The sequence below is a fragment of the Massilia sp. UYP34 genome (assembly GCF_056279385.1).
In genome coordinates this window covers 1-81,985 of the sequence record NZ_JBWBRF010000017.1, presented here as the reverse complement: position 1 = coordinate 81,985, position 81,985 = coordinate 1, and the positions used below count along the sequence as shown (strand labels likewise).

The 81,985-nt window shown below is 67.4% G+C and carries 63 protein-coding genes, 8 tRNA genes and 2 pseudogenes; 39 read left to right on the top strand and 34 right to left on the bottom strand.

The window, feature by feature from the left end:
• Positions 1–410 precede the first annotated feature (410 nt).
• Positions 411–3,068 (top strand): aminopeptidase N, encoded by a 2,658-nt coding sequence (gene pepN / locus ACZ9AQ_RS20140; RefSeq protein ID WP_429204924.1) that lies wholly within the window; start codon positions 411–413, stop codon positions 3,066–3,068.
• Positions 3,069–3,162: 94 nt separating this feature from the next.
• Here pepN and ACZ9AQ_RS20135 read toward each other — a convergent pair whose 3' ends face one another.
• Entirely contained in the window at positions 3,163–3,636 is a 474-nt protein-coding gene (locus tag ACZ9AQ_RS20135) for a hypothetical protein (protein ID WP_429204925.1), read from the bottom strand.
• Between the two features lie 47 nt (positions 3,637–3,683).
• On the opposite strand from ACZ9AQ_RS20135, the gene ACZ9AQ_RS20130 reads away from it, so the two are divergent.
• Together ACZ9AQ_RS20130 and ACZ9AQ_RS20125 are read left to right on the top strand one after the other, a co-directional pair.
• The gene (locus ACZ9AQ_RS20130) at positions 3,684–4,127 is read left to right on the top strand and encodes an acyl-CoA thioesterase (RefSeq protein WP_429204926.1); all 444 of its coding nucleotides are present in this window, start codon (positions 3,684–3,686) and stop codon (positions 4,125–4,127) included.
• A gap of 124 nt (positions 4,128–4,251) precedes the next feature.
• Complete coding sequence (locus ACZ9AQ_RS20125; RefSeq protein ID WP_429204927.1) at positions 4,252–5,499, top strand: DUF1565 domain-containing protein; 1,248 nt, start codon at positions 4,252–4,254, stop codon at positions 5,497–5,499.
• A gap of 30 nt (positions 5,500–5,529) precedes the next feature.
• Here ACZ9AQ_RS20125 and arsC read toward each other — a convergent pair whose 3' ends face one another.
• Positions 5,530–5,877 carry an arsenate reductase (glutaredoxin) gene (gene arsC, locus ACZ9AQ_RS20120; protein ID WP_429204928.1) on the bottom strand — a complete coding sequence of 116 codons (348 nt, stop codon included), beginning with the start codon at positions 5,875–5,877 and terminating at the stop codon, positions 5,530–5,532.
• A 204-nt stretch (positions 5,878–6,081) separates the two neighbouring features.
• Here arsC and ACZ9AQ_RS20115 point away from each other — a divergent pair, with 204 nt between their 5' ends.
• Positions 6,082–6,717, top strand: coding sequence for a 1-acyl-sn-glycerol-3-phosphate acyltransferase (locus ACZ9AQ_RS20115; RefSeq protein ID WP_429204929.1), 636 nt, complete (start codon positions 6,082–6,084; stop codon positions 6,715–6,717).
• 36 nt (positions 6,718–6,753) lie between these two features.
• On the opposite strand, the gene ACZ9AQ_RS20110 is transcribed toward ACZ9AQ_RS20115, so the two are convergent.
• A complete protein-coding gene (locus ACZ9AQ_RS20110; RefSeq protein WP_429204930.1) occupies positions 6,754–8,439 on the bottom strand; it encodes a SulP family inorganic anion transporter in 1,686 nt (561 codons plus the stop codon).
• 94 nt (positions 8,440–8,533) lie between these two features.
• Complete coding sequence (locus tag ACZ9AQ_RS20105) at positions 8,534–10,033, bottom strand: diguanylate cyclase (RefSeq protein WP_429204931.1); 1,500 nt, start codon at positions 10,031–10,033, stop codon at positions 8,534–8,536.
• 166 nt (positions 10,034–10,199) lie between these two features.
• On the opposite strand from ACZ9AQ_RS20105, the gene ACZ9AQ_RS20100 reads away from it, so the two are divergent.
• The 4 genes from ACZ9AQ_RS20100 to ACZ9AQ_RS20085 all read left to right on the top strand — a co-directional run bounded on the left by ACZ9AQ_RS20100 (position 10,200) and on the right by ACZ9AQ_RS20085 (position 14,148).
• Complete coding sequence (locus tag ACZ9AQ_RS20100; protein ID WP_429204933.1) at positions 10,200–11,165, top strand: SDR family oxidoreductase; 966 nt, start codon at positions 10,200–10,202, stop codon at positions 11,163–11,165.
• Positions 11,166–11,198: 33 nt separating this feature from the next.
• Positions 11,199–12,293, top strand: coding sequence for a non-homologous end joining protein Ku (gene ku, locus ACZ9AQ_RS20095; protein ID WP_429204934.1), 1,095 nt, complete (start codon positions 11,199–11,201; stop codon positions 12,291–12,293).
• A 2-nt stretch (positions 12,294–12,295) separates the two neighbouring features.
• Entirely contained in the window at positions 12,296–12,529 is a 234-nt protein-coding gene (locus ACZ9AQ_RS20090; RefSeq protein ID WP_429204936.1) for a hypothetical protein, read from the top strand.
• A 155-nt stretch (positions 12,530–12,684) separates the two neighbouring features.
• A complete protein-coding gene (locus tag ACZ9AQ_RS20085) occupies positions 12,685–14,148 on the top strand; it encodes a catalase (RefSeq protein WP_429204937.1) in 1,464 nt (487 codons plus the stop codon).
• 87 nt (positions 14,149–14,235) lie between these two features.
• Here ACZ9AQ_RS20085 and ligD read toward each other — a convergent pair whose 3' ends face one another.
• A complete protein-coding gene (gene ligD, locus ACZ9AQ_RS20080; RefSeq protein ID WP_429204938.1) occupies positions 14,236–16,830 on the bottom strand; it encodes a DNA ligase D in 2,595 nt (864 codons plus the stop codon).
• Between the two features lie 254 nt (positions 16,831–17,084).
• Here ligD and ACZ9AQ_RS20075 point away from each other — a divergent pair, with 254 nt between their 5' ends.
• Positions 17,085–17,375, top strand: coding sequence for a hypothetical protein (locus tag ACZ9AQ_RS20075; protein ID WP_429204939.1), 291 nt, complete (start codon positions 17,085–17,087; stop codon positions 17,373–17,375).
• 156 nt (positions 17,376–17,531) lie between these two features.
• Entirely contained in the window at positions 17,532–18,473 is a 942-nt protein-coding gene (locus ACZ9AQ_RS20070) for a D-2-hydroxyacid dehydrogenase (RefSeq protein ID WP_429204940.1), read from the top strand.
• A 19-nt stretch (positions 18,474–18,492) separates the two neighbouring features.
• On the opposite strand, the gene ACZ9AQ_RS20065 is transcribed toward ACZ9AQ_RS20070, so the two are convergent.
• Positions 18,493–22,368, bottom strand: a complete 3,876-nt coding sequence (locus ACZ9AQ_RS20065) for a two-component regulator propeller domain-containing protein (protein WP_429204942.1) — start codon at positions 22,366–22,368, stop codon at positions 18,493–18,495.
• Positions 22,369–22,477: 109 nt separating this feature from the next.
• Here ACZ9AQ_RS20065 and ACZ9AQ_RS20060 point away from each other — a divergent pair.
• The 5 genes from ACZ9AQ_RS20060 to ACZ9AQ_RS20040 all read left to right on the top strand — a co-directional run bounded on the left by ACZ9AQ_RS20060 (position 22,478) and on the right by ACZ9AQ_RS20040 (position 23,933).
• Positions 22,478–22,554, top strand: a tRNA-Arg gene (locus tag ACZ9AQ_RS20060).
• Between the two features lie 157 nt (positions 22,555–22,711).
• A tRNA-Arg gene (locus tag ACZ9AQ_RS20055) sits at positions 22,712–22,788 on the top strand.
• A gap of 196 nt (positions 22,789–22,984) precedes the next feature.
• Entirely contained in the window at positions 22,985–23,629 is a 645-nt protein-coding gene (locus tag ACZ9AQ_RS20050) for an NUDIX hydrolase (protein WP_429204944.1), read from the top strand.
• A 28-nt stretch (positions 23,630–23,657) separates the two neighbouring features.
• Positions 23,658–23,734: transfer RNA gene (locus ACZ9AQ_RS20045), tRNA-Arg, on the top strand.
• A gap of 122 nt (positions 23,735–23,856) precedes the next feature.
• Positions 23,857–23,933, top strand: a tRNA-Arg gene (locus ACZ9AQ_RS20040).
• 455 nt (positions 23,934–24,388) lie between these two features.
• Here ACZ9AQ_RS20040 and ACZ9AQ_RS20035 read toward each other — a convergent pair.
• The 3 genes from ACZ9AQ_RS20035 to ACZ9AQ_RS20025 are packed head-to-tail and all read right to left on the bottom strand — an operon-like array spanning position 24,389 to position 28,714.
• On the bottom strand, positions 24,389–26,281 hold the full coding sequence (locus ACZ9AQ_RS20035; RefSeq protein WP_429204945.1) for a sensor histidine kinase, YfiR-like protein-associated: 1,893 nt from the start codon (positions 26,279–26,281) through the stop codon (positions 24,389–24,391).
• Positions 26,281–26,862: a TOL_0243 family YfiR-like periplasmic protein gene (locus tag ACZ9AQ_RS20030; protein WP_429204947.1), complete on the bottom strand. Its 582-nt coding sequence runs from the start codon at positions 26,860–26,862 to the stop codon at positions 26,281–26,283. The genes ACZ9AQ_RS20035 and ACZ9AQ_RS20030 overlap by 1 nt, the downstream gene beginning before the upstream one ends.
• A 16-nt stretch (positions 26,863–26,878) precedes the next feature.
• Positions 26,879–28,714, bottom strand: a complete 1,836-nt coding sequence (locus ACZ9AQ_RS20025; protein ID WP_429204949.1) for a TOL_0244 family TonB-dependent receptor — start codon at positions 28,712–28,714, stop codon at positions 26,879–26,881.
• A 508-nt stretch (positions 28,715–29,222) separates the two neighbouring features.
• Between ACZ9AQ_RS20025 and ACZ9AQ_RS20020 the strand changes: the two genes are divergently transcribed.
• From ACZ9AQ_RS20020 to ACZ9AQ_RS20005, 4 genes are all read left to right on the top strand, one after another.
• Positions 29,223–29,381 (top strand): hypothetical protein, encoded by a 159-nt coding sequence (locus ACZ9AQ_RS20020; RefSeq protein ID WP_429204951.1) that lies wholly within the window; start codon positions 29,223–29,225, stop codon positions 29,379–29,381.
• A gap of 39 nt (positions 29,382–29,420) precedes the next feature.
• A complete protein-coding gene (locus tag ACZ9AQ_RS20015; protein WP_429204953.1) occupies positions 29,421–30,257 on the top strand; it encodes a response regulator in 837 nt (278 codons plus the stop codon).
• Positions 30,258–30,387: 130 nt separating this feature from the next.
• Positions 30,388–33,441 (top strand): ATP-binding protein, encoded by a 3,054-nt coding sequence (locus tag ACZ9AQ_RS20010; RefSeq protein WP_429204955.1) that lies wholly within the window; start codon positions 30,388–30,390, stop codon positions 33,439–33,441.
• 223 nt (positions 33,442–33,664) lie between these two features.
• A complete protein-coding gene (locus ACZ9AQ_RS20005) occupies positions 33,665–34,681 on the top strand; it encodes a response regulator (protein WP_429204956.1) in 1,017 nt (338 codons plus the stop codon).
• 293 nt (positions 34,682–34,974) lie between these two features.
• Here the strand turns inward: ACZ9AQ_RS20005 and ACZ9AQ_RS20000 are convergent, their stop codons facing one another.
• Positions 34,975–35,391 (bottom strand): hypothetical protein, encoded by a 417-nt coding sequence (locus tag ACZ9AQ_RS20000; protein WP_429204958.1) that lies wholly within the window; start codon positions 35,389–35,391, stop codon positions 34,975–34,977.
• 215 nt (positions 35,392–35,606) lie between these two features.
• On the opposite strand from ACZ9AQ_RS20000, the gene ACZ9AQ_RS19995 reads away from it, so the two are divergent.
• Entirely contained in the window at positions 35,607–37,259 is a 1,653-nt protein-coding gene (locus ACZ9AQ_RS19995) for an ATP-binding response regulator (protein WP_429204959.1), read from the top strand.
• Positions 37,260–37,292: 33 nt separating this feature from the next.
• Here ACZ9AQ_RS19995 and ACZ9AQ_RS19990 read toward each other — a convergent pair whose 3' ends face one another.
• Positions 37,293–37,757 (bottom strand): hemerythrin domain-containing protein, encoded by a 465-nt coding sequence (locus ACZ9AQ_RS19990; RefSeq protein ID WP_429204961.1) that lies wholly within the window; start codon positions 37,755–37,757, stop codon positions 37,293–37,295.
• A 193-nt stretch (positions 37,758–37,950) separates the two neighbouring features.
• On the opposite strand from ACZ9AQ_RS19990, the gene ACZ9AQ_RS19985 reads away from it, so the two are divergent.
• Complete coding sequence (locus tag ACZ9AQ_RS19985; RefSeq protein ID WP_429204962.1) at positions 37,951–38,673, top strand: sensor histidine kinase; 723 nt, start codon at positions 37,951–37,953, stop codon at positions 38,671–38,673.
• A gap of 160 nt (positions 38,674–38,833) precedes the next feature.
• Here the strand turns inward: ACZ9AQ_RS19985 and ACZ9AQ_RS19980 are convergent, their stop codons facing one another.
• Complete coding sequence (locus ACZ9AQ_RS19980; RefSeq protein WP_429204964.1) at positions 38,834–40,135, bottom strand: NAD(P)/FAD-dependent oxidoreductase; 1,302 nt, start codon at positions 40,133–40,135, stop codon at positions 38,834–38,836.
• A 192-nt stretch (positions 40,136–40,327) separates the two neighbouring features.
• On the opposite strand from ACZ9AQ_RS19980, the gene ACZ9AQ_RS19975 reads away from it, so the two are divergent.
• Positions 40,328–41,296, top strand: a complete 969-nt coding sequence (locus tag ACZ9AQ_RS19975; protein WP_429204966.1) for an IS1595 family transposase — start codon at positions 40,328–40,330, stop codon at positions 41,294–41,296.
• 23 nt (positions 41,297–41,319) lie between these two features.
• Here the strand turns inward: ACZ9AQ_RS19975 and ACZ9AQ_RS19970 are convergent, their stop codons facing one another.
• Both ACZ9AQ_RS19970 and ACZ9AQ_RS19965 read right to left on the bottom strand, forming a co-directional pair.
• Positions 41,320–42,102, bottom strand: coding sequence for a LytR/AlgR family response regulator transcription factor (locus ACZ9AQ_RS19970; RefSeq protein WP_429204967.1), 783 nt, complete (start codon positions 42,100–42,102; stop codon positions 41,320–41,322).
• Positions 42,092–43,372 carry a sensor histidine kinase gene (locus ACZ9AQ_RS19965; RefSeq protein WP_429204969.1) on the bottom strand — a complete coding sequence of 427 codons (1,281 nt, stop codon included), beginning with the start codon at positions 43,370–43,372 and terminating at the stop codon, positions 42,092–42,094. Before ACZ9AQ_RS19965 ends, ACZ9AQ_RS19970 begins: the two co-directional genes overlap by 11 nt.
• A gap of 272 nt (positions 43,373–43,644) precedes the next feature.
• Here ACZ9AQ_RS19965 and ACZ9AQ_RS19960 point away from each other — a divergent pair, with 272 nt between their 5' ends.
• Both ACZ9AQ_RS19960 and ACZ9AQ_RS19955 read left to right on the top strand, forming a co-directional pair.
• Entirely contained in the window at positions 43,645–43,782 is a 138-nt protein-coding gene (locus tag ACZ9AQ_RS19960) for a hypothetical protein (RefSeq protein ID WP_429204970.1), read from the top strand.
• Positions 43,783–43,884: 102 nt separating this feature from the next.
• Complete coding sequence (locus tag ACZ9AQ_RS19955; protein ID WP_429204971.1) at positions 43,885–45,129, top strand: DEAD/DEAH box helicase; 1,245 nt, start codon at positions 43,885–43,887, stop codon at positions 45,127–45,129.
• 18 nt (positions 45,130–45,147) lie between these two features.
• Here the strand turns inward: ACZ9AQ_RS19955 and ACZ9AQ_RS19950 are convergent, their stop codons facing one another.
• The 4 genes from ACZ9AQ_RS19950 to ACZ9AQ_RS19935 all read right to left on the bottom strand — a co-directional run bounded on the left by ACZ9AQ_RS19950 (position 45,148) and on the right by ACZ9AQ_RS19935 (position 53,986).
• Complete coding sequence (locus ACZ9AQ_RS19950; protein ID WP_429204972.1) at positions 45,148–45,447, bottom strand: hypothetical protein; 300 nt, start codon at positions 45,445–45,447, stop codon at positions 45,148–45,150.
• A gap of 145 nt (positions 45,448–45,592) precedes the next feature.
• Entirely contained in the window at positions 45,593–48,283 is a 2,691-nt protein-coding gene (locus ACZ9AQ_RS19945) for a bifunctional acetate--CoA ligase family protein/GNAT family N-acetyltransferase (RefSeq protein ID WP_429204974.1), read from the bottom strand.
• 216 nt (positions 48,284–48,499) lie between these two features.
• The gene (locus ACZ9AQ_RS19940) at positions 48,500–51,328 is read right to left on the bottom strand and encodes a PAS domain S-box protein (RefSeq protein WP_429204975.1); all 2,829 of its coding nucleotides are present in this window, start codon (positions 51,326–51,328) and stop codon (positions 48,500–48,502) included.
• 174 nt (positions 51,329–51,502) lie between these two features.
• On the bottom strand, positions 51,503–53,986 hold the full coding sequence (locus ACZ9AQ_RS19935; protein WP_429204977.1) for a heavy metal translocating P-type ATPase: 2,484 nt from the start codon (positions 53,984–53,986) through the stop codon (positions 51,503–51,505).
• 178 nt (positions 53,987–54,164) lie between these two features.
• On the opposite strand from ACZ9AQ_RS19935, the gene ACZ9AQ_RS19930 reads away from it, so the two are divergent.
• Positions 54,165–55,709 (top strand): aryl-sulfate sulfotransferase, encoded by a 1,545-nt coding sequence (locus ACZ9AQ_RS19930; RefSeq protein ID WP_429204979.1) that lies wholly within the window; start codon positions 54,165–54,167, stop codon positions 55,707–55,709.
• Between the two features lie 157 nt (positions 55,710–55,866).
• Here ACZ9AQ_RS19930 and ACZ9AQ_RS19925 read toward each other — a convergent pair whose 3' ends face one another.
• Entirely contained in the window at positions 55,867–56,163 is a 297-nt protein-coding gene (locus tag ACZ9AQ_RS19925) for a hypothetical protein (protein WP_429204981.1), read from the bottom strand.
• Positions 56,164–56,538: 375 nt separating this feature from the next.
• On the opposite strand from ACZ9AQ_RS19925, the gene ACZ9AQ_RS19920 reads away from it, so the two are divergent.
• From ACZ9AQ_RS19920 to ACZ9AQ_RS19900, 5 genes are all read left to right on the top strand, one after another.
• Positions 56,539–57,030, top strand: a complete 492-nt coding sequence (locus ACZ9AQ_RS19920; protein WP_429204983.1) for a nuclear transport factor 2 family protein — start codon at positions 56,539–56,541, stop codon at positions 57,028–57,030.
• Positions 57,031–57,257: 227 nt separating this feature from the next.
• The gene (locus tag ACZ9AQ_RS19915; protein WP_429204985.1) at positions 57,258–57,566 is read left to right on the top strand and encodes an iron uptake protein; all 309 of its coding nucleotides are present in this window, start codon (positions 57,258–57,260) and stop codon (positions 57,564–57,566) included.
• A 1-nt stretch (position 57,567) separates the two neighbouring features.
• On the top strand, positions 57,568–59,247 hold the full coding sequence (locus ACZ9AQ_RS19910; RefSeq protein WP_429204986.1) for a PepSY-associated TM helix domain-containing protein: 1,680 nt from the start codon (positions 57,568–57,570) through the stop codon (positions 59,245–59,247).
• Positions 59,240–59,566: a DUF3325 family protein gene (locus ACZ9AQ_RS19905; protein WP_429204988.1), complete on the top strand. Its 327-nt coding sequence runs from the start codon at positions 59,240–59,242 to the stop codon at positions 59,564–59,566. Before ACZ9AQ_RS19910 ends, ACZ9AQ_RS19905 begins: the two co-directional genes overlap by 8 nt.
• A gap of 230 nt (positions 59,567–59,796) precedes the next feature.
• A complete protein-coding gene (locus ACZ9AQ_RS19900) occupies positions 59,797–60,435 on the top strand; it encodes a superoxide dismutase (protein ID WP_429204990.1) in 639 nt (212 codons plus the stop codon).
• 95 nt (positions 60,436–60,530) lie between these two features.
• On the opposite strand, the gene ACZ9AQ_RS19895 is transcribed toward ACZ9AQ_RS19900, so the two are convergent.
• The 10 genes and pseudogenes from ACZ9AQ_RS19895 to cysS form a co-directional block, all read right to left on the bottom strand.
• Entirely contained in the window at positions 60,531–62,591 is a 2,061-nt protein-coding gene (locus ACZ9AQ_RS19895; RefSeq protein WP_429204992.1) for a TonB-dependent receptor, read from the bottom strand.
• A gap of 138 nt (positions 62,592–62,729) precedes the next feature.
• Positions 62,730–62,898 (bottom strand): annotated as a pseudogene (locus ACZ9AQ_RS19890) (IS4 family transposase); the annotation flags it as partial.
• Between the two features lie 40 nt (positions 62,899–62,938).
• Positions 62,939–63,616 (bottom strand): tyrosine-type recombinase/integrase, encoded by a 678-nt coding sequence (locus ACZ9AQ_RS19885; RefSeq protein ID WP_429204993.1) that lies wholly within the window; start codon positions 63,614–63,616, stop codon positions 62,939–62,941.
• A complete protein-coding gene (locus ACZ9AQ_RS19880) occupies positions 63,508–64,182 on the bottom strand; it encodes a tyrosine-type recombinase/integrase (RefSeq protein WP_429204994.1) in 675 nt (224 codons plus the stop codon). The genes ACZ9AQ_RS19885 and ACZ9AQ_RS19880 overlap by 109 nt, the downstream gene beginning before the upstream one ends.
• Positions 64,183–64,348: 166 nt before the next feature.
• A tRNA-Ser gene (locus tag ACZ9AQ_RS19875) sits at positions 64,349–64,441 on the bottom strand.
• 98 nt (positions 64,442–64,539) lie between these two features.
• Entirely contained in the window at positions 64,540–65,787 is a 1,248-nt protein-coding gene (locus ACZ9AQ_RS19870) for an aspartate kinase (RefSeq protein ID WP_429204996.1), read from the bottom strand.
• Positions 65,788–65,935: 148 nt separating this feature from the next.
• The gene (gene tilS, locus ACZ9AQ_RS19865) at positions 65,936–67,297 is read right to left on the bottom strand and encodes a tRNA lysidine(34) synthetase TilS (protein WP_476108326.1); all 1,362 of its coding nucleotides are present in this window, start codon (positions 67,295–67,297) and stop codon (positions 65,936–65,938) included.
• A 67-nt stretch (positions 67,298–67,364) separates the two neighbouring features.
• Positions 67,365–68,342 carry an acetyl-CoA carboxylase carboxyltransferase subunit alpha gene (locus tag ACZ9AQ_RS19860; protein ID WP_429205000.1) on the bottom strand — a complete coding sequence of 326 codons (978 nt, stop codon included), beginning with the start codon at positions 68,340–68,342 and terminating at the stop codon, positions 67,365–67,367.
• Between the two features lie 99 nt (positions 68,343–68,441).
• Positions 68,442–69,155 (bottom strand): DNA-3-methyladenine glycosylase family protein, encoded by a 714-nt coding sequence (locus ACZ9AQ_RS19855; protein ID WP_429205002.1) that lies wholly within the window; start codon positions 69,153–69,155, stop codon positions 68,442–68,444.
• Positions 69,155–70,549 carry a cysteine--tRNA ligase gene (cysS, locus tag ACZ9AQ_RS19850; RefSeq protein WP_429205005.1) on the bottom strand — a complete coding sequence of 465 codons (1,395 nt, stop codon included), beginning with the start codon at positions 70,547–70,549 and terminating at the stop codon, positions 69,155–69,157. Before cysS ends, ACZ9AQ_RS19855 begins: the two co-directional genes overlap by 1 nt.
• 288 nt (positions 70,550–70,837) lie before the next feature.
• Here cysS and ACZ9AQ_RS19845 point away from each other — a divergent pair, with 288 nt between their 5' ends.
• The 3 genes from ACZ9AQ_RS19845 to ACZ9AQ_RS19835 all read left to right on the top strand — a co-directional run bounded on the left by ACZ9AQ_RS19845 (position 70,838) and on the right by ACZ9AQ_RS19835 (position 72,878).
• On the top strand, positions 70,838–71,506 hold the full coding sequence (locus tag ACZ9AQ_RS19845) for a peptidylprolyl isomerase (RefSeq protein WP_429205007.1): 669 nt from the start codon (positions 70,838–70,840) through the stop codon (positions 71,504–71,506).
• 66 nt (positions 71,507–71,572) lie between these two features.
• On the top strand, positions 71,573–72,064 hold the full coding sequence (locus ACZ9AQ_RS19840; protein ID WP_429205008.1) for a peptidylprolyl isomerase: 492 nt from the start codon (positions 71,573–71,575) through the stop codon (positions 72,062–72,064).
• A 31-nt stretch (positions 72,065–72,095) separates the two neighbouring features.
• Entirely contained in the window at positions 72,096–72,878 is a 783-nt protein-coding gene (locus ACZ9AQ_RS19835) for a UDP-2,3-diacylglucosamine diphosphatase (protein WP_429205010.1), read from the top strand.
• Here the strand turns inward: ACZ9AQ_RS19835 and ACZ9AQ_RS19830 are convergent.
• Entirely contained in the window at positions 72,875–73,270 is a 396-nt protein-coding gene (locus ACZ9AQ_RS19830; RefSeq protein WP_429205012.1) for a PPC domain-containing DNA-binding protein, read from the bottom strand. The two genes, ACZ9AQ_RS19835 and ACZ9AQ_RS19830, sit on opposite strands and share 4 nt — an antisense overlap.
• A 231-nt stretch (positions 73,271–73,501) precedes the next feature.
• On the opposite strand from ACZ9AQ_RS19830, the gene ACZ9AQ_RS19825 reads away from it, so the two are divergent.
• Genes ACZ9AQ_RS19825 through ACZ9AQ_RS19815 form a run of 3 tightly spaced genes read left to right on the top strand, consistent with a single transcriptional unit; the run spans position 73,502 to position 75,758 of the window.
• Positions 73,502–73,876, top strand: coding sequence for a GntR family transcriptional regulator (locus ACZ9AQ_RS19825; RefSeq protein WP_429205014.1), 375 nt, complete (start codon positions 73,502–73,504; stop codon positions 73,874–73,876).
• Complete coding sequence (locus ACZ9AQ_RS19820) at positions 73,873–74,793, top strand: ABC transporter ATP-binding protein (RefSeq protein WP_429205016.1); 921 nt, start codon at positions 73,873–73,875, stop codon at positions 74,791–74,793. The genes ACZ9AQ_RS19825 and ACZ9AQ_RS19820 overlap by 4 nt, the downstream gene beginning before the upstream one ends.
• Positions 74,790–75,758 carry a hypothetical protein gene (locus ACZ9AQ_RS19815; RefSeq protein ID WP_429205018.1) on the top strand — a complete coding sequence of 323 codons (969 nt, stop codon included), beginning with the start codon at positions 74,790–74,792 and terminating at the stop codon, positions 75,756–75,758. Before ACZ9AQ_RS19820 ends, ACZ9AQ_RS19815 begins: the two co-directional genes overlap by 4 nt.
• A 105-nt stretch (positions 75,759–75,863) precedes the next feature.
• Here the strand turns inward: ACZ9AQ_RS19815 and ACZ9AQ_RS19810 are convergent, their stop codons facing one another.
• The 4 genes and pseudogenes from ACZ9AQ_RS19810 to rnr all read right to left on the bottom strand — a co-directional run.
• A complete protein-coding gene (locus ACZ9AQ_RS19810) occupies positions 75,864–76,547 on the bottom strand; it encodes a YceH family protein (protein WP_429205020.1) in 684 nt (227 codons plus the stop codon).
• A 26-nt stretch (positions 76,548–76,573) separates the two neighbouring features.
• A complete protein-coding gene (gene cysE / locus ACZ9AQ_RS19805; protein ID WP_429205022.1) occupies positions 76,574–77,314 on the bottom strand; it encodes a serine O-acetyltransferase in 741 nt (246 codons plus the stop codon).
• 125 nt (positions 77,315–77,439) lie between these two features.
• Positions 77,440–78,183, bottom strand: a complete 744-nt coding sequence (rlmB, locus tag ACZ9AQ_RS19800) for a 23S rRNA (guanosine(2251)-2'-O)-methyltransferase RlmB (RefSeq protein WP_429205024.1) — start codon at positions 78,181–78,183, stop codon at positions 77,440–77,442.
• Positions 78,184–79,057: 874 nt separating this feature from the next.
• Positions 79,058–81,283: pseudogene (rnr, locus tag ACZ9AQ_RS19795) on the bottom strand (ribonuclease R); the annotation flags it as partial.
• A 350-nt stretch (positions 81,284–81,633) separates the two neighbouring features.
• Between rnr and ACZ9AQ_RS19790 the strand changes: the two are divergent.
• The 3 genes from ACZ9AQ_RS19790 to ACZ9AQ_RS19780 all read left to right on the top strand — a co-directional run bounded on the left by ACZ9AQ_RS19790 (position 81,634) and on the right by ACZ9AQ_RS19780 (position 81,984).
• Positions 81,634–81,718: transfer RNA gene (locus tag ACZ9AQ_RS19790), tRNA-Leu, on the top strand.
• Positions 81,719–81,788: 70 nt separating this feature from the next.
• Positions 81,789–81,873 (top strand) — tRNA-Leu (locus tag ACZ9AQ_RS19785).
• A 29-nt stretch (positions 81,874–81,902) separates the two neighbouring features.
• A tRNA-Leu gene (locus ACZ9AQ_RS19780) sits at positions 81,903–81,984 on the top strand.
• Position 81,985 lies beyond the last annotated feature (1 nt).

Genomic DNA, 81,985 nt, shown 5'->3' with positions numbered 1-81,985 from the left:
AAATATTCTTGCACGACTGCGAGCTTGAACTGCTCATCGTACTTGGTCATGAAAAACCCCCAAAAGTTGTGTCCAACTTTTGGGGGTCAGTTCACAAGGTCCCGTTTTTTCGCGTATTGACGCCGGTCTCGCATCTGCATGGCGCGAGTACGCAATCTCTCCAACAGGTGTCCAGCGTGGAATGTTAGAGCCTATCCCGGTAGGTGGGGGGAAGCTCAGGGTGATGCATGGCGGGCGTGAGCAAGGCGCGAGGAGGCCGCATGGCGAGCCATGCAACGACAAGCAACGCCGCGCACGCCCGTCAGGCGCGCCAGGAGCGACTCCCACCTACCGGGATAGGCTCTAAGTGCTATTCTTGCGCGATTGACATTTCGCGCACCCAGATGCGCCCACCCGAGAGAGGATATTCAGTGAACTTTCCCGCACACCGCGCGATGGCCGTCGCCATCGCTTCCGCCTGCATCTTCGGCGGCGCCGTCCACGCCGCGCCGGCCCAGCAAGCCCCGGCCCGCGCCGAAACCGCCTTCCTGTCGCAGGACGACGCGTTTGCCCGTTCCGCGCGCATCGCGAACGTGGACTATGTGCTGGACTTTACCCTGACCGGCAAGGAAACCTTCGCCGGCGCCACGACCGTCACCTTCGACCTCAAGGACACGCATTCCGCCGTCACCCTCGACCTGAACAAGGCCACCGTGAAGTCGGTCAGCGTCAACGGCAAGCAGGTAGAGGCGCGCTACAACAACTGGTTCATCACCATCGACCCGGCGCACCTGGCCAAGGGCCGCAACAGCGTCACCGTCGCCTACGAGCGCCTGCACAGCACCAATGGCGAAGGCCTGCACCGCATGGTCGACCCGGCCGATGGCCGGGTATATACGTATTCGCACTTCGAGCCGGTGGCCGCCCAGCAGATGTTCCCGCTGTTCGACCAGCCCGACCTGAAGGCCAGCTACACCGTCACCGTCACCGCGCCGAAGGACTGGCACGTGGTCACCACCACCCGCGAAACGAAGATCACCGATGCCGGCGCCAACCGCCGCTGGACCTTCAAGCCGACGAAGCGCCTGAGCCCGTACAACTTCTCGCTGCATGCCGGCCCTTACCAGGTGTGGGAAGACAATAGCGGCAAGTACCCGATGCGCCTGTTCGCGCGCCAGTCGCTGGCCAAGCAGGTGGTCCCGGCCGACTGGTTCCGCCAGACCAAGGCCGGCATGACCTTCTTCGAAGCATACTTCGGCATCCCCTACCCGTTCGAGAAATACGACCAGCTGATCGTGCCCGACTTCCTGTACGGCGCTATGGAAAACGCCGGCGCCATCACGTTCGCCGAGGCGCGCTTTGGCATGGCCAATATGACGGCCGACCAGAAGCAGTCGATGACCGAAGTGATCATGCACGAGATGGCCCACCAGTGGTTCGGCAACCTGGTCACCATGAAATGGTGGAACGGCCTGTGGCTCAACGAGAGCTTCGCGTCCTTCATGGGCATCCTGGCCACCGCCGAAGCGACCGAGTTCAAGGATTCGTGGCAGAAGTTCTACCAGACCGGCAAGCAGCGCGCCTACATCCAGGACCAGACCGCGAGCACCCACCCGATCGAGGTGCCGGTGCCGTCCTCGAGCAACGCCTTCGACAATATCGACGCCATCACGTATTCGAAAGGCGGCGCCGCCCTCAAGCAGCTGCGCCACCTGCTGGGCGAGGAAGTGTTCCGCAAGGGCGTGCACAACTACCTGGTCAAGTATTCGTGGCAGAACGCCACCCTCGATGACTTCATCAATACGCTGGCCACGACCGCCGGCCGCGACCTCTCCGGCTGGACCAGGGAGTGGCTGTACCACGCCGGCGTGAACACGATCGCCGCCAACTACAGCTGCAGCAACGGCAAGATCCGCGACTTCACCCTCACCCAGACCGCGCCGGGCAAGGATCTGCCGACCCTGCGCGAACAGCGCGTGCAGGTGGCGGCGTTCAAGATCGACGGCGGCAAGCTGTCCCTCGTCAAGAACGTGCCGGTCACCTACAAGGGCGCCCGGACCGCGGTCGAGGACATGGATGGCGCGGCCTGCCCGGACCTGGTCTACCCGAACTACCAGGACTGGGGCTATGCGAAGGTCCAGCTGGATGAGCGCTCGTTCGATACCGCGCGCACCAGGCTGTCGCAGGTCGACGATCCGCTGCTGCGCGCGATGCTGTGGCAAAGCCTGTGGGACAGCGTGCGCGACGCCCAGCTGCCGCTGAACGACTTCATCAACGTGGCCCTGAACAATGCGCCGCAAGAAAAGGACTACACCCTGCTCGGCGACGTGCTGGGCAAGGTCGCCCAGTCGAAGGCCTACCTCGACGCCATGCGCCTCGACAACGGGTATGCGAAAGCGACCTACGCCGCGCTCGAAAAGATGGCCTGGGACGGCGTGCTGGCACACAAGGCCGACGCCGACGTCCAGCGCCGCTGGTTCAGTCTCTACCTGAACGTGGCCTCCAGCCCGGAGGCGCTGGGGCGCCTGGCCGGCATCCTCGACGGCAAGCTCGATGCCGCCGGCCTGCAGCTTACCCAGGAACTGCGCTGGTCGATCATCGCCCGCCTGAACCGCTATGGCCACGCCGGCGCCGACGGTCTGGTCGCGGCGGAGAGCGCGCGCGACAAGTCCGACGCCGGCCAGGTGGCGGCGGTGGCGGCCACCGCGTCGCGTCCGGATCCGAAGGTGAAGGCCGAGTGGGTCGGGCGCATCGAAGACCTCAAGTCGCCGCTGCCGTTCTCGCGCATCCGCACGGCGATGGGCAGCGTGTTCCCGGCCGAGCAGGGCCGGCTGAGCGAGCTCGAGGCCGATGCGCGCCTGGCGCGCCTGCCGGCGCTCGACAAGGCGGCCGGCCCGGTCTACATGCGCGCCTACGCGATCACCATGATCCCGACCGCCTGCACGCCGCACAGCGTGCAGCGCCTGCGCCGCGCCGCCGACCAGATGAAGGACCTGTCGGCGTTCACCCGCCGCTCGCTGCTCGACACCCTGCAGGACGAGCAGCGCTGCGTGGCGATCAAGGCGGCGATGACCGCGCCGAAGAGCTGATCGCGCGTGCGCGCGGACGCGGGCGCGATGCCGCGCCGCACGCCGGGCTGGCCGCTCGCGGCATCGTCTACCGCTTGCGCAAGAACGGCAGGTATTACTGCCGCACGGGCGGCGCCGTGCGGCCCAGCATGTTCGGCGCCGAGGGCGGAGGCGCCGTCCTGTTCGACAAGACCGGCGGCGGCGGGCTCGCCGGCCTCGTACCCTGTCCATCAGGGGCCGAATTTAGGCGCGACTGAGCGCCGCTCGTTGCCGTGCGCGATTGGCCGCACAGCTCCGCCACCCGGCGCCACGCGCCGTCGGCTGCGCTCTGCAGCGGCGGACCTTCGCGCAGCAGCGCGCCCAGGTCGGGCGGCGCGCTGGCGCGCACCCTGACCCCACGTGCGATCGGCACGCACAGCGCGTCGTGCCAGGCTGCCGCATGGCCTTCGGGCGTGGGCAGCGCGCCGCGCAAGCGCACGGCGGCCTCCTCGCACGCGGCGCTGCTGGCGAACTCGCCGCGCAGGCTGCTGCTCTCCAGCGTGACATCGAGGTTCTGTTGCAGGTACAGCAGCAGGATCATCGTGAACATATAATGCCCAGGTCCGCGGCCCCGGCCGCGCTTGCAGAGGAAACACTTTGGACTGGGATTATCCGCAACCGTTCATCCTGCCCGTCGCGCCGCAGGCCGGCGACATCGATGGCTTGAACCACACCAACAACGCCGTCTACGTGCGCTGGTGCGAACAGGCCGGCTGGGCCCACTCGGAGAAGCTGGGCCTGTCGCTGGACGACTACCGGCGCCTCGACCGCGCGATGGCGATCCGGCGCGGCGACTACGACTACCTGTTGGCCACGGTGGAAGGCGAGGCGCTGCGCCTGGCCACCTGGCTGGTCGGCGGCGACGGCAAGCTGACGATGGAGCGCCGCTTCCAGCTGGTGCGCGACAGCGACGGCGCCACCGTGCTGCGCGGACGCTGGGAACTGGTCTGCATCGACATCGCCAGCGGGCGCCCGCGCCGCATGCCGGCCGAGTTCCTGGACATCTATATGCCGGCGCTGGTCGCGGCGCCGACCGTGTAATTCCCGCGTCTGCCAGCATGCGGCGCATTGCGCATGCTCAAGGACGAGTTTGATCGATCCGGCATCCCCCTCGGGTGGGCAGCCTCAGACTGGTCGCGTCACCCGCTCCAATGACGAGGACGCAATGCGCCGGATTTTCCCCGAGGTCTTGACCGCCGTTCGCCTGCCGCTGCACCCGCACATGCGCATGCCCGTGCCCCGCCGCATGCAGCTGGGCGCGTTCTGGCTGCTGGCGGGCCCGCTGATGGCGGGGCAATTGCTGGCCGGCTGCCGGCTGCGCGACGGCGGCCATGAAGAACTCGTGGTGCCCGAACTGGTGCGGACCCATCTCTATCTGGCGCCCAACGGGTCGGACAGCAATCCCGGCACCCGCGCCGAACCCTTCCGCACCCTGGCGCGCGCAGCCCAGGTGGTCACGCCGGGCACGACCGTGCATGTGGCGCCCGGCATCTACTCGGGCGGCGTGCGCACCACCACCAACGGCACGCTCGAAGCGCGCATCATCTTCCAGAGCACCGAGCGCTGGGGCGCCAAGATCGTGCCGCCGCTCGACGCGCGCCAGAGCGCGGCCTGGGACAACCGCGGCAACTACGTCGACATCATCGGCTTCGAGATCGACGGCACCCAGTACCAGAGCGGCATGAAATGGCTGAGCGGCATCTACAACGGCGGCTCGCACAACGGCGTGCACGGCAACCGCATCCACCACATCGGCAACGACGTGCCGTGCGAGCCCAAGGGCGGCGCCGGCATCGGCATCGACAGCTACTACAAGGGCGTGGACGTGGTCGTGACCGGCAACCACGTGCACGACATCGGTCCGCCCGGCTGCCGCTACATGCACGGCATCTACATCAGCACCACGGCCAGCGTGCGCGGCAACGTCGTCTACCGCGTGTCCGGCGCCGGCATCCATTTGTGGCACGACGCCAACCGCGTGACTGTGCGCGGCAATACCGTGGCGGCGTCCGGCACCGGCATCGTGGTCGGCGGCGGCGACTTCTATCACAGCAAGGGGCCGAACGACCACACCCACGTCAGCAACAACATCGTCTACGACAACGACCACGGCATCCTCGAACAAGGGGCGATCGGCCGTCACAACAGCTTCCGCAACAACCTCGTGTATCAGAACGCCGTCGACGACTGGAAGCTGTCACCCGGCCGCGAGCATATGGGCAGCATCAGCGCGCCGCCCCAGTTCGTCGAATACAGCGCCAGCGGCACGCCGGACTTCCGCCTGCGTCCCGGTTCGCCGGCGATCGGCCAGGGCTTGCCGCACGAGTCGGCGCCACCCGGCAGCGGCAATACCGGGTCGCGGCCGATGCGCAAGACCGACATCGGGGCGCTGCCAGCGGCGCCGCCGTCCTAGCGCCAAGCTGCCGGCGCGGCGGCGCGCCGCCTACAGGACTTCGTGCACCCGCGCGAACGGCCGGCACAGGCGCACGCCCTTCGGCGTGACCACGAACGGCCGCTCGATCAGGATCGGATGCGCGGCCATCGCATCGAGCAGGGCCGCATCCGTCACCTCGGGCCGGTCGAGACCCAGCTCGGCGTACAGGGCCTCCTTGCGGCGCACGGCATCGCGCGGCTGCAGCCCGGCGTGCGCGATCAGGTGCGCCAGTTGCGCGCGGGTCGGCGGATTGGCCAGGTAGTCGACCACCTCGGGTTCGTGGCCGGCCTCGCGGATGGCGGCCAGGGTATTGCGCGAAGTCCCGCAGCGCGGGTTGTGATAAATCGTGATATCCATTGTCATCAGGTGTGGTGTCGGCTTGTCAGCGGCTCGACAGCGGCTTGTCGTTCAAACAGCGGCATGATAACCAGAGCGCATACCCGGCACCAGCATTTTTGCTTGTCCCCCTCCCTCGCTCCGGCTAGAATCCCACGCTTGGATTTTGCCGAGCGTCATCAAAGTTCCCATAACAACATGCTATTACGCCCAACCGGAGACCCGATGAGCGATTACCTGCAGCGTCCCGCGGCACTGCCCACCCTGCGTCAGCGCACCGCGCTGCGCGTGCTGCAGCTGTTCGGCTGGAAGCTGTATTTCAAGCCGCTGCCCGGGCCACACGGCATCGCGGTGGTGTACCCGCACACCTCGAACTGGGACTTCCCGATCGGGCTGGTGGCCAAGTGGGCGCTCGACACGCCGTTTCGCTGGCTGGCCAAGGACTCGCTGTTTCGCGGCGCGATGGGCCGCCTGATGCGCTACTGGGGCGGGATCGCCGTCGATCGCCGGGCGCCCATGGGCGCCACGCGCCAGCTGGCCGAGCGGATGCTGAGCGAAAAATGGTGCTGGGTCGGCATCACGCCGGAAGGTACGCGCGGCTACCGCCCGCACTGGAAAAGCGGCTTCTATCATCTGGCGCGCACCGCCAACGTGCCGCTGCTGCTGGTCAGCTTCAACTACAAAAAGAAGGAGCTGCGCGTGACCGAGACGCTCGAACTGTCGGGCGACATCGAGCGCGACATGGAAGCGATCCGCGCCGTCTACCACGACGTCACCGCCCTCTACCCCGAGAACGCGGCCCCGATCGTGCTCGCCACCAGGGACCAGGACGAGGCCGCGGCCCGGCGCACGCGCGCTTGATGTGCCCGCGCCTTCCCCTGCCCGGCGCCGGCCCGGCTAGGCCGGCGCCGGACGTCCCGCGGCGGTCGATCCCGCCAGCCTGTCCCAGGCATTGGCCGCGCTCAGGAACAGCTGCCCGCTGAGCTGGGCCAGCAGTTCGCTGTCGCGCAGCCGGTCCATCACCGGTCCCTTGACTTCGGCCAGGTGCAGGATCACGCCGCGCTGGTGCAGCGACGCGTTCAATTCCAGCAGGCCGAACAGGGCCGAGGTGTCGATCGCATTCACCGCCGACAGCACCAGCACCAGGTGGTGCGTGCCGCCGCGTTGCGCCAACTCCTCGTCGATGCGCTCGTTTACCGCGTCCACGTTCCCGAAGAACAGGCCGGCGTCGATCCGCAGCATCAGCAGGCCGGGCGTGGTCTCGGCCGGATACCGTTCGACGTTGCGGAAGTGTTCGGTGCCGTGGATGCGGCCCAGCACCGCGATGTGCGGCCGGCTGGCGCGCCAGATCAGCGCGCCCATCGACAGCGCCACGCCCACCAGCACGCCCGCCTCCACCCCCAGCACCAGCACGCCGCCGGCGGTGGCCAGCAGCGCCAGCGCGTCCGCGCGGTCGTAGCGCCAGGCGGTGCCCAGGGTCGACCAGTCGAGCATGCCCAGCACCGCCACGATGATGGTCGCGGCCAGCGTCGGCAGCGGCAGCAGCGCCAGCCAGCCGGTGGGCGCCACCAGCGCCAGCGCCAGCAGGCCGGCCGTGATCACGCTTGCCAGCTGGGTGTTGGCGCCGGCCGCGAAATTCACCGCCGAGCGCGAAATGCTGCCGGTGACCGGAAAGCCGCCGGAGAGGGCGCTGCCGACATTGGCCGCGCCGAGGCCAATCAGCTCGCGGTTGCTGTCCAGCTTTTCGCCGCCGCGCTTGAGCGCCAGCGCCTGCGCGCCGGACATGCTGATCAGGAACACCATGAAGCCGGTCAAGAGCGCCGGCTGCAGCAAGGCCTGCCAGTGGCCGCTCGAGGTGGCCAGGTTCAGGCCCGGCAAGCCGGCCGGCACCGCGCCGGTGGTGGCCACGCCCAGGCGCCCCAGCTCCAGCAACGGCACCAGCGCGGTGGCGCCGAGCACGATGACCATCGGCGCCAGCTTGGCCGCGATGTCGGCCACGACGGGCTTGACGCGCAGCCGGCGCAGCAGCGGCGCCAGCCATTCGCGCGCCATCACCAGCAAGGCCAGGGAGCCGAGGCCCAACGCGATGCTGGGCCAGCGCGCGTGCCAATCCGGCGTCGCGCCCTGCGCGATCGGACCGCCGAGCAGGGCGCCCAGCTGGCCCCAGGCGATGACGATCGCCGAGCCGATGGTAAAGCCGCTCATCACCGGCCGCGAAAAGAAATTGGCGAGAAAGCCGATGCGCAGCAGGCCGCAGGCCAGCAGGACCAGGCCCGACATCAACGCCAGCTGGGCCGCCAGCACGCCATACAGGCCGGTGCCGGGCGTGGCCAGCGGCGCCAGCGCGGACGCCGTCATCAGCGAGACGATGGCCATTGGCCCGACCGACTGGGTGCTGCTGGTGCCGAACAGCGCGTACAAGAGCGGCGGGAAAATGCTGGCGTAGATCCCGGCCACGGGCGGCAGCCCGGCCACCAGCGCATAGGCCATGCCCTGCGGGATCATCATCATCGCCACCACGATGCCGGCGCTGATGTCGCCCGGCAGCGCGGCGCGCCGGTACTCGCGCAACCACTGAAGCATGGATTAAGGGCCGGGGAGCGGTGCGCGCCGGCTTGCCTGATTGAAAACACGACAGCCTAGCATAGTTGCCCTGGCGCCGGGGTCCGGACAGCCGCTACTGCATGGCCAGTTCGACGCAGTTGCGGCCGGCCCGCTTGGCGCGCGCCAGCGCGGCAATGGCGCGCACCGCCAGCGCGTCGCCGCTCTCGCCCTCGCCCAACTGCGCCACGCCCAGGCTGATGGTCACGTGGTCGCAACCCGGGATCTCGACCTGCTCGATCGCGGCGCGCAGCTTCTCGGCAATCCTGAGGCCGTCGATCGCACTGGTATGTGGGGCGATCACCAGGAACTCCTCGCCGCCCGAGCGCACCAGGACGTCGCTCGCGCGCAGCAGCGCGCGCGCGGTGGCGGCCACGGTGCGCAGGACCATGTCGCCCACCGGGTGCCCGAAGCTGTCGTTGACCTGGCTGAAGCGGTCGATGTCGAAGCTCACCAGCGCCAGCGGCAGGCGGTAGCGGCGCGCGCGCTTGATCTCCTGCTCGAGCAGGTGCTCGCCGTGGCGGCGGTTGGCGACCTCGGTCAGCGCGTCGGTGGTGGCCAGGTGGGTCACGCGCGCCAGCAGGGCCTCGTTCTCGCGCGTGACCTCCGCCATGCGCAGGCCATGCGACGCCAGGGCGGCCAGGTCGTCCAGCGCCTGCAGCTGCACGCGCGAGAAGGCGCGCGCATGGTCGAACATCAGGCACAGCGAGCCGCGCGGGCCGCCCGGCCCCTGGCCCGGGATCGGCAGGCCGACCACCATGCGCACGCCGAAGCCTTCCAGACGGGCCGCCAGTTCGGGTTCGCCCGCCTTGTCCGGCGCGTCGAGCAGGGTCAATTCGCCGCTGGCGGCGGCCAGCAGGCCGGGGAAGGCGTGGCGCAGCGGCGACTGCAGCAGGCGGCCCTCGACCTCGAGCAGCGCCATCAGGTGCAGGCCCGCCACGCCCTGCTCGGCTTCCAGGTGCAGGTCGCCGTCGCGATGCTGGAACAGCGCCGCATGCACCAGGCCCGGCCAGTCCGCCAGGGCGGCGCACAGGCGCTCGGCGAAGCTCACGCTGTCGTCGGCGTGGTCGAGGGCTTCCTGGCTGGCGCCGCGCAGCGCGAGCAGCGTTTGCAGCTCTTCGGCGGCGGCATTCGTCACTGTCGGCGAAGATGCGGACGCAGATGCAGGCGCAAAGCCGGCGCGCAGGCGCGCGTCCAGCAGCGCGCGGGTCTGCTGCGCGCGCAGCGGGCCGATCGCATAGTCGATCGGACCGAAGGCCATCAGCGCCGGCAGCCAGCGCGCATTGGTGAAGGGGCACAGGACCAGGATCGGCTTGCCGGCGCGCCCGGCCACCAGGGCGCCCAGGCTCGCCAGGTCGATGCCCAGCTCGCAGCGTTCGAGGTCCAGCACCACGAGGTCGGCCGGTTCGCGCGCCAGCAGGCCGAGTGCCTGGTCGGCGCCGGAAGCCACCCGCAGCTGCGTGAACACCCCGGCGCAGGCGCTCTGGAAATCGGCGCGGCGCTGGCCTACCGGGTTCACGAACAGGCAGCTGTAGTCGACGTTCATCTCGTGCGCGCGCGCGCCCTCTTCTCCCATTCCCAACCTCCAGACGTTTCCAGGCATTACCGATCCGCCCCGCGAGCGGGCGTGTTTTGCCAGCGAGTGTGCCATAACCGCGCCGCTGTGTGTGGAACCGCACCGTCGCACCGCGCCGTGCGTCCAATACTCTGAAGACCGAACGCATATTCATGGGAGAAGCACGATGGGACAGCAGGACGACGTGGCAAACAAGCAGAAGGCAATCCAGAGCCGCCAGGACCAGATCGACGCCAGCATGCAGAAGGCCGAAGGCAATGACGAGGCGGTCCAGACCGGCGTCCCGCAGCCCGGCACGCCGATGCCCGCGCAGCACCTGGCCAAGCCCGGCATCGAGGCGCAGATGGAACTCAAGCCGAAATTCATGGCCGACGGCTACAAGGGCAGCGGCAAGCTGGAAGGCATGAGCGCCATCGTGACCGGCGCCGACTCCGGCATCGGCCGCGCGGTCGCGGTGCTGTTCGCGCGCGAGGGCGCCGACGTGGCCGTAATGTACCTGAACGAACACGAGGACGCCGAGGAAACCAGGCGCTGCGTCGAAGCCGAGGGCCGCCGCTGCCTGACCATCCCGGGCGACGTCAAGGACGCCGCCTTCTGCAACGAGGCGGTGGAAAAGGTGGTCGCCGAATTCGGCCGCCTGGACGTGCTGGTGAACAACGCCGCCTTCCAGGAACATGCGAACTCGCTGCTCGACATCACCGACGAGCGACTCGACGAGACCTTCCGCACCAATATCTACGGCTACTTCCACATGGCGCGCGCGGCGTTGCCGCATCTGAAACGCGGCGCGGCGATCATCAACACCGGATCGGTCACGGGCCTCCAGGGATCGAAGAAGCTGCTCGACTATTCGGCCACCAAGGGCGCGATCCACGCCTTCACGATGTCGCTCGCCTCGAGCCTGATCGAACAGGGCATCCGCGTCAATGCGGTGGCGCCGGGCCCGGTCTGGACCCCGCTCAACCCGGCCGACCAGCCGCCCGAACAGCTGAAGGAATTCGGCGCCGCCACCGACTACAAGCGCCCGGCCCAGCCGGAAGAACTGTCGCCGGCCTACGTGTTCCTGGCCTCGCCCGTGTGCTCGGGCTACATCACCGGCATCGTGCTGCCGATTACCGGTTCGGTCGGCTGACCGGCCGGCTTGCAAACGACGAGGAGGGTATCCATGCGCAGCATGTGGAAAGGGGCGATCAGTTTCGGGCTGGTCCACATCCCGGTCGATATGTACGCCGCGGTCGACAGCAAGGGGCTGGATCTGACCATGCTCGACCGGCGCGACTTTTCGCCGGTCGGTTTCAAGCGCTACAACAAAGGCAACGGCAAGGAAGTGGCGTGGGACGACATCGTCAAGGGCTACGAATATGAAGACGGCGAGTACGTCGTCCTGTCCGACGAAGACCTGCGCCGCGCCAACCCCGAGGCGACGCAAACCATCGACATCCAGGCCTTCGTCAATGCCGAGGAAGTACCGCTGATCTACTACGACCAGCCGTACTACCTCGCACCGGGCAAGGGCGGCGCCAAGGTCTACGCCCTGCTGCGCGAGACCCTGCGCGAGGCGGGCAAGATCGGCATCGCGCGCGTCGTCATCCGCGTCAAGCAACACCTGGCGGCGCTGGTGTGCGTGGGCGACACCATCGTGCTCAACACGCTGCGCTATCCGGACGAGATGCGCGACGCGGGCGAACTCAAGATCCCGTCGCCCTCCTCGAAGAGCGCCGCCGTCACGGTCAAGGAACTCAAGATGGCGATGGCGCTGGTCGAGGGCATGAGCGAGGACTGGGAGCCGGAGCAGTATCGCGACACCTACCGCGAGGACGTCCTGGCCCTGGTCAAGAAAAAGATCAAGGCCAAGCAGACCAAGACCATCACCCAGCCCGAGCCCGAGAAGGAAAAACGCACGAGCGGCAAGGTCATCGACCTGGTCGCCCTGCTCCAGGCCAGCCTGGGCAAGAAGCCGGCCAAGGCCGCGCTGGCGGCGCTGGAAGACGACGACGATGACGACGATCCGCCACCGCGCAAGTCGAGAAAACCTGCCGACGACGAGGACGACGACGACGACGAGGTCTCCGCGCCGCGTGCACGCAAGACGGCCGATGCGGGCAGCCGTGCGGGCGCGAGCGGGGCCAGGTCGACGCGGGCGACGGCGAGCAAGACCGCGGCCAAGCCCGTGGCGAAGAAAGCCGCCGCCAAGAAGGCCCCGGTCAAGGCCGCCGCCAAGGCGACCGCCAGGGCGCCGGCGCGCAAGAAGGCGGCGTGAGGATGGGGGAACTGATCGACCTCCTCCAGTGGCCGGCCATGGTGGTCAGCCTCTACGCCGCCTTCCTGATCGGCTCCAAGCGCGCCGAACGCCGGGTGTTCGGGTTCTGGATGTTCATCCTCAGTAACCTGATGTGGATCGCCTGGGGCTGGCACGACGGCGCCTGGGCCCTGATCACGTTGCAGCTGGCGTTGATGGCGATGAATGTCCGGGGCATCTACAAGAACGGCCAGTGAATGCCGGGAGGCGGCCACTGCGCCGCCTCCCGGCAGTGGTTCGTCCTGCCGAATTATAAAAAACTATCATAACTATTAAATCAATTATCTTTTCCTAGTCAAAATTGCTCTGTAGAATCTATATCATTGAAATTCAACGCAATGAGGAGATCAGCATGAGCCAACCCCGCCTGACCACCGCCTCCGGCATCCCGGTCGCCGACAACCAGAACTCGCTGAGCGCCGGCCCGCGCGGCCCGTTGCTGCTCCAGGATTTCCACCTGATCGAAAAGCTGCAGCACTTCAACCGTGAGCGCATCCCCGAGCGCGTCGTCCACGCCAAGGGGTCGGGCGCCTATGGCAGCTTCACCGTCACCCACGACATCACCAGGCTGACCAAGGCGAACCTGTTCGCCCACGTCGGCAAAGAGACCCCGGTGTTCCTGCGCTTCTCGACCGTCGGCGGCGAAAAAGGCAGCGCCGATACCGAACGCGATCCGCGCGGCTTCGCACTGCGCTTTTATACCGAGGAAGGCAACTGGGACCTGGTCGGCAACAACACGCCGGTGTTCTTCATCAAGGACCCGATCAACTTCCCGGACTTCATCCACACGCAGAAGCGCGATCCGCAGACGAACCTGAAGTCGGCCAATATGATGTTCGATTTCTGGAGCAACGCGCCGGAGAGCCTGCACCAGGTCACGATCCTGTTCTCGGATCGCGGCACCCCGGACGGCTACCGCCACATGGACGGTTTCGGCAGCCACACCTTTAGCCTGATCAACGACCAGGGCGAGCGCGTCTACGTGAAGTGGCACTTCAAGACCCGCCAGGGCATCAAGAACCTGAGCGCGCCAGACGCCACCCGCATCGCCGGAAGCGACCCGGATCACGCCCAGCGCGACCTGTTCAATGCGATCGCCGCCAATGACTTCCCGCGCTGGGACGTCCAGGTTCAGGTCGCGACCATCCAGGAACTGGAAGCCTGGAGCGCGCGCACCGGCTGGAATCCGTTCGACCTGACCAAGGTCTGGCCGCACGGCGACTTCCCGCTGCAGCCGGTCGGCGTGCTGGAACTGAACCGCAACCCGCAGAACTACCACGCCGAGGTCGAGCAGGCCGCCTTCTCGCCGGCCAACGTGGTTCCGGGCCTGGGCTACTCGCCCGACAAGATGCTGCAGGGCCGCCTGTTCGGCTACCACGACGCCCAGCTGTACCGCGTCGGCACCAACCACCAGCACCTGCCGGTGAACGCCCCGCGCTGCCCGGTCCACAACCACCAGCGTGACGGTGCGATGGCGATCGCCAACGGCGGCGCCGCGCACAACTACCACAGGCTCAGCAGCGTGGGCGCCGGCGCCACCGGCATGGGTCACGGCGAGCGCGAACTGGCCCTGGAAGGCGATGCCGGCCGCTTCGATTTCCGCGGCCGGGAAGACGATTACACGCAGGCCGGCAACCTGTTCCGCCTGATGGACGCCCAGGCGCGCCAGAACCTGTGCGACAACCTGGCCGGCCCGCTGAGCCAGGTGGACGAGGCCATCCTGCAGCGCCAGTTGCGCCACTTCGACCTGGCCGATCCGGACTACGGAAATGGCGTGCGCGCTTCGCTCAAGGCGCTCGGACGCAACGTCGACTAGCGCCTGCTTTGAACGCGTGGACGGCCACGCCGTCCACCCTGCCCGCCACCCGGACCGCCAGTGCCGGCGTGGCGGCTTTTTTTTGGTTCAGCGCTCGAATCCGAGCGCCTTCATGGCCCGGGTGAGCGTCTTCGCCGCCCTGGCGTAGCCTTCCCACGGCGCGTTGCCCTCGTCCAGCCGCGTGTGCACGTTGGCCACGGTCCACTGCGTGCTCGATTTCAGGTCCGCCAGCTCTTCCCACCGCAGCGGCACCGAGATTCCGAGTCCGGGCCGCACCCGCGCCGACCAGGCGGCGACGGTGGTTGCGCCCTGCCCGTTGCGCAGGTAGTCGATGAAGATCTTGCCGACCCGGTTCTTCGGGCCGCTCTTGAAGGCGAAGCGGTCGGGCAAGGTGTCGGCCATATGGCCGACGATCGCCTGCGAGAACGCCTTCACCGTATCCCAGTCATAGCCGCCCTTGATCGGCACCACCACGTGCAGCCCCTTGCCGCCGCTGGTCTTGAGAAAGGCAGGCAAGCCCAATTCATCGAGGAAGGCATGCATCAGCTGGGCCGCCTCCTGCATCGCCGGCCAGGCGACGCCCTCGCCCGGGTCGAGGTCGAACACCATGCGGTTGGGCTTCTGGTAGCTGCCCTTGAGCGCGTTTTGCGTGTGAATCTCGATCACGTTCCACTGCGCCGACGACAGGATTCCTTGCACGCTCGCTACTTCGAGCATCGGCGAATGGTCGGGGTCGAGCGCAGCGTCCAGGTGGCGCAGGCCCGGCATCTTGCGCACGTCGGCGTGCTTCTGGAAAAACAGCTCGCCGCCCACGCCCTCGGGCGCGCGCACCAGCGATACCGGACGCCCCTTCAGGTGTTCCATCATCAGTTTGCCCACCAGCGCGTAGTAGCGGATCAGGTCGAGCTTGGTCGCGCCGCTTTCCTTGTCGATCACGCGCTCGCCGTTCGTGATCTTCATCGTCGCCGGCAGCCTGTCCGGCGCCGAAACAGGGTCCGGAGCGTCTGTCGCGGATGCTGCTTCCATATGTCTTGCCTTTTCACGTGTAATGCCCCTGGCCGGCTTGTCTTCGCGCAGGCCCTGGAATACCGGGTGGCGCACGGCGCCGGCGCTGGTCCACTCGGAGAAGCTGACCTCGGCCACCAGCACCGGCTTGACCCAGTGGTGCTTGCGGCCGGGGACGGCGCGCGGCGGGAACGGACTCTCGTCGCTGCGCAGCTTCTCCAGCCGCCTGGCGATCGAGGCCAGCGAGGAATGATTGAAGCCCGAGCCGACGTTGCCTGCGTAGCGCAGCACCCCTTCCTCGTCATACGTCCCAAGCAGCAGCGCACCGATGCCGGTACGCGCGCCCTTGGGGTCGGTAAAGCCGCCGATCACGAATTCCTGGCGCAACCCGCACTTGAGCTTGATCCAGTCGGGCGATCGCCGCGACACGTAGCGCGCATCGCGGCGCTTGCCGATCACGCCTTCCAGGCCGATCTTGCAGGCGGCGGCCACCAGCTCATCCGGCTTGCTGCCGAACTCGGCCGAGAAGCGGACCTGGTCCGACTTCTTTTTCGCCAGCAATTTTTCGAGCAAGCCGCGCCGCTCGACCAGCGCCAGCTCGCGCAAGTCGTGGCCGTCGAAGTACGGCACGTCGAACAGGAAGAATTCGATCTGCTCGGCGTGCCTGCCGTCGAAGGCCTGCTGCAGCTTGCCGAAATCGGGCTTGCCGTTCTCGTCGTGGACCACGATCTCGCCGTCGTACCAGCCGTCGGGCAGTGTCATGCGCTCCAGCTCGGCCTTGAGCGGCAACAGCTTGTCGGTCCAGTCATTCGCATTGCGCGTGATCAGGCGCGCGGCGCCGTTCTCGATGCGCGCCAGCATGCGGTAACCGTCGAACTTGACCTCGAACACCCAGTTTTCGGGGTCGGGCGGGGGCGCATCCACCAGCGTGGCCAGCTCGGGAGAAAATTTCTCGGGCAACGCGACCCGGTCCGAGGCCGGCGCGGCCCCGGGTTTGGCGCCGGATTTCTTCTTCGCCGCGGCAGTCGGCCTGGCCGCGGCCTTCTTCGCCGCCGCCCGCTTCTTCGGCGCCGGCGCTTCGTCCTCGCCCGTGCGCAGCGCGTCGATCTTGCGCCGCACCCGCGCCGGCAGCGGCAGATCCTTGACGCTGTCCGGCATCTCGTCGACCAGCGAGAATTCCTCGGACGAGCGTGCGTACTCGTCCTTCTCCTTGATCAGGAGCCACGGCTCCTGCTTCTCGCCGCGGCCCTTCATGCGCACCAGCGTCCAGCGGCCGCGCATCTTGTGGCCGTGCATCTCGAACTTGATGCTGCCCTTGGCGAAGCCCTTGTGCGGGTCTTCCAGCGGCTCCCAGGTCCCCTTGTCCCAGATGATGACTTTGCCGGCGCCATATTGCTTAGCCGGAATCGTTCCTTCGAAATCGGCATACGCGATCGGGTGGTCCTCGACCTGCACCGCCATGCGCTTGTCGTGCGTATCGTAGCTGGGGCCTTTCGGCACCGCCCAGCTCTTCATCGTGCCGTCGAGCTCGAGCCGGAAATCGTAGTGCAGGCGGCTGGCCCAGTGCTTCTGGATAACGAATGTCAATTCATCCATGCCGGGCGTGCCGCCCTCGGCCGGCTCGGGCGTGGTCGTGAAATTGCGCTTGGCTCGATAGACTTTGAGTGCGTCCGGCATCGCGGTACTCCTGGATTCCATTGACGACAGCCTATTCCTGCCCCGCGCTCCAGACTGTACGGCAGCGAACGCTGACCGTGGTCGAAACGACAAATGTAAGCGGATGTAAAACGGGTCAACTGGGCCGTATCGGGGCCCGTTATCAGCTCAGTAACACGAGGACTCAGTAACACGAGGAACCAGTAACACGAGGAACTCCACGGAGCCCCACCCGAGACCAACCGGGTTTCAAATTACCATGAAGGAATGACACCATGAGCAAAATCGCCGCTACCCTGATCGCTGGTCTGTTCGCTACTTCCGTGTTCGCCCAGACCCCTGCCACCGCTCCCCATGCCGACGCACACGCCACCGAGGCCTCCAAAGACGCGGCCAGGGCCGACGCCAAGCATGCGAAAGAAGTCGCCAAGGCCGACGAGAAGGTAGAGAAGGCCCAGGCCGAAGCAAAGGCCGACGTGGCCAAGGCCGAGGCGAAGGCAGCCGAGAAGAAGGCCGAAGCCAAGGCCGACCAGGCTGAAGCGAAGGCCGACAGCGTCGCCCGTTAGTAGTAGCTCCCTCGCTCAGGGCCCTCACCAGAAGCCGGCTCGAGCCTCACCATATCGCGGCGTCCCGCACGCCGCTCCCATGCAAAAGGCAGGCCTCCCTGTCTTTTGCCATGCCTGCTCTACAATAAGACTTTGCCCATAGCCAGAAAGGACATCATGGACCGTATCGTCTTTCTTGACCGCGACAGCCTGCAAGCAAATGTGCGCGTTCCCGGCTTTGCGCATACCTGGCAGGATCACGCGGGCACCAGCCCGGACGAGGTCGTGGAACGCCTGGCCGGCGCCACCGTCGCAATCACCAACAAGGTGGTGCTCCGCGCCGGGGCGATCGCGCAACTGCCCGACCTGAAGCTGGTTGCCGTCGCCGCCACCGGCCTTGACAACGTCGACCTGGCCGCCTGCCGCGAGCGCGGCATCGTGGTCTCGAACGTCCGCGACTACGCGCTGGTCTCGGTGCCGGAGCACTGTTTCACCCTGATGCTGGCGCTGCGCCGCAACCTGCGCGCCTATGCCCTCGACGTCGAGGCCGGCAAATGGGAAACCTCCAGCCGCTTCTGCCTGCTCGACCACCCGATCGGCGACCTGGCCGGCAGCCGCCTGGGCATCGTCGGCTACGGCGCGCTCGGCAAGCGGGTCGCCGGCATCGCGCGCGCCCTTGGCATGCGGGTGGCCGCCACCTCGCGCTCGCCGATCCAGGATCCGGACGTCACCGAACTGGCGCTGGACGAGCTGCTGGCAACCTCCGATATCGTCAGCCTGCACCTGCCGCTCACCGAACAGACCCGTGACCTGATCGGCCGGCGCGAGCTGGGCCTGATGAAGCCGGGCGCGATTCTGATCAATACCGCGCGCGGCGGCCTGGTCGACGAAGCGGCGCTGGCCAACGTACTGATGGAAGGCCGCATTGGCGCCGGCTTCGACGTCCTGAGCACGGAGCCGCCGGCGTCCGCCAATCCCCTGCTGCGCATGCGCCTGCCGAACTTCATCCTGACCCCGCACGTGGCCTGGGCCAGCGCCGGCGCGATGCAGGCGCTGGCCGACGTGCTGGTCGATAACATCGAGGCCTGGCGCGCGGGCGCTCCACGCAACGTGGCCTGAGCGCAGGCCCTGCCTCGCCTCAAGCCGGCGCGTCCGGCGCACGCAGCGGCAGGTCGAGCACGAACAGCGTACCGGCGCCGGGCGTGCTCTCGACCCGGATCGTGCCGCCCAAGAGGCCCGTGACGATGTTGTAGACGATGTTCAGGCCCAGCCCGGTCCCGCCCTGCCCCATGCGGGTCGTGAAGAAAGGATCGAAGATGCGGCCGAGATGGGCCGGCTCGATGCCGCGGCCATCGTCGCGGAAGGTGATGGTCACCCGGCCGTCTTGGGGCACGGCGCCGATCGTCATGGCGCCGCCCGGGCCCTCGAAAGCGTGCAGCATGGCGTTGTTGACGAAATTGATCAGGACCTGGCCGAGCGGGCCCGGGAATCCATCCATCACGATCCCGGCCGGCACGTCGAGCAGCAGGCGGTGTTCGGCCAGGCGCACCGTGCTCATCAGGGTCGCGACGATCTCATGGCAGGCCTGGGCCAGGTCGAAGCGACGGCGCTGGTCGCTGGCCTGGTCCACCGAGACCTGGCGGAAGCTGCTCACCAGTTCGGCCGCATTGTGCAGGCTGCGCACGATCAGGGCCGACGCTTCGTGCGACGCCGCCATGTAGTCTTCGAGGTCGGAGCGCTTGAGCGTGGCGTGCGCGACGCGCGCCGCCACCGCGTGCGTGCGCTCCTGCAGGGTGCTGGCCATCAGCAGGCTGTTGCCGATCGGGGTGTTGAGCTCGTGCGCCACGCCCGCCACCAGCGAACCGAGGGAGGCCAGTTTCTCTTGCGCCGCCAGCTGGGCCTGGGTTTCCTTGAGGCGGTGGTAGGCTTCGGCATTGTCCATCGCCACGCCGACGTAGGCCGCCAGCGTCCCGAGCATGTCGAGGTGGACCTGGCTGTAGGCGTCTGGCTGGCGGCTCTGCACCGTTACCGCGCCCAGCACCCGCTCGCCCGCCGTCACCGGGACGCACAGCAGCGAGCACGGCGCATGAATGGCGTCATCCGACACCGCCACCGCATCGAGCGCATCGACCGCCTGCGGCAGGCACGCAGGCAATTCGGCCAGGACGTCGGCCAGCAGGAACTCGCGGCCTTCGGCCACGCAGCACGACAGCAGGTGGCGCGCCGGATCGAAGCGCAGCTCGCGCGGCGCCATGCGCCGTCCGACCACCACCGCATACGGCAGCTCGAGCGTCTCGCGCTCCGGGCGCCACAGCGCGACCGCGAAGACCGGCGCGTCCATCAGCTCCACCACGTGCCGGTAGAGCGTGCTCATGATGGTTTCGATGTCCAGGTTCGCGGTCAAGGCCCGGCCCATGTCGGACAGCAGCGCGATATTGCGGTGCGCGCGCTCGACTGATTCCTTCTGGCGTTCGACTTCGCGCTTGTCGCGCTCGGCCGCGTCCTTCTGCAGCAGCAGTTCGGCCGTCCGGGCATGGACTTCGCGCGCCAGCAGGCCTTTCTGCTCCACCAGCGCGCGCACCCGCAACCGGTAGGCCAGGTAGGACAGCGCCAGCACCGCGCTTGCCGCCAGCGCGCGGAACCACCAGGTCTTCCAGTACGGCGGCGTGATCGTGATCGCCAGCGTGGCGGCGTCCTGGCTCCACAGGCCGTCCTTGTTGCTGGCCCGGACCCGGAACACATAGCGTCCCGGATCGAGGTTGGTGTAGGTCGCGAAGCGCCGGCTGGCGCCGGTGTCGACCCAGCCCTGGTCGAAGCCTTCGAGCTGGTAGGCATAGCGGTTGGCGTGCGGGTCGGCGTAGTGCAAGGCCGCGAACTCGAGCGTGAACACGGTATCGTGGTGCGACAGCGTGATCTCGCGCCGCGTCGGCAGGTCGGGAAGCGCGCGCGAGCGGTTCAGCACCAGGAGATCGGTGATCGCCACCCTCGGCGCAAACGGGTTGTCGCGCACCTCGGCCGGAAAGAACGAGGTCATGCCGTTGATGCCGCCGAAATGCAGCTGGCCGTTGGCGCCGCGCCAGCCCGCGCCCACGAAGTAGGAGCCGTCGATCAGGCCGTTCCTGGCCGTGTAGCTCTTGGCCTGGCCACTCACCGGATCGACGCGCGTGATGCCGGCCGTGGTGCTGACCCACAGGTTGCCGTCGTCGTCCTCGAGGATGGCGCCGATCGACGGCCCCTCGCCCGCATCGGCGAAGGGATAGAAGCGGAACCAGGCGCGTTCGCCGTCGCGCATCATGCGGTGCAGCCCGCCGGCGGTGCCGATCCACAGGTCGCCCTTGGCCGATTCGTACAGGTAGTTGATCCGGCTGTGGCGCAGGCTGCCCGGATCGGCCGGATCGCTGCGAAAGCGGGTAAAGGTATCGGAGGCGCGGTCGAACCGTTCCAGGCCCGACTCGGTGCCGATCCACACCACGCGGTGCCGGTCTTCCAGCAGCGCGCGGCCGAAGTTGTCGCCCAGGCTGGTCGGGTCGAGCGGATCGTTGCGCCAGCTGCGCGCGGTTTCATGGCCGGGCGCCAGCGCCGACAGGCCGTCCCGCGTCGTGACCCACAAGGTGCCGTCACGGCCGACGCGGATCGCTTGCACGTGATTGGCGCCCGGGCCCGGTCCCAGCGCCACCCGCTTCATGCGCCCGTCCGGCGCGCGCCACAGCAGGCCGGTCGCGGTGCCGATCCAGAGCCGGCCATGGGCCGAGGCCAGCGCCGTAACCCGGTCGCCCAGCATGGCCGAGCGCAGGCGCGTGGCTTGCCGGGTGGCCGGATCGAGCAGCATCAGGCCGTCGCTGACGGTGCCGACCCACAGGCGGCCGTCGCCCGCGTCGGCGATGGCGCGCACCCGCGCGCGACCGATGCCCTCGGTATCGCCGTAGCGCGTAAAGCCGCCGCTGGCCAGGTCGGTGCGATTGATGCCGCCAAAATAAGTGCCGACCCACAGGGTGCCGGTGCGGTCGACCAGCACCGCGGGCACCTGGTTGTCGGACAGGCTGTGCGGGTCCTGGGGCGCATTGCGATAGCTGATGAACTTGCCGCTGGAAGGATCGCGCCATTTGAGGCCCTGCTTCTCGGTGCCGACCCAGAGCTGGGCGCCGCTGTCGTGGTACAGGGTCTTGACGTGCACGTCGCCCATGCCATCGGCCGCGGCCATGCGCTGGCGCCGCGGCGCCCCTTCGTCGAGGCGCCAGGCTTCGAGCCCGGACGCGGTGCCGACCCACAGCGTGTCGCGCGGCCCCATCGACAGCGCGAGCACGGTATTGCGCTTGGCGTCGGCCGGCGGGGCGAGCGCGAAGTGGGTGAAGCGGCCGCTGTCCGGCTCCATCCGGTCCAGCCCATCCGCCGTGCCCACCCACAGCGCGCCCGCATTGTCGAAGGCGAGCGCGTTGACCCGGTCGTCGCGCAGGCTGGCGCGGTCCTCGGGGTCGTGCACATAGCCGCGGTGCCGGCCGGTGGCCGGATCGAAGCGCACCACGCCGTCGCTGGTCGCCAGCCACAGCGCGCCATCCGGTCCCGGCACGATGGCCACCACCGAGCGCAGCACGCTGCGCCCTTCATCTGCCAGCGTGTGGCGCTGGAAGCGGCCGGTGGCCGGATCATGGCGCGCGAGGCCGCCCTTGGTGCCGAACCACAGATGGCCGTGCGGATCCTCGTACGAGGCCGATACGTGGTTGTCGGGGATGCTGCCCGGATCCTTGGTGTCGTTTCGGTACACGGTCATCCGGTAGCCGTCGAAACGGTGCAGCCCGGCCTGGGTGCCGAACCAGATGAAGCCCTGGCGGTCCTGCAAAATATTGATCACCGAATGCTGGGACAGGCCATGGTCGACCGACAGCCGTTCGAAGCGCAGGCTGCGCTGGGCGGCGCCCGCGTCCCCGGGCAGCGCGGCGAGCATGCCCAGAATGCTCAGCAACAGCAGGAAGATGCAGCGACACGAGGTGGCGCGGACAGTGGTGAAACCCGGCATGGCGATCCAGTTGATGATCCTGCCATCCAATCTACCAGAGGAGTTTGCTAAGGTGAAATATTTTGAGACTTCCAGAACCGGCGGCCCGCTGCTATAATGCATGCCTCGGGCGGCTGTAGCTCAGCTGGATAGAGTACTTGGCTACGAACCAAGGGGTCGTGGGTTCGATTCCTGCCAGCCGCACCAGAAAATACAGAGGGCCAGATCACACGATCTGGCCCTTTTTCTTTGCCTGCTGGATTGATCCAGGGCGGTTTTGTACCCCCTTTTTCTCCGCCCGTTACACGGTTCGGCACTGAACCTTTGCCAAGACGTCCACCTCCCGCTATAATGCCTGCATTGGGCGGCTGTAGCTCAGCTGGATAGAGTACTTGGCTACGAACCAAGGGGTCGTGGGTTCGATTCCTGCCAGCCGCACCAACCTTCTTCAGATAAGGGCACTTCGCAAGAAGTGCCCTTATTGCTTTTAGGCCAGCAATGTGCGGGCTTTCAATGCCCGGCTTTCAATGCGCACCCGTCACTTTCGCCCATGAACGACGCCGCCGCTTCTCAGCCTCACCATCAGCCTCACCATCAGCCACAGCATCACCCCCAACCCGATGAGCGCGGCGAACCCGTGCCGATCCGCTCGCCCTCGTTGCCGACCGCACTGGCGTCCTGGCTCGACCCGGCACGGATCGCGACCGTCGTACCGCTCGGCGCCCTGCCTCCGGTCCTGAACGGCGTACCGTTCGCGCCGTGGATCGACGCGCCCGCCACGAATGCGGGGTGGAACGACGTCGCGGGCCAGGCCGATATCGCCGAACCGGCCTTCGACCTGCCGCCGTCGCGCTCCCCGGCCGCCGGCGTCGTGATCGTGGAAGACGATGGCCGCGTGTGGGCGGTGGCGCCCTCGAACCGCTTCGGCGGCTACGACGCGACCTTTCCCAAGGGCCGGGTCGATCCCGGCGTCAACCTGCAAGCCACGGCGATCCGCGAAGCGTTCGAGGAATCCGGCCTGCGGGTCGAGATCCTGGCCCACCTGATCGACAGCGCACGCACCCAGACCCATACGCGCTACTACCTGGCGCGCCGGGTCGGCGGCAATCCGGCGCTGATGGGATGGGAAAGCCAGGCCGTGCACCTGGTCCCGCAAGCGGATTTGCCCGCATTGCTGTGCAATCCTCACGACCGGGCGGTGATCGATGCCCTGGCGCGGGCGCTGGCGCCGGCGACGATGGATAAAAACAAAGATTTTGTCGCCAATCCTTTGCCAAGATGAACAAGCATCGCTATAATGCGTGCCTCGGGCGGCTGTAGCTCAGCTGGATAGAGTACTTGGCTACGAACCAAGGGGTCGTGGGTTCGATTCCTGCCAGCCGCACCAACTGTTTCAAGAGAATGGCTCAGAAGATATTCTGGGCCATTTTTCTTTTCGGAGTTCTGTGTTGGCATCGCAGAATCCTTGCTTGGCGTTTCGTCTGAATGCCGTTATAATGCGTGCCTCGGGCGGCTGTAGCTCAGCTGGATAGAGTACTTGGCTACGAACCAAGGGGTCGTGGGTTCGATTCCTGCCAGCCGCACCAACTGTTTCAAGAGAATGGCTCAGAAGAAATTCTAAGCCATTTTTTCTTGGCTGCTCGCACCGCAGGCGCGCGGGCCCATGTCATCCGCACATCGGGCTCCATGAGCGACTGACGCTCGTCCCTTGCACCCATCCTGCGCCCGTACGCCGCCGATGACGTCCTCATCACTGCGGGAGAAGCAGCGCAAGCCGGCGCCCGCGACCGGTGGACCATCGCCAACGACGACCTCGCGGACTGCGACGATTACCTGCTGGTGAGGCGAACTGCTGTCCGCCGACGGCGCTGGCGCACGGGCCGGCTACCTTGGGCATGATGCCTGGCGGCCTGGGCGCGCCGGGTTTCCCGGCCCGGCGCCGGCGCCCGCAGCAGGGCCGACGCCCCACCCCGCCCCGCCTGCCTGTGGCACGAACGAACAATCGAACGAACGACCGGCAACGTCGCACGTGATTACGTTTTTACGTGCGCGCCTTCTTGACGACGCTGCGCGTGCCCAGGATCTCCTCGATCTGCTCGAAGCGCACCGGCTTGACCATATGGTGGTCGAAGCCGGCCTCGAAGGCCAGCTGGCGGTCTTTTTCCTGGCCCCAGCCGGTCACCGCGATCAACACCGTCAGCGCGCCGCTGGGCAGCTTGCGGATGCCGCGCGCCAGGTCGTAGCCCGACATGTGCGGCAAGCCGATGTCGAGGAAGGCGTAGTCCGGGCAGAAGCGCGCCGCCGCAGCCAGCGCATCCGGGCCGTTGTGGGTGATCACCACGCTATGGCCCATCGCGGTGAGCAAGGCGCCGATGCTGTTGACGAAGTCGACGTTGTCGTCGGCGAGCAAGATGCGATAACTCTCGGTGCTGATGAAGGCGGCCGGGGTCGGCTTGGTCGGCGGCTCCGGGGCGACCACGATCGGCAGGCGCACCAGGAAACGGCTGCCCAGGCCCATGCCTTCGCTATGGGCGGTGATGGTGCCGCCGTGCAGCTCGACCAGCTTGCGCGCCAGCGACAGGCCCACGCCCAGGCCGGCGTTGCTGCGCTCCAGGGTCGAGTCGACCTGGACGAACATCTCGAACACCGAATCGAGCATGTCCGGCGCCAGCCCGATGCCGGTGTCGGCCACTTCGAGCACCAGGGTCTTGTCCTCCACCGCCCCCTTGAGCATCACCTTGCCGCCGCGGTTGGTGTACTTGGCCGCGTTGTTGAGCAGGTTCGACAGGATCTGCGCCAGGCGCGTGGCGTCGCCATGCAGGAATACCGGACGGTCCGGCAGCTCCAGCACCAGCTCATGCCCGTGCAGCTCGATATAGGAGCGCACCACTTCCAGCGCGTCGTTGACGACGGCCTTCAGTTCCACGCGTCCCATCTTGATGGTGAACTTGCCGGTATTGATGCGCGAGACGTCCAGCAGGTCGTCCACCAAGCGCACCATCTGGCGCAGCTGGCGTTCCATGATGTCGGTGGCGCGCTGGGTGGCCTGGGCGTCGCCGCTGCGGATGCGCAGGATGTCGAGGCCGGTGCGGATCGGCGCCAGCGGGTTGCGCAGCTCGTGCGCCAGGGTGGCCAGGAATTCGTCCTTGCGCCGGTCGGCCACGATCAGGGCGCCTTCGGCGCGCTGGCGTACGTCCATCTCGTGTTCGAGCGTGCGGTTGGCCGCCTGCAGCGCGTCCGAGCGGCGCCCGATCTCGGCCAGCATGTCGTTGAAGGCGTCGACCAGCACGCCGATCTCGCCCTTTTCCTTGCCCGGCACGCGCAGCGAGAAGTCGCGGCGCAGCATCACCTGGCGTGCGACATCGGTGACCGCCTCCAGCGGACGCGTGATCGACGCCTGCAGGCGCGAAGCCACCAGGGCCGCGATCACCAGGGCGCCCAGCAGCACACCGCCCAGGATGGCGCCGTAGCTCAGGGCCCGGTCCAGCACGCCGTAGCGCGAACGCAGGTAGACCGTGCCGATCCGTTCGCCGTTCTCGACGATGTCGCGGTACAGCACGACTTCGCCGCGCTCGATGCGGTAGCCGGCCGGCTCGGGCCGCTCCGGCAACTGCGCGCGCACGTCGGGCCGCACATAGGTGGCGAAGCGGGCGCCGTTGGCGGTGTAGACCGCGGCCGCCACGATCTGCGGACGCACGCGCAGCAGGGTCAGGTTCTGGGTGACGTCGGTCGCATCGTTGAACGAGACCGCGGGCGCGGTCACGCTGGCGACGATGTCGGCCTGGGTGGTGAGATCGTCGATCCAGTAACGCTGGAAGGTGCGCAGGTCGAGCAGCAGCATCGCCACGCCCGCGGTGAGCAGGGCCACCACGGTGGTCGCCACCGCCATCAGGATCAGTTTGCTCCTGACGGAGCCGGTATCGTGCATTGGCATCAGGAGGCTCCTTTCTGCACGCGGTTCGCCACCGTCAGCAGGCGCGAACTGAGCTTCACATGCTTCTTTTCCGCCGCGTCGAGCGAGACGTCGAAACGTACGCGCTCATCGACGATCGTAAAATTGATCACGCTGCCGTGCTGCAGGCAGCCTTCGCATTCGGTCACGGTCAGAAAGGCCGGCGAGGAGCGCAGCAGGCGCGCCGTGCGCGCCTCGTCGCGGCCGGCCACGAACAGCACGTGCACCGGCTGGGCCAGCTCCTGCTCGCGCAGCGCGCGCACGGCGATCGTGCGCCCCGCCACCATGCGCCCGGTGGCGATCCGCGCCAGCTCGGCCGCCATATCCTCGGCGCCGACCACGCCCAGGGTGAGGGGCGTGGCGGCGTCGGCGAAGGCTTGCGGCGGGAATTCGGCGTAACCGAGGAATTTATACAGGAAAGCCGCCTTCACGCGCCGCTCGAGCGCCGGCGCCGCGGCCTGGGCGGCCAGCGGCAGCAGGGGCGCGCCGGCCAGCAGCAGGGGCAGCGCCAGGGCCCGGCATGCCCGGCGTCGCTGCGGGCGTTCAGGTTGATTGATTGTCATGGAATTCATTGGCCCATCAAAAACGCAGCGCCGCGCTGGCGAACACCGACCGCTCGATCAGCTGGCGGCTGCCGGCCGCGCCGTATTCGGCGTGGCGTCGGTGCAGCAGGTTACGCCCGACAAGGGCGATCTCGAGATCGGGGCGTAGCTGCCACGCCAACCGCGCGTCGAGCTCATGATAGCTTGGCAGGGCCGTCTGTGGCATGCGCGCGACGTAACGGAGCGCCAGATCGGCCCGCAGGCGCGCGCCCAGGTCGTGCGCGCTGCGCACGGTCCAGGTCACGCGTGGATCGTTGCCAGCAAGAAAACTCAGGCCCGTATCGTCGCGACTACCCGGCTCGCGCCCGATGTCCAGGTCTTGCAGCACCGCGCCCGCCTGCAGGCGCCAGCCACGCGCGGCCTGCCAGTTGGCCCACAGCTCGACGCCGCGCAGCGCGCCCTTGCCCAGGCTTTGCAGGACATAGGCCGCCGGCGGACCGGCGTGCGCCGGGGCCGGTTCCAGCGTGCGCAGGCGCTCGAAATCCGTATAGAAGACGGTTGCCGACCACGACAGCGAAGGCAGGGGCTGGGCGCGATAGCCCAGCTCGGCCACGCGCGCCGTCTCCGCCACCACGTCCGCTCCGCCCGCGATCAGGTAGGCGTTCGGATCGAGCGAGTCGACGGCGTAGAGATCGCGGTCGATGCGCGACGGCGCGCGCACCGTGCGCGACAATGCCGCCCACAGCATCGAGCGCGCATCGACGTCCCATGCCAGGCGCAGGCTGGGCAGCACCTCGCTGCCGGTGTACACATTGTGTTCGATGCGCACGCCGGCGCTCGCGCGCACGTCCTGCGCCACGCTGATGTCGTCCTGGACGAACAGGTGCGACCAGCGCAGGCTGCGGCGCGCCGGGGTAAAGCGCAGCACGGGGCCGTTGTCGATCCGGTCGCGGCTGTAGCGATAGCCGCCGCCCCAGGCCAGGCTGTGGCCATCCAGGCGCAGCAGGTGCTGGGCCTCGACGTCGACCGTGTCCAGGCGCTGGGCGCCGACGTCCTGCTGGTCGCGCCGCGAGTGGTCGAGCCACGCCTGCAGGCGCACGCTCTGGTTCTCGTCGAGCCGGTGCTCGACCCGCCCCAGCAGGTTGGCTCCCGCCATCTTGACGCGCGACTGGTCGCCCCCAGCGCGCAGGCGCCCATCGTAGATGTCGCCACTGATGCTGACGTCGTCGGCGCCGGCCTCCCAGTCCAGACGGAAACCCGCCTGCTGGCGCCGCATGCCGCCGGCATCCGGCCCGCCCGCGTCGCGGGCAAACCCCTCGACCTCCATGCCACGCGCATAGGCGCGCCAATGCGCGCCGCCGGCGAACTGTCCGCCATAGCGCACGCTCGCGCCTTGTTCGCCGCCGCCGGCATGCGCGGTCGCCAGGCCGCCATGGGTCTCGGCGGCGCTGCGGGTGATGACGTTGATGACGCCGTTCACGGCATTCGTGCCCCAGGCGGTGCCGCCGGCGCCGCTGATCACCTCGATGCGCTCCACGTCTTCCAGCGGCACGTCCTGCATTTCCCAGAACACGCCCGAGAACAGCGGCGAATACACGCTGCGGCCGTCGACCATCACCAGCAACTTGTTGGCCAGCGGCGAAACGAAGCCGCGCGTGCTGATCGCATACGATCCGGCGCCGATGCGCGCGACCACCAGGTTGGGCGCCAGGCGTAGCGCCTCGGGCAAGGTGGTGGCGCCGGAACGGGCGATCTCGGCGCCCTGGATCACGTACACCGAGGCCGACGCCCGCCCGAGCGGCTCGTTCTGGCGCGAGACCGAGATCACCACGATGTCGGAAAGCTGTTCGAGAGAATAGTCGGCGAGCGGCATGGCCGGGCCCGGTGGCGGGTCGATTGGCCGTGTCTGCGCCTGCGCAGCGCAGGCGCAAGCGCAGGACAGCAGCGCGATACCGGCGCGAACAAGCAACGAAGAAGATGACATAGTTGCCATCCTAGAACATTTTCACGCACGCACCAAGTGCGTGCACGCTACAGTGCGCACTTGACAATCTTCCTAGGATATTTATTAAGCCTATGACTGGTATTGGAAATATAAATTGGACTGATTTGACGCAATGCAGCATCATTCACCTGTCTCCTCTATTCTCCTCCTAGGAAATAGATTCAGCCCGCCTCTCAGGATGCGGGCTTTTTTTTTGCGCGTCCTCGTGTGTCCGCCGCCATGCATCCGTCAGCGGCGCCGGAGCGCGTGCCCGCCCTTCGTTACGACATGCCGGCGAGATTCGTTACATCCCAGCCACATCCCTGCCACATTCCTGCAACGTTTCCGCCATGACAGGTCGGAGGGGCGGCGCTTGCCCGAACGCGCTGTTGCCGGCATGACCCCGACGATCTGCAACACCATCGGTGCCGTGCATGCCGCAGGCCGCGACTGCGGCCTCAGCGTGTCGATGATGCTCGAACAGTTGGTTAGTTACAAAATCGCGGCTGCATGGCCGCGCACGGTTGGTAAAGCAGGTAACGGGCTTTTGGTGTAGGATGCCCGCCATATTTTCGTTTTTACAACAAGCTTGCCCATGCCCGACCTCGACACCTCCGCCCGGAGTACCGCATCCTACGACTGGTCGGCGACCGCGCTGGGCGATACCGCCCGCTGGCCCCTGCTGCTCCGCCTTTCCAGCGACCTGCTGCTGAACTCCCCGCTCCCCACCCTGCTGGTCTGGGGCGCCGAGACGATCACGGTGTTCAACGAGGCGTATGCCCTGCTGGCCGGCCCCGGCTACGGCCGGGTTCCCGGCGGTTCGGTGCCGCCGGTGCTGCCGCCGCCGCTGGCGGCAGCCGGCAAGGCGCTGGAGGCCGCCTGGCGCGGCGAGGCCGGCGTGGTGCAGGACGCGCCCCTCACCTTCCGCCGCCTCGACGGCAACCAGGAGTCGCGCTTCGACCTGCGCCTGACCCCGCTGCGCGACGAGGCCGGCGCGGTGCGCGGCGTGCAGGTGGCGCTGGCCCCGGCAACCGAGGCGCCGGCACAGGAAGACGCCGGCAGCGGCGCCATGCGCATCCTGGTGGTCGAGGACAATGTCGACTCCCAGTACCTGGTGTGCGAAATGCTCAAGGCCTTCGGCCACGAAGCCGACGGCGTGGCCCATCCCGACGACGCCCTGGCCCTGCTCGCGCGCCAGCGCTACGACGTGCTGTTCTCCGACGTCAGCCTGCCCGGCATGTCGGGTGTCGACCTGGCCACCCGGGCGATCGCGGACGACCCGTCGCTGCGCGTGATCTTCGCCTCGGGCTACGGCGACACCCTGCTGCGCCACCTGTCCTTCCCTTACCAGTCGCTGCAGAAGCCCTACGAGATCGACCAGTTGCAGGACGCCCTGTCGAAGGTCGCGCGCCAGCCGGGCAAATCCGGCTGAAGAAGCGCCGTGAAGCGCGCCTGAAACGCCCACCGGCGCCAGGCGCGCATCAAGCGTGTGCGTCAGACCGGCTTGTCTGGTCTACAATGAAACACATCCTGCCCGATCTCGGGCATTTTGCACACCCGGCATGAACACTCCCTCCGACCTTTCCAGCAGCAACCCGCGCCACGTGTCAGAACAAGACCTGGCAGCCACCCGGCAAGAGCTGCAGCGCGCCAACGAGCGCATGGAAAACATGCTCGAAAGCCTCACCGACGGCTTTTGCGCGGTCGACCGCGACTGGAACATCACCTATATCAACGGCCGCGCGCTGCAGATGGCGGCGCCGCTCAACAAGAGCCGCGACAGCCTGGTCGGCCGCCGGCTGTGGGATGAATTCGAAGACCTGCACGGCACCTCGGTCGCCGCCGACTGCCGGCGCGCGATGGAGCAGCGGATCACCGTCACCAAGGAGTTCTTCTACCGCCGCCTGCAATGCTGGCTCGACATGCGGGTGTACCCTTCGCCCGACGGCCTGACCCTGTACTTCCAGGACATCACGGCGCGCAAGCTCGACCAGCAAGCCCTGATCGACAACAACAACCGGCTGCAGCTCGCGATCGCCGCCGGCCGCCTGGGCGACTGGCGCTGGGACGCGGCGAGCGGCCGCGTCACCTTTGGCGCGCGCGCCGCCGAGATCCTCGGCCTGCCCGAAGGCGTGGCGCTCGCGTGGCCGCTGCTGCGCGAGCGCCTGGTCCAGGACGACCGCTCGCGGGTGCGGCGCGCGGTGCTCGCGGCTTTTTCGCAGGGCAAGGACCTCGACCTCGAATGCCGCCTGCTGCCGCTCGACGGCCACGCCGGCGGCGCCCCGTGCGGCCAGTCGGCCGCGCGCTGCGTGGCCCTGGTCGGCCGCCCCGATCATGGCGGCCCGGCCCAGGGCGGCCGCGTGCTGGGCATGACCGGCATGGCCCAGGACATCAGCGCCCGGCGCGAGGCCGACGACCACCTGCGCCAGAGCGAGGAAGAATTGCGCGCGCTGGCCAACACCATCCCGCAGCTGGCCTGGATGGCCGACCCCAGCGGCGCCATCGTCTGGTTCAACCAGCGCTGGTACGAATACACCGGCATCACCCCGAGCGAATCCACCGGCTGGGGCTGGAAAGCGGTGTACGACCCGGAGGTGCTGCCGGCCGTGCTCGAGCACTGGGACGAATCGGTGCGCACCGGCTTGCCGTTCGAGATGGAATTCCCGATCCGCGGCGCCGACGGCAACTTCCGCTGGTTCCTCACCCGGGTCGAGGCGGTGCACGACCGCGATGGCCGCGTGGTGCGCTGGTTCGGCACCAATACCGACGTCGACCAGGTAAAACGCGCCGAGCAGGCGCTGCGCGAAGAATCGCACGTGCTCGAACTGCTCAACAGCACCGGCACGATCCTGGCGTCGACCCGCGACCTGCGCTCGCTGATGCAGGCCGCCACCGACGCCGCCGCCGGCGTCTGCGGGGCCCGTTTCGGCGCCTTTTTCCACTATGGCGAACAAGGCGCGGGCACGCTGTTTTCGCTGTACACGCTGTCCGGCGCCACCTCGGCCGAGTTCCAGGACGTCGCCGCACCCGGCGCCAGGGCACTGTTCGGCCCGGGCCTGCGGGCCGATGCCCTGGTGCGCATTGGCGACCTTGGCCACGACCCGCTGCATGCGGACAAGGCGCCGCGATTCGGCCTGCCCGCTGGCCATCCGCCGGTGCGCAGCTACCTGTCGGTGCCGGTCACGGCGCGCTCGGGCGAGTTGCTGGGCACGATGTTCTTCGGCCACCCCGAGCCCGGCGTGTTCACCGAGCGCAGCGAGCGCATCGTCAGCGGCATCGCGGCCCAGGCCGCGATCGCGGTCGACAATATCCGCCTGGTGGAAGCCGCCAGCCGCGCGGCCGAGGAGCGCAAGGTGCTGCTCGAGAACGAGCGCGAGGCGCGCGCCGAGGCCGAGCGCACCAGCCAGATGAAGGACGAGTTCCTGGCCACCCTGTCGCACGAGCTGAGGACGCCCTTGTCGGCGATCCTGGGCTGGTCGCAGGTGCTGCGCCGCGGCAGCCGCGACGGCGCCGACCTGCAGCGCGGCCTGTCGACCATCGAACGCAATGCGCGCGCCCAGGCCCAGCTGATCGAAGACCTGCTCGACATGAGTCGCATCACCTCGGGCAAGGTACTGCTCGACATGCAGACCGTGGCCCCGGCCGGCTTCATCGACGCCGCCATCGAAACCGTGCGCCCGGCGGCCGACGCCAAGGGCATCCGCATCGAGCGCCGCTACGAGGGCGAGACGCCGGCGGTGGCGGGCGACCCGGGCCGGCTGCAGCAGGTGATCTGGAACCTGCTGTCGAACGCGATCAAGTTCACCCCGCGCGACGGCCTGGTCACGATCGAGGTCGGCAAGCGCGAAGAACAGGTGGCGATCACGATCCGCGACAACGGCGCCGGCATCGGACCCGAATTCATCACCCACGTGTTCGAACGCTTCCGCCAGGCCGACGCCTCGATGACGCGCAGCCACGGCGGCCTGGGACTGGGCCTGTCGATCGTCAAGCACCTGGTCGAGCAGCACGGCGGCACGGTGCGCGCCGAGAGCGCAGGGGTCGGCCAGGGGGCCAGCTTCACCATCGAGCTGCCGGTGGCCAAGACGGCCGCCGCCGCCGATTCTGCTCGCGCCTCCCGGCGCCAGCCGGCGCCGCCGGCCCCGGCTGGCGCCGAGGGCGGCGCCCAGGCGGGCGAGGTCGCCGTACGCGACCTGCGCGGCACCTCGGTGCTGGTGGTCGACGACGACCGCGATGCGCGCGAGCTGATCGCCCGCATCCTGGCCGATTGCCAGGCCAGCGTGCGCCTGGCCGCCAGCGCGCGCGAAGCCTTCGAGCTGCTGCGCGCCGCCCCGCCCGACCTCCTGATCAGCGACCTCGGCATGCCCGAGGTCGACGGCCTGGAATTCCTGTCCTGGGTGCGCGCGCTCCCGCGCGACGCGGGTGGGCTGGTGCCGGCCATCGCGCTGACCGCCTTCGCCCGTTCCGAAGATCGCCTCAAGGCGCTGGAAGCGGGTTTTTCGGCCCATGTATCGAAGCCGGTCGAGCAGACCGAGCTGATGACCGCGATCGGCATGGTGACCGCGCCGCCCACGGCGCCGCTGGTCAGCGGAGGAAGGCGCATGGTCAACCGTTGAATGATGGGCGATAATGGGCGGCTCATCGAGGGGGCCAATCAAGGGCCGATTAAGGGGGATCAAATGAAACACAGCCATTGTTGGCCGGTCGTTTATGTTCCTACCCCCGCACGCGGCGCTGTCCTACAAGAAATTTTGGTCTGTTTGCTAGACTAATTAGTGATGGGTTCAAGCCCGATTCCACCCAGAAGGGAATCCGCTCCATACGAGAGAAGAGAAAAGCATGCCGAGCAGACAAGACATTTTGAACGCGAAAATCCTGGTAGTGGACGATTCGCCCGACAATATCGAACTGATGGAAGAGATATTGCGCGAAGAAGGCTATTCCTGCGTCAGCTCGACCATGCTGCCGGAACAGGTCTGCCCGCTCCACCGCGAGCACAACTACGACCTGATCCTGCTGGACCTGCAGATGCCGGGCCTGAACGGCTTCCAGGTCATGAAAGGCCTGAAGGAGATCGAGCAGGGCGGCTACCTGCCGGTGCTGGCCCTGACCGCGCAACCGAGCTTCAAGATCGCCGCGCTCGAAGCGGGCGCCCGCGACTTCATCAGCAAGCCCTTCGATTTGCTCGAAGTGCACAAGCGCATCCATAACATGCTCGAGGTGCGGCTGCTGTACAAGGAACTGGCCCAGTATTCCAAGGCGCAACAGGAGCTGGCCCTGCACGACGCCCTCACCGGCCTGCCTAACCGGCGCCTGCTGGAGGACCGCATCGAAACGGCCCTGCAGCACGCCAACCGCAGCCATGCCAAGGCCGCCGTCATGTACCTCGACCTGGATGGCTTCAAGGCGATCAACGACACCTACGGCCATGCCTACGGCGACGAGATCCTCAAGATGGTGTCCCAGCGCCTGCTGTCGAGCTCGCGCAAGGAAGACACCGTCGCGCGTCTCGGTGGCGACGAATTCATGGTGGTGCTGGGCGACGTCCACAGCCTGGCCGACGCGCAGGGACCGGCGTCGAAGCTGGTCGAGGCCCTGTCCGAGCCCTTCTTCATCAACGATCTCACCTTGCGGCTGTCGACGTCGATCGGCATCAGCATCTATCCGGACGACGCCGAATCGGTCGACGCGCTGATCAATATCGCCGACTACGCGCTGTACGAAGCCAAGCGCGCCGGCAAGAACCGCTTCTGCTCGCCGGCGGCGAATCGCCAGGCGGCGGCCAAGACTTCGGCCGCACCGAGTCAGGCGACTTCGCCAAACCCACCGGTCGAACTGGCGGCGCAGCACCGCTGAGCGGCGCCGACGCGGTCGTCACCGCGCATGTCAACGAAGTTTCCCGCCAGCGCGGGAACGACATGCGCGGGCATGTCGCTGTTACCGTCTTCGGCGTCGCCACGCTGCAGCATGCGAGACCGCGATCGACGTCGCTGCCTTCTTAAAAAACCGACTCCCAACCGGCGCAAACGCCAGTGCCCTCACCGCATCCCATGCCCCACCCTTCTTCCCACAGCGCCCGCACAAACAAACAGGCCACGCAACTTACGCCGCGTGGCCTGTCCGCCAATGCCTCGATTCCTGATGCAAGCTTAGCGCTGGTCGGTCGGGCAATCGCGAATCTTGCTCTTTTCTTCGATCGACTGCGCGTGCTGGTGGTCGTGGCCAGGGTCGACCATGTCGGGCGCGACTTCGATGCGGGTAATGCCGGCGTCGACCGAAATCGGGTCGCTGGCCGGGAACGTCATCTCGACCGCGTCGTCGAGCAGCGTTTCCTCGGCCCTTTCCTTGTTGGACACGCCTTCGCAGCCGGACAGCGCATTGATGGCGATGGCGTACCGGACGGCCTCCAGGTTGGCCAGGTCGCCGATCGTCTTCACGCCCAGCGTGTCGGCCAGCGCGGCGGCCTGCTGCTCGCCGATACCGCGCAGCGCCGACAGCGGCGCGTCGGCCAGCTCGCGGAACGTTTTTCCGTGAAATTGTTCATTTACAATGGTGTCGATATTCATAGTATGTCCTCTCTTGTAGGCCAGCGAAACGGTTCGATTCCACTATGGCATAGCCCGGTGCCGACGTATGTGCGGCAGCGAACACCCTCACGGGCCGCACGATTGATTTATTTGCCTAATAGCACTTATGTCGCATGATATGATGGCTTGTTTTACAAGGTATTTACTCTGGCGTAATACAAGACTACACTCCATCTGGTCGAGCAAGCACGGCAATGTTGACGGAATCCATCGTGGCGACAAGCGATAAACCCAAGATCCTGGTGGTCAACGACGACCCCGCCAGCCTGCTGGCACTCACCAGCCTGCTCGACGGGCGCGCCGAAGAAGGAAACTACGCCGTGCTGTCGGCCCGCTCCGGCCAGGAAGCGCTGCGCCAGGTGCTGCTGCACGATTTTGCCGTGATCCTGCTCGACGTGAACATGCCCGGCATGGACGGCTTCGAGACCGCCGAGGCGATCCACCAGCGCCCGCGCTCGGCCGACATCCCGATCATTTTCGTCACCGCCTTCCTGGCCGACGAGCTCGATCGTCTCAAGGCTTACCAGCGCGGCGCCGCCGATTTCCTGTTCACCCCGGTCATTCCGCAGATCCTGCACGCCAAGGTGTCGGTATTCGTCACCCTGGCCATGAAGAACGAGGAACTCAAGCGCCAGGCCGAAAAACTCTCGCAGCATGCGCTCGAGCTGACCGCCACCAACCAGCGCCTGGTGAGCGAGATGGAAGAGCGGCGTGCGGCCGAGAGGAAAAGCCATGCCAAGGACGAGTTCCTCGCCATGCTGGGCCACGAACTGCGCAATCCGCTGTCGGCGATCACCAGCGCTTCCAGCCTGATCGGCCTGCCCGGCGCCGCGCCCGACACGGTGGCGCGCGCCCGCGCCATCATCCAGCGCCAGAGCCAGCACCTGTCGCGCATCGTCGACGACCTGCTCGACCTGTCGCGTGCGATGTCGGGCAAGATTCTGCTGGCGCGCCAGGCCACCGACCTGTCCAGGCTGGTCGCCAGCTGCCTGGAAACCTTCCGCGCCACCGGCCGCATGGCAGGCTACCGCATCGCGGCCGACCTGGCGCCCAGTTGGGTCGACGGCGACCCGACCCGCCTCGAACAGATCGTCTCGAACCTGCTGGACAATGCACTGAAATACACGCCCAACGGCGGCGCCATCGACATCGCCCTGGCGCGCGCCGGCGACGACGTCGTGCTCAGCGTGCGCGACTCGGGCGTCGGCATCCCGCCCGAGCTGCTGCCGCAGGTGTTCGACGTGTTCGTGCAGGGCGCGATCTCGATCGACCGCTCGCAGGGCGGCCTGGGGATCGGCTTGTCGCTGGTGCGGCGCCTGGTCGAGCTGCACGGCGGCAGCGTAGCCGCCGACAGCCCCGGCGCCGGACTCGGCTCCTGCTTCACCATCCGTCTTCCGTGCCCCTGCCAGGCGGAGTCGAGCGGCGCGGCCGAACCATGCGCGCCGGCGCTGGCGCCGCTTGGCGATGCCGGCAAACCATCGATACTGCTGATCGAAGATAATGAAGACGGGCGCGAAATGATGGCGACCATGCTGGCCGCCCATGGCTACCCGGTGTACCAGGCCGGCGACGGCGTACAGGGCGTGAACCAGGCGCATGCCTGCCAACCGCACGCCGCGCTGGTCGACATCGGCCTGCCGGGCATCGACGGCTACGAGGTGGCGCGGCGCCTGCGCGCCGATCCGGCCACGTGCGCGATCCGCCTGATCGCCGTGACCGGCTATGGCCTTCCGGACGACCAGCGGCGCGTGATGGAAGCCGGCTTCGACCAGCACCTGGTCAAGCCGGTGCAGATCGATCGCCTGCTGGAAGCGCTGGCGCCGGCCCCGGCCGGCACCGCCGCCTGAAGCCGCGGCAGTGACAGCGGCGGCGGCACGAGATCAGGCCGTGGCGAGCAGCTCGTCGCGGCGCGCCGCCATCTCTGCGCCCAGGGCGTCCAGGTCGAGCTCGAGCTTGCGCACTTTCGGGAACATGTCCTCTTCTTCCTCGTCGACGTGGTGCTCGATGTACTCGCCCAGCACCGTGACCTTGGCGTCGTACAGGTCGTCGCCCGGCGCCATTTCCTGGATCTGCGAGATCAGGTCCTTGGCCGACGCATGTTCGACCACGGCTTCGTCCAGCATGTCTTCCATTTCCTTCGACACCGCGCGCAGCGCCGGATAGAAGATTTCTTCTTCGATCTGCGTGTGCATGATCAGCTGCTCGCAGATCTCGTCGGCCAGCTTCTTCTTGCTGGTGGTGGCGCGCTCGCCCAGTTCGTCGAATTGCTTGAACAGCGCCTTGACCTCGTCGTGCTGGCTGATCAGTAGTTCGATGGCGTCCTGCTGCTTGGCGTTCTTGGTCATGGTGATACCCCCGTATTCTGTATGGTGTGAGTGGCTCCTGGGCCACGAAGCGAGCATGCGCTGTTGCTGCCGTGCTGACTGTACGGGAGCGCACGCTGTGTGGGAACAACGCCGGGATGCCGCGCAATGCCGGGCGCGCGCCGCCGAATTGCCAACTGTTGTATGATTTGGGAAACATATAACAGAGCCTACGATGACCGAACCGGCACCATCGCCCCCCGACCCGGAACTCGAGCGCCAGGTCGCGGCGCGCACCGCTGAACTCACCGAGATGCTGGCCTGGCTGGCGAACTGCTGGGACCAGGAACGCCGCCAGTTGGCGCGTCAGCTGCACGACAGCCTGGGTTCGTCGATGACGGCCCTGACCATGCACCTGGCCCTGCTGAGCCAAAACCTGCCGGCCGACAGCAAGGCGCACGAACGCGCCGGCCAGATGAAGGCACTGCTGGCCGGCATTATCGAAACCAACCGCAAGATGCAGCTCGAGCTGTGGAACGACAAGCTCGAGTTCCTCGGGCTGCGCGCCGCGCTGGCCGAGCTGGTGCCCGCCTTCGGCGCCGAACGCGGCCTGAAGGCCCGCGCCAGCCTGCCCGACGACGACGGCGCCTGGTCGCGCGAGCACGGCGTGCTGCTGCTGCGCTGCGCCGAGGAAGGCTTGCGCAACGCCGCCGCCCATGCGCAGGCGACCCGCGTGGACGTGATCCTGGACGACGACGGCGAGATGGCCATGCTCACCGTGCGCGACGACGGCGTGGGCCCCTGCGAGAATGCGCTCGAAACATCGTCGAGCGGCTGCCACGGCCTGCGCCTGCTGCGCGAACGCGCGCGCTACCTGGGCGGCAACCTCACTTTGGCGCGTGGCGAGAACGGCGGCGCCGTGCTGCAGATGACCTTGCCGCGCGAGCTGGCGGCCTGAGATGCCATCGGATTGCCGGCGCGACCGAGGTCGCTTCGGCGGCGCGGCAGCCAACCCGACGAACCAGGCAGCCAACCCCACGAACAAGGCAGCCAACCCGACGACCCAATGACAACGGCGGCCACTGGCCGCCGTTGTCATTGGGTCGCACCGACTGCGCTCAGTGCAGCTTGACCAGCGGCGTGCTGCGCCGGATCAGGAAGCGCGCCACCGCCAGCAGCGCAGTGCGGGTGATGCCCATCACCGCCCGGTGGTGCATCAGGTGCAGGCTGGCGTACATCAAGCGCGCCAGCGCGCCCTGCACGAACCAGCTGGCTCCGCGCAGCGACCCCATCAGGCTGCCGACGCTGGTGCTCTGCCCGACCGAGACCAGCGAACCATAGTCGCGGTACGCATAGGGCGAGGCCGAGGGCGCCTGGCCCTTGTCGATGCGCAGGAAGGCCGCCACCAGGTAATCGGCCTGCTGGTGCGCGGCCTGGGCGCGCGGCGGGACCGGCACGCCGTTGCCGTCGATGCAGACGGCGCAGTCGCCCAGCGCCCAGATGTTCGGCACGCCCTTCACCCGCAGCTGGGCGTCGACGTCGAGCCCGCCGCCGCGCGCGGTCGGCAGGCCCAGCTTGGCCAGCAGTTCGGGCGCGCGGATACCGGCGGCCCAGACGCACAGGTCGGCCGGGTAGACGTTGCCGTTGCCGTCGATGACCTTGTCGGCCTCGATCGCGGTGACGCGGCAGTCGGCGACCACCTTGATGCCGCGCTTGGCGAGCAGGTCGTGCGCCGCATTCGAGACCCGTTCGGGCAGCGGCGCCAGGATGCGCGACGCGCCTTCGAGAATGGTGATGCGCACGTCGCGCTTGACGTCCATGCGCGCGAAGCCATAGCGCGCATAGGCCCCCGAGGCTTCGCGCAGCTCGGCGGCCAGTTCGACGCCGGTGGCGCCGCCGCCAATGATGACCACGTCCAGGCCGGACTCCTTGCCTTCTTCGCGCTGCTGCTCGACCGCCAGCATCAGGCGCAGCATGCGCAGGCGGAAGCGCTCGGCGTCCTCGGTCGCGTTCAGCGAAATCGAATGCTCTTCGGCGCCCGGCACGCCGAAATAATTCGAGGTGCTGCCGATCGCGATCACCAGCGCGCCATAGCCCAGCCGGCGCAGCGGCAGCACTTCTTCATTGTCGCTGGCGGCGCGCACCGCGCCGATCTCGATCGCCTGCCCGGCGGCGTCGAGCCCCGTCATTGGACCCAACACGAAATTGAATCCATTGTCGTGGGCCAGCATGGCGTACGACAGACCTTCCTGGTGGATGTCCAGGGTGCCGGCCGCGACTTCGTGCAGCGACGGCTTCCAGATATGATAAAGGCGGCTGTCGACCAGCGTCACCTTGGATGGGCCCAGCTTGCGGCCCAGTTTGCAGGCCAGCTCGAGTCCGCCGGCGCCGCCACCCACGATCACGAAATCGCTACGCAAGTTGCCTCCTTTGCAATGTCCTGCCCGGCAACGACGCCGGGCCCTTCGGACAATGTCGATTTTACTATGCCGGCGTGAATAACGTTGCTATTGTCAATATTCTTGGCGCTGTACTCACTAGCTGTGGATGAGCACTGAACTGCTGAGCTGACCCGCGGTCCAATCCCGGTCGTCATCGATCGGGAGCGTACGATGAAAGCGCCGCAGTTTGCGCAGCTGTTCGCCCAGCTGCCAAAGCTGAACCAGCCGCAGCGTCAGAAGGTGCTCGCGGCCCTGCATCCGGCAGCCGGGCTGGACCGGGTGATCTCCCTCATTGGCGACATCCGATCAACCGGGCGGCGCTGCCCGGATTGCACCTGCGACCGTTGCCACCGGCACGGTCAGGCCAACGACCTGCAACGCTATCGCTGCTGCGCGTGCGGCCGCACCTTCAACGACCTGACCGGCACGCCGCTGGCGCGGCTCAGGCTCAAGGGCAAGTGGCTCGCCTATCTGGAAGCGGTGCTCGATTCCCGCTCGGTCCGCTCTGCGGCCAAGCGTGTCGGCGTGCACCGCAATACGGCCTTTCGCTGGCGTCATCGCTTTCTCGATCGGGTCAAGGACGATCGCCCGGCACGGCTCGGCGGCATTGTCGAGGCCGACGAAATGTTCCTGCTCGAATCGCAAAAGGGTTCACGCAAGCTCGATCGCCAGCCGCGCAAGCGCGGCGGCAGGGCCGCCCTGCGCGGAATCTCGCACCACCTCGACTGCATCCTGGTGGCGCGCGACCGCGGCGGCCAGACCGTCGACGCCGTGACCGGACGCGGCGCCCTGAAAGCGGCGCAGCTGGTCAGGCACCTGCGGCCGAAACTCGACCCGCAGGCGCTGCTGGTGACGGACGCCAACGCCGCCCATGCCGCCTTCGCCCGTGCCCACGGCATCGCGCATCAAGCCGTCAATCTCAGCGCCGGCGAACGGGTCCGCACGGGCGTCGAGGGCGCCATCCATGTGCAGAATGTCAACGCCTACCACCGGCGCTTCAAGGAATGGCTGGCGCGCTTCCATGGCGTGGCGTCGCGCCGGCTATCCAACTACCTGGGCTGGCACTGGGCGCTCGATGGCGGGCGGGTACCATCTGTCGAACAATTGCTGCGCATCGCATGCGGGGTCATCAACACCTAATGGGTACAGCGCCATATTCTTGACTACATATTACGGAACAAGCCCATGAACGACTGGCTGACGGTCAGCGTCTCCGGCCGGTTCCGGAGCCGGATCGTGCCGCGCCCGCTCTCGTCGCGCGCCACGCCGGCCACCGCGCGCAGGTTGACGATGGTCGAGCGGTGCACCTGCTTGAACATGGCCGGGTCGAGCACCTCGAGCAGGTCGCGGATGGGTTTACGCAGCAGCGCTTCGCCATCCTGCGTCATCACCACCGTGTACTTGGCGTCGGACTGGAAATAGGCCACGTCGTCGACCAGGATCAGGCGCGTCTCGGCGCCGCGGCTGGCGGTCAGCCAGACCAGCGGCTGCGCGCGCGGCGCCGGCGGCGCCAGCGCCTGCAGCCGCGTCAGCAGCTCGGCCAGCCGGGCGGGGTCGACCCCGCCGCGCGCCAGGCGCTCGCGCACCCGCGCGACGGTGGCGTTCAGGCGCTCGCGCGCCACCGGCTTGAGCAGGTAGTCGACCGCGCCGCGATCGAACGCGTCGAGCGCATACTGGTCATAGGCGGTAACGAACACGACTTCGGTGCGCAGGCCCGCCGCCAGCAGGTTCGACGCGACTTCCAGGCCGGACAAGCCCGGCATGCGGATGTCGAGGAAGGCGACGGCGGGCCGGTGCGTCTCGATGGCGTCCAGCGCGCTGCCGCCGTCCTCGCACACGGCGACGATGTCCAGCCCGGGCCAGGCCGCGAGCAGCTGCTTGACCAGTTCGTCGCGCAGCAGCGCTTCGTCTTCGGCGACCACGCAGGTGACGGCATCAGGCGGCATGGCGGCCTCCGGCTCCTTGCAGCGCCAGCGGCACCGTGATGGTCGCCGCCACCCCGCTCGGGAAATTGGCGACGATGGCGAAGCTGGCGCCATTGCCGTAGGCCAGGCGCAGGCGCTCGCGCACATTGCGTAGGCCAATGCCGGTGCCGGCGCCTTCGCTCGAAAAGCCGCGGCCGTCGTCGGCCACGGTCACAGCCACCGCCTGCGCCTGTTCGCCGCCCACCGTCCGGGCCAGGATCCAGACCGTGCCGCCGCCCGGTTTCGGCTCCAGCCCGTGCTTGATCGCATTCTCGACCAGGGTCTGCAGCATCATCGGCGGGAACACCAGCCGGCGCAGCTCGTCCGGCACGTCGACCTGCAGCGACAGGCGCGGCCCCATGCGGATCACCAGGATGTCGAGGTAGGCGCGCGCCCGTTCGAGTTCCTCGCCCAGGGTCGACGGCGCATCCTCGGTGCGCGGCAGCGAGTGGCGCAGATACTGGATCAGGTTGCCCAGCATGGCGTCGGCGCGCGCCGGGTCACTGCGGGTGAGCACCTGGGCGCTGGCCAGGGTGTTGTACAGGAAGTGCGGCTCGACCTGGGCGTGCAGCAGGTTCAGGCGCGCCACCGTAAGTTCCTTCTCGGTCACGCTTTCGCGCACCTGATTCGCTTCTGCGCGGCGCCGCTCGGCGATGCGGCGCGCGATGGCGCGCACCACGGCCTCGGCGTTCTCCAGGTTGGTGCCGTGGTCGACCAGAAACCAGTCGGTCCAGGCCGGCGCCTCCGGCTCGCAGATCAGGGTGACACTACCGGCCACGTCGCCATTGGGCGTCACCGTCGCCAGGATCTGGTTGCGCCGCGTCCCGAACGCCTCCAGGCCCCACAGCTGGGTGGCGGCCTTGCCGTAGGGGTCGATGCGCGCCACCTTGGCCCGCACCTGCAGGCTGTCGCGCGCGCTGTCGACGACGGTGGCGCCGGGCAGTTCGCGGATCGCCGCATCGATCATGTCGAAGGCTTCGCCCGCTTCGAGCGCAATCTCGATCTGGCGCCGCTGGCGGTTCGACAGTGTGCTGGCGTCCAGGTGACCAATGACCAGGCGCACCCGGCGCATGTGCGAAAACACTTCCAGCAGCACCCAGGCGCACAGGGCGAAGCCGAGCAGCGGGCCGGTGGCGCCGAGGTCGACGTCGACCCGCTCGAGCCAGGTCTCGTTGAGGGTGATGCACAGGGCGAGGTAGACCGCCAGCCAGGCCAGCAGCAGGCGAAACACGTGGAACAGGCTTGCAAACATGATGTGCTTTCCATTGTGGTGAATGGCCCCAGCATAGGCAAACCATTCATTGCAAGACAGCATTATGCGACGGAGTCAGGGTTGGGCCGATGAAACCGGGATCGGGCGGCATGGAACCGGAACCGGTGGAGCCAACTATTGCTTTCCGGGACCGCGCGCCGGCGTGCCGTACGGTTTCTGAGCGACACGTCGCCGCCGGCCATGCCGAACGCGCGCGCCTTGCCCGACGCGGCGGGCGTATGATGGGCTTCCACCATCGGGAGGAGTCCATCATGTCGTCACGCCGAATTCTCGCCGCTGCACTGACCGCGAGCTGCCTGCTGCTCGGCGGCTGCCGCGAACACAACGAGCCGGTCAAGCCGATCGCCGACCTGAGCCTGGGCCTGTCGAGCCAGCCGGCGCGCGCCTGATCCGCCGGCGCCGGCCAGCGGCCGGCCGCCATGCTATCGCCATGCCGGCCCCGGCAGGGTAGACTACGCCCTGTTCATTTTCGTCCCAAGGTTTACCCACCCATGTCGTTCGCATCCCTCGGCCTGATCGACCAGATCGTCCGCACCCTCGAGGCCCTCGCCTACCACACCCCCACCGCCGTCCAGGAACAGGCGATTCCCGCCGTGCTGGCCGGGCGCGACGTGATGGCCGCGGCCCAGACCGGCACCGGCAAGACCGCCGGCTTCACCCTGCCGATCCTCCAGCGCCTGGCCAAGAGCGGCGCCGTGGGCAGCAATGCGGTGCGCGCGCTGATCCTGGTGCCGACCCGCGAGCTGGCCGAGCAGGTGCACGAAAGCGTGCGCACCTATGCCGAAGGCCTGCCACTGCGCACCATGGTCGCGTACGGCGGCGTGAGCATCAATCCGCAGATGATGGCACTACGCAAGGGCGTGGACGTGATGGTCGCCACGCCCGGCCGCCTGCTCGACCTGCAGCGCCAGAACGCGGTGCGCTTCAACGAAGTCAAGACCCTGGTGCTCGACGAAGCCGACCGCATGCTCGACCTGGGCTTCGCGCGCGAGCTGGACGGCCTCATGAAACTGCTGCCCAGGAAGCGCCAGACCCTGCTGTTCTCGGCCACCTTCTCGGACCAGATCCGCGCGCTGTCGAACCAGATGCTGCACGATCCGGTGCGCATCGAGGCCACGCCGCGCAATACCACGGTGGCCGCGGTGAAGCAGTGGATCATCCCGGTCGACAAGAAACGCAAACCCGAGCTGTTCGTGCATCTGCTCAAGCGACACGACTGGCCCCAGGTGCTGGCCTTCGCCCGCACCCGCAAGGGCGTGGACGAACTGGTGTCCCTGCTCGAAGCGAAACGCATCACGGCCGACTCGATCCACGGCGACAAGCCGCAACCGGCCCGCCTGCGCGCGCTCGAGCGCTTCAAGGCGGGCGAGGTGCGGGTGCTGGTCGCGACCGACGTCGCCGCGCGCGGCATCGACATCGACGACCTGCCGGCCGTGATCAACGTCGACCTGCCGATCGTGGCCGAAGACTATGTGCACCGCACCGGCCGCACCGGCCGCGCCGGCGCCTCCGGCGAGGCGCTGTCGCTGGTATGCGCCGACGAGGTCGAGCAGCTGGCGGCGATCGAGGTGCTCACCCGGCAAACGCTCGAACGGGTCGAGGAACCGGGCTTCGCGCCCGATCACCGGGTGCCGCTGACCGATGCGAAGGGGCAGATCGTCAAGAAACCAAAGAAGCCCAAGAAGCCGAAGGGCGATGCGGCGGTGGTCAGCGAGGACGTGCGGTTCCGGCGCTGATTGGCCACATCGCCTTCTTCAATCGATCACGCCGGCAAGAGCGCGCCGCCGGCCCAGCCTGCGCTCGACCGATGCCCCGGCCGCATACAGCAGGATGAAGGCCGGCGTCATGAACAGGCCGTAGGCGTCGGGCCACGAGATCACCTCCAGCGCGCGGCCCAGGCCCAGCCAGTGCGCCAGCGACAGCTGGGCCGCGATCGGCAGCTCCAGGTAGGTGAACTGCGCCTGGTAGTCGAATTTGCCCAGCGAGACGATGCCGAGACAGGCCGGGATGAACACGGCGTAGGGAGCGCAAAAGAAGAGACCGAGGCGGGACATCGTGATCGATACGAAGTTCGGGTAGCAAATGCTATGGCGGATCGTCACGACGTGACAGGGCGGCAAGTACGGCTTGGATTGGGCGCTACGATACCACCGTGGCCGCGTAAAAAATTCACCCTTTGTCACGAAACGGCGGAAAACCCTAACGTAATGCAAGGCGCATTTTGCGGATGCCTTCTTCGCCGTCGGTCGTCACCTCGAAACCCAGCTTTTTCACCATGGCGACGATGCGCGAATTCTGCGGCAGCGCCTCGCCCACGATCTCACAGGTGCCGCGCGCACGGCAGTAGCCGATCAGCTTTTCCATCATGATCCGCCCCAGCCCCATGCCCTTGAGGTCGGAGCGCACGGTGACGGCGAATTCGGCGCTGGTGTTGTCCGGGTCGGCCACCACCCGGCCCACCGCCAGCGTCTCGTTCACGCCTTCGGCATTCGTGCGGGTGGCGATGAAGGCCATCTCGCGGTCGTAGTCGATCTGGGTGAAGCGCGCCAGCTGCGACGGCTGCAGCTCGCGGATGCGCACGAACATGCGGTAGCGGATGTCGTCCGGCGTGAGCGCATCGAAGAACGCGAGGTGGGCCGGGCCGTCTTCCGGACGGATCGGGCGCAAGAGCAGCGGCGCGCCATTCCAGGCGATCGTCTCCTCGAGCTCGCGCGGATAGGGACGGATCGCCAGGCGGTCGAGCGTGCTGCCCGAGCAGTCGGCCAGCGCCAGGCGCATCCGCGCATCGAGCACGGTCGCCCCGCGGCTGTCGGCCAGCAGCGGGTTGATGTCGAGTTCGACGATCTCGGGGATGTCGGACACCAGGCGCGAGACCTGGATCAGCACCGCCAGGATCGCATCCAGGTTGGCCGGCGGACGGTTGCGGTAGCCGGCCAGCAGGCGCGCCACGCGCGTGCGGTCGACCAGGTCGCGCGCCAGCACCAGGTTCAGCGGCGGCAGGGCCACCGAGTGGTCGTCGGTGACTTCCACCGCCACCCCGCCCTGGCCGAACACCAGCACCGGACCGAACACCGGATCGGTGGCGGCGCCCACGATCAGCTCATGGCCATTGGCGCGCCGGCACATGGCCTGCACCGAAAACCCGTCGAAGCGCGCCTGGGGGAACAGTTGGTCCAGGCGCTTCTTCATGCGCTGGGCGCCATCGCGCACCGCGTCGTCGGAATCGAGGTCGAGGGTCACGCCGCCGAAGTCCGACTTGTGCATCACGTCGGGGGTCAGGATCTTGACCGCGACCGGGTAACCGATGGCGCGCGCCGCCGCCACCGCGGCCTCGACGTCGGGCGCGGCGCGGGTCTCGACCAGGGCCAGGCCGTAGGCGCGCAGGATGGCCTTGGTCTCGGGATCGGACAGCAGCAGGCGCTTGCTGGCGATCGCCTCGCGCACCAGCGCACGCGCGGCGCTGCGGTCGGGCGCCATCTGGCCGGCCATCGAGGGCGGCACTTCCATCAGGAGGTTCTGGTTGCGGCGGTAGTTCACCAGTTGCAGGAAACCGGCCACGCCGTCTTCGGGCGTGCGGAAGGTGGGCATGCGCGCGTTGGCGGCGATGGTGCGCGCCTCGAGCACCGAAGCGCCGCCCAGCCAGCACGACAGGATCGGGCGCGAGGCGGCGCGCGCCAGCGGCGCGATCGCGTTCGCCACCTCGCGGCTGTCGACGGTGGCGGTGGGCGAATGCACCACCAGCACGGCGTCGACCTGCGGGTCCTTGAGCAGGATCTCGAGGGCGGCCGCGTAGCGCTCGGGCGGCGCGCCGCCCAGCAGGTTGAGCGGCAGGTCGACCGACCTCGCGCTTGCCGTCCCCGGCAGCAGCGCCTCGAGCCGGGCGACCGAGTCGGGCGACAGCGTGGCGGCGCTACCCTTGCCGTAGCGCAGCGCGTCGCGCGCGAGCAAGCCGGGACCGAGACCGTTGCTGACGATGGCCAGCCGCTCGCCATGCAGCGGGCGCGCGTAGGCCAGGGTCTCGACCGCCGCGAACAGCTGCTCGGTGGTATGCACCCGCAGCATGCCGGCGCGCCGCACCGCGGCGTCGAACACGTCGTCCTCGCTGGCCAGGGCCCCGCTCTCGCTGGCCACCGCGCGCACGCCGTCATCGAGATCGCGCGTCTTGAGCACCAGCACCGGCTTGCTGCGCGCCGCGGCGCGCGCGGCCGACATGAACTTGCGCGCATAGCGCAGCTGGTCGACGTAGAGCAGGATGGCGCCGGCAGTGCCGTCGCTGGCCAGGTAATCCAGCACGTCGCCCAGGTCGACGTCGCTCGAGTCGCCCAGCGAGATGAAGTGCGAGAAGCCGATGCCGCGCGTGCGCGCCCAGTCCAGCACGCCCGTCATCAGGGAACCGGATTGCGAGACGAAGGCGATCCGCCCGGGCAGCGCGCCGCTGTGGGCCACGCTGGCGTTCAGGCCGAGGCCGGGCACCAGCAGGCCGGCGCTGTTCGGTCCGAGCAGGCGCAGCAGATAGGGATGGGCCGCATCGAGCGCGGCCTGGCGCAGGCTGCGCCCGCGTCCATCGCGGGCCGTGGCCATGCCGCTGCTGAGCACGACCGCCGCGCGCGTGCCGCGCTCGCCCAGCTGGCGCACCAGCCGCGGCACGGTCGCCGGCGGCGTGCAGATCACGGCCAGCTCGGGCGCCTCGGGCAGGTCGGCCACGCGGTCGTAGCAAGGCAGCGCGCCGACCTGCTGGTACTTGGGGTTGACCGCGTACAGCTTGCCCTTGAAGCCGCCGCCCACCAGGTTGTCGAGCAGGGTCGTGCCCATGCTGCCGGGCCGTTCGGAGGCGCCGATCAGGGCCACCGATGTCGGCGCGAACAGGCGCTGCAGGTTGCGTACGCTCATGCGCGCGGCGCCATCGCGGGCGACAGGGTGGGCAGGCGGCGTGCGGCGTCGGTCATGGTCGGAACCTTTCCATCGGCAAGTATTGGAGCGAAGGATGATGACAAAGTATTGCAACATCGTATCAAAGGTCACCGGCCAACGGCGCGCCTTGTCGTCAAGTCCGGGCTTGCCGCAGAGCCGCGCCGGCGCCGCCGCGCTGACCGGAGGTGACCGCCATCACTGATCGGGCCGCAGCAGTTGATTGCGCTCCTGCGCCACCTTGCGCAGCAGCGCGATCAGCTGTTGCGGGGCGACCGGCTTGGTGAGATGCTCGTCGAAGCCGGCCGCGCGCGAGGCGGCGCGGTCTTCCTGCCGGCCGCGGCCCGTGACCGCCACCAGGTAGGGGCGCGGCTGCCCGGCCGCCAGGATGGCCGCCACTTCGAGTCCGCTCATCTCGGGCATGCCCAGGTCGAGCACGACGATGTCGGCGCCGCGTTCGCGGTACAGCCGCAGCGCCTGGGCGCCGTCATGCGCCACCGTCACGCTCGCGCCTTCGGAGCGCAGCAGCCAGGCCAGCGACTCGGCGGCGTCGCGGTTGTCGTCGGCCACCAGGATGTGCCTGCCGATGACGGCGCCGGCGGCGGCCTGGTCCTCGCCCTGGGCCTCCGGCTCGGCCGCCTCGCACCGCGGCAGGCGCACGATGAAGGCGGCGCCCTGCCCCGGCCCCGCGCTGTCGGCGCAGATGCTGCCGCCATGCAGCTCGACGAAGCCCTTGGCCAGCGACAGCCCGATTCCCAGGCCGCCCTGCGCCAGGTGGCGCGCGCTGCTGACCTGCACGAAGGGATCGAACACGCGCTCGATCATGCCGGCGTCCAGGCCGACGCCATTGTCGGCCACCCACGCCACCGCCTCGCCGCTCTCGCAGCGCAGCCCGATCTCGAGCACCCCGCCGGGCGGCGTGTACTTGGCCGCATTGTTGATCAGGTTCGCGAACACCTGGGTCAGTCGCAGCGCGTCGGCCTCGACCCACAAGGGCTCGTCGACCAGCCTGAGCGCCACCTGGTGGCGCCCGGTCTCGATCAGCGGCATGCTCATCTGCAGGGCGTCGCGCATCAGGCGTGCGAGTTCGACCCGCGCGCGCCGCAGTTCGATCTTGCCGCGCCCGATGCGCGAGACGTCCAGCAGGTCGTCCAAGAGGCGCGCCATCTGGCCGACCTGGCGCCCGACCATGGACGCGATCCATTCGATGCGCTCGGGCGGCAGCGACGTGGCGCGCAGGAGCGAGGCCGCGTTGGCGATCGGCGCCAGCGGGTTGCGCAGCTCGTGCGCCAGGGTGGCGATGTACACGTCCTTGCGTTGATCGGCCTCGCGCAGGCCGTCCATCGCCTGCTCGCGCTCGGTCACGTCCAGCACCAGCGAGAACACGGTCAGGATCTGGCCGGCCTCGTCGACCAGCACCGAGTTGTACCACTCGCAGCACAGCACGCGGCCGTCGCGGGTAAGGTTGCGGTTGCTCGACTTGGCGTGGCGGGTGGGCGAATCGAGCAGGCGCCGGATCATCAGGCCCACCTGGTCGGTGTCGCTCTCGTGGATCAGCGGCAGCGCATCGATGCGGGCGCCGACCACCTCGTGCTGGCGCCAGCCGAACAGCTCCTCGGCGCGGCCGTTCCACTGGGTGATGACCCGCTCGCGGTTCCACTCGATCACGGCCAGCGGCGTGTGCTCGATCAGGTAGCGCGTCTGGTCCAGCGCGCGCCCAAGGGCCGCGCTGGCCTCGGTGCGCTCGGTGATGTCGTCCACCACGATCACCGCCGCCGCCAGCGCCGCCGCGCCCTCGCGCAGCGGCGCGCCGCTCACCGTGTAGGTGCGCCGTACCCCGTTGCGTTCGCTTTCCAGCAGGGCCTCGCGAAAGGTCTCGCCGCCGATCGCGCGCTCCACCGGACCGCGGATCAGCGCCAGCATGGCCGTCATGCCGGACGGCGCTGCGTGCCGCGCCCCGCACTGCACCGGATGCGGCGCATCATCGGCGGCGCCGGGCAAGAAGCAGGCCGCTATCCGGCCGGCCTGGTCGTTGGCCATCACGCAGCGCCCCGCCGCGTCGACGATCACCACCCCGTCCGGCAACTGCCGAAGCACCGTCCCCAGCAGGCTCTGCCAGTGGGCGTGGGCGCGGGTGTCCATCATTTCCCGGAACGTCGCCTGCAGGCGTGCGTGCAGCGCGATATTGTCGATCGCCAGCGCGCCCAGCACCAGCAGCGCGGCGAGCAGGCCGTACAGGCGGCCGGCATGGAAACCGAGGTCGGCCATGCCGCCGTTGAGCAGGCACGACAGTGCGACCTCGAACGTCCAGGCCGCCATCGCCACTGCCAGCCAGGCGTCGAGCACGGTGCGCGGGCGCCTGCGCACGAGGGCCCACGCCGCACCAAACGACAGCGCCAGCACGGCGCCTGCGATCCAGCGATACAACGGCAGCGCGCGCCCCCCGTCCATCAGCGGCGGCAGCCACGACGCGGCGGTCGTCGAGGCCAGCACCAGCAGCGCCGCGACCAGCACGATCAGCAAGGCGCCGAGCCGCATGGAATGGGGCGGAAGCGGGGGCGGAAGCGGGGGCGGAAGTGGGGGCGCAAGCGCCGCCGCGTGGGCGCTACGGATGTAACCGAGCACGAACAGCGGGAACAGCGCAAGCCGGGCGAGGTTCAGCCAGGATGTGGTCTGGCTGTTCCCCCCCAGCACACCCTGGTCGGCGAACAGGCCGGGAAAGGTCAGCAGGTGGGCGCTGGCGACCAGCGCCGTGAGCAGGTAGCCCAGCGCCAGGATGCCGAGCGCGCGCGACCTGCCGGTATGGACATGCCCCAGCAGCAGCATGCCGGTCAGCAGGTTGGCGCCGATCAGCACCGCCCCGTACATCGGGATCAATTCCGGCGCCGGCGCCAGCGGGACGCCGGCGGCCGGCGCCAGCAGCGCGAACACGAGCGCCAGGCAAGCCAGCACCCAGACCACATGGCGCAGCTGGGCGCCGCTCGCCGCCTGTGTCACCAGGTCCGTCGGTTGTTGCTGAAACGCCATTTCGCGTGTCTCTCCCCGTGGAGGATCCGGCGGGGGCAGCGTGGCTAATCGCGGGCTGTCCGGGCGGCGCCTGATTTTATTGTCGTTTCAATAAAATATAGCGCAATTCCAACTGCATAGGGAGGAATTTAATATCCTATCGTCCACAATTGAATACGGCGCGGCGTGAACGAGCTAGGCCGTGGCGCGCGCGGTGACCGGATACCCGGCGCCGTCGATGGCGGCCACGATGCGATCCAGGTCGGCCCGGCTGTCGATGCGCACGCTGGCCTTGTCGAGGTCGATCGTGACCTGGGCGTCGGCGTCGACCGCCTGCACCGATTTGGTGACGCGGCCCACGCAGTGCTTGCAGCTCATGCCTTCCACGGTCAGTTCATACATGGTGTGTTCTCCTGTGTCGGGGGGCGTGTCGGCCCCGGTGGTTGAAATCAGTTCGGATGCGGGCAGGAATGCCGGAGCGGTGGCGGGGGCGGGGGCGGCGGCCGGCGCCGGCGCCCAGCGCCGCAGCAGCAGCGCGTTGGCGACCACGCTGACCGAGCTCAGGGCCATCGCGGCGCCGGCCAGCATCGGATCGAGCAGCCCGAAGGCGGCCAGCGGCAGGCCGATCACGTTATAGATGAAGGCCCAGCCCAGGTTCTGGCGGATCTTGCGGTAGGTGCGGCGCGACACCGCGATGGCGTCGGCCACCAGCCGCGGGTCGCCGCGCATCAGGGTCACGCCGGCGCTGTGCATGGCGACGTCGGTGCCGGTCGCCATCGCCATGCCGACGTCGGCCGCCGCCAGGGCCGGCGCGTCGTTGATGCCGTCGCCGACCATCGCCACCTTGCGTCCGTCCCGGCGCAGGCCGGCGACCACCTGCGCCTTATCCAGCGGCAGCACCTCGGCATGCACCCGTTCGATGCCGAGCGCCTGCGCCACGGCGCGCACGGCGCCCGCGCTGTCGCCGCTGAGCAGGACCGGCTCGATGCCGGCGGCCTTCAGGCGCGCGACGGCGTCCGGCGCGCCCGACTTGATGCGGTCGCCGAAGGCGAGCAGGCCCAGCACCCGCACCCGGCCGTCCCGGCGCTCGGCCAGCCAGGACACGGTGCGCCCGGCCGCTTCGTGCTGCTCGCCGCCCGCCGCCGGCACGCCGAGCTCGTCCATCAGGCGCCGGTTGCCGAGCACGATGGTGGCGCCGTCGATCTCGGCTTCGACCCCGCGGCCCGGCAAGGCGCGCGCGGCGCGCGCCGGCGGCGGCGCCAGGCCCTGGCGCGCCGCCTCCTCGAGCACGGCGCCGGCCAGCGGGTGGGAACTGCCCTGCTGCACGCCGGCGGCCAGCGCCAGCAGCCGCGCCGGGTCGACGCCCTCATGCGCCACCAGCTGCGGCTTGCCCTCGGTCAGGGTGCCGGTCTTGTCGAACACGACGACGTCCAGCGCATGCGCGGTCTCAAGCGCCTCGGCGTCCTTGATCAGGATGCCGTGGCGGGCGCCGGCGCCGGTGCCGACCATGACCGCGGTGGGCGTGGCCAGCCCCAGCGCGCACGGGCAGGCGATCACCAGCACCGCCACCGCATTGAGCAGGGCCGCGCGCCAGTCGCCGCCCGCCAGGCCCCAGCCCAGCAGGGTCGCCAGCGCGATCGCGAGCACGACCGGCACGAACACCGCGCTGACCCGGTCCACCAGGCGCTGGATCGGCGCCTTGACCGCCTGCGCATCCTCGACCATGCGGATGATCTGCGACAGCATGGTCGCCGCGCCGACCGCGGTTACTTCGACCAGCAGCAGGCCGTCGGCATTGACGGCGCCGCCGGCCGCCCGGTCGCCCGGTTCCTTCGGCACCGGCAGGCTCTCGCCGGTCAGCAGCGACTCATCCAGGTGGCTGCGGCCGTCGACCACGACGCCGTCGGCCGGCACCCGCGCACCGGGCTTGACCACCATCAGTTCGCCCACACGCAGCTCGGCCAGCGCCACCGGCACGTCGTTGCCGCCGCGCCGCACCAGCGCCTCGGCGGGCCGCAGCCGGCCCAGCGCATCGAGCGCAGCCAGGGTCTGGCGCTTGGCGCGGCCTTCCAGCCACTTGCCCAGCAGGACCAGGGTGATCACGACCGCCGAGGTCTCGAAATACAGATGCGGCTCGGCGTGGGCGCCCTGCGCGCCCGCGCCGAGCAGCAGGTAGACCGACAGGCCATAGGCGGCGCTGGTGCCGAGCGCCACCAGCAGGTCCATGTTGCCGCTGCCGGCGCGCAGCGCCTTCCAGCCGGCGCGGTAGAAGCGCGCGCCGAGCCAGAACTGGACCGGCGTGGCCAGGGCCAGCTGCAGCCAGCCGGGCAGCACCACTTGATGACCGAACGGCGCGGCCAGCATCGGCAGCACAAGCGGCAGGCAGAGCAGCATGGCAGCGGCCACCGGCCACCAGGCCGGCAGCGTCGCGCCGCCTTGCGCGCGCCGCGCCGGCGCCCCTTCCACGCCATCGGGCAGCGCGACCTGCGCCTCGTAGCCGGCCGCGCGCACGGCGGCCGCCAGGACGCCAGGCGCGGCCTGGCCCTGCACGCTGGCCTTTTCGGTGGCCAGGTTGACGCTGGCGCCGCTCACGCCCGGCACCGCACGCAGCGCCTTCTCGACCCGCGCCACGCACGAGGCGCAGGTCATGCCTTCGATGTGCAGGACAGTCTTGTTCATTTGCTTGTTCCTTGAATCCATACCGAGAGGATAGTCCTTCCCACGATGGGAAGGTCAAGCGTTTCGTATTTAGTTCACTCATCCGGCTTGCGCCGCTCGCAGACACGGGGCTGCCGAACGGAATACAAAGGAGCTGGGCCTCGCTTCGAGGATTCGGCATCGATCCGCGGGAGGATTCATGAATGCGTCGATGAATGCGTCGATGAATGCGCTGATGAAGTCGCCGGCCACGCTATTGCTCTGGATAGTGATGACTGTCCTGTTGTCCGCCTGCGGCAGCGACGATGACGACAAGCCCCAGGCTGAACGCGCCGGGATCGGCGCCATCGCCCAGGCCGCCGGCGCCACGCCGTTCGTGGCGCAGCTGAGCTATACGCTGGACGACTTCGCTCAGGTCGACAGCGTGCACTACACGATCGCCGGCCGTCCAGGCTCGCATTCGCGGCCGGTCGCGGTCACCTACGATCGCGCCTGGCTGGGCCGGCGCGCGGCCTGGGACGCGTCCGGCAAGCGCATCGCCTTCCCCGTCTTCGGCCTGTACGCCAACCACCGCAACGCGCTCACGCTCACCACGCGCTTTCGCGACGGCTCGGCCCACGTGGCGCAAGTGGCGGTGGCCACCGGCCCCTACACCGGTCCGGCCACGGTCTATGCCACGCCCGAGGTGCGCACCGCGCGCGGGGCGGCCTCGCCCGGCGTCGAGTACATGCTGATCAATAACGGCTTCACGACGCCGGTCATCCTCGACAGCGACGGCCAACTGCGCTGGGCCGGCAACGCGCCCGGCAACTCCTTTTCCGCGCTGTTCGGCGACGACGCCTTCTATGTCGGCGACCAGGACGCCCCGCTGCTGCACCAGGTCGGCGTCGACGGCGCCGTGCGCAGCAGCCGTCTGGACGACCCGCGCTTCACCAACTTCCACCATGAACTGGCGCGCGGCAAGACCGGTTTCCTGGCCGAACTCGACGCCCTGGTGGGCGGAGTGGAGCTGGTGGAGTCGATCCTGGCCGAGATCGATATCTCGGGGCGGGTGCTGAAGGAATGGGATATGGGCCAGATCTTCCGCGCGGCGATGCGCGCCGGCGGCGACAATCCCGACGACTTCGTGCGCGACGGTATCGACTGGTTCCACATGAACTCGGCCATCTACGATGCCCACGACAATGCGCTGCTGATCTCGAGCCGCGAGAACTTCGTCGTCAAGCTCGACTACGAGACGGGCGCCATCCGCTGGCTGCTGGGCAACACCAGCAAGCACTGGTACGTCAACTTTCCGTCGCTGCGCGCCCTGGCCCTGCGCGTCACCGAGGGCAAGGCGCCGATCGGCCAGCATTCGCTGTCGGTCACCCCGAACCGCGAACTGCTGCTGTTCGATAACGGCCTCGCCAGCCTCAACCAGCCAGCGGGCGCGCCGGCGGGCGAGAACCGCCGCTACAGCACGCCGTCGCGTTATGCGATCGACGAACAAGCGCGCACCGCGCGCGAAGTCTGGACCTGGGATGTCGACCGTGAGTTACTGTCAGACATTTGCTCGTCAGCCTATGAAACTGCACCGGACAATTACCTGGTGGCGTATTCGTCGCTGGCGGACCGCACCCAGGCGCGGCTGGTGGCGGTAGATGGCGCAGGCCAGATCGCCTTCGACTACGCCTACCCGAGCACGGCCTGCGGCGCGGCGTTCATCGCCCAACCGTTGCGGCTGGAGGAACTGCGCCTGCGCTGAAGGCGGCGGCAGGAACGGCAGCGGTTGGCGACGAAGCGCCGCCGTTCTTGCAGCCGCAGACGCCGCAGACGCCGTAGAAGCCGCCGACGCGGCGAATGCGGCGAATGCGGCAAATGCAGCCCCGCCCGTGCGCACGCGCGTCCCGCGCAGCGGGGCGTCAGCTACCGAATCCAAAGAACACGCCGACCGCCAGCTCCACCCACAGCGCGGCAAATCCCAGCGCCAGCACGCCGACGACGGCGAGCCGTTGCCACGGCCGCCGGCGCGCCATCCGGCGCGCCGTGCGCAGGCAGGCCAGTCCGGCGCCAGAGAGCAATAGCGCGGCGGCGCCGAAATCGCCGGCGGTCCATGCGACTTCGCGCGTGAACTGCATGGCGACCAGCGGCGCCAGCAGGATCATCGCGGTCGCGAGGCCCACCCGCAGCAGATCGACGCACAGCGAGTTCCTTTGCACGAGAGCAGCCTGTGAACCAGCGCCATGCATGGTGTTCTCCTGGAGGTTTCCTGGCGTTCTGCGCGTGGCAGACCGGCGCCGCCCGGCGCGCATGCCATGTTCTAAATCCTACCCCTGTTGCGGCGTGGGCGAAAGCGGCAAGACGCAGCCGCGCTGATTTTCTGGCCACGTCCAGGCCGTCGTCGGCGTTCTTGGGGCGATTCTCTCGCACGCGACGCCTGCCGCCCCGCGTCACAATCTGCAAAAATCTGTTACAAACTTACCTGCAAGAATTTATATAATTGCTATGCCTCCACTTTCACGCCCACCATGCGCTCTCTTTCAGTTTTGCTGCCTGCCCTGCTCTGCCTTGCCGCCTCCCGGCCAGCCGCCGGGGTGGAGCGGGTCCCCCAGGCCGGCGTACCAAAGTCCGCTCTGGCTGGCGCGGCAGGCGCCCGCCCCGCAGCGGGCGATGCGGCCGCAGCCAACCTGGCGGCGCTGCGCGCGGCCGAACAGCAACGCGCCCAGGCCGTCGCCAATCGCGACGTGGCCACGCTGCGCAAGCTGATCAGCGGCGACTACTACCACGTCGAGACCGGCGGCCGCTCGCGCACCAAGACCGAATTCCTGCAACTGCTGAGCCGCGATGAGTTCGAATTGCGTTCCTACGAAGTCGACGACATGGAAATCCGGACGTTCGACAATGGCCGCGCGGCGCTGGTCACCGGGCGTTTCCGGGCCGAGACGCAAGACGCCGGCCGCTTGCGCGGACGCTACGTGCGCATGTGGGTGCTGGGGCCGGATGGCTGGCGCAATACGGTTCAGCAGAACACCGAGATTCGTCTCCCGGCCACCCAGCGCGACGCGCGGTGCGAGGTGCAGCGCTAGTAGCCGCAGCGCCAGGTGCAGCGCGGCTTCCTGGCGCCACGCCAGCAGGACGGGCCGGTCGCGCACCCACACGCGCACGCAGGGGGCCGATGCATGCCCGCCACGATCGCGTTCAACATCGATGTAACCGCTTGTCAACGCGGCGTGATGGCCTTATCATGAGAATGATTCTCATTCCCGCCTCATTGGCGATTCATTCATTCTTGCCACGCCCAGCCAGCGCGACCATGACCTCCTTGACTCTCACGCCTCGCCACATCGCCTCGCGCACAGCGGTGGCCATTCTCGGCGGCTACGCCTTCACCTGGGGCGTCGTCGCCCTGGGCATCGCCCTGTTGTACAGCGCCGGCATGGAATTCCATGATGCCGAGCACCTTTCTTATATCATCGGCTTGCTGGTCTTCCTGAGCGCCTTCCTGGTGGCGTTCGCCGCGCGCGGGCTGCGCCAGGTGGCGCTGGTGCTGGTGGGCGGCGGCGCGCTGATGAGCGCGGTAGCCTGGTGGCTGCAGAGCCTGATCATTGCGTCGGGGGTCTGACATGTTCCCACAGTTGCGTCACACGATGGCCTGGCTGCACACCTGGTTCGGCCTGGCGCTGGGCCTGGTGCTGATGGTCGTGTTCTTCTTCGGCTCGCTGTCCGTGTTCGACCGTGAGATCGACCGCTGGGCCATTCCCGACACCCGCTACGAACCGCAGCCGATGCCGTCGTTCGACAAGATGCTGGCGCCGATCTTCAAGGAGATGCAGCCCGACGCCGCCGCCCGCGCCATGACAGCGCCGCTGGCCGACGGCCCGCTGCCGGCCCGCTTCGACACGCCGCGCAGCTGGGGCGCGTATACCACCCACCGCGATCCGGTGCTGCTGCTGTTCGCCGGCTATGAAGTGCCGAACGCGAAAGACCATGAAACCGCGATCTGGGCCAACCGCACGGTCGATCCGCGCACGGGCGAGGCCCTGCCGGTGGACCGCCTCAAGATCGGCAGCGAATTCTTCTATCCGCTGCACTACAGCCTGACCCTCGACTGGAAGAACGTCGGCTACTGGATCGTGGGCTTCTCGGCCCTCATGATGCTGATGGCGCTGGTCACCGGCGTCATCATGCACCGCAAGATCTTTCGCGAACTGTTCACCTTCCGTCCAAACAAGAGCACCCAGCGCAGCATGCTCGACCTGCACAACCTGACCGGCGTCGTGGCCCTGCCCTTCCACTTCTTCTTCGCCTTCACCGGCCTGGTGATATTTGCCTACATCTATTTCCCGGTCACGCATACCCAACTGGCGCCGCTGCACGACCGCCACGAACTGGTCGAATCGAAGGAAACCGGCCTGCCGCACGACCGCGCCGGCGTCCCGGCCCCGCTCGCTTCGGTCGACGCCATGGTGGCCGAAGCCCAGCGCCGCTGGGCCGCCAGGGGCATGGCCGGCGATGTCGGCTACCTGAACATACAGCACGTCGGCGACGCCAACGGCTACGTCAGCGTGTACCGCGCCGGCACCGACCGCGTCCAGCTGACCGGCGAAGGCATCCACTTCAAGGCCGCCACCGGCGAGCTGCTGCGCGAAGATCCGCCGCCGTCCGTGGTGGCGCGCATCAATGAATTCCTGACCGGCCTGCACCTGCAGCACTTCAAGCACTGGCTGCTGCGCTGGCTGTACGTGCTGGGCGGCCTGTCGGGCTGCGCCTGCATCGCCACCGGCCTGTTCTTTTTCGTCGAGAAGCGCAAGCGCCAGCACGCGAAGCAAGGCGTGCGCGGCGCGCGGCTGGTCGACGCGATGGCCGTCACGGTCGTCACCGGCATGCTGGTGGCCACCCTGGTGATGCTGATCGCCAACCGCCTGTTGCCCGACGTCATGCCGGCCGGCTGGCCGCTGCGCGGCGCCATGGAGAAAACCCTGTTCTGGGGCAGTTGGGTGGTGGCCGGCGCGCACGCCTTCTGGCGCACCGCCGCGGTCGCCGAAGGCCGCCTGGCCCCGGCCTGGCGCGAACAATGCCTGGCCATCGCCGTGCTGGCGGCGGCGGCGCCGGTGCTCAACTGGATCACCACCGGCGACCACCTGCTGCGCACCATCGCCGCCGGCTACTGGCCGGTGGCTGGCGCCGACCTGTTCATGCTCGCCGGCGCCGCACTGGCGCTGCTGGCCGCGCGCAAGCTGCGCCGGCGCCAGGCGCGCCCGCTGGCGGTCGCGAACGCGACCCTGGAGGCTGGCCATGCCTGATGCGCTGCTCCTGCTGCTGGCCCTGCTGGCCTGCATCGCCGGCATGGGCTGGCTCGCCCTGTCGATGGACGTGCACTGGGCCCAGGCAAGGGGCGCGGCGCCCCGCTCCGGGGCCCTGGTCAAGACCCTGCGCCTGGGCGGCGCGGCGGCCCTGCTGTTGTCGCTGGTCCTGTGCCTGACGGTCGATTCGCCATCGATCGCGGTGCTGGTATGGTGCATGGCGCTGGCCGGCGCCACGCTCACGATCGCCTTCACGCTCACCTGGCGCGCCAGCATCCTCGGGATGCTGGTATTCTGGACAGGACCAGGCGCCCGGTGAGCCCGGGACGCGCTCGCGCGGCCCCTTCTCGCCGGTCGCCCGCATGGCGAGCATGTTGCTGAAGAAAGTCGCCGAATCGTGCAGCCACGCTGGGCACGCATTCCACTTGACCTCGAGTGCTCTTGAGGCTGTGTAATACGACCAGCACATGCAAACCGCGGGACCGACCGGTCCCGGTGCAACGTCTCATGCCGGAACAGTGTTCCCAACCATCTGAACGGAGAATGATCATGCCTTATGCACTGCCGCCCCTGCCGTATGCCTACGACGCCCTCGAGCCGCATTTCGATGCGCGCACGATGGAAATCCACCACACCAAGCACCACCAGACCTATATCACCAACGTCAACAACGCCCTGGCCGAGGCCAATGTGGCCGAGGTGCCGGTCGAACAGCTGATCACCAATATCGGCGCCCTGCCGCAGAACATCCAGACCGCGGTGCGCAACAACGGCGGCGGGCACGCCAACCACGCGCTGTTCTGGACCGTGCTGAGCCCGGACGGCGGCCAGCCCTCGGGCAAGCTGGCGCAAGCCATCGACGACGATCTCGGCGGTTACGACCGTTTCAAGGACACCTTCACCAAGGCTGCCCAGACCCGCTTCGGTAGCGGCTGGGCCTGGCTGACCCTGGGCAAGGACGGCAAGCTGCTGATCGAAAGCAGCGCCAACCAGGACAGTCCGCTGATGGGCGAGTTCGCCGGCATGTCGGGCGGCACGCCGATCCTGGGCCTGGACGTGTGGGAGCATGCCTATTACCTGCAATACCAGAACAAGCGTCCGGACTATATCGCGGCCTTCTTCAACATCATCAACTGGGCCGAAGTCGAACGCCGCTATGAAGCGGCGCTGGGCGGCCGGGCCGGCTAAGCGAGCCAGCCAAGCGGGCCGGTTTAGCCGACCGGTTTCTGAACAAAGGGCGCGCCAGTCGGCGCGCCCTTTTTGCATTGAAACCGCCACAAGAATTACAGTTTCACGTTCAGCGACACATACGCGGCGCGCCCGTTGCCCGACGAATACATCGGCTGCGCCTGGCTCGCCGGCCAGAAGAAATTGTCGTACCACGCATATTCATAGCGGCGGTCGGCGATGTTCTTGACCTGCACGTCGAGGCTGACCCGCGGCGTAAACGCATAGCGCACGTTGGCGTCGAACAGCACGAAACCGCCATACTTGCCCAGCTCGTTAGGACCATCGATGAAGTAATCGCCCTGGGCCCGGCCCTGCACGCCCAGATGCCAGCGCGCGGACGGGTGGTAGTCCAGGCCCACATTGCTGATGCGGCGCGGCGTCGAGAATACTTCCTTGCCGGCGAGCGACACCCCGTCGGCGCCGAAGGCGCTCACCACCTCGGCCTTTTGCAGCGAATGCGAGGCCCACAGCGCGAGCTTGTCCGTCATCTTGCCCGACAGTTGCAGGTCGATGCCCTCGCGGCGCGTCTCGCCCAGGCCGACCGTGGTGCCGGTGGCCGGCATGTTCGCCACTTCGCCGGTCGCATCCTGGCGCCAGATCGCCAGGCGCAGGTCGCTCTGCGCGCCGGCTTTCAACTTGATGCCGACTTCCTTGCCGGTATTGATCGAGGCGTCGAACCGCGCCTGCCCCGGCACCAGGTAGGCCGGCCCGACCGAGCCAGTGAGGATCTGGAAGGTGCGCCCCCAGTTGCCGTACACGCTCACGTCCGCCGCGGGGCTGTACACCATGCTGAACTTGGGCTGCCTGATCCACCCGTAGTCCTGCAGGCCGGCCGTCATGCCGGTCGCCGGCGCGCCCGGCAGGGAGCTGCTGCCCGTGAAGCGGTCGACGCGGTAGCCCGGCACGATTTTGAGGGTATCGGTGGCCTTGATGACCGCCTGCAGATAGGCGCCGACGTTGTTGAGCTGGTAGCGGTCGTCGTTCTGGATCGCGGCCGGGGTGCTGAAATCGCTCGGCATCGCATACCGATAGCGCTGGCGCACGTAGCCATTGTCCTGGCGCTCGGTATTGACGCCGCCATCGAACGTCACGCGCTCGGCGACGCGCCAGGTGAGCGTACTCATGAAGCCGACCTGCTGCTCGTCCCACAGGCGGCGCTGGCGCGGGGCGTGGCCGGCCGGGTTGCTGGTGAAGGTGACGCGGCGGTCGTCGTGGTATTCGTTGTAGTACAGCTTGCTGCTCAGGAAGGCATGCGGAGAAATCTGCCAGTCCAGGTGCGCGCTGGCATGGTGCATGTCGCGCCTGGTGACATCGTTGGCGTTCTTGGCCGGCGACTGGCGCCGGTCCCGGGCCAGTTCCGCAGCCGTGAGGAAGCCGGGCTCGTCGGCGTCGTGACGGTAGGTGCGCAGGATCACGCCGCCACTCACGGACTTGTCCTTCGAGGTCAGGAACCACTTGCCGCCGACAGAGTATTTGTCGGAATCGCCGTGCGCGCGGCGGTAGCCGGCGCTTTCCTGTTTGGCCAGAAAATAGTTCTGAGAAAAACCATCGGCTTCGCGCCCGTAGGCCAGTTGGACCTCGCGGGTAGCGAAGCTGCCGGCCGTGAAGCGCCCGTCCAGGTAGTTGCCGCCCTGGCGGGTGCCGAAGTTGATGTTCCCGCCGATATTGTGCAGGCCATAGCGCGGGTCGTTGGTGCCGCGCACCACCTCGATATAGTCGACTTCCAGCGGGAAGATCATGTCGATGAAGCGCTGGTTGCCGCTGTTGACGTTGCTCGGAATGCCGTCGATCAGCACCTTGATGCCGTTGATGTAGCCCTCGCCGTTGAAGGCGCGAAAGCTCGCCTTGCCGGACTCGGCGCCCATGCGGGTCTCGGTGAGCTGGATGCCGGGCAGCTGGCCGACCAGCTCCCAGCTATTGCTCACGTTCTTGTCCTCGATCTTGTCGGCGCCGAGCACGTCGACCGAGGTCAGAACGGCGCTCGAGCGCAGCGCGCCGGCGTCGCGCTGGGCGCTGACGCGCACCTCGCCCATGACGATCGTGGGGTCGGCCGCCTGGACGGCGGGCGCGAGCGAGGACAGGCCCAGCGCCAGGGAAAGAAGCTTTGGTTTCATTATCGGAAGTTAAGGAGCAAGCGGAATGGGATGCCGGTACATCAATCCGATAATGATAACCCATTCTCAATAACAATGACAAGCCCGCGCCTGCTCCTTTAGCGGACGGCGCAGTCACCAACACCGAGCTTGGGGCGCCAGTTCGTACTGGATCACGTGGAAGGCACGGATGAAGCTAATTTCGGTCGGCTCACACTTCACTTCCAATGCTGCCTTGGCGATCTCCAGCCGTATCGGATCGTAAGCAGTCAGTGTTCCCCCAGATCTCCTGATAGACGCCTTCGATGGTACGGCTGCGTGAAGTGGTAATCCCCCCACAAAAAGAGAGCGTTCAGAAGTAGCATTTTCTACTTAAAGCCCGCTCTGAAAATAGGGGGATTACCGAGGTAGTCAGCGCAGCGTTGCATCATCGCGCGCCGCTCCTCCAGGTAACTAGCCCGGTCGTACGCGCTTTCCAGCTTGTCCTTCTGCGCGTGGGCGAGCTGGCGGTCCAGCACCTCGTGCCGGTAGCCCAGCCGCTCCTTCAAGGTGCTCATGGCAAGCGAGCGAAAGCCATGCCCGGTCATGTCGCCCTTGTACCCCATCCGCTCCAGGGCCTTGAGCAAGGCGTTATCGCTCATCGGGCGCTTTGGGTCGCGCATGTTGGGGAACAGCCAGGTGCCGCCGCCGGTGAGCCGGTGCAGCTGCCGCAGCAAGGCCAGGCCCTGCCGCGACAGGCATACATGGTGGTCCGTTTTGTCCGGGTTGATGCGCCGCTTCCCGCGCTTCATGTGACGCCACGGGATGACCCACTCGCCCGTCTCCAGGTCGATCTCTGCCCACGGCGTCTCGATCAGCTCGGAGGTGCGCACGAACACCAGCAGCATCAGGCGCATCGCGACCCGCACAGGCAGCCCCATGCAGGCCTCGTTCGCGTTCAGGGCGCGCAGGAACTCCGGCAGCCCATCCGACCCGATCGCGGCGAAGTGGCCCTTCTCCCTTGGCGCCAGCACCTCGCGCAAGTGCTCAGCGGGGTTGCGCTCCACCAGTCCGCAACGCATCGCGTACCTGAATACCCTTGAACAGTTGCGGCAAGCCGGCTGGCGATCTCGAGTACCCCACGGCGCTCGACCGCACGGATGGCATCGATGACGTCACGCGACCGGATCTCGGTGACGGCCAGCTTCCCGATCTGCGGGAAGACGTCCTGTTCGAAGCGGTGAAGGATATCGCGGGCGGTCTGGGCCTGCCACTGCGCAAGCATTGTCTGGTGCCATTCACGCGCCACTTGCTCGAAAGTGTTTGCAGCCGCCATTCGTGCCTGGCGCGCCTGCTCGTCGCGCACGCGCGCCGGATCGGCACCCGCAGCCAGGAGCTGGCGGGCGCTGTCGCGCCGCTCACGCGCGTCAAGCAGCGATACTGCCGGGAAGGCGCCGAAATGAAGCTTGTTTTCCTTGCCGTTGGGCTGGCGGTACTTCATGCGCCAGTGCTTGCCGCCGACCGGGGTGACCTCGAGGTAGAGGCCCCCACCATCGGCGAGCTTGTAGGGCTTCTCGCGAGGCTTGGCGTTCTTGATCTGCAGCTGGGTCAGCGGCGGTACGCGCTTGGGCATTTTGGGGGCCTCCTGTCCAAGGGGACCCCAACGAGGCCCCCAAACGAGCCCCCAGGAATGCTGGCTCTCGGGGGATGACACTGGACAGTATTAGGCAACAAAAAACCCGCTTTCTCTATGAGATCAGCGGGTTCTTTGATGTCCCTAAACATCTGGGACCTTGATCTGGCGGAGACGGTGGGATTCGAACCCACGATACGGGTATAAGCCGTATGCTTCCTTAGCAGGGAAGTGCCTTCGGCCACTCGGCCACGTCTCCCATCAGAGCCGGCGTTTGCACGTCAGCGCTGAGTGCAGGCATCTTAAGGGCTGGACCTCAATGCGTCAAGAACGCACGCCCAAAAATTTTGAAATTTGTTAACCTTGCTCCAGGCCAAATGCTTTGTGCAGCGCGCGCACGGCCAGTTCCATGTATTTCTCGTCGATCAGGACCGAGATCTTGATTTCCGAGGTCGAGATCATCTGGATGTTGATGCCCTCTTCCGACAAGGTGCGGAACATCTGCGACGCCACGCCGACGTGGCTGCGCATGCCCACGCCCACCGCCGACACCTTCGACACCTTGGCGTCGCCCAGCACCCGGGTTGCGCCCAGCGCCTGCTGCTGGCTCTCCAGCACGCCCATCGCGCGCACGTAGTCATTGCGCGGCACGGTGAAGGTGAAATCGGTCTTGCCGTCCACCGACTGGTTCTGGATGATCATGTCGACTTCGATGTTCGCATCGGCGATCGGGCCCAGGATGTGGTACGCCACGCCCGGCTTGTCCGGCACGCCCAGGACGGTGATCTTTGCTTCGTCGCGATTGAACGCGATGCCGGAGATGACGGCTTGTTCCATATTGCTTTCTTCCTCAAACGAAATCAGGGTGCCGGACTGGGCTTCTTCTTCCAGCGGCATCAGGGGATCGGTCAGCGACGACAGCACGCGCGTCGGCACCTGGTAGTTACCGGCGAACTCGACCGAGCGCGTCTGCAGCACTTTCGAGCCCAGCGAGGCCAGTTCGAGCATTTCTTCGAACGTGATCTTCGACAGGCGGCGCGCCTCGTCCACCACGCGCGGGTCGGTCGTGTAGACGCCGTCGACGTCAGTGTAGATCAGGCATTCCTTGGCCTTCAGCGCGGCGGCAATCGCCACTGCCGACGTATCCGAGCCGCCACGGCCCAGGGTCGAGATATTGCCTTCCTCATCCACGCCCTGGAAACCGGTGATGATGACGATCTTGCCGGCAGCGACGTCGCGCAGCACGCGGCTGTCGTCGATCGACTGGATGCGCGCCTTGGTGAACGACGAGTCGGTGCGAATACCCGCCTGCCAGCCAGTGTAGGACACCGCATCCTTGCCGATGGCCAGCAGCGCCATGGCCAGCAGGCCCACCGACACCTGCTCGCCGGTCGAGGCGATCATGTCCAGTTCACGCGGGTCCGGCTGCGGCATGATTTCCTTGGCCAGACCAATCAGGCGGTTGGTCTCGCCCGACATCGCGGACGGAACCACGACGATTTGGTGACCTGCGTCATGCCACTTGGCCACCCGGGCCGCGACATTCTTGATACGGTCCGTCGATCCCATCGACGTGCCGCCATATTTGTGGACAATTAAAGCCATATCAGGAAGGGTTCCAGCTTGTGTAAAGAGAAAAGAAGACTCTTAATGTAGCATGCTGCAACGCGGCATCACAAGGCTTGGCGACCGAAAAAGCTATATGGAAAGAAAATAACCTAATGCGTTTTCGGAATACACTTGCCTATACAATCTAGCCGAGGATCACTTCCCAGCGCAGGCCGATCAATTCCCGGCCAGTCACCGACCAGTGCCGGCAATCCATGCCGATGCCCGCCGCGAACAGCAGGTCGCGGTCGCGGCTCACCGTCGGCAGCCGCTCGCGCTCCCACGCCGGCACGCCCAGCGCCTGGTAGTGCGCCTTCAGGCTGCGCGACGGCCGGTTGGCCGCGGGTTTCAGGCGCTCGCCGCCCTTGCGAAAGTCGATGGTCAGGGTCTGCGCGCGCAGCCAGGCCGCGTCGAACCCCTGCTCCGCGCGCGCGAAGTGCAGCACGCCGCCGTAGTCCGGGAAGGCGATCGACGCCTCGCCCTGCCAGCGGAACGCCTGCCCTTCCCGGTCGAGCACGCCGACATCGTCCGGGTCGCGCATGCCGGCCAATTCCGGCAGGTGCGGCGTGAGGTAGAGCTTGCCGCGGTGGCGGCGGATATGGCAGCCCGGATGCGTGACCTTCAATTGCGCATCCTCGCGCGCCGAGAACAGCTGCGCCACCATCTCGTTGAGCCACGCGGTCGACGGCATCGCCAGGCCACGCACCGTGAACAGGTGGCGCATGAAATTGTCGATGCGCTCGGCGCTCAGCGCGGCCAGATAAGCCAGATCGATGGCGTCGCCGTCCTGGCAGGCCGCCAGATCGGCGGCCGCCAGCTCGTCGAGCAGGCGCTGGGCCGCGGCCACGTGGGCCGCGCCGCGCGCCAGGCGCGCCTGAAAGCCGGGGAAGTTCGCCGCCAGCGCCGGCATCACCTGGTGGCGCAGCGCATTGCGGGTGTAGCGCGGGTCCTGGTTCGATTCGTCCTCGACCCAGGCCAGCGCATGCGCGCGCGCAAACGCCTCCAGCGCCGCGCGCGGCTGCGTCAGCAGCGGCCGCGCCAGCGCCAGCTCGGCGCCGCCCAGCAGGCCCGGCGCGAGATTGTCCGCGTCCATGCCCGACAGCCCGGCGGCGCCCGAGCCGCGCAGCAATTGCAGCAGCACGGTCTCGGCCTGGTCGTCCAGGTGGTGGGCGGTGAGCAGCAGCTGGACGTCATGCGCGCGGCACATCTCGCCCAGTGCGGCGTAGCGCAGCTTGCGCGCCGCGGCCTCGACGCCGGAGCCGTCACGGGGGATCGTCACGCGCCGATGGTCGAAGCCGACGCCGAGCGAGGCCGCGCTGCGCTCGCAGTGCGCGCGCCAGTCGTCGGCATGCGGACTCAGTCCGTGATGCACGTGGAAGGCATGCAGCCGCACGCCCTGCTGCGCGCACCAGTCGTGCGCCAGCCGCAGCAAGACCATCGAATCGAGGCCGCCGCTGCAGGCAACTGCCATGGAGTGGGGGGAGTACTTGGCGCGCAGGCCAGGCATGGCCTGCGCGAACGTTGCCGGGACCAGCCCGGCCGGGTCGGCCCCGCGTTTGGAACGGCTCAGAGGATCACTCCTCGCGCGGCAGCGTTTCCTTGAACTTGCCATAGCTCATCAGCTTCGCGTGACGCGCTTCCAGCAGGTCCTTCGGTTTCATGCCCTGGAACTGGCGCAGCGAATCGGCCAGTGCGCGCTTGAGCATTTGCGCCATCTGCGCCGGATCGCGGTGGGCGCCGCCCAGCGGCTCGCTGACGATCTTGTCGATCAGGCCCATCGCCTTCAGGCGGTGCGCGGTCAGGCCCAGGGCGTCGGCAGCGTCAGACGCGCGCTCCGAGGTCTTCCACAGGATCGAGGCGCAGCCTTCGGGCGAAATCACCGAGTAGGTCGAGTACTGCAGCATCAGCACCGCATCGCCGACGGCGATCGCCAGCGCGCCGCCCGAACCGCCCTCGCCGATGATGGTGGCGATCAGCGGCACCTTCAGTTCGGCCATCACATACAGGTTGTGGCCGATGGCTTCCGACTGGCCGCGCTCTTCGGCGTCGATGCCGGGGAAGGCGCCGGGCGTATCGACGAAGGTGAAGATCGGCAGGCCGAATTTTTCCGCCAGCTTCATCAGGCGCATCGCCTTGCGGTAGCCTTCGGGCTTCGGCATGCCGAAGTTGCGCATCGCGCGCTCCTTGGTGTCGCGCCCTTTTTGGTGGCCGATCACCATGCAGGGCTGGCCGTTGAAGCGGGCCAGGCCGCCGATGATCGACTGGTCGTCGGCGAAGGTGCGGTCGCCGTGCAGTTCATGGAAATCGGTGAAGATCGCGTTCACATAGTCCATCGTGTAAGGACGCTGCGGGTGACGCGCGATCTGCGACACTTGCCACGGAGTCAGCTTGGCATAGATGTCCTTGGTGAGCTGCTGGCTCTTCTTGTCCAGGCGATCGATCTCTTCGGAGATGTCGACAGCGGAATCGTCTTGTACGAAACGCAGCTCTTCAATCTTGGAATCGAGCTCGGCAATCGGCTGCTCAAAATTGAGGAAAGTTGTTTTAGTCATTGTACCTCCGGGGTAATGTCTTGGCCGCGCTCCGTGACGCGCGGCCGATCAGGGCGCTATTCTACCGTAAGCCGACAGCGTATCGAATGCCTGAATTGCTCAGTTATCGGGCGACGCCGTGGATGAAACCGGGTCCAGGCTGCGCCACAAATACCATGTAGCCACCGTGCGCCAGGGTTCCCAGTTGGCGGCGACCTCGCGCGCATCGCTGCGCGAGACTGGCTCACCCGAGAAATAGTTTTGGCTGATGCCCTGGATCAGGCCGGGGTCGTCCAGCGGCAGGACGTTCGGCCGCAGCAGATTAAATATCAAAAACATCTCGGCTGTCCAGCGCGTGATGCCGCGGATCTGGACCAGCTCGGCGATGACGGCTTCGTCGTCCATTTCGGACCACAGGTCGGCATGCACCCGCCTGGCCTTGAAATGGTCGGCCAGGTCGAGGATGTATTCGGTCTTGCGCTTGGACAGGCCGCAGCCCGACAGCTGCACGGCGCCCAGCTTGATCACCTGGCTCGGCGCCAGTTTGGGGCAGACGGCAAGCAATTTGCCCCAGGCCAGGTCGGCCGCCTTCGGGGTCACCTGCTGGCCGACGATCGACCGCGCCAGCGTGATGAACGGGTCGGGCTGGCCGCGCAGGTGCAGGTCGCCGAACTGGGGGATCAGCTTGTTCATGATGCGGTCGCGCTGCATCAGTTCGCGCTTGGCCTCGGCCCAGTAGATCGGCACCGCCAGCGCATCCTGCGCCGGCAGCGCCGACGACTCCACGCTGGCGCCTGCGGCGGCGCCGCCGGCCTTGTCCTTGTTCGCTGCCATTATGCGCGGCGCCAGGTCGTTCCGTCGGCCTTGTCTTCCAGGACGATGCCGGCTGCCGTGAGTTCCTTGCGGATCGCGTCGGCCTGGGCGAAGTCGCGTGCGGCCTTGGCGGTCGCGCGGCGTGCGATCGCGTCCAGGATCGCCGCTTCGTCGAGCCCGCCGCTGCCCGGCGTGCCGGCCTGCAGGAAGGCTTGCGGCGCGCGTTCGAGCAGGCCCAGCACGCCGGCCAGCGCCTTCAGCTGGCGTGCAGCCTGCACCGACTTGCTGCGGTTGACTTCGCTCGCCAGGTCGAACAGTTCGGCCACCGCCAGCGGGGTATTGAAATCGTCGTCCATCGCGTCGCGGAAGCGCTTCGCGTGCGGCTCGTCCCAGTTCACGGCCGGCTCGCCATCGCCCAGGTCGACGTCGGCAAGCGCGGTGTACAGGCGCGTGAGCGCGCCCCTGGCGTCGTCGATGTGCACGTCCGAGTAATTCAGCGGGCTGCGGTAATGGGCGCGCAGGATGAAGAAGCGCACCACTTCGGCATCGTACTTGGCGAGGACTTCGCGGATGGTGAAGAAGTTGCCCAGCGACTTGGACATCTTTTCGTTATCCACGCGCACGAAACCGTTATGGATCCAGTAATTGACCATCGGGCCGCCGAAGGCGCCCTCGGATTGCGCGATCTCGTTCTCGTGGTGCGGGAACTGCAGGTCGGCGCCGCCGCCGTGGATGTCGAAGTGTTCGCCGAGCGTGGCGCACGACATGGCCGAGCACTCGATGTGCCAGCCCGGACGGCCGCGGCCCCACTGCGAATCCCATTTGGCCTCAGCCGGTTCGGATTCCTTGGCGGCCTTCCACAGCACGAAGTCGAGCGGGTCGCGCTTGGCCGTCTTGACGTCGACGCGCTCGCCGGCGCGCAGGTCGTCGAGCGACTTGCCGGACAGCTTGCCGTAGCCTTCGAAGCCACGCACGGCGTAGTTGACGTCGCCGTCTTCGGTTTGATAGGCCAGGCCCTTTTGCTCGAGCTTCTCGATGATCGAGAGCATGTGCGGCACGTATTCGGTGGCGCGCGGCACCACGGTCGGCGGCAGGATGCCGAGCGCGGCCGTGTCTTCGTCCATGTATTTCTCGAAGCGCTTCGTCAGCGCGCCGATAGTCTCGCCATTCTCGACCGCGCGCTTGATGATCTTGTCGTCGATATCGGTGATGTTGCGCACGTAGTTGACGTCGTAGCCGGACGCCATCAGCCAGCGGTACACGACATCGAAAGCCATCATCATCCGCGCGTGGCCGACGTGGCAGTAATCGTAGATGGTCATGCCGCACACATACATGCCGACCTTGCCGGCGACCCTGGGAACGAATACCTGCTTGTCACGCGCGAGCGTGTTGTAAATCTTGAGTTGGCTCATTAAATTCCGATTCGGAAGAGGAGCGCCGGGCGCGGCGCAGGCCGCAACCTACGGCGCAGCGACAGCCATGCTGGTGCGCCCTGGACAGGTGCGGCGCCGGGTTCGCCTGACTCCTCGGTGTTGTTCTTATTTGATAGAATGGGTCGTTGCTCTGCGCACGCCTTTTCGTCAACGCGTCTTCGTGGAGTATAGCATTGATAAAATCCCGGCTGGCCGCCTACGGTCCAGCTTTATTTTTAGGGAAAACCCTTGACAGCGCCTTGCGCGAGGTCCATCAGAGGAAGCCAGATGTCGCCATCGATCACCCGCCGTTCCCTGCTTGCCCGCATGACGGGCGCCAGCGCCCTGCTCGCCTGCGGCCTGCTGTTGTCAAGCGCCGCGCCGGCCCAGGAAACCGCCGCGCCGGTGGCAGCGCCCGAGGCCGCCGACGCCCCGGCCATGGTCGGCCCGCAGTACGCGATCAAGACCACGATGGGCGAGATCGTCGTCCAGCTCGACCAGGAAAAAGCCCCCAGGACCGTCGCCAATTTCGCCGCCTACGCCAAGTCGGGCTTTTACAATGGCACGATCTTCCACCGCGTGATCGACGGCTTCATGATCCAGGCCGGCGGCATGAACGAGAAGTTCGAGGGCAGAAAAACCCTCAAACCCGTGAAGAACGAATCGAGCAACGGCCTGTCGAACCAGCCCTATACCATCGCCATGGCGCGCGAAGACAATCCCGACAGCGCGACCTCGCAGTGGTTCATCAATGTCGCCGACAATTCCGGCATCGACCATCCCTTCGTCAAGGGCTCGGGCTATACCGTGTTCGGCAAGGTCGTGAAGGGCCGGGAGGTGGTCGACAAGATCAAGGGCGTGGTCGTCGACGACGTGCGCGGCATGCAGAACGTGCCGGTCGTGCCGATCAAGATTACGAACGTCACCCTGCTTCAGCGCGACAAGCTAGTAAAATAACGGTTTTGCCGCAGTTGCCGCAGTTGCAACACCGGGCAAACAACCACCCACAGAACAGGACAAGCCATGACGACCATTCTCATCACCACCAACCAGGGCAACATCACCGCCGAGCTGGACGCCGAAAAGGCACCGAAGACCGTTGCCAACTTCCTGGACTACGTCAACAAGGGCCACTTCGCCAACACCATCTTCCACCGCGTGATCAAGGACTTCATGATCCAGGGCGGCGGCTTCGAGCCGGGCATGAAGCAAAAGCCGACCGAAGCGACCGTCGAGAACGAAGCCAAGAACGGCCTGAAGAACGACAAGTACACGCTGGCCATGGCCCGCACCTCGGCGCCGCACTCGGCATCGGCCCAGTTCTTCATCAACACCAAGAACAATGCCTTCCTCGACTACCCGGGCCAGGACGGCTGGGGCTACGCCGTGTTCGGCAAAGTGACCGAAGGCCAGGACGTGGTCGACGCGATCAACGGCGTCAAGACCAGCCGCACCGGCATGCACTCGGACGTGCCGGTCGACGCGGTCATCATCGAAAAGATCGAAGTGCTGTAATGCGCGGCGCGCACTGGCACCCGTCGCTCCAATGACGCGTACTCGGCGCCCGTTCGCGCTGTTCATCTCCGACCTGCACCTGCAGGTCTCGCATCCGCGCACGCTGGAAGCCTTCCTGGCCTTCCTGAGCGAGCGCGCGGTGCAGGCCGAGCGGCTCTACCTGCTCGGCGACATCTTCGAATACTGGGCCGGCGACGACGACCTCGCCGACCCGTTCAACGCACGCATCGTCGCCGCGATCCGCGCGGTGGCCGACGCCGGCACCGCCGTCTACTGGATGGCCGGCAACCGCGATTTTCTGGTCGGCGACGCCTTCGCCCAGGCCGCCGGCCTGAAACTGCTGCAAGACCCGCACCTGATCGAGGCCGGCGCGCGCCGCGTGGCCCTGCTGCACGGCGACGCCCAGTGCACGCTCGACACCCAGTACATGGCGTTTCGCGCCCAGGTGCGCCAAAGCGCCTGGCAGGCCCATTTCCTCGGCATGCCGCTGACCCAGCGCAAGGCCATCATCGCCGGCCTGCGCCAGGGCTCGCGCGAAGCCCACACCGGGAAATCGTACGAGAGCGTGGACGTCACGCCGGACGCGATCGACGCCGTGTTCCTCGAGACCGGGGCCGACGTCATCATCCATGGCCATACCCACCGTCCCGCCGTGCACGAACACCGGCATGAACGCACGACGCGCCTGCGCTACGTGCTGCCCGATTGGGAACTCGACGCCGAGCCGCCGCGCGGCGGCTGGTGCGCGCTGCATGCCGACGGCAGCATCGAGCGCCACGACCTGACCGAACTCAGGCTTTTCCAGGGGGCTTAAAGCCTGCGCACCACCAGTTCATCCCACCCGGACTGCGGATCCGGCGCGCGGCTGAAACGGTAGTCCGGCAGCAGCGCCAGCAGGATCTCGGCCGTGGTGCGCACCGTGCAGCCCGGCGCCACATGCCCGCCGATCACCTTCCCCTGCGCGTCCGATACCGTCATGTGCAGGTGCACGCCATCCGGCGCGATGGAGCCCGACAAGGTCAGGATTTCCAGGTCGCCGCGCAGCAGCCCCGCCTCGCCCGCGCCCGCATAACGGATCCGTGCCTCGCTCAGGCTGCCGATGCCCGACAGCACGAAGGCAGCGCCCACGCCGTGTTCTGACAGTATTGCGGCGAGCGCCTCGCGCAGGTCTTGACGCGGGCGCAGGCGGATGGGCAGGAGTTGCATGAGGTGGTCGCTGCGCGATGGCCGTGGGGATGGGCGATTGTAGCAAGCCGCGCCTGACTTTTCGCTGCAGGCCCTCGCGCTCATGCGGTGCGCATGATGTGCGCATGAGGTGCGGTATACGTCTTTACATTTTCAACCTTGGTGTTATAGTTAACTACAACACCACTTCAATACCTCACCAGGGAGGCAATATGAGTACCACACTACTACGCACCGGGAGGGAGGCCATTGATGAGCGCCGACTGGAACGATAGCACCCCGATCTACCGCCAGCTCAAGGAGCGGGTGGTCGGCATGATGCTCGACGGCGTATTGAAAGCCGGCGACGCCCTGCCCTCGGTGCGCTCGATCGCCGCCGAGTATCAACTGAACCCGATAACAGTGTCGAAGGCATACCAGGAACTCGTCGACGAGCGCCTGGTGGAAAAACGAAGGGGAATTGGCATGTACGTCACCGAGGGAGCAAGCGAAAAGCTGCTGGCAAGCGAACGCGAACGTTTCATCCGCGAAGAGTGGCCGGCCATGGTCGAGCGCATCCGCCGCCTGGGGCTCGATGTCGAACAACTGCTGCGCGACAGCGGCGATGCGCAGGGAGGTGCGGCATGAACACCGTTCAAGACGCGCTCCACGACACGCCCCCGCACTCGGCCTCGGGCGCCGTCCTGTCCGCACGCGGGTTGACCAAGCGCTACGGCAAGCAGGTGGCCGTCGACGGCATCGACTTCGAGATCCCGGCCGGGCGCATCGTCGGCCTGATCGGCCCCAATGGTTCGGGCAAGACCACCACGCTCAAGGCGGCGCTGGGCCTGATCCCGTTCGAGGGCGAACTGTCGGTGCTGGGCCTGGATCCGCGCACCCGGCGCGACGACCTGATGAAGGACGTGTGCTTCATCGCCGACGTCGCCATCCTGCCGCGCTGGCTGCGGGTCAAGGACGCGGTCGACTTCGTCGAGGGCGTGCATCCGCGCTTTAACCGCAGCAAGGCCGAGCGCTACATCGCCAACACCAGGCTGACGCCGGGCATGAAGGTCAAGCAAATGTCGAAGGGCATGGTCGTGCAACTGCACCTGGCGCTGGTGATGGCGATCGACGCCCGCCTGCTGGTGCTGGACGAGCCGACGCTCGGGCTCGACATCCTGTATCGCAAGCAGTTCTACCAGCACCTGCTCGAAGACTACTTTGACGAACAAAAAACCATCGTCATCACCACCCATCAGGTGGAAGAAGTCGAGCACATCCTGACCGACCTGCTGTTCATCCGCGACGGGAAAATCGCGCTCGCGGCCTCGATGGAAGAGATCGGCCGGCGCTATGTCGAGGTGATGGTGCCCAACAAAAAAGCCGCCGCGGCGCGCGCCCTGCAGCCGCTCGACCAGCGCGCCATGTTCGGCAAGTCGGTGATGCTGTTCGATACCGAGCGCGCCGGCGGCCTGTCGCGCAGCCAGCTCGAAGCCCTGGGCGAAGTCCGCCACCCGAGCGTGGCCGACCTGTTCGTCGCCACCATGAAAGGAAGCTACGCATGAACACGATGAAATGGCTGATCCGGCGCGAGCTGTGGGAACACAAGGGCGCGTTCCTGTATGCGCCGCTGGCGGTGGCGGCGGCGCTGGTGCTGCTGCTCGGCGGCGGCTTCCTGTACGCGCTGGCCACCACCGGCGCCTTCCACCTCCAGGTCGATGGCCGGCCGATGATCACGATCGACGGCTTTCCGCCGGAAATGCATGCCAGGGCGGCGGCGGTCGCGGCCTCGAGCTACCTGGCGATCACGGCGCCGCTGTTCCTGGTGCTGCCGGTGGTGGTGTTCTTCTACTGCCTGGCGGCCCTGCACGACGAACGGCGCGACCGCAGCATCCTGTTCTGGAAGTCGCTGCCGATATCGGACCGCGAGACCGTGCTGTCGAAGGTCGCGGTCGCGCTGGTGCTGGCGCCGCTCCTGACGGTGGCGATTGGCCTGGCCACGTCCCTCGTGCTGCTGGTGCTCGGCCTGCTGGCCAGCGCCATCAAGGGCGTCAACCTGATCGCCCCGGTGCTGGCCAATGCGAACTTCTACCTGTCGCCGCTCTACCTGCTGGGCTTCGTGCCGCTGTACATCCTGTGGGCGCTGCCGACCGTCGGCTGGCTGCTGCTGGTGTCGAGCTGGGCCCGCTCCAAGGTGTTCCTGTGGGCGGTGGGCGTGCCTTTGGTGGCGCTGGCCCTGCTGGCCTGGTTCGATTTCCTGGTCGGCCGTTTCTCGGGCCTGAGCCTGAACGTCAAGTGGTTCGGCGAAGAAGTGGTGGCGCGCATCCTCGGCGGCCTGATGCCGGGCATCTGGTTCGGCGAGGTCCACGGCGCGGCCCTGGCCACCCAGAGCGCCGGGATCGACGGGCCGATGCTGCTGCGCCTGTCCTACGGCACGCTGGCCTCGCCCGCGGTGTGGATCGCCGCCGCCGCCGGTTGCGCGATGATCTACGGCGCGATCCGCCTGCGCCGCTGGCGCGACGAGGGTTGACTACCGTGCGCGCCCTGCTCCCCATCACGGGCGCGATGCGGAAGTGCGCGAGCATGCGGCGATCGTAGCTCGAGCTCGAGCCCGAGCCCGACCCCGCGGCGGCGCTTACTGGAACTGCTGGCGAAACGCCTCGAACTGCGCCTTGAGATCAATCATCTCGCCGCGCAGCGACGCGACTTCTTCTTCGAGCTGGGCAATGCGGCCGCCCTGGGTCTGGCCGCTGGACGCCGACGCGGTCTGCTCGCTGCCGGCCACGATGGTGATCTCGCCGCCCAGCAGCTGGCCGTAGCGCGATTCCTTGGTGCCCGGCGCGCGGTCCAGCTTGACCACCAGCGGCGGGTATTTGTCGATCAGGAACTGCAGCGCCGTCTCGACGTCCTGCACGGTCCTGAACTCGTGCAGGCGGCCGCTGCGGGTGCGGATTTCGCCGGCGGTCTGCAGGCCGCGCAGCATCAGGATCGTGAGCACGGCCAGCTTGTCCTGTTCCAGCGTCCACTTGATGCGCATGCGGTGCTCGTACTTGACCACGCGGGCGCCGGCCTGCGAGATGGCATTGACCAGCTTGCGTTCGGCGAGGCGCTGCAGGGTGTCGAGGACGATGTCGTCCGACAGCTGCATCACCGGGTCGCGGCTCGACAATTGATTGCATCCGTTTACGATCGCGTTGAGCGACATCGGATAGTTATCGGGGGTCAGCGCTTCTTTCTCGGCCAGCACGGCCAGCACGCGCAGCTCTACCGGGTCGAGCACGGCCGCGGCGTCGCTGCCGCCAGTCGCTTCGTTCGTCATGCGATTCCTTAATCTGCTTAATCTACTTAATCTACCAAGCGGTTCAGTTGCTCCGAGTCGAGTTTATCACCCTCCGGCACCCGCGGGCAGCACAGGCCGGCCGCGCGCATGGCCTCGGTGAGGCGCTCGATCTGCTCGTCCTGGCGCGCCGCGTGGTCGATCAGGCCGCGCAGGGCTTTCGACAGCGGGTCGTCGCCGTTGGGCGTGACGCCATAGGCGGCGAACAGGCGCGCGCTGCGCGACTGGTCTTCTTTCCGGATGATATGGGCCGGATTGCCGACCGCGGTGGCGCCGGCCGGAACCGGCTTGACCACCACCGCGTTGGAACCGATCTTGGCGTATTCGCCGACCGTGAAGGCGCCCAGCACCTGGGCGCCGGCGCCGACGATCACGCCGCGCTCGAGCGTCGGATGGCGCTTGGTGCCGGCCACCAGCGTGGTGCCGCCCAGCGTGACGCCCTGGTAGATGGTGCAGTCGTCGCCGATCACGGCGGTCTCGCCGATCACCACGCCGAAACCGTGATCGATGAAGACCCGGCGGCCGATCGCGGCGCCGGGATGGATCTCGATGCCGGTGAGGATGCGCGCCAGGTACGAGATGAAGCGGCCGAGCCACTTCAGCCCCATGCGCCAGCAGGCGTGGGCCCAGCGGTGGGCGACGATGGCGTGCAGGCCCGGATAGCAGGTCAGCACCTCCCAGCCGTTGCGGGCCGCGGGATCGCGCTCGATGATGTTGCGAATTTCTTCGCGCAGTCGTGAGAAAAACATGGTGACGCTTCGGATGGAACGGCTGTCATGGTAGCCGATCCGGAGATGGAATGCTTGCGGGGGGAATGAATGCGGAGGAAACCGGCCTGGAGGCGACGCCAGGCCGTGACTGCTCGAGCGAAAAATCAGCCTTCGCGCGCGATGCGCTGGCGACGCGCCTCGTACAGGCAGACGCCCGAGGCGACCGACACGTTCAGGCTCTCGACCGAGCCGAACATCGGGATGTTGACCAGCACGTCGCAGGTCTCGCGCGTCAGGCGCCGCATGCCCTCGCCTTCCGAACCCATGACCAGGGCGGCCGGGCCGGTGAAGTCGGCCTCGTACAGGCCGCGTTCGGCGTCGTCCGAGGTGCCGATCAGGAGGATGTCGCGTTCCTTCAGCTCGCGCATGGTGCGCGCCAGGTTGGTCACGGAGATGTAGGGCACCGTCTCGGCCGCGCCGCTGGCGACCTTGGCGGCGGTGGCGTTCAGGCCGACCGCGCGGTCCTTCGGCACGATCACCGCGTGCGCGCCGACGCCGTCGGCCACGCGCAGGCAGGCGCCCAGGTTGTGCGGATCGGTGATGCCGTCCAGGATCAGCAGCAGCGGCGGACCCTCGATCGCGTCGAGCAGCTCGTCCAGGTTGCGCGCCAGCGCCAGCTGGCTGGCGAAGGCGATCACGCCCTGGTGGCGGCGGGTGCCGGTGATCTTGTCGAGGCGCGCGGCGTCGACCGGCATCACGCGGACACCGGCCGCCTTGGCATTGGCGATCAGGTCCTTCATGCGGCCGTCGTTGCGCTCGGCATCGACAAAGATCTCTTCCACCGACTGCGCCTCGTGACGCAGGCGCGAAGTCACGGCGTGGAAGCCGAAAATCATTTTATTTTTCATTTGCTACTTCTCAATCGCTTTCAGGTGCTTTTTTCTTGCTGGTTTTGGATGCTGCTTTCGGTGCGGCCTTGGCTGCAGTTTTCGTTGCAGTTTTAGCTGCAGTCTTCGTTGCAGTCTTCGTTGCAGTCTTCGTGGCTGTCTTGGCTGCGGCCTTCTTCGCAGGCGCCTTGGCTGCGGCCTTCTTCGCAGGCGCCTTGGCTGCGGCCTTCTTCGCAGGCGCCTTGGCTGGCTTCGGCGCTTCCGGCTCGGCGACCGCCTTGGCGGCTGCCTTGCGCGGTGCAGCCGCTTTCTTCGCTGTCGGCTTGACCGGCGCCGCCTCGACGGCCTCGGTCACCGGCGCGGCCTTGGCGGCTGCTTTCCTGGCTTTGACCGGTGCAACCACCGGTGCAGCCTCGACGACTGGCTCGGCAGCGGCCTTCGCGGCGCGCGGCTTGCGCGCCGGTGGCGCTGCGATCACGGGCGCCTCGACCGGCTTCGGCGCAACCGGCGCGGGCGCTGGCGCCGGCGCAGGATCCGCCTTCGGCACTGGCGCCGGAACGGTATCCGCCTTCGGCACAGGCGCCGGCGCTGCAGCCGCTGCATTCGCACGCTCGTCCGCCCTGGCCCTCGCCCGCGCCTTGCGCGATTTCGGCGCCTTGGTCGGCACTTCCATCGCTTCCTGGGCTACCTGGCGAGCGCGTTCGAGCGGCGTCGCTGGCACTGGCGCTTCGAGCATGCTCGGCGCGTCCGGCTTCGGTCCCCGGTTACGGCCGCCACGCGAGCGCTTGCCGCCGTTACGACCTTCCTTGCGGCCTTCGTTGCGGCCTTCGTTGCGCTCTTCATTGCGGCCCTGCCTGTTGCGGCCCGCACCCTCGCGCGCTTCGAGCGCGACCGGCGCCGACGCCAGGGTCAGGTCGATCTTGCGCGATTCGAGGTCGACCCGCGCTACCCGCACGGTGACCCGGTCGGTCAGCTGGTAGCGCTGGCCGGTGCGCTCGCCGCGCAGCTCATGGCGCGCTTCGTCGTACTGGAAGTAATCGGCGCCCAGCTCGGTGATGTGCACCAAACCCTCGACGAACAGCTCGTCGAGCTGCACGAAGATGCCGAAGGTGGTGACGCCGGCGACCGTGCCGGTGAACTCTTCGCCGATCTTGTCCTGCATGAAGAAGCACTTGAGCCAGTTTTCGACGTCGCGCGAGGCTTCGTCGGCACGGCGCTCGTTGGCCGAACAGTGCACGCCGAGCGCGTCCCAGACCGTCAGGTCCTTTTCGCTCTTCTGCGGCTTGCCTTCGGCCTTGTCCTTGGCGGCCTGCTTGCGCGCCGAGTTCGACTGCGTCGTGTTCAGCTTGCCAAGCTCGATGCCCTTCGGCTCGTAGCGCTTGCCCTGCAGGAGCGCCTTGATGGCCCGGTGGGTCAGCAAATCGGGGTAGCGCCGAATTGGGCTGGTGAAGTGGGCATAGGCCTCATAGGCCAGGCCAAAGTGGCCGACGTTGTCCGGGCTGTAGACCGCCTGCTGCATCGAGCGCAGCAGCATGGTCTGCAGCAGCGTCGCGTCGGGACGCTCGCGGATTTCCTGCATCACCGCGGCATAGTCGCGCGCGCTCGGCTTGTTGCCGCCGCCCAGGTTCAGTCCCACCTGCTTGAGGAAGGTACGCAGCTGGTTCAGCTTTTCCTCGGTCGGCACGGCGTGCACGCGGAACGTGCCCGGGTGTTTGTGGCGCAGCAGGAAGTCGGCGGCGCACACGTTGGCGGCCAGCATGCACTCCTCGATCAGGCGGTGCGCGTCGTTGCGGGTGCGTGGGATGATCTTCTCGATCTTGCCCAGCGGATTGCAAACGATATAGGTTTCGGTGGTTTCGAAATCGATCGCACCGCGCTCCTGGCGCGCCTTGAGCAGCGCGCGGAACACCCCGTTCAGGTTCTGCAGGTGCGGGACGATCGCCGGACGCTTCTGCGCTTCCTCGCCGTCGGTGCTGGCCAGGATGTCGGCCACCTGGTTATAGGTCAGGCGCGCCGCCGAGTGCATCACGGCCGGGTAGAACTGGTAAGCCGTGACTTCGCCGTCCTCGGTGACGACCATGTCGCACACCAGGGTGCAGCGGTCCACCTGCGGGTTCAGCGAACACAGGCCGTTGGACAGCTTCTCGGGCAGCATCGGAATCACGCGGCGCGGGAAGTACACCGAGGTGCTGCGCTCGATGGCGTCCACGTCGAGCGCGTCGTTCGGCTTGACGTAGTGGCTGACGTCGGCGATCGCGACCAGCAGGCGGTAGCCTTTCACGCCATCGATCTTGACCGGCTCGCAATAGACCGCGTCGTCGAAGTCGCGCGCATCCTCGCCATCGATGGTCACCAGCGGCACGTCGCGCAGGTCGACGCGGTCCGCCAGGTCGGCGTTCACGACTTCGTTCGGCAGGCGCGCGGCCTGCTTGAGCGCCGGCGGCGAGAACACGTGCGGCACGCCGAACTTGCGCACGGCAATCTCGATTTCCATGCCCGGATCGTCCAGTTCGCCGAGCACTTCGACGATGCGGCCGGTCGGCTTCTGGAAGCGGCCCGGCTGCTCGATCAGCTCGACGCTGACCACTTGCCCGGCGCGCGCCTTGCCCGGCGAACCGGATACCAGGACGTCCTGGGCGATGCGTTGGTCTTCGGGCGAGACGATCCATACGCCGCCCTCATTGAGCAAGCGCCCGATGAGGTGGGTATTGGCGCGCTGGACCACTTCGACGATCGCGCCTTCTGGACGACCGCGGCGATCGGTGCCGGTCACGCGCACCATCACGCGGTCGCCGTGCAGCACTTTCTGCATCTCGCGGTCGGACAGGAACAGGTCGGGACCTGGCTCGTCCGGAATCACGAATCCAAAGCCGTCCCGATGCGCGGCGACCTTGCCCGCCACAAAGGCGGAATGGTCGGCCAGCATATAGGCGCCGCCCCGATCGGAGCGGATCTGGCCGTCACGCTCCATGGCGTTCAGGCGGCGGCCCAGGACTTCCTGGGCGGCGGGCTTGACCTCGAGGGCACGTGCCAGGCCGGCCGCATCGAGCGGATCGGTGGCGTCACGGAAGACTGCGAGGATTTCCTCGCGGCTTGGAATGGTATGGGTAGGTTGCTTCAAATCGGTTCTTTTTTCTCTTGGCCAGTAATAGCGCCGCTCATGAATAAAAGGCGGCGTCATGCTTGATTGACACCTTGACAGGCGTAGTGTAACGGAGGTCCATCCGATTCGCCTAACGCGGCGTGCTGCGAGTGCTGCGCGACGTTTGGCGGTTGCCCCGATCAGAACTTCGTCGTGGGTCTTTGACTATTGAAAATCATCCGCTATAATCTCGCTCTCTTCAGCAACGGCGGCAACGACGAAGCGAAGAATGCGGCAGTGGCAAGCGGTGCCTTTTGCGTGACGATCTGGAAATGTTGATCTAGCGGAAAATGACAAAGCCTGCTATTGTAGCAGAGTTGATTTGCAGTGCCCACGTGGCGGAATTGGTAGACGCGCATGGTTCAGGTCCATGTGCCGCGAGGTGTGGGGGTTCGAGTCCCTCCGTGGGCACCAGTAGGGTTGGCGGGTTTCCCGCCGACGCGGAAGTAAAAGCAGTGTCGGCAGTTCAGGCAGTACAGAAAACGCCCACGTGGCGGAATTGGTAGACGCGCATGGTTCAGGTCCATGTGCCGCGAGGTGTGGGGGTTCGAGTCCCTCCGTGGGCACCAACGTTTTCTGGTTGTGAGGTTGTTTCAGTGCCCACGTGGCGGAATTGGTAGACGCGCATGGTTCAGGTCCATGTGCCGCGAGGTGTGGGGGTTCGAGTCCCTCCGTGGGCAC

Coding starts and splice junctions, on each gene's coding strand:
- ACZ9AQ_RS20135 (WP_429204925.1), bottom strand. CDS start 3,636: ATGTTCACGATGATCCTGCTGCTGTACCTGCAACAGAACCTCGATGTC.
- ACZ9AQ_RS20125 (WP_429204927.1), top strand. CDS start 4,252: ATGCGCCGGATTTTCCCCGAGGTCTTGACCGCCGTTCGCCTGCCGCTG.
- arsC (WP_429204928.1), bottom strand. CDS start 5,877: ATGGATATCACGATTTATCACAACCCGCGCTGCGGGACTTCGCGCAAT.
- ACZ9AQ_RS20115 (WP_429204929.1), top strand. CDS start 6,082: ATGAGCGATTACCTGCAGCGTCCCGCGGCACTGCCCACCCTGCGTCAG.
- ACZ9AQ_RS20110 (WP_429204930.1), bottom strand. CDS start 8,439: ATGCTTCAGTGGTTGCGCGAGTACCGGCGCGCCGCGCTGCCGGGCGAC.
- ACZ9AQ_RS20105 (WP_429204931.1), bottom strand. CDS start 10,033: ATGGGAGAAGAGGGCGCGCGCGCGCACGAGATGAACGTCGACTACAGC.
- ACZ9AQ_RS20100 (WP_429204933.1), top strand. CDS start 10,200: ATGGGACAGCAGGACGACGTGGCAAACAAGCAGAAGGCAATCCAGAGC.
- ku (WP_429204934.1), top strand. CDS start 11,199: ATGCGCAGCATGTGGAAAGGGGCGATCAGTTTCGGGCTGGTCCACATC.
- ACZ9AQ_RS20090 (WP_429204936.1), top strand. CDS start 12,296: ATGGGGGAACTGATCGACCTCCTCCAGTGGCCGGCCATGGTGGTCAGC.
- ACZ9AQ_RS20085 (WP_429204937.1), top strand. CDS start 12,685: ATGAGCCAACCCCGCCTGACCACCGCCTCCGGCATCCCGGTCGCCGAC.
- ligD (WP_429204938.1), bottom strand. CDS start 16,830: ATGCCGGACGCACTCAAAGTCTATCGAGCCAAGCGCAATTTCACGACC.
- ACZ9AQ_RS20075 (WP_429204939.1), top strand. CDS start 17,085: ATGAGCAAAATCGCCGCTACCCTGATCGCTGGTCTGTTCGCTACTTCC.
- ACZ9AQ_RS20070 (WP_429204940.1), top strand. CDS start 17,532: ATGGACCGTATCGTCTTTCTTGACCGCGACAGCCTGCAAGCAAATGTG.
- ACZ9AQ_RS20065 (WP_429204942.1), bottom strand. CDS start 22,368: ATGCCGGGTTTCACCACTGTCCGCGCCACCTCGTGTCGCTGCATCTTC.
- ACZ9AQ_RS20035 (WP_429204945.1), bottom strand. CDS start 26,281: ATGCCAATGCACGATACCGGCTCCGTCAGGAGCAAACTGATCCTGATG.
- ACZ9AQ_RS20030 (WP_429204947.1), bottom strand. CDS start 26,862: ATGACAATCAATCAACCTGAACGCCCGCAGCGACGCCGGGCATGCCGG.
- ACZ9AQ_RS20025 (WP_429204949.1), bottom strand. CDS start 28,714: ATGCCGCTCGCCGACTATTCTCTCGAACAGCTTTCCGACATCGTGGTG.
- ACZ9AQ_RS20020 (WP_429204951.1), top strand. CDS start 29,223: ATGACCCCGACGATCTGCAACACCATCGGTGCCGTGCATGCCGCAGGC.
- ACZ9AQ_RS20015 (WP_429204953.1), top strand. CDS start 29,421: ATGCCCGACCTCGACACCTCCGCCCGGAGTACCGCATCCTACGACTGG.
- ACZ9AQ_RS20010 (WP_429204955.1), top strand. CDS start 30,388: ATGAACACTCCCTCCGACCTTTCCAGCAGCAACCCGCGCCACGTGTCA.
- ACZ9AQ_RS20005 (WP_429204956.1), top strand. CDS start 33,665: ATGCCGAGCAGACAAGACATTTTGAACGCGAAAATCCTGGTAGTGGAC.
- ACZ9AQ_RS20000 (WP_429204958.1), bottom strand. CDS start 35,391: ATGAATATCGACACCATTGTAAATGAACAATTTCACGGAAAAACGTTC.
- ACZ9AQ_RS19995 (WP_429204959.1), top strand. CDS start 35,607: ATGTTGACGGAATCCATCGTGGCGACAAGCGATAAACCCAAGATCCTG.
- ACZ9AQ_RS19990 (WP_429204961.1), bottom strand. CDS start 37,757: ATGACCAAGAACGCCAAGCAGCAGGACGCCATCGAACTACTGATCAGC.
- ACZ9AQ_RS19985 (WP_429204962.1), top strand. CDS start 37,951: ATGACCGAACCGGCACCATCGCCCCCCGACCCGGAACTCGAGCGCCAG.
- ACZ9AQ_RS19975 (WP_429204966.1), top strand. CDS start 40,328: ATGAAAGCGCCGCAGTTTGCGCAGCTGTTCGCCCAGCTGCCAAAGCTG.
- ACZ9AQ_RS19970 (WP_429204967.1), bottom strand. CDS start 42,102: ATGCCGCCTGATGCCGTCACCTGCGTGGTCGCCGAAGACGAAGCGCTG.
- ACZ9AQ_RS19965 (WP_429204969.1), bottom strand. CDS start 43,372: ATGTTTGCAAGCCTGTTCCACGTGTTTCGCCTGCTGCTGGCCTGGCTG.
- ACZ9AQ_RS19960 (WP_429204970.1), top strand. CDS start 43,645: ATGTCGTCACGCCGAATTCTCGCCGCTGCACTGACCGCGAGCTGCCTG.
- ACZ9AQ_RS19955 (WP_429204971.1), top strand. CDS start 43,885: ATGTCGTTCGCATCCCTCGGCCTGATCGACCAGATCGTCCGCACCCTC.
- ACZ9AQ_RS19950 (WP_429204972.1), bottom strand. CDS start 45,447: ATGTCCCGCCTCGGTCTCTTCTTTTGCGCTCCCTACGCCGTGTTCATC.
- ACZ9AQ_RS19945 (WP_429204974.1), bottom strand. CDS start 48,283: ATGAGCGTACGCAACCTGCAGCGCCTGTTCGCGCCGACATCGGTGGCC.
- ACZ9AQ_RS19940 (WP_429204975.1), bottom strand. CDS start 51,328: ATGGCGTTTCAGCAACAACCGACGGACCTGGTGACACAGGCGGCGAGC.
- ACZ9AQ_RS19935 (WP_429204977.1), bottom strand. CDS start 53,986: ATGAACAAGACTGTCCTGCACATCGAAGGCATGACCTGCGCCTCGTGC.
- ACZ9AQ_RS19930 (WP_429204979.1), top strand. CDS start 54,165: ATGAATGCGTCGATGAATGCGTCGATGAATGCGCTGATGAAGTCGCCG.
- ACZ9AQ_RS19915 (WP_429204985.1), top strand. CDS start 57,258: ATGACCTCCTTGACTCTCACGCCTCGCCACATCGCCTCGCGCACAGCG.
- ACZ9AQ_RS19910 (WP_429204986.1), top strand. CDS start 57,568: ATGTTCCCACAGTTGCGTCACACGATGGCCTGGCTGCACACCTGGTTC.
- ACZ9AQ_RS19905 (WP_429204988.1), top strand. CDS start 59,240: ATGCCTGATGCGCTGCTCCTGCTGCTGGCCCTGCTGGCCTGCATCGCC.
- ACZ9AQ_RS19900 (WP_429204990.1), top strand. CDS start 59,797: ATGCCTTATGCACTGCCGCCCCTGCCGTATGCCTACGACGCCCTCGAG.
- ACZ9AQ_RS19895 (WP_429204992.1), bottom strand. CDS start 62,591: ATGAAACCAAAGCTTCTTTCCCTGGCGCTGGGCCTGTCCTCGCTCGCG.
- ACZ9AQ_RS19880 (WP_429204994.1), bottom strand. CDS start 64,182: ATGCCCAAGCGCGTACCGCCGCTGACCCAGCTGCAGATCAAGAACGCC.
- ACZ9AQ_RS19870 (WP_429204996.1), bottom strand. CDS start 65,787: ATGGCTTTAATTGTCCACAAATATGGCGGCACGTCGATGGGATCGACG.
- tilS (WP_476108326.1), bottom strand. CDS start 67,297: ATGCCTGGCCTGCGCGCCAAGTACTCCCCCCACTCCATGGCAGTTGCC.
- ACZ9AQ_RS19860 (WP_429205000.1), bottom strand. CDS start 68,342: ATGACTAAAACAACTTTCCTCAATTTTGAGCAGCCGATTGCCGAGCTC.
- ACZ9AQ_RS19855 (WP_429205002.1), bottom strand. CDS start 69,155: ATGGCAGCGAACAAGGACAAGGCCGGCGGCGCCGCCGCAGGCGCCAGC.
- cysS (WP_429205005.1), bottom strand. CDS start 70,549: ATGAGCCAACTCAAGATTTACAACACGCTCGCGCGTGACAAGCAGGTA.
- ACZ9AQ_RS19845 (WP_429205007.1), top strand. CDS start 70,838: ATGTCGCCATCGATCACCCGCCGTTCCCTGCTTGCCCGCATGACGGGC.
- ACZ9AQ_RS19840 (WP_429205008.1), top strand. CDS start 71,573: ATGACGACCATTCTCATCACCACCAACCAGGGCAACATCACCGCCGAG.
- ACZ9AQ_RS19835 (WP_429205010.1), top strand. CDS start 72,096: ATGACGCGTACTCGGCGCCCGTTCGCGCTGTTCATCTCCGACCTGCAC.
- ACZ9AQ_RS19830 (WP_429205012.1), bottom strand. CDS start 73,270: ATGCAACTCCTGCCCATCCGCCTGCGCCCGCGTCAAGACCTGCGCGAG.
- ACZ9AQ_RS19825 (WP_429205014.1), top strand. CDS start 73,502: ATGAGCGCCGACTGGAACGATAGCACCCCGATCTACCGCCAGCTCAAG.
- ACZ9AQ_RS19820 (WP_429205016.1), top strand. CDS start 73,873: ATGAACACCGTTCAAGACGCGCTCCACGACACGCCCCCGCACTCGGCC.
- ACZ9AQ_RS19815 (WP_429205018.1), top strand. CDS start 74,790: ATGAACACGATGAAATGGCTGATCCGGCGCGAGCTGTGGGAACACAAG.
- ACZ9AQ_RS19810 (WP_429205020.1), bottom strand. CDS start 76,547: ATGACGAACGAAGCGACTGGCGGCAGCGACGCCGCGGCCGTGCTCGAC.
- cysE (WP_429205022.1), bottom strand. CDS start 77,314: ATGTTTTTCTCACGACTGCGCGAAGAAATTCGCAACATCATCGAGCGC.
- rlmB (WP_429205024.1), bottom strand. CDS start 78,183: ATGAAAAATAAAATGATTTTCGGCTTCCACGCCGTGACTTCGCGCCTG.